The sequence below is a fragment of the Skermanella mucosa genome (assembly GCF_016765655.2).
GTDB classification, from domain to species: domain Bacteria; phylum Pseudomonadota; class Alphaproteobacteria; order Azospirillales; family Azospirillaceae; genus Skermanella; species Skermanella mucosa.
The window spans coordinates 57,672-168,365 of the sequence record NZ_CP086109.1; the positions used below are offsets into that span (position 1 = coordinate 57,672).

The following is a 110,694-nucleotide window of genomic DNA, read 5'->3' on the forward strand; positions in this document are numbered from 1 at the left end:
TCTCCCGGACGTCTCCAACGAACCGAAATCCTTTCCGGGCGACTGTTCGGATCAGCCTCTGTTCCTCACCATTGTCGCCGATCGCCTTGCGCACCGCATTGATATGACTGGTCAGTGTCGATTCAGAGACGATCCGCCCACCCCACACCGCGTCCAGCAGACCATCCTTGCTGACGACGCGCTCGCGGTTTCGCACCAGATGGACCAGCAGGTCAAAGACTTGCGGTCCGATAGCGATCGCGTCGGCGCCCCGTGAGAGCTCCCGCCGGTCAAGGTCGAGCAGGTAGTCCCCAAACACGAATTGCATTTCGGCGCTCAGCAGGCTGGTAGTCCGAAAGGTCAGGCAGCCACCGCCGGGCCAGCTCTCATAAGCCGGGCAGTGCCAGGATAGCGGCCCATTTGGACAATCTTTGAAGCTGAACTCAATGGAAATTCAAGGAAGCCGCAAGGTCTTCCGGTCAGTTTCCAGGCATCCTCCGCTCATCGGTCGCCACGGACGTGGTCGATATGAAATGGAGGAGCGAAGCATGAAGATCGTCGTTATCGGAGGCAGCGGCCTTATCGGGACCAAGCTTGTCGGCAGGCTTCGTCAGAGTGGACATGAGGTCGTGGCGGCGTCCCCCAGTTCCGGCGTCGATACCATCACCGGCGAGGGGTTGTCAGAGGCGCTTGCCGGCGTTCAGGTGGTCGTCGATGTCGCGAACTCGCCGTCGTTCGAGGACAGGAAGGTCCTGGAATTCTTCGAGACTTCCGGCCGCAACCTTCTCGCCGCGGAACGGGCGGCAGGCGTGGGGCATCACGTGGCACTGTCCGTCGTCGGCACCGATCGCCTTCCCGAAAACGGTTACTTCCGCGCCAAGATCGCCCAGGAGAACCTGATCAAGGCATCCGGAATTCCCTATACGATCCTCCGCTCGACGCAGTTCTTCGAGTTCATCGCCGGCATCATCGAGGCTGGTGCCGACGGCGATGTCATCCGCCTGTCGCCCGCCCTCGTGCAGCCCATCGCGTCGGATGACGTCGCCGCCACGCTGGCCGATCTTGCGGCAGCACCTCCGGTGAACGGCACCATCGAGGTGGCCGGTCCGGAGCCGATCGCCCTCGACAAGCTGGCTGGAGAGGTCATGGCCGCGAATGGGGACGGCCGCCGGGTGGTCGCAGACATCCACGCGCGCTACTTCGGCTCGGTGCTGAACGACCAGTCGCTGACGCCGGGCCAAAACCCGCGCACCGGACCGACGAGGTTCGAGGAGTGGCACGCCAGCTCATCGGCGCGGAGATAGGCCGACACGGAGACAGGTCAGAGCGGCGCACGCAAGCCTGAAATGGCGCGGTGTGTATCGCGGCGCCCCGATCCCGAAGCGAAAGGATGAAATCGTGAAGACGATCCTACGTCATGAAGGCGCCCCGGTCGCGGTCACCGCTTTGGTGACGCTCAACGCGATCTTTCTTTGCGCGAACGGGCTCTTCATGCTCGTCGCTCCGCAGGTTTGGTATGATTTCGTGCCGGGCGTGACCGATACCGGCTTCTTCAATCAGCACTTCATCCGCGATATCGGGATCATCCAGCTCTTCCTGGGCGTCGCGTTCATCGGCGGCCTGCTGCGGCCGGAGCGCCGCATCGGCCTCTGGGCCGCCGCCACTTTATGGCTGTCCGCGCACGCCCTGTTCCACCTGTGGGAAGTCGCAGTCGGCATCTGCGCGCCCTCGGCCATCCCGCGCGATTTTCCTGCCGTCACCCTGCCAGCACTCATCGGCATCGCGCTCACGCTCTGGGCGATCCGTCGCTCCCGCGCCGGAAGAGCGGCTTTCGCCTGAGATCCTCAACTCAATCACTCGACCCAAGCAACCGGAGAACGACCATGACAAACCGTCTGAACTACCTCGCCCAAAAGAATGAACCCCGTCGGAATAGGGAAGACCGGCAGGAAACGACCTTGAGCTTCGACAACGCCTCACACCCCGGCAGATCGGGGCATGACGAGCTGGTTCCGTCGCGCTACGCGCTACGAATCGGCGAGATCGACGTGCTGGTGCTCAGCGATGGGGTGCTGCCGCTCCCAACCGCGATGTTGGCGCACAACGCGGAACCGGCCGTCCGGGCAGCCTGGCTGGACGACATGTTCCTGCCGCCGGACGCCTTCGACTGGGCGTTGAACGTGGTCGTGGTGCGTAGCGGCGGGCAGACCATACTCATCGACACCGGGCTGGGATCGGACCCGGACCTGAACCTGCCTCGGGCCGGGCAGTTGGTCAAGCGACTGGAGGCCGCCGGCGTCGATCTGGCGTCCGTGACCGACGTCGTGCTTACCCACATGCACATGGACCACATCGGCGGGCTGCTCGTCGAAGGAGTGAAGGAGCGGCTGCGTCCGAACCTGCGGATCCACGTGGCGGCCTCCGAGGTGGAATTCTGGGAGGCACCCGATTTCTCCCGCACCTCCATGCCGCAGGGATTCCCGGACGCGCTTCGGTCGACCGCAAAGCGGTTCGTCAAGGAGTACGAGGGCCATCTGCGGACATTCGAGGAGGAGTACGAGGTGGCGCCGGGGGTGGTCGTCCGCCGCACCGGCGGCCACACTCCCGGGCACAGCGTGGTCCGCCTGGCATCCGGCGGCGATAGGCTGACGTTCGCCGGCGACGCCGTGTTCGCCGTCGGGTTCGACCAACCTGACTGGCATAACGGTTTCGAACACGACCCCGAAGAGGCGGCACGCGTTCGGATCTGTCTTTTGCGGGAACTGGCGGCAAGCGGTGAACTGCTGGTGGCCACTCACCTGCCGTTTCCATCCCTCGGCCGGGTGGCGGTCGACGGTGATGCCTTCCGCTGGGTAGCAGCCTTCTGGGACTACTGACGGCTTCGGTGCGGCGAGCACAGTGTTGGCGGAGTGGGCCTATCCGCCCCGATCGGTTACATGGTGCGGACGAGCTCCGGGCGTGATCATGCAGGCCGGCACGGGCCGGGTTCAGGGCAAGTTGCGGCGCCAAGCCTCCGGCCCGGTCGCGTGGACCGACCGCCCGTTTGAATCGACCGCCACCGTGACCGGCATGTCCTGGACCCGGAACTCGTAGACCGCCTCCATGCCCAGCTCGGCGAAGGCGACCACCCGGGCCGACGTGATCGCCTTGGACACCAGATAGGCCGCACCGCCGATCGCCACCAGCGAGACGGCCCCATGGGCCCGGATCGCCTCGATCGCCGCCGGCCCCCGCTCGGCCTTGCCGATCATGCCGAGCAGGCCGGTGCGGCCGAGCATCAGGTCGGTGAAGCGGTCCATCCGCGTCGCCGTCGTCGGCCCCGCCGGCCCGACCACCTCGCCGGCCACCGGATCGACCGGACCGACGTAGTAGATCAGCCGGCCGGTGAAATCCAAGCCCTCGGGCAGCGGCTCGCCCCGGCCCAGCAGGTCGGCGATCCGCTTGTGGGCGGCGTCGCGGCCGGTCAGCAAGGTCCCGCTGAGCAGGAGCCGCTCCCCGGCGCGCCATTCCGACACCTGCTCCCGGGTCAGCCGGTCCAGGTCGACCCGGCGGGCGGTCCCGGGAGGCTCCAGGTGAACCTCGGGCCAGACGCCGGGATCGACCGGCGGAAGCCGCGCCGGCCCCTGCCCGTCCAGGGTGAAATGGATGTGCCGCGTCGCCGCGCAGTTGGGGATCAGCGCTACCGGGAGCGAGGCGGCATGGCAGGGATAATCCCGGATCTTGACGTCCAGCACCGTCGTCAGGCCGCCCAGCCCCTGGGCGCCGATCCCCAGCGCGTTGACCCGGTCGTGGATGGCCACACGCAGCTCCTCGATCCGGCCGCGCGGGCCGCGCTCCTTCAGCTCATGGATGTCGATCGGCTCCATCAGCGCTTCCTTGGCCAGGATCATGGCCTTCTCGGCGCTGCCGCCGATCCCGATGCCCAGCATCCCGGGCGGGCACCAGCCGGCCCCCATCTCCGGCACCCTTTCCAACACCCACTCGACGATGTCGTCGGACGGGTTGAGCGTGGCGAAGACGGCCTTGTTCTCCGACCCGCCGCCCTTGGCGGCCACCACCGCCTCGACGCGGTCGCCCGGCACCACCTCCATATGGACGATCGCCGGGCTGTTGTCGCCGGTGTTCCGGCGCGCCCCGGCCGGATCGGAAACCATCGAGGCGCGCAGCGGATTGTCCATGTCGCGGTAGGCCCGGCGCACGCCCTCGTCGACCATGGCGGCGACGCCCATGCGGGCGTCCCAGCGCACGTCCATGCCGACCTTCAGGAACACGACCACGAGGCCGGTATCCTGGCAGATCGGCCGCCTTCCCTCCGCGCACATCCGCGAATTGACCAGGATCTGGGCCATGGCGTCGCGGGCCGCGGGCGATCGTTCGCGCCGGTAGGCCTCGCCCAGCGCCCGGATGAAATCGGGGGGATGGAAATAGGAAATGTATTGCAGCGCATCGGCGATGCTGTCGATGAAGTCGTCCTGGCGAATGACGGTCACGGGTTCTTCCTTCCATCGTCCGGCCAAGGGGGCCTGGGAGCGGGGTGCAATCCCTGGACGACCTGCCATACCACCCGGCCGTCCTCCCGCCGGTCCTCCCGCACCGGGAGCGTGATCCGGTGGAAGGCCAGGAAGTCCTTCGCCGCCGGGGAATAGAGCCGGTCAACCACCGGCCGGCGCTCGCTCACCGCCCGGCGGAGCACCTCCAGCACGGGCGCCGCGACCCGCGGGTCCAGGTCGGACATGCGGCGCCCTGTCCATTCGTGCCCGGTCAGCGCGACGATGTTGGTGCCGTCCAGCCGGACCATGAAGTCGGCCCCGCCGTCCAGTTCCTCGTAGATCGCCAGCCAGCCGAGCCAGGGCCGGAGCGCGAAGGCGTCGAACCCGGCGCGCCGCGGAACTTCCCCGGAAGGGCACTTGGAGTACCAGAACTGGAGCAGGCCGGCGATAAACGGATGGAGTTCTTCCAAGATCCTCTCCGGACAGGGGCGGCGCGATGATGAGGCGCCATCCTGCCGGAAGGCAAGCACGACTTCGGGACGAGGCCCGCCCCCCCAAGTCCTTCCCTCAAGGATTCCCCCCAAGTCCTTCCCTCAAGGCCCCTTTACCGGGCCGGTGGCGGCGATTTCCAACCCGTACTTTCCCAGTATCCGGGCCAGCGACCCGTCCGCCTCCAGCCGGTCCAGGACCGCCTCGACCGCCTCGACCGTCGCCAGGTCGGACCTGCGCAGCGCTATGGCCGCGTCGTAGTCCAGCGACGGATCGATGCCGACGCCCTTCACGGCGTCGATCGTCCCGTCACCGGTGTGTTTCCGGTACCAGCCGAGGCCGGGCAGCGAGACCACCCCGGCGTCGGCCTCTCCCCCCGCCACCGCCGCCAGGATCTCGGCATCGGTCGTGAAGCGGACCCGGACCGGAATTCCCCGCTCGTTGAGCACGTAATGGGCCCAGGATCCGCTCGGCACCGCCACGCGGCCGGCGCGGAGATCGTCCAGGCCCCGGATATCGTCCCGGGAGACGGGGGCCACCAGGACGAAACGCACCGGCAGGTAGGGGCGCGTCAGCAGCCGCGGGAAACGCCGCGCCGCGGGCGCGGTCCCGGCCTCGGCGCGCTCCGCCGCGTCCTCGGGAAGGCTGGCGGCCGACATGAAGGCGTCGCAGCCGGTCCGGCCCGCATATTCCTTGCTCTTGATCCAGGTGACCTTGAAGTCCAGACCCAGCCCGCGCGCGATCTCCTCGCCCAGTTCGAGCTGGAATCCCGGCGGTCCCGGCTCGCGGCTGGAGAACGGCAGGGCGTCGGGCGCCGCGCAGATCTCGAAGCGGCCGGCGCGGCGCATGTCTTCCAGCGTTCCGGCGGACGCCGTGCCGGAGACGGCCAGCGCGACGCAGCCCGCCGTCATCCAGTCTGGCCGGGCTCTCATGACTTCTGCTCCGGCCCGGCGCGCAGCGACAGGATATAGGCCGCCAGCTCCCAGATCTCCTCCTCGCTCAGCGTGTTCTTCCAGGGCGGCATGACCAGCGCGCCGCGCTTCCTGCCGTTGGCGATGACGGTGAAAAGGGCCGCCGGCGTCAGGTCGGCGCGCCGCTGCAAGGTGGCGCCCTTGCCGCCCGAACCGGCGTAGCCGTGGCAATAGACGCAGCTCTGGTTGAACCGCGTCGAGCCCTTCTCGATGGACTCGGGCGCCTCCAGGTCGATGCTCGGAACCGGCTCGGCCGCTGCCGGCGCCCCGGGGAACGCGGCCAGCAGCCCGGCCAGGGCGAGCCCGCGCAGTTCGGGCCGGAGGGAGTTTCGTGTCATGGGCATGATGATCGTGTCCGACGTAGTGGGATGCGACGATCCGGGCCGGCGCCCTGATCCACGCGCCGGCCCGTCCTGCGGAAGGTCTTGCCGCTCTCAGTCCAGCGCGAAGACGACCATCGCCGCCCCGCCCTGCAGCTCCTTCACGCGCGGGAACACGCTGGCCATGAAGCCCGGGGCCAGCGACCCCCAGCCGCTCGGGACCGCGATGTACTGCTTGCCGTTCACGGCATAGCTGATCAGGCCGCTGCGGATGCCCGACCCGGTCCGGAACTGCCACAGCACGGAACCGTCGTCGGCGTCATAGGCCCGGACGACTCCTTCCGGATCGCCGTTGAACACCAGCCCGCCGCCGGTGGTCAGCACGCTGCCCAGGCCGGGGATCGGATAGTCCACGGTCCATTTCCGCTCGCCGGTGATCGGGTCGCGGGCATCCAGGCGGGCGCTGGCCTTGCGGCCCGGCGGCGGCACCGCCTCCAGCTTGTCGACGCCCAGGTAAAGTCCGGCGATGCCCAGCTTGGACGGGTCCTGCTTGCCGGGGACGGCGATCTGGCAGACCTCCATGGCGTTGGTGTACCAGAGTCCGGTCTTGGGATTGTAGGCGCCGTGATTCCAGCTCCGCGTGCCCAGCAGGTAGGGGCACACCAGGTTCTCCTTGCCGAACTCCAGGGGGCGGCGGTCGATCAGCTCGCCGGTCCTGGGATCGATGGTCTTGACGAAATTGTAGGTCTCGCTGAGCGGCCAGACATTGGCCAGGGCGCCGGTCGCCTTCTCCATCACGAAGACGAAGCCGCTCTTGTTGAGATGGACGATCAGCTCCCGGCCGCCGTCCTCCACCACCAGCGCCTCGTAGGCGCTGTCATAGTCCCAGGTGTCGTGCGGGATCTCCTGCCGGTGCCATTTCAGCTTGCCGGTCTTGGGATCGAGCGCCAGCAGGCTTGCGGTGTACAGGTTGTCGCCCTTGCGCCCGTCCCCGTAGAAGTCGGGTGCCGCGTTGCTGGTGCCGATGAAGATCGTGTCGGACACGGGATCGTAGGTCCCGGGCATCCAGGCCCCGCCGCCGCCGACGTCGCCGGTATCGCCCGGCCAGCTCTCCTCGCCCTGCTTGATCGTGTCGAAGGTCCAGGCCTTCTCGCCGGTCGCGGCGTTGACCGCGAAGATCTTGCCCCGCTGTGGCTGGTCGCCGCCGGTCGTGCCGCCGACCAGCACGTCGCCGGCCAGCACCGGGGGCGAGGAGAACAGGCAGCCGGAACACTTGGCCTGGTCGACCAGCCGGGTGGACCAGACCTCCTTTCCGGACAGACTGTCCACGGCGACGAAGCGCCCGTCCATGGTCCCGATATAGACCCTGCCGTTGCCGACGGTGACGCCGCGGCTGGCCGAGGCGTAGAAGCTCTCGTAGGCGAGCGGGTCGATCTGGGGCTGGTAGTGCCAGATCTGCTCGCCGGTCGCGGCGTTCAGGGCGAAGACGTTGTTGTTCGGCCCGATATAGTACATCACGCCGTCGACCACGATCGGCGTCGCCTGGAGCCCCATGGTGATGTCGCCGGGCTGGTGGATCCAGGCGACCTTCAGGTCCTTGACCGTCCTCTTGTCTATCTGGTCCAGCGGGCTGTACCGCCAGGCGTTGGAAGTGCGGTGGTATTGCGGCCAGTCCTCGGGGTTCTCGGTTCCCGGGGCCGGCGCCTGGGCCAGCGCCGCGGGGCCGCCGCCGATCACGGCAAGGCCGAGGGTGAGCAGCCACAACCCCACGCCCGTCCGCCTGCGCAGTTCTCCGTGCAGCTTCATGGTTTCCTCCCGAAAGGATCGTCATTTTTTCGCTGGCCGGCGGCGCTGGGCACCGCCCCCGGTCGGATTGGGTACAATGCAACCGAGATGCCAGCGGACGGAGGAGGAGCCGCACCATATCTTGGGCGCTGATAATATTTCGCCCCAATATATCGGCAAGTAATCTGGAACAGGTGGCGCATTCCGAAGCGTCACTTGTCGCAGGGAAACGCCCCGGCAGGCGGGTCCCGGTGCCGTCTTGCGACACCCCGCGCGACCATCTGGACTATAACCCCCGGTTGCTTGACCCCCCAGCCGGCCCGCAAGCACTGTCACAATGTGGAGTTGTGCCGCCAACGGCATCCGTTTTCATCCCACGGCGCATCTCCCTCCACTCGCATCGTCAGGAAATGCCGTTCAAGGGCGGCGCCTCGGGGGAACCACTTCATGATCATTCGCGACGACCGCGAACAAGCCGGACAGGTCGATATCGTTCCCGACGAGATCATCGTCAAAATCTCGCCCGACGCCACGCAGGAGGAAATCGAGCAGGCAAGGGACAGCCTCGGCGCCACGCTTGTCGAGGCGACGGCGACCCTGGGGCTGGAACGCTGGTCGCTCCCGGAGGACCCGTCCGACAAGGGCTTCGATCTCGGAAGCGGTTTCGACCTGGGCAAGGCGCTGGACAGGCAGGCGCCCGGCGGCGCCATAGAGTACATGCAGGCGAACCGCATCTACTCCGTTTCCCAGACCGTGCCGAACGATCCGGACTTCGGCCTGCTGTGGGGCCTCGACAACCAGGGCCAGGACGGCGGCGTGGCCGACGCCGACATCGACGCCCCGGAGGCGTGGGACCAGGAGACCGGGTCCGGCACCGTCGTCGCGGTGATAGACACCGGCATCGAGCTGCCGCATCCCGACCTGGATGACAACATCTGGTCCAATCCCGGCGAAATCGCCGGGAACGGCGTGGACGACGACGGCAACGGCTATGTCGATGACATCAGCGGCTACGACTTCGTGAACGAGGACGCCGACCCGACCGACGACTATTTCCACGGCACCCATGTCGCCGGCACGATCGCGGCGGAAGGCGACAACGGTGTCGGCGTGACCGGCGTCGCCTGGGACGCCCGGCTCATGGTGGTCAAGGCCTTCGACTCCGCGGGCTTCGGCAACGAGTTCGACATCATCCAGGCGATCGAATACGCGGCGCTGGAAGGGGCGGACATCTCGAACAACAGCTGGAGCGGCTACGACTTTTCCCAGGGCGTCCATGACGCGGTCAGGCTGGCGGGCGAACAGGGCCAGCTTTTCGTGGCGGCGGCCAGCAACGAAACCAGCGACAACGATTCCTTCCCGGCCTATCCGGCAAGCTTCGACCTCGACAACATCGTCTCCGTCGCGGCGACGACCGCGTCCGACACCCTGGCCTCGTTCTCGAACTACGGGGCGACGACGGTCGATCTGGGCGCCCCGGGCGAGAACATCTACAGCACCTTCACCGGGGGCGGCTACGGCTACCTGAGCGGCACGTCGATGGCCACGCCCCATGTCAGCGGAACCGCGGCGCTCCTGCTGTCCCGGAATCCCGACCTCTCGACCGGGGAGCTGAAGGCTCTCCTGCTGGACACCGTCGACCCGGTGGCGGACCTGGCGGGCCGTACCGTCACGGGCGGCCGCCTGAACGCCGCCGCGGCGCTCGCCGCGAGCGGCCCCCCGGTCGAGATCACCGGCACCGACGAGGACGACGATCTGACCGGGACGGCGGGCCGCGACATCATCCGGGTATTGGACGGCGACGACACGATCCAGGGCCTCGGGGGATCGGACCGGATCTTCGGGGGCGGCGGAAGGGACCTCGCGGCCGCCGGCGCCGGCAACGACACGATCCACGGCGGCTCGGGGAACGACAACCTCCTGGGCGAGGAAGGCGACGACACGACGTTCGGCGATGACGGAGCCGACGCCCTCTTCGGCGGGTCCGGCGACGATACGCTGGACGGCGGCGACGGCGCGGACCGCGTGCTCGGCGAGGCCGGCAGCGACACCGTCGACGGCGGCGGCGGAAACGACCTGATCGATGGCGGCGGCGGCGACGACCGGATCGCCGGGGGCGACGGGAGCGACGCGATGAACGGCGGCGGCGACGCCGATTCCCTGTCGGGGGACGCCGGGGCCGACCTCCTCGCGGGCGGCGTCGGGAACGACACGCTCGACGGCGGCGACGGGGCCGACAGGCTGGTGGGCGCCGATCCCGCCTCGGCGGGTTCGGCGGGCAGGGGCGAGATCGACGGGCTGACGGGCGGCTCCGGCAGCGACACGTTCGTGCTGGGGACCGGGGAGGGCACCTTCTACGAGGACGGCGATCCCCTGACCACGGGCGAGGACGACTACGCCAGGATCGAGGATTTCGACGACGGCGAGGACCGGATCGAACTGACCGGCACGCGCGACGACCATGTGCTCGATCTCTACCGCGCGGCCGACGGCACTCTGAAGGCCGACCTGATCCACGACCCGGGCGACACCGCGCGGGGCGACAAGGTCGGCCAGGTCCAGAGGGTCGATCGCGGCCTGACGCTCGACGACCCGGCCTTTTCCTTCCTGGGAACCGCCGCGGCCGCCACGCCGGCTTCGGCCGTCGCCGTCATGGCAGCCGTCATGGCCGCTGCGGAACAGGGCGGAGATGGCGCGGACGATCCCGTCCAGCCCGCGGCGGTCCCCCTCCCGGTCGAGCTGTTCGACGGGGGCGGATTCCTGTGGGACATCTGGCAGGACGGATCGATCCTCGACGGCTCGTCCGACGCCTATGACGGAGGCATGGCCCTGAGCGGCTTTCCGTTCCAGGAGACCGCCGAAACGGAAGAGGACGGACGCGAGATCGTCATCGGGCCGGGATCGCCGGAAGGATCGGAGGGTATCTCCGTCACCCGGAAGATCTTCGTTCCCGGCGACCAGTCCTGGGCGCGGTTCCTGGAGGTCGTCACGAACACCGGCGCCGTCACGGCGACCCATGCGGTCAACATCGTGACCAACTTCGGATCCGACTTCGAAACCGGCATCGTCGGCACGTCGAGCGGCGACGCGGTTTTCGACCCCGCGGACCAGTGGGTCGTGAGCGACGACCAGGACGGCACCGGGGACCCCACCCTCCTGCACGTGATCCGGAGCGCGGACGCGCCGGCTCCGTCATCGGCGTCCATCAGCGAGGACTTCCTCGATTTCACCTACGACCTGACCCTGGCCCCGGGCGAATCCAGGATCGTCATGCATTTCGCGTCGCAGAACCCCGACCAGGCCGCCGCGCTCGCGCAGGGGCCGGTGCTCGCTTCCGCGGACATGGGGGCGCTGGCCGGACTGAGCGACGAGGAGATATCCCGGATCGTCAATTTCGACGCCTTCATGCCCGAGCCGGTGGTCGGCACGGACGGGAACGACCTGCTGTCCGGGACGGACCGGCGCGACGTCATCGACGGCCGCGGGGGCGACGACCTGATCCAGGGCCTGGGCGGGAACGACCGGCTGTCGGGCGGGTCCGGCGACGACGTGCTCGCCGGGGGGACCGGAAACGATCAGCTCGACGGCGGCAGCGGGGACGACGCCCTCGGCGGCGACGAAGGCGACGACACCCTGGACGGGGACGAGGGATCGGACGACCTGGCCGGGGGAGCCGGCGACGACACGCTGCGCGGCGCTTCGGGCGATGACCGCATGCTGGGCGGCGATGGCGACGACCTCCTGGAGGGCGGTGCCGGAACGGACGTGGCGAACGGCGGTACCGGCGACGACACGATCCGGGGCGACGGCGGCGACGATCGCCTCCAGGGCGCCGCCGGCGACGACACCCTCGAAGGCGGCGACGGCGGCGACAGGCTCGTCGGGACCGCCGCGGTCGCCGGCACCTTCGGCACCGGGGAGACGGACGTGATGACCGGCGGGCCGGACGGCGACGTGTTCGTGCTCGGCGACGGCGAGCGCGTCTTCTACGACGATCTGGACGCGACCACGCCGGGCGAGAACGACTACGCGCTCCTGACCGACTTCCGGAGCGCCGCCGACAGGATCGAGCTGACCGGCACGGCTGATCTCTACCGGCTGGATTTCTTCGCGCCGTCGGGCGGCATCTTCAGCGCCGCCCTGATCCACGACACCGACGAGGCACGCGGGGAACTGGTCGCGATCCTCCGGGACGTGCCGACGAGCCTGAGGCTGGACGATACCGGCTTCCTTTTCGTCTGAGGCCGCGTCCGATCAGCTCGCATCGCCGCAGGAAACCGTCAGGAGAATCCGGCGACCGGATGGGGCACATAGTGCTCCTCCAGCGCCGCGATCTCCTCCGGCGACAGCTTGACGGAGAGCGCCGCGACGGCGTCCTCCAGGTGGTGCGGCTTGGAGGCGCCGATGATCGGCGCCGTGACCGCGGGCTTGTGCAGAAGCCACGCCAGCGCGATCTGCGCCATCGGGATGCCGCGCGCCTTGGCGATCCGGCCCACGCTCTCGACCACCTTCCGGTCGGCGTCCTCGGCCGCCCGGTAGAGCGTCTTGCCGAATTCGTCCGTCTCCGTGCGCCGGGTGGGTTCGGCCTCCCACTCCCGCGTCAGCCGGCCGCGCGCCAGCGGGCTCCACGGGATCACGCCGATGCCCTCCTCCCGGCACAGGGGCAGCATCTCGCGCTCCTCCTCCCGGTAGAGCAGGTTGTAGTGGTCCTGCATCGTGACGAAGCGCGTCAAGCGGTGCCGGTCGGCCAGGTGGAGCGACTTGCAGAACTGCCAGGCGAACATGGAGGATGCGCCGATATAGCGCGCCTTGCCGGCCTTCACGACGTCGTGGAGCGCCTCCAGCGTCTCCTCGATCGGCGTCGAATAGTCCCAGCGGTGGATCTGGTACAGGTCGACATAGTCGGTCCCCAGCCGGCGGAGGCTGGCGTCGATCTCCGTCATGATCGCCTTGCGCGACAGGCCGCGGCCGTTCGGCTCCTTGCGCATGGGGCCGTGCACCTTGGTGGCGATCACCACCTCGTCGCGCTTGGCGAAGTCGCGCAGCGCCCGGCCGACGATCTCCTCGCTCGATCCGGCCGAATAGACGTTGGCGGTATCGAAGAAGTTGATGCCCAGTTCCACCGCGCGCTGGAGGAAGGGCCGGCTCTGCTCCTCGCCCAGCGTCCACGGGTGCGTTCCCCTGTCGGGCTCGCCATAGGTCATGCAGCCCAGGCACAGGCGCGACACTTTCAATCCGGTCCGGCCGAGATTGACATACTCCATGATCGATCCTTTCAGAGGCTTCGTGGTCACCCGTCAGGACCTGAACAACTTCGGGCCGCACTCTGGCGCAACGCCCCGCGTTCGGCGATACGTATGGACCAGTTTCCTGATCGGGTTCATCAAAGCGGGGGATCGCCACCATGGATCGGCACCAAATCGACAACGGGCGCGTCAGCGCCGTCATCAAGGCCGACGGGGCCGAACTCTGCTCGCTGCGCATCGCGGATGGGACCGCTGACGGCTGCGAGCTGCTCTGGCAGGCCGGTCCGGTCTGGCCGCGCCACGCGCCGGTGCTGTTTCCCATCGTCGGCCGGCTCAAGGGCGACCGCCTGACCCATTGCGGCACGGACTATCCGATGACGCAGCACGGCTTCGCCCGCGATCGCCGCTTCGCCTGGGTCGATCATGGCCCGCACTCCTGCCGGCTGTCCCTGGCGGACGATGCGGAGACGCGCAGGCGCTATCCCTTCGCCTTCCGGCTCGACGTCACCTACGCGCTGGACGGCGATTCCCTGCTGGTCAGCCACCTGGTGTCGAATCCGGGACCGGAGGAGCTTCCGGCCTCGCTCGGCGCCCACCCGGCGTTCCGCTGGCCGCTCGCCGACGGCATTCCCAAGGATGCCCACGAGATCGAGTTCGACGCGGACGAACCCGCGCCGGTGCGCCGGATCGACGGCGGCCTGCTGAAGCCGGAGGCATTCCCCACCCCGATCCGGAACCGGCGGCTGCCCCTGGACGCCTCCCTGTTCGCCGAGGACGCGCTGATCCTGGACCATCCGGCGAGCCGCTCGGTGCGCTACTCCGCCCCGGGAGCGCCGGCGATCGAGGTTTCATGGTCCGGATTCGAGCAGCTCGGCCTGTGGTCGAAGCCGGGCGGCGATTTCCTCTGCATCGAGCCCTGGCACGGCTTCGCCTCGCCGGCCGGCTTCGACGGTCCCTTCTCCGCCAAGCCCGGCCTCATGCGCATCCCGCCGGGCGGTCAGCGGGAACTGAGCTACCGAGTCACCTTTTCGTGACAGCGCCGCCTCCTGAATGCCGCATTACCGCCTGAAATATGACTCAGCCGGATTTATGCAATGGAGTTATCTAAGGGGAGACTGAAAACAGGGATGTATTGAGAATATTGAAACTGCACACGTTCTGGGCATCAGCGGAAAAAAATAACGTAGAAGAAGCGATGTTCCCGGTGTCCGGAGAGCCCCGTCTTTACTGCCGCTGAAGGCGGGGCCGGTCACTTCTCCTTATTCCCTGCTGGACTGTCGTCCCTTCTTGCCGGTTCCCGGCGCCTTCTCCATGCCCTGACGTCATAAAGGTGCGTTCATGCCTTCAAATCCCGCGAAACTCTGGGACGCCCCGGTCCTCAAGCCGAACCACACGGTCATCGACCTGGACAAGACGGGATCCAGGACCCTGTGGACGTTCGACAGCGACGAGGACGTGCTCTTCATCGCTTCGGACGAGGTGAGGGAACTGGATCGGCTCCAGACGACCGGCGGGAACAACATCGTCGTGATCGGCGGCAAGTTCGAGCCGACATCCCACAGTTCCGCCGCCGGCACCCTGAACTTCACCCAGGTCAACGGGTCCGTCTTCGTCGAGGGCGTCCACATCGACCACCGGCACGCCGACGGCAAGGACGCGATCAATTTCTACAGCGCGGCAGGCAAGAACGCCGACTTCATCCTGCAGAACTCCCTGATCGAGAACGTGCAGGGGACCTGGTCCGGGGTCCACGCCGACATTTTCCAGCCCCAGGGTCCCACCGGCGATCTCAAGTTCTACAACGTCACGGGCACCACCACCTACCAGGGCCTGTTCCTCCAGCCCAAGAACCCGATAAAGTCCGTCACGCTCGAAAACGTCGAGATGAAGAAGCTGCCCGGCGGCGACGACGAGACCTGGCTGTACTTCTTCGCCCAGCCCGACGACCGGAAGTATCCGATCTCCCTGGAGAACGTCTTCGTCACCGAGCAGCCGGGCCAGCAGGCCGAGTACGACTCCGTCTATCCGTCGGCGTGGCTGGACGGCGCGGTCCGGGACGGCGACAGCATCACCTTCCCCAACCTTCCCTACGAGGGATCGATCGAGATCGGCGCCGGCAACTTCATCTCGGCCGGCGAAGTCGGGCTGAACTATGACCGCTCGATCTACGGAAACGGAGAACTCGCAGCCTCGGGCGGGTTCAGCGGAAACGATTCGGATGACGAATTCGACGGCGGCACCGACGGCAACCTCGTCAACTACGGCTGGGTCAAGTCGGCCGTCACCGTCGACCTCGCCGCGGGCGAGGCGAGCGGCGGAAGCGGCAACGACCGTCTCAACGGCATCGACGACGTGATCGGGTCGACCTATTCCGACCGCCTGACCGGCAACGGGTCCGCCAACACGCTCGTGGGCAACGGCGGCGACGACATCCTGGCCGGCGCGGCCGGCGCGGACTACCTGAGCGGAGGCGCGGGCGACGACACCCTCGACGGCGGCACCGGAGCCGACAGGATGCTCGGCGGCAGCGGCGACGATACTTTCACCGTGGACAATGCTGGCGACCGTGTCGAGGAACGCGACGGGGACGGCACCGACACCGTCCTGTCCTCCATCACCTGGACCCTCAAGCCGTTCGTCGAGAACCTCACGATCACCGCCACCGCGGGGGCGACGGGCTGGGGCAACGGGGCTGCCAACGTGATGCGCGGCGGCGCCGGGCCGGACAAGCTGCACGGAATGGGCGGCAACGACGAACTCTCCGGCGGCACCGGCAACGACCACCTGTACGGCGGCAACGGCGACGATGGTCTCGACGGCGGGGCCGGCACGGACATCCTGAAGGGCGGCGCCGGCGACGACGACCTGACCGGCGGGGCCGGCATGGACCGACTCTACGGCGGTGCCGGGGCCGACCGCTTCATCTATCGGTCGGCGGACGACAGCGAGCCCGGCTGGGGCGAGCGGGACGGCATCCAGGATTTCAACCGCGGCCTGGACAGGATCGACCTGACGAGGATCGACGCCGACACGACGTCGGGCGGCAACCAGCCCTTCGCCTATATCGGCGGCGCATCCTTCGACGGGGATGCCGGCCAGCTCAGGTCGTCCAAGTTCGGCGGTTTCCAGCTCGTCCAGGCCGACATGACCGGCGACGGCGAGCCTGACTTCGAGATCCAGATCTCGGGCAGCGCTCCGGTCGACCGGGGTGCCTTCCTGCTCTGAGCTGTCCGCGCCCCCGTCAATCGAACAGCTGTCCCTCGGCCCGGTAGTCGATCGCGTTCATCCTGTCCTCGACGGTCTTGACGCCGGGCCGGCGAGCGCGGCGGCACCCCCCGCCCCCTTCAGGAACCCGCGCCGCGGGATACCGTCGGTCGTGACGGATTCCAGGCGGTCCATGGCCTTCTCCCTCCGGCAGTCGCGATCCGACCCGTTTTCCAGGGATCGTAACGCTGGCGAAGGAGGCCTGTCGCCGTCTCGACGGGTGCATGGCGTCGGTACACGGAAGTGCTTCGACGCCTACTCCTTGAGCGCGCGCATGGCTGCGTCAGGTTCCCGGTCGATGATGCGGAGCAATGTTCTCGCCGGACCTTCAGGAACGCGGCGCGATTGCTCCCAGTTCCGCAGCGTGGCTACGCTGATATCGAACGTCCGCGCGAACCGTCCCTGGGACAGGCCGGTCTTCGCCCGGATCGCGGCCACGTCCATCGATACGCTCGTGCGCGCCTCTCCCCTCTCGATCTTGGCCATCAGCTCCGGCCCGGATAGAGGCTCGATCTCCGCTTCCTCCTCGGCGGCGCCCGTGTCCGCGTCGTACGCTTCCTTGAGCCGGTCCAGGTCGGCACGGGCCTGCCGCCGGGCCTCTTCAGCCGTGAAGCGCCTGATAGACATCGCGGATCTCCTTCTTCGCGGGCCATGATGAAATGATGCGCCGGACGTCACCCCGCAGCGTGTAAACGACGACGAGGACAAATCCCTGAGTCCGACCGACGGCGACGACCCGGCGCTCGCCATAATTCCTTCGGTCATCGTCCCATTCCAGGATCGGCCCGTCGAAGATGCCGGACGCGAAGGCGAAGTTGTACCCCCGCTCACGCAGACATCTGTCGCTCTTCGCTTCGTCCCATTCGAACATGATACATCATGCGCCAACGGCGTATATGCGTCAATGGCGTATGATCCTGATCAGCTCCCGCCCGCCGCCTGCAGGAAGCTCTCCGCCTCCTCGCGGCTCTCGTATATATGTGGGGCGACGTCGCGGCGGCTCAGGGCGTCGCCCAGCTTCATGTGCAGGAAGGCGCTCGTGGTGTAGCGGCTGACGTCGCTGTAGAAGCGGTCCATCAGCCCCTTGACCATGTCGGTGTAGTCGTCCAGCACTTCCGGCAGGATCACGAAGTTGTCGTAGTTGACGATGGCGCGGACCTTGCGGCCGAGCGGGGCCAGGTGGTTCTCGACCGCGCGGCGGATCTTCGCCACCTCGTCCGGGCTGCGGACCACGTAGCCCTCCAGGTTGATGAAGAACAGGTCGGCCTTGGGGTCCAGCACGAAGCGGGACTCCAGCGGCAGGCTCAGCCATTCCTCCCGGTAGCGCATGGGCTGGGTGCGGAACAGGCGGCCATCCATCGGCTTCGGCTCCTCCCGGATGATCGGGCGGAACGCCATCCGGTCCAGGATGTCCCGCTCCAGGTCCAGGCCCGGGGCGATCTCGGTCAGCACCAGCCCCTCGGGGCAGAGGCGGAAGACGCAGCGCTCCGTGACATAGAGCACGGGCTGCCCGCGCTCGCCCGCCAGCCGGCCGCTGAAGGTGCGGTGCTCGACCTCCTCGACGAACTTGGGCACGTCCCCGGCCGCGAAGGTGCCGAGGAAGACGACCTTCTTGGCGTTCTGGCTGATGTTGATGAAGCCGCCCGCCCCGGCCAGCCGGCTGCCGAACTTGCTGACATTGACGTTTCCCGCCCGGTCCACCTGAGCCATGCCGAGAAACGCCACGTCCAGCCCGCCCCCGTCGTAGAAGTCGAACTGGGCCGGCTGGTCGACCAGCGCCTGGATGTTGCGGGCGGCGCCGAAATTCAGCCCGCCAGCCGGCAGGCCGCCGATCGTCCCGGGCTCCGTGGTCAGCGTGATGAACTCGATCATCCGCTCCTCGTTGGCGACGCTGGCGACACCCTCCGGCATGCCGATGCCCAGGTTGACCACGCCGTTGGCCGGCAGCTCGAACGCCGCCCGCCGGGCGATCACCTTGCGCGGCCCCATCTCCATCACCGGAACGTCGCCGATCGGCACCCGGATCTCCCCGGCGAAAGCGGGATCGTAGCGGGTCGCGAAGGTCTGCCAGTGCTCATCGGGCGGCGCCACCACGATGCAGTCCACCATCACGCCGGGGATGCGCACTTTGCGCGCATCCAGGCTGCCGCGGTCGGCGATGCGCTCGACCTGAACGATCACCACGCCGCCGGAGTTGCGCGCCGCCGTGGCGATGGCCAGCGCCTCCAGGACCAGCGCCTCCTTCTCCATGGTGACGTTGCCGTCGGGATCGGCGGTGGTGCCGCGCAGGATGGCGACATCGATCGGAAAGGCCTTGTAGAACAGGTAATCCTGGCCCAGCAGAGTGATCGGCTCGACCAGATCCTCAGTCGTGCGGTCGTTGATCTTGCCGCCGCCGTGGCGCGGATCGACGAAGGTGTCCAGGCCGACCCGCGTGATGCAGCCGGGCTTGCCCGCCGCGATGTCCCGGAACAGGTGGGAGATGACGCCTTGCGGCAGGTTGTAGGCCTCGATGCTGCCGTCGATCGCCAGCTTCTGGAGCCGCGGGCACAGGCCCCAGTGCCCGCCGACCACCCTTCGCACCAGCCCCTCGTGCCCCAGATGGTTCAGCCCGCGCTCCTTGCCGTCGCCCTGGCCGGCGGCATAGACCAGCGTCAGGTCGCGCGGCCGGGCATGGGCCTGGAAATGGCGCTCGATCCCGACCGCGATGGCCTCGGCGAACCCGATTCCGACGAAACCGCCGGTCGCCACCGTGGCGCCGTCGCGGATCAGGCGTACGGCGTCCTCCGCAGATACGATCTTGCCCCGGGCAGCCATCGGCGCGCCCGACGGCGACGGCCCGCCGCCAAGAAGGGGATGGCCCGCAGAACCGGGAGTCATCTGTTTCGCCATAGCACATCCTCCCCGTCGTTTTTTATTTGCCGAGTCCTGGACGGCCCCGGCGGGCATGCCGCAGCCGAGCAACCAACCCTTCATAAATGTCATTGGTGCCTTGGGAGGAATTTAAACCGACCTTGCGGCCCGAAGGCTACCTGTTCCCGTGCCGGTAACCGAAACTTGATCCGAAACCGGGCGTGGTGAATCCCGAGCTGAAGCCCGGCGTCGTCCAGCGCCGGGCGCCTAAGGACTGGGATTGCCGCCGATCATAGAGGGGCCGTTGCCGGTCGAAGCGGTCCACCCGGCCCCGATAATGCCGCTGCCCCGCCGGAGGGATGATGATCACCGTCGATCCGGGCGGCGCCACGACGACGGAACCCGCCCGCGACCTGTCGCGCGCCTCGGCCGACAGGGGGGCCAGCAGCATTGCACCGAGACAAAGGGCGACCAGAGAGCGCATCATTTCACCTCCCGCGGCCCCGCATCCGTGTACCGGCCGCTTCAGGACATCTGGTGACGGGCCGCGCCGAATACCATGGTGCCGAATACCATGGTAATGAAGCCCCGTCACGCATGCCGCCAAGGGAGGACGCCGCAATGGCGCAGGACGAAGACGCACCGACCGCCCCCGCCCTTTCCGGAGCCCTTCACCATGTCAGCCTGCCCGTCCGCGACGCGGCGCGCTCCGCCGCCTTCTATCGGGATGTCCTGGGCCTGGAGCGGATCGACCGCCCGGACTTCGATTTCCCGGGCGCCTGGTTCTCCCTCGGCCCGGGCCAGCTCCACCTGATCCAGGACACCGGCTCGACCTTCCGGGAGGACAAGCCGGTCAACGCGCGCGACATCCATTTCGCCATCCGCGTCCGGAGCTACCGGGCCGCCCTGCTCCACCTGATCGCCCGGGGCTACCGGAAGGAGGGCACCCCGGGCGCCGGCGCGCTGAACGGCATCAAGGTCAGTCCCACGGCGACCGCCGGGTTCCCCCAGATCTACCTGCTCGATCCCGACCGCAACGTGATCGAGATCAACGCCGAAAGCCTCGACATCGGGGAGGACGAAATCGCCCGCCTGCTGGAATGAAGCCCGATCAGGTCCCGCATTCCGGCGGTGCCCACGTCTCCTGGGCCGTTACCGGGCCGAGCGCTTGTCCACGACCCCGGGAATCTCCCGTGTCGGCCTGGGGAACTTGCCCTTGAGGGCGTCCACCCCCTCCTGGGGGCGGGCCGCCGGGACAAGGTCCTGGCGGCTGCGCCGGATCTCTTCCGTCGCGATGTTCATCTCCCGGTCCCGATTCTCGACCAGCCCGGGCTGCGCCTCGCCCTCACGGTTGAACGACCAGGCCAGCATGGGAGGACCATAGGGCATGCGGTCCCCCGGCCGGGTGCCCTTCTCGGACTGCCATGTGTGCCATGTCTTGCCGTAGCTGTTCATCTTGCCCTTCATCAACTCGTGCTCAGCCAAGCCGGGAAGGTTTGGAGCGACCAGCTGCCCGGACAGGATCTCTCCGTTGTGAGGATGCCAATACTGGCGCTCCCGAGGCTCCAACTGCTCGAACAGGCGCTCGGAGATGATGTACTCGACTCCGTTCAAGTTGGCATCAGCGGTATTGCCATCGAAGAGCGCGCACTGCGCAAAGTCCTCGTTCACCTGTCGGCAGAAGTGATGGGCCTCCATCTGGTGGCTTGGGTCGTCCTTCATGGGATGGAAGCCGACGAGGTAAATGTCCATCCCGCCGAGCGGCGCGCTGCTCTGCAGCGCTGCGGCGCCGGCCTCGAGCACGTTGGTCTTCGTGCTTTCGCCGCTGCCCAGGGGGTCGACGGAGGGCGTTACGGTTCCCATCCCGGTGCATGCGCCAAGCGTTGCGATCAGCGTGAGCGGCAGCACGGTTCGTCGGAATTGCATTGCTACGATTCAGTCCTTCTATCCCGATGATCATGGAGGCTACGGTCTTGCGCTGGAGCGGCCGGTTCAAGTTGCGGCGGCCTTCAACGCCGCCTCGGCTTGTCGGCGCGGATCCGCGCTCGCGGAGATCGCATCGTACCGTCCGAAGTCGCCGCGCAGGGCCTTCAGGGCATACCGCTCGCGGTCGATCTCCGCCGTGGTGCGGACGCCCAGGCGCCGAAACACCGGGACCGGCGGGCACCAGCCCTGGAGGGCGTGCTGGAGCAGGAAGCCGGTCACGACGGCGGGCAGGACCAGGAAACGGCGGTCCACGAAGGCCCCCAGCAACGTACCCGTCAGCGCGAGCGTCGCCGCGTTCGCCTCGAGCGTGCGCTCGATGTCCCACTCGCGGTCGAGCTCTTCGAGGCGGCGGCCGATCTGCCCCGGGTGCTCGGCGTGGTAGCGCACGCTCTCCTCGATTTCGGAGGCGACGCGGCGGTTGAATTCTTCGGACGTGGCGTTCTCCACGCGGGATGCGGTGGCGGGCAGCAAGGCTCCCTCCTCTGCCGGTTATGGTGAGCGATGCCGGGGCGACCGTATCCGATCGCGGGCGGCGCTGACTTTCCCACAAACATTAGAAACGACTGAAGTGTTCCACTCCCGTCGAGGGGACGAGGTTCCATAGGGCCGTGAGGTTTCCAGATGACCTCGACGGCCCCGGAAATTCGCTTCGGCCGCTTCAGCCCGCCGGCCGGAACACGATCGCCACCGGCGTGATCGACCGGGTTACGTTCCCGGTGGGCGTCAGCCGTCCGGTCTCCCGGTCGATCCGGAACTGCACGATGTCGTCGCCCTTCTGGTTGGCGACATAGAGCCAGGTTCCGCCCGGGTCGATGGCGAAGTTGCGCGGGAAGGCGATGCCGGCCGTGGTATGCCCGATCGGCGACAGCAGCCCGCTGGAAGGGTCGATCCCGAAGGACGCGATGCTGTCGTGCCCCCGGTTGGAGGCGTAGAGGAACCTGCCGTCGGGATGCACCGCGATCTCGGCGGTGCTTTGGGGACCGGAATAGCCGGCCGGTTCGGTCCGCACGGTCTGGAGCCCGCGGCCGAGCTCGCCGGTGGCCGGGTCGTATTCCAGGGCGGTGATGGTCGCGTCCAACTCGTTCAGGACATACAGGATGCGCCCGTCCCGGTGGAAAGCCACGTGCCTCGGGCCGGCCCCGGGCGCCATGGACGCCTCGCTCACCAGGGACAGCCCGCCGCCCTCCAGCCGCAGGATCTGAACCTTGTCGATGCCCAGGTCGGCCGTGGCGATGTACCGGCCGGCCGGATCGAAGGTGACCGCATGCGGGTGCGGCGCCTCCTGGCGCTCCGGGTTGGGGCCGCTGCCCTTGTTCATGAACTCGCCGCTCGCGGGACCGAGCCTGCCGTCCGCCTCGATCGGCAGGGCGACGAAGTTGCCACCCATGTAGTTGGCGACCACCAGGTGCCGTCCCGAAGGATCGACCGCCAGGTGCGCCGGGATGTGGCCCACCACCGACTGCCGGTTCAGCAGGGAGATGGTCCCGGTCTCGGGGCTGATGGCGTAGGCCTCCGCCGAGCCCGCCCTGCTCCCCCCGTAATCGTCGATCTCGTTGACGGCGTAGAGGAAACGCCCCGACGGATGGAGCGCCACGAAGGACGGGTTGGCGCTCGGCACCTGCTGGATCAGCGTGAAGGCGCCGGTATCCGGATCGACCCGGAAAACCGAGAGCCCGACGGGATTGTCGCTGCCCCCGCCGGGCGGGTCCTTGGTGTAGGAGCCGACATAAGCGTATCGTGCCATGGTCCTGCCTGAAGCGAGTTCGGGAAACGCCAAGATGGCCGAAGCACCCGCTGCGGACACCATGAACTGGCGGCGGTCGATCTGCATGGTCGTTCCTCCCGTTTTCTTTTCTACTTGGAACCTGCCTTGAACAACGCCTCGATGACGCGGAGGTTCGCCACCGCATCCTCCAGCGGATAGTCCGGCGCCAGCCCGCCCCTCAGCAGCCGGGCGAAATCGGCCGCCTGGAGGGCGTACTGGTCAACGACCTCCATGTCCTCCGCCACCGCGGAGGCGTCGGCGTGCCGGCTTCCGTCGTCGACCATTATCCGGCAGGGCCGGTCCGGCGGCGCGTTGAACGGGATCAGCACCTCGATCCGCCCCCGGCTTCCCAGGCAGTGGACCCGCTGGTAGGGCACCATCCGGGTCGAGACGGTGAAGCTCGCCTGCCCTCCCCCGGGAAACGCCATCAGGGCGGAGGTCAGCACGTCGATCCCCATGTCCGGATCGCGCTCGACCAAGGCCGCGACCCGCTCCGGCTCGGCGCCGAACAGCCAGCGCGCCAGCATGACGGGATAGCAGCCGATATCGTAGAGCGCGCCGCCGCCCTGCTCCGCGCTGTTGCGGATATTGGCCGGATCGGCATTGTGGTAGCTGAAGGTGCAGGTCATCGCCAGCAGCGCCCCGATCCGCCCCTCCCGGATCAGCTCGCGGACCCGTAGCCACTGGGGATGGTGCCGGACCATGAAGGCTTCCTGGATCAGCCGGCCGGTGCGGTCGCGCGCGGCGACCAGCGTTTCGGCCTCCGCCGCGGTCAGCGCCAGCGGCTTCTCGCACAGTACGTGCTTGCCGGCCTCGGCGGCCCGGATCGCCCAGGGCACATGCTGGTCGTTGGGCAGCGGGATATAGACCGCTTCCACGGCATCGTCGGCCAGCAGCGCCTCGTAGCCGCCATGGGCCTTCGGAATGCCCAGCCGCGCGGCGCAGGCCTCCGCCCGGCCGGCATCGCGGGACGCGATCGCGACCACCTCGGCGGTATCGGTGCGGCGGAAACCGGGTATCACCTTCTCGACGGCGATCTTCGCGGTGCCCAGAATACCCCAGCGTACGGGTTCCATGACGGCCTTCCCTCCCTGAGTTTTTCGTTCTTTCTTTGCCACAGATGACGGCGATGGGCTCAGATGAATGCTTATCTTCGTCCATCGCCGTCATCTGTGGCCAAAAAACAGAAGCCGAACACTCCGAAGCTTCAGCCCAGCCGCCGGCCGTCCTCCGGATCGAACAGCGACACCCGTCCCCCGTCCAGCATCACCGGCAGCGGCGCGTTGCGCTCGATCCGCTGGTTCGGCGCCATGCGGGCGGTGACCTCCCCCGCCCCGGTGGCAAGCAGAACATACATGTCGGGGCCGGTCGGCTCGGCCATGATCGGGCGCGCCTCGAACGATCCCCCGCCGCCGCCCTCGGCGATGCGGATATGCTCCGGCCGGAAACCGAGCGTGATCGGCCTGCCCTCCCCCGACCCCGAGGGCGGCGCCAGCCCCGGCAGCGGGATCGTGGCCCCGCCGCAGACCAGCCCGACATGGTCGCCCGCCGGCCCCAGCCGCCCCTCCAGGAAGTTCATGGTCGGCGCCCCCACGAAGGACGCGACGAACCGGTTGGCCGGCCGGTCGTAGACCTCCTCCGGGCTGTCGCACTGCTGGATCCGCCCCTGGTCCATCACGACGATCCGGGTCGCCATGGTCATCGCCTCGATCTGGTCGTGGGTGACATAGACCATGGTCCGCCCCACCCGCTCGTGCAGCCGCTTCAGCTCGATCCGCATGTCGGCGCGCAGCTTGGCGTCCAGGTTGCTGAGCGGCTCGTCGAACAGGAAGACCTTGGGCTGCCGCACCAGCGCGCGGCCGATCGCGACACGCTGCTGCTGGCCGCCGGACAGCTCGGACGGACGCCGGTCCAGCAGGTGGCCGATCCGCAGGAGCTGGGCGACCTCCGCCACCTTGCGCTCCACCTCGGCCTTCGGCGTTCCCCGCATGCGCAGGCCGAAGCCGATGTTCCGGCGCACCGACATGGTCGGGTAGAGCGCGTAGGACTGGAACACCATCGCGATGTCCCGCTCGTCCGGCTCCAGCTTCGTCACGTCCCGGCCGCCGATCAGGATGCGCCCGCCGGTGATCGGCTCCAGCCCCGCGATCATGTTCAGCAGGGTGGACTTGCCGCAGCCCGACGGCCCCAGCAATACCAGGAACTCGCCGTGCTCCACCTCCAGGTTCAGGCCGTCGATGATGGTCAGGTGGCCGTAGCTCTTGCGAACGTCTTCGAGCGTCACGCCGTTCATGGGTTGGGTCCTCATCCTTTGACGGCGCCGGCGGCGATGCCGCGCACGAACAGGCGCCCGGAAAACAGGTAGACCAGGACGGTCGGAAGGGCCGCGAGCATCGTCGCCGCCATGTTGACGTTGTATTCCTGCTCGCCGAACTGCGATCCGACGAGGTTGTTGAGCGCCACCGTCACCGGCTGGCTGCCGCGACCGCTGAAGGTCAGCCCCAGCAGGAAGTCGTTCCAGATATAGGTGAACTGGAGGATCACCGCGACCGCGAACACCGGCAGCGAGAGCGGCAGCATGATGTGCCAGAAGATCGCCAGGAACCCGGCCCCGTCGATCCGCGCCGCCTTCATCAGGTCCGCCGGCACCGACTGGAAGAAGTTGCGGAACAGCAGGGTCACGAAGGCCAGCCCCCAGACCACGTGGACCAGCACCAGCCCCGGCACGGTGCCGAACAGCCCCAGCTCCCGCACCAGCACGATCATCGGGTAGAGCGTCACCTGCGGCGGGATGAACAGCCCGATCAGCACCGCCGCGAACAGCAGGTTGGCGAAGCGCAGCTTCCACAGGCTGAGCGCGTAGCCCGTCAGCGAGCCCAGCCCGACCGACAGGAACAGCGCCGGGAACACGATGACGAAGGAATTGACGAACTGCCCCGACAGCCCGCCGCTGCCCCCGTCGCGCCCGCCCCAGGCCTTGCCCCACGCCTCCAGCGTCGGGGCCCGCGGCAGGGCGAACAGGCTGCCGCCGCGGATCTCGTCCATCGGCTTCAGCGAGGTGGAGAACATGATCAGCAGGGGCGCCATCATGGCGAGCGCCGCCGTGCCGAGCAGCAGATACAGGACGACCCGCTGGTAGCGCATCACCGTGCCCCCCGGCTCTTGTGGATTTCCCGGTACAGGTAGGGGCCGATCACCGCGACCACGGTGCACAGCATCATGAAGGCGCCGGCGGCGCCCAGGCCCAGCTCCTGCCGGTTCAGGATATGGTCGACCACGAACCGCGCCGGCAGGTCCGACGCGAAGCCCGGCCCGCCGCCGGTCAGTGCCACGACCAGGTCGAACGACTTCATCACCAGCGCCGACAGCAGAACGAAGACGGTGAAGAACACGGGCCGCAGCATCGGGGTGACGATGTCCGTATAGACCCGCCAGGTCGGTATGCCGTCGATCCGGGCGGCCTTCCAGACGTTGGGATCGACGCCCCGAAGCCCCGCCAGGAACAGCGCCATGCACAGCCCGACCTGCTGCCAGATCCCGGCGATCGCCAGGGTATAGATCGCCCGGTCCGGCTGGACGATCCAGTTGAAGACGAACCCTTCCCAGCCCAGGTCCCGCACCGCGTCCTGGATGCCGAACACCGGGTTCAGCATCCATTGCCAGATCAGGCCGGTCACGATGAACGACATGGACAGCGGCAGCATGAACACCGTCCGGAAGAACCCCTCGGCCCGGACGCCCCGGTCGATCATGATCGCCAGCGCATAGCCCGCGACCGTGCAGCCCGCGATGAACAGCGTGCCGTGGATCGCCAGGTTCTCCATGGCGGTCCACCAGCGGGCGCTGGCGAACAGCCGGCGGTACTGGTCGAACCCGACGAAATCATAGACCGGCAGCAGGCGCGACCGGGTCAGCGAGATCACGAAGGTCCAGACGATGAAGGCGTAGAAGCAGACGATCGTGATGACCGCCGCCGGGATCAGCGCGATCCGCGCCGCCGTCATGGGCGCCAGCCGCCATCGGGGCCGGACGGCCGGCGCGCCGCCCTCGGCCATCAGGATCGCCGGCCGGCTCTGTTCTGCATGGGACATGGATGCTCCATCGCCGGCCCGGACGATCCCGGGCCGGTCAAGCGATCGGAAGGCGGGGCGCCCCTACCGGGCGTCCTCGACGGTCTGCACGAACAGGCTGCGCCCCTGTTCCGGCGTCATGGAGGGACTGTTCCAGAACTGCGAGATGGCGTCGTCGATCGCCCCGGAGACGGCGCTGGAGACGCCGAACAGCCCGGTGCTGACCAGATGGGTCGCAGGGTCCTTGATGGTGGCGATCGCCAGCTTGGCGCAGCTGTCGAAGCCGGGATCGGTCACGTCGGTGCGCACCGGGATCGAGCCCTTGCGCCGGTTGAAGGCGATCTGGACCTGCGGGTCCATGATGACCTCGGCCATCAGCTTCTGGGCCGCCTTGACCTGCGGGTCCGACGTGGCGCCGAACGAGAAGGCGTCCACCGCCATGATGTAGGCGGCGTCCTTCGCCGGGGCCAGCATGCAGCCGACGGTGGTTCCCGGCTCGATGCCGGCCGCCACCAGCTCGCCCTTGGCCCAGTCGCCGGTGAACTGGAAGGCCGCGTCGCCGCGCATCAGCATCGCGGTCGCCTCGTTCCAGCGGCGGCCCGGGCTGCCCTCGTCCACGAAGCCGCGAAGCGCCGCGAAGGTGCTGAACGCCTCCAGCATCGCGTCGGAATTCATCGCCGCCTTGTCCAGGTCGCCGTAGACCCTGGCGTAATGCTCGCGCCCGCCGACGCCGAGCAGCACCGTGTTGAACAGCACCCGCTCCTGCCAGGGCTGGCCGCCCAGGGCGATCGGCGTCACGCCCGCCGCCTTCAGCCTCCCGGCGGCCTCCAGGAATTCCGGCCAGGTCTTGGGCACGGCGACGCCGGCCTTCTCCAGCACGGCGGTGTTGTAGAACATCCAGTTCTCGCCGTGGATGTTCAGCGGGGCGGCGATATACTTGCCGTCTTCCTTGGCGATCCGGGCGATCAGGGGCGGCAGGACCGCGTCCCAGTTGCCGGCCGCCGCGACCTGCTGGACGTCGCCCACGAAGCCCTGCGCCGCCAGTTCCTTGAGCTGTTCGCCGACCGAGAACTGGAAGATCGCGGGAGCGTCGTTGCCGATCATGCGGTTGACCGCGGCCGCCCGGGCATTGGCGCCGCCGGCGATCGGGGTGTCGTTCCAGGTCCCGCCGCGCGCCGTGAAAGCGGAGCGGACCTCGCCCAGGGCGGCGGACTCGCCCCCCGACGTCCACCAGTGCAGCACCTCGGCCGTCTGGGCCGTGGCCGCCGGCGCCGCGAGCCCGGCCGCCACCGCGACCGCCAGCCCCGCCCCGAATCCCGTCATCAGCATGGAAACACGCATCCCGACCCTCCCTGGTTCGATCCGCGTTATGGATCGTAACGTTTCGATTTTCGGTAAGTATGACCTTGTGCCGAGGGATGTCAATCCCGAAATGATCCTTGCCAGTCCCGGCACCCCGGCGCTACGATCAAAATCGTAACGTTACGAAATTCGAACGCGCCGCAGCGGCGCGCCAGACCGGGAGGGTTCCGCGATGCTTCGTTTCCCCGAGGGGTTCGTGTGGGGAGTGTCCACGTCCAGCTACCAGATCGAGGGGGGAGCGCCGGACGACGGGCGCGGTCGCAGCATCTGGGACACCTACTGCGCCACGCCCGGCAAGGTGGCCAACGGCGACGACGGCTCGGTCGCCTGCGACCATTATCACCGCTACCCCGAGGATCTGGACCTTCTGCGGACGCTGGGCGCTTCGGTCTACCGCTTCTCGATCATGTGGCCCCGGGTGATGCCCGAAGGCACCGGCCGGCTGAACGAAAAGGGCCTCGACTTCTACGACCGCGTGGTCGACGGCCTGCTGGAGCGCGGCCTGCGCGCCTGGCCCTGCCTGTACCACTGGGACCTGCCCCAGGCGCTCCAGGACCGGGGCGGCTGGACCAACCGCGACAGCGCCTCCTGGTTCGCCGACTATGCCGCCGTCATGGCCCGGCGGCTGGGCGACCGGGTCGAGAAGTGGGTGACCTTCAACGAGCCCAGCGTCTCCGCCTGGATCGGCCACGAGGAGGGCCGGCACGCGCCGGGCCTGACCGACCCGCGGGCCGCCGTGCGGGCGGCGCACCACATCAACCTGGCCCACGGCCGGGCGGTCGCGACGCTGCGCGACCTGACGCCTCGGGCCGGCGTCGGCTTCGTCCTGCCGATCCACAAGGCCCGCCCCCTGCCCCGCTTCGCCGAACGCGACGCCCATCTGGCCGATTTGTTCGAGGACAAGTGGAACGGCGTGTTCCTGGACCCGGTCTATTTCGGCCGCTACCCCGCCTCGCTGGCCGACCGCTTCGCCGAGCACGTCGCCCCCGGCGACCTGGAGGAAATCAGCCGCCCCGTCGATTTCCTCGGCGTCAACCACTACTTCCCCAGCTATGTGGAGGCGGCGTCCGGCGAGGCCTGGCCGTTCCGCCATGCCGAGCCGCCGTTCTATTTCCGCCGGACGGAGATGAACTGGGCGATCGACGGGCGGGCCTTCTACGAGGCCCTGATGATCCTGAAGCACCGCTACCGCAATCCGCCGGTCTACGTGACCGAGAACGGCGGCGCCTTCCTCGACTGCGTTCAGGCCGACGGCCGGGTGGACGACCAGGACCGCATCGCCTACTACAAGGACTATCTCGCCAACCTGCACAGGGCCATGGCGGAAGGGGCCGACATCCGGGGCTTCATGCCCTGGTCCCTGCTCGACAACTTCGAATGGGCGCGCGGCTACGACAAGCGGTTCGGCCTGGTGCATGTCGATTACCGCACCCAGAAGCGCACGCCCAAGGCCTCTTTCGACTTCATGCGCGCCGTCATCGCCGGCAACGCTTTGCCCGGGGGCCAGTTCTGAGCTATGCGGAAGGCCAACGGACACGGTGCTGGAGGACTAGGCGTGACGGCGAGGCGGCAGGCCAATCTCAAGACCCTGGCGGACCACCTCGGCCTGTCGGTCACGACCGTCTCGCGCGCCCTGAAGGACGGGCCGGAGGTGCGGCCGGAAACCATCGCCCGGGTCAAGGAGGCCGCGGCCTCCTTCGGCTACGTTCCCAACATCGGCGGTATCCACCTGCGCACCGGCAGGACGATGAAGGTCTGCTCGATCCTGTTCGCGCCCGAGGTCGGCGACTACGGCGATCCGGGCTTCCTGGCCCAGGTGGAAAGCCTGTCGGCGGGGCTGGAGGTGTCCCACTACAACCTCCTCGTCCTGGCCCAGACCGGCAGGCAGACGCCGCTGGAAGCCGTGCGCAAGGTGTATGAGCAGCGCATGGCCGACGCCGTCGTGTTCTCCCGGACCCTGCCGCTGGACGAGCGGGTGCGCTACTGCCTGGAACGCGACTTCCCCTTCGTCAGCTTCGGCCGGACCGAGCTCCAGACGCCCCACGCCTATGTGGACCACGACGACGAGGGGGCCGTGTTCGACGCGGTGACCCGCCTCGCCGCCGAGGGCCACCGGCGCATCGCCCTGATCAATCCCTCGGGCGGCCTGACATATCTCGGCTACCGCATGCGGGGCTACCAGCGCGCCCTGGCCGAGGCCGGCCTGCCCTGGGACCCCGCCCTTTCCGTGGTGGCCGACCTCTCGGTGCGGGCGGCGCGCGAAGCGGCCCGGCGCCTCGTGACCGAGGGCAAGTCGGCCACCGCTATCATCTGCGCCAACCAGATGTCGGTGGTCGGCGTGCTCGAAGGGCTGATCGGCTGCGGCGTGGACACCATCCGCGACGGGTTGCCGGTGGTGGGATTCGGCGGCATGCCGTTCCGCATGCTGTCGGAGCAGAAGGTGATCTACTACTACCAGCCCCAGCGCCGCGTCGGCGAGATGCTGGCCCACCACACCCTTGCCCTGCTGGAGGGCAGGCCCGCGGAAAGCCTTGCCACCGTCCTTCCCTATGTCCGCATCGACGACCTCCGCCGCTTCCGCGACGAGGACGACATGGCCTGAGACCGGGCCGGCCGAAAACATCCGAACAGGTCTGTAGATCAAACCGCATTCTCCTGGTTGAATGCCGCGCAGGAAAGAATGATCGAACCGGAGGCAGCGATGACCATGAATCCTACGGCCCGCCCGGCCGAAACCATGTCCGGGAAGCCGGCGCTCGACACCAGCAGGGTGGCGTACCAGCTTCCCCAGCCGACCGGCATGATGCCGGACATCTTCTCCGCCGGCGTCCTCGACCTGGATGGCGGCGACGAGCGGGACTGGGTGCCGCAGTCGGACGACGTGTCGTTCAAGCCGCTCGTGCTCAGCGTCAGCCAGGGATACTACGTCAATATCCTGCGGGTCCGCTCCTCGGGCATCCTGTCCCGCCACCGCCACAGCGGGCCGGTGCATGCGATCACGCTGCGCGGCAAATGGCACTATCTGGAGCATGACTGGGTCGCCACGGCCGGCGACTACGCCTTCGAGCCGCCGGGCGAGACCCATACCCTGGTGGTGCCGGAAGGCGTCGAGGAGATGGCCACGCTGTTCCATGTCACGGGCGGCTACACCTATGTCGATCCCTACGGCAAGGCGCTTGGCTACGAGGACGTCTTCACCAAGCTGGAGAATGTCCGCCGCCACTACGAGCGGATCGGCCTGGGTGCGGACTACGCGAACCGCTTCGTTCGGTAGAGCGGTTTCCGACCGGGTCGACCCGCCTGTTCCGGCCGGGACAAGCTGATCTGGTACCGCTCCAGGGGCCGGGCGTGCCGAATTCGCTCTTCTCCTGTTTGATCCGGCATTTCCGGCTAACAGGAAAGGAACCAGGATGACGGACGATCGGAAGGCGGCACCGGGATCGAAGCAGCGGAACACGGAACCGGCGGAGGTCCGGAAACCCGCGATCATCGCCGGCTCCGGGCGCGGCGGCCTCAGCGGAGGGGCCGATCCGGGATCCACGGGCGCCGGCATCGCCGGCGGCGACGTCGATGTGGCGGGTATCGGCGGAAAGGCCACCCGCCCGGCGCGGGATTCCGGAAGGTGAACGGAAGCTTCTAAGGACATTATTCCTTTACAAAGTCCCGCTACACTGCCTCCGGCGCTTCGGTGCCGGATCTTTGAACCGTGGATAAGAGAAGCCCGCCGACGGCCCGGCAAGGACGCCGCCATCACGAATCATGACAAATGCGTCCTTGCCCGGGGGAGGGGGTGTCGTCATTCCGCCGGGACTGATGGCCGCGGCTACCGCTTGTCCTTGCCTGGCTCCGCCATCCGGCGGTGCATTCCGGCCAGGACGCCCGACGGCGTCACCGACGCGATGGCCGTCTGAAGCTTGTTGTGCCAGCCGCTGACCACGTCGCCCTCGCCCTTCATCATCGCCTTGAAGCCGGTCTTCGCGACATCGGCGGGATCGTCCTTCTTCTGCTGTCCGACCTTGGTGTCCATCATGTCGGCCCGTTCGAAGAAATCGGTCTCGGTCGCTCCCGGCATCAGGCAGGTCACCGTGATGCCGGTGTCCTTCAGCTCGTGGCGGAGCGCGAAGGAGAAGCTGTCCAGCATCGCCTTGGTGCCGTTGTAGACGGCTTGGTACGTGCCCGGCATGAAGCCGGCGATCGATCCGGTGATCAGGATGCGGCCCTGGCCCCGGGTCCGCATGTCACGCCCCACCTTGTGCAGCAGGTAGAGCGTGCCGGTGACGTTGGTGTCGATCACGTGCCGGATATCGCCGAAATCCTGGTCCAGGAAGCCCTTGCCCAGGCCCCGGCCGGCATTGGCCAGCAGCGCGTCGACCGGCCGGCCCCTGATCGCCGCGCAGAGCCGGTCCACTCCCTCGATGGTCGCCAGGTCCGCCTCGACCGCATCGACCGCGGCACCCATCTGCCGCAGCTTCTGGGCCGCTTCGTTGATCCGGGGCTCGTCGGCGGCGACGATCAGGTCGAAGCCGTTCCGGACGCATTCCTCCGCCAGTTCGTAGCCGATGCCGGTCGAGGCGCCGGTGACCACCGCCAGGGGTTTCGTCGTTTGGTCGGCCATGAGGTCCTGCCTTTCTTCGATTGCATGGATGCCGGGGCTTCAACCGCGGGCGGGATGGCAGGGTTCCTGTCCCGCGAACGGACCGGGGCGTCATGACGTTTGCTGACATTCGCGGCCGCTACGGCATGTCGGCACCGTCTCCGAACGTCGGCACCGCTATCACGATTGATGACGTATGCGGCTCTTACGGGGGGGCGTCATTCTCCCGCACGCCTGAATCGGATCGTCTCGGCGATTGGCGCGTTTCCTCCCCTGTCGGCGCTGCCGCCCCACTTGGACCCGCCCGCCGGGCCTGGCGGCGTCGATCCCATGGCCGGGGAGTTCACGAAGCCATAACGGGAGGAACAATCGAGCAATGAGCAGTACGACGGCAACCACCGAGACCTATCCGGTCATCGATGACGATCCCTACCACCTCACGCCGGAAGGGATCATGGAGCCCCCGGTCGGGTGGGCGCACAGTCTCAAGCATCTGGGGCCGGGGCTTATCCTCAGCGCGTCCATCGTCGGCTCGGGCGAGCTGATCGCCACCACCACGCTCGGCGCCCAGGCGGGGTTCGCCCTGCTCTGGATGGTCATCTTCAGCACCCTGGTCAAGGTGGCGGTCCAGGTCGAACTGGCGCGCTGGACCATCTCCACGGGTCAGCCGGCCCTGACAGGCTACAACAAGGTGCCGCCCAAGATCGGCCGGGTCGGCTGGATCAATCTCCTCTGGGTGCTGATGGCGCTCTCCAAGATCCTCCAGATCGGCGGCATCGTCGGCGGAACGGCGGCGGCCCTCAGCATCCTCATGCCGCTGGGCGGCGATCCGCTCGGCACCCTGTCGCTGACGATCTGGACGGCGATCGTCGCGGTGTCGGCCATAGCGTTCCTCTACTCCAACAAATACAGCCTGATCGAGCGGGGCGCCGTGCTGCTGGTCGTGGTGTTCAGCATCGCCACGATCGTGATCGCGGTCGGCCTGCCCTTCACGCCTTACGGCTACAGCACCTCCGACATCCTGGGCGGGCTCGCCTTCGCGGTGCCGGCCGGCACCATCGGCGCCGCCATCGCCATGTTCGGGATCACCGGCGTCGGCGCCGACGAGCTGACCTTCTACACCTACTGGTGCGTCGAGAAGGGCTACGCCCGCTATGTCGGCCCGGCCGACGGCAGCGAGGAATGGGTCCGCCGGGCCAACGGCTGGATCAGCGTGATGTACAAGGACGCCTTCGTGTCCTGGCTGATCTACACCTTCGGCACGCTGGCCTTCTTCATCATGGGCGCCGCCGTGCTGAAGCCCCAGGGCCTCGTGCCCCAGGGCAACGAGATGATCGTCACCCTGTCGCGCATGTATACCGACACGCTGGGCGAGGGCGTGGCGATCCTGTTCCTGGTCGGCGCCGTCGCCGTGCTGGGCTCGACCCTCTGGGCCGCCGTGCCGAGCTGGTCGCGCATGTATGTCAACTTCCTCTCGGTCATCGGGCTGGTCGACTGGCAGAACACGCAGTCCCGGATCAAGTGGATCCGCGTCTTCACCGTCATCCTGCCGATCCTGTGGGGTGCCGCCTACCTGTTCATCCGCTCGCCGGTGCTGATGGTCCAGATCGGCGGCGTCATGACCGGGATCTTCCTGCTGGGCGCCGTGGTGGCGGTCTGGTACCTGCGCCGGACGGAGACCGACCCCCGGATCTACGGCGGCGGGCTGTTCAACGTCGTCCTGGTGATCAGCAGCGTCGCCATCGTGCTCCTCGGGGTCTACACGGCGCTGAACGTCTTCGGCGTCTTCAAATGAGGTGAATGCCGCGGGCCGGGACGATCGGGGGCCTGGGTTGTTGAGCTAGGCCCATACCGCCGTCCCGGCCCGTTCCACTTGAGAGAAAATGACTCTTCACCAGGGTTTCGCCTTCGCCATCGTCCTCGCGATGATGGCGCTTTTCGTCTGGGGAAGGCTCCGGTACGACGTCGTCGCCATGCTGGCCCTGTTCGCTTCCGTCGCGGCCGGCATCGTCCCGGCGGAGGATGCCTTCTCCGGCTTCGGCGACGAGGTCGTGATCATCGTCGCCGCGGCCCTGCTGGTCAGCGCCGCCGTCGCGAAATCCGGCGTGACCGAGCGGCTGATGCAGCCCCTCGCCCCCTACCTGCGCACGACCCGGTCGCAGGTCTTCGTCCTGGTCCTGGCGGTGATCGTGCTGTCCACCTTCATCAAGAACGTGGGCGCCCTGGCGATCCTGATGCCGGTGGCGTTCCAGATCGGCAAGCGGACTGGGACGCCGCCCTCCCAACTGCTGATGCCGCTGTCCTTCGGCTCGCTGATGGGCGGGCTGATCACCATGGTCGGCACCTCGCCCAACATCATCGTCTCCCGCGTGCGGGAGGAGATCGTCGGCCAGCCTTTCCAGCTGTTCGACTATGCGCCGGTCGGGCTCGGCATCGCCGCCCTGGGGCTGGCCTGCATCACCCTGACCTACCGGCTGCTGCCCAGCGACCGGCGGGGCGGCGCGTCCCTGGACGCCGCGATCAACATCGAGAACTACGTGGCCGAGCTTCGCGTGCCGCCCGGCTCGCCGCTGGTCGGCACCGTCGCCCGCGACGTGACCGCCCTGGCGGAAGGCCCGGCGACCCTCACCACCGTGGTCCGCGAGCGGTTCCGCCGCTACAAGCCGACGCCGATGCTCCGCCTCCAGGCCGGCGACGTGCTCCTGCTTGAGGGGGAGCCGGAGGCGCTGGAACGGGTGGTCGCCCGCGGCGGGCTGGAACTTGCCGGACAGGACGCCGGGGCCGCCGCCGACGGCGACACCGTCGGTACCATCGAGGGCGTGGTGACCGGGGACTCCGCCCTGGTCGGCGAGACGCCGGCCCACATCGACCTGCGCGGCCGCTACCAGGTCACGCTGCTGGCGATCAGCCGGAGCGGCCAGCGGATCACCCAGAGGCTGCGGTCGGTCCGTTTCCAGGCCGGCGACGTGGTGGTGCTCCAGGGCCGCTTCGACGTGCTGCCGGACAGCCTTACGGCGCTCGGCATCCTGCCCCTGGCCGAGCGCGACCTGGCGCTGGGGCGCGGGCGGCGGCGCTGGCTGCCGATCCTCGTCCTGGCCCTGGCCATGGCCGCCGTGGCCCTCAAGCTGGCCCCGGTCGCCTTCGCCTTCTTCGGCGCGGCGCTGGCCCTGCTCCTGACCCGGACGCTGTCCCTGCGCGACGCCTACGAGTCGGTGGAATGGCCGATCCTGATCCTGCTGGGCGCCCTGATCCCGGTCAGCGAGGCGGTTCGCACCACCGGCGCCACCGACCTGATCGCCGGCTGGCTGTCGGTGGCCGCGGGCGCGCTGCCGCCGATGGGGGCGCTCGGCCTGATCCTGGTGGTGGCGATGGCGGTGACGCCCTTCCTCAACAACGCCGCCACCGTGCTGGTGATGGCCCCGGTCGCCGCCAGCTTGGCCGGGAAGCTGGGCCTCGCCCCCGACCCTTTCCTGATGGCGGTGGCCCTGGGTGCGGCCTGCGATTTCCTGACGCCGTTCGGCCACCAGTGCAACACGCTGGTGATGGGTCCCGGCGGCTACCGGTTCGGCGACTACTGCAAGCTGGGAATGCCGCTGTCGGCCCTGGTGATCGCCGCCGGCATCCCCCTCATCGCGCTGGTCTGGCCCCTCGGCTAGGCCCCGCCCATAGGACATGGGTCCGCAAGACACAGGAAGGAAACCATGAAGGTCGCCGACTTCATGACCCGCCACGTGGAGTTCGTCGAGCCCGACGCCACGATCCAGGAAACCGTGATCCTGATGGGAGAGCTGGACGTCAGCGCGCTGCCGCTGGGCAGTCCGGCGGACCTGAAGGGGATCATCACCGACCGTGACATCCTCTTCCGCGTCGTGGCGGAGGGCAAGGACCCGAGGCGCACCCGCGTGGCGGAGGTGGCGACCCGGCTGGTCTTCACCTGCCGGCCGGACGACACGCTGATCACCGCCATGGACCTGATGGCCTCCCACAATATCCGGCGCCTGGCCGTGGCGGAGGGAGGCGCCGGCGTCGTCGGCTGGCTGACCCTCTCCGACGTCTCCCGCCGGCTGCTGGTGGAAAGCGAGGTGGTCCAGAGCGGGCTGCGCGACCTCACCGACCGGCTGAGCGGAAACGATCCGGCCTGACGGTCAGGCGGAGGAGCGGAAGCGCTGCTCCAGGCTCGCCACCAGCTCGTCCGAGAGCTGCAGGCGGGCCGCCAGGTAGCGCAGGTAATGGTGGTTGACGGGGTTGCGCCGATCGACCGCCATCAGCGAGGCGGCATAGAACAATGCCGCCGTCTGCACGTCCCGCACGTCGCGAAGCACCTCGTTCAGCGGCTTCGGGTTTTCGAGCGCCGCGTCCAGCGCGCCCCGCCCCGCCACGTCGGGATTCACCAGGGACAGCATTCCCTCGATGCGTTCCCGCTCCCGCCCGTCGTACCCGCCGTCGGCCTGCGCCGCCGCGACCATGGCCCGGATGAACAGGTCCGCCTGGGGCCGGTCCAGCCGGCGCAGGTCGAGGACGAAGGGGAACAGGAGCTGGTAACGGTTCCTCAGCCAGGCCAGCAGGACCTTCTCCGACAGGATGCAGACCAGCCCGGGGTCCGGCCCGGCGGGTTCCGCCGCCTCCGCCGGCGGGGTCGCCGCGGGCACCGCCGGAGAAGGCGGCGGCTCCTCCTCCGGCCCGCCGCGCCCGAGGGCGGACCGGACCAGCGTGCTCAGGAACTCCCCGGCTCCGCTCATGGCGCCGAAGCCAGCGCCGCGTCGATCTGCGAGAGCAGGCGGGAGAAGTCGATCGGCTTCGGATGATAGTCGTCGCACCCGGCCTCCAGCGCCTTGTCCCGGTCGCCCGACATGGCGTGGGCGGTCAGCGCGATCAGCGGGACCCGGGCGGTTTCCGGGTCGGCCTTCAGGGTGCGGGCGGCGGTCCAGCCGTCCATCACCGGCAGGTTCATGTCCAGCAGGACGACCTCGGGCCGCTCCAGGCGGGTCTTGTCCACGCCCTCCTGGCCGTCATGGGCCAGGATCACGTCGTGGCCCCGGCGCTTCAGGCGGCGCGACAGGAAGTCCCAGATCTCTTCATGGTCTTCGACCAGCAATATCCTAGCCATCGGTTCCCTTGGGCTGCGGCACGCTCGGTTCCGGACGGTCGGCCCGTCCAGAGGCGATCATGCGAAGTTCGGCGATCAGTTCCTCCTCGGAACCGGCCTCGTCTGTGTGGATGATATCGCGCACCTTTCCCTGTAACCGCTCGCGATCGGATTCGGTCATGCCGCCGTCGGTCAGGGCGATGATCGGGATCGACCGGCTCTCAGGACGCCTGCGCAGCTCCTGGATCAGCCCGGTCGATCCCCCCGGCGCCTCCAGGTCGACCAGGATCAGGTCGGGACGCGCCTCGCCGGCACGGTCGAGGGCCGACCCCCGGTCCTCCGCCTCGGTGACCGACCAGCCCTCCTTCTCCAGCAGCTGCCGCAGCTCCCGGCGCGACCCGGGGTCGTTCTGGACCAGCAGCGCCCGGCCCGCGATGGCGCGCCCCCGGTAGCGGTTCAGCACGTTCTTGAGGCGGGTCCACTGGACCGGCTTGGTCAGGTAGTCCGCCGCCCCCAGCGAGAAGCCCAGCCGCTTCTCCTGGACCATCGTGACCATGATGACGGGAATGTCGGCCAGTTCCGGATCGGCCTTCAGCAGCGTCAGCACCGCCCAGCCGTCCGTCCTGGGCATCATCACGTCCAGCAGGATCGCGCAGGGCTTCAGCGCTCCGGCCAGCCGAAGCCCCTCCTGCCCGTCATGGGCGGCCTGGACGCTGAAGCCCTCGCGCGTCAGGAACCGGGAGACCAGGTCGCGGGAATGGGGATCGTCGTCGATCACCAGGACCAGGTTCCGCTGGTCGGCCGCCGCCGGCCAGTTGCCGGCGCCCGCGGCTTCCGCGGTCTCCGACCGCGAATACTGGGGAGCGCGAGACCGCGCGTCGGCCGGCAGCCGGACCGTGAAGACCGTTCCCTGGCCGGGCTCGCTGTCCACCTCGATGTCGCCGCCCAGCATGATGCAGAACGCCTTGGTGATCGCCAGGCCCAGCCCGGTCCCGCCGAAGCGCCGCGTCGTCGAGGCGTCCGCCTGGCTGAACCGGCGGAACAGCTTGGCCATCGCCTCGGGCGTCATGCCGATCCCGGTGTCGGCCACCCGGAACTCCAGCCAGTCCTCCTCCTCGACGCGGACCCGGTCCACCGACAGCGTGATCCGGCCGCGCTCGGTGAACTTGGCGGCGTTGCTCAGCAGGTTGAACAGGCACTGGCGGATCTTCACCGGGTCCGAACAGGCCTGCCCCAGGTCGGCGCCGCACCGGACCTCCAGCGCGTTGGACTTCTTCTCCATCAGGGCATGGACCGTGTCGGCGACCTCCGTCACCAGGGGCGCCACCTCGAAGGCCTCCGCATAGACCTCCATCCGGCCGGCCTCGATCTTCGAGATGTCGAGCACGTCGTTGATCAGCGACAAAAGGTGGCGGGCGTTGCCGTTGATTTTCCGCAGGTCTTCGAGCATGCTCACTATGCCAAGGTCCTCGGCCTCTTCCTCCAGCATCTCGCAATAGCCGATCACCGCGCTCAGCGGCGTGCGCAGCTCGTGGCTCATGTTGGCGATGAACTGGCTCTTGGCGAGGTTGGCTTCCTCCGCCGCGTCGCGGGCGGCCGCCAAGTCGGCCTCGGCCCGCTTGCGATCGGTGGTGTCCCAGGTGACGCCGATCAGGGTCAGCGTCCGTTCGACGGCGTCGGCGGTCACCACGCCGCGCGCGACGGCCCAGCGGACCTCGCCGGACGGCAGCAGCAGCCGGAACTCGACGTCGTATTCGCCGTGCTCGCGCCGCGCGGTCGATATGATCTCCTCGATGCCGGGCCGGTCGCCGGGATGGACCCGGTCCAGGACCTGAAGGCCCAGGATCGTCTCGTCGGGGCCGAAGCCGAAGATTTCGCGGAGCCGCGCGTCGGCGTCGATCCGGTCGTCGTGCAGGTTCCACGACCAGGTGCCGATCCGGGCGCTGCGCAGGGCCAGCTGCAGGCGGCGCTCCGCCTCGACCATCCGGGCCTCGGCCTCGCGCTGCTCGGTCACGTCGGTGTTGGTGCCCAGCCAGCGCACCACGCGGCCGCGCCGGTCCCGCATGGGCAGCGCCCGGGACAGGAACCAGCGGTACCGGCCGTCCCGGCCGCGCAGGGGAAAGGTGTCCTCCCAGGGTTCGCCCGTCTCGATGCACCGGCGGAAATGCCCGGCGACGCGGTCCAGATGGTCGGGGTGGTGGACCGACCGCCAGTTCCACCCCTCGGTCTCGCCCGGCTGGACGCCGGTGAACTGATACCAGCGCTGATTGTACCAATGGATGGCCCCCTCCCCGTCCGCCATCCAGGCGAGCTGAGGGATCGAGTCCGCGAGGATGCGGAACTGGCCCTCGCTCTCGCGCAGCGCCTCCTCGGCGCGGCGGCGCTCGGTCGCGTCGTGGGCGACCTTCAGGTAGCCGCGCAGGGCGCCCCGGGCGTCGTGCAGCGGCCGGACCGAGCCCTCGGCGAAGAACAGCGTGCCGTCCTTGCGGACATGCCAGCGTTCGTCGAGCGAGAAGCCGTTGTCGCGCGCCACCTGCAGTTCCGCCCGGTGGGCGCCCTTCTCCCGGTCCTCGGGGGTGAACAGCACGGAGGTGTCCTGCCCCAGGATCTCCTCCGGGCTCCACTGGAAAATCGCCCGCGCGCCCATGGGCCAGGAGGTGATGCGGCCTTGCGTGTCGGTCATGAAGATGGCGTGGTCGCGGATTCCCTCCAGCATCAGGTTCTGCTGTTCGTTCCGCTCGTGGTAGGCCGCCTCGACGCGGGACCGGTCCATGGCGCCACCCAGCAGGTTGGCGAAGCCCTGGAGGAAGGCGGCATCCGCGGTGTCGAACTTGCCCTCCTCGCGGCTGTCGGCCTCCAGGACGCCGAACGGCTCGGCCTCGCCCCGGATGATGACGTTGATCGCCCGGCGGACCCCGTGCTCGATCAGGAGCTTCGGCGTCCGGAAGCGCGCCTCGCCGCCGAGGTGGTTGGAGATGACGGGCTCCCCCGTCTTCAGGGCGTAGCCGGCCGGGGAGGCGAGGTCGGCCCCGACGATCGCCTGCCCGACGACGCCCGGCGCCCAGCCGACGCCGGCCCGGACGACCAGCGTGTCCTCCCCGTCCGGCCCCGGCACCCGTTCGAGGGCCTTGCACAGGTCGGTGCGCAATCCCTCGGCGCAGAGGCTGGTCGCCTCCTGCAGCAGCGCGCCCACGTCGATGCTCCTCAGCGCCGCCATGCCGAAGCGGGCCAGCAGCTCGTGCTGGCGCTCCCGGTAACTCAGTTCCGCGGCAAGTCGGCTGTCCGGATTGGCGGAGAGGGGCATGGGCGACATTCAGGAGGGGCTCGCTTTGATGGTGTCGGGTACCTGCTTCAACAGCTTTCAGGCGTCTTCATCCTCCGCCAGCAGATCGATGACGTGCTTCGCCACCAGTTCCGAGGATTGCGGGTTCTGGCCGGTGACCAGCCTGCCGTCCACGACGGCGAAAGGCTGCCAGTCCGGCCCCCGGTCGAACCGGGCTCCCAGCTCCTTCAGCCGGCTCTCCAGCAGGAAGGGAACCGTCTTGGCGAGGCCGACCGCCTCCTCCTCGGTATCGGTGAAGGCGGTGACCCGGCGGTCCTGGACGAAGGGGCGGCCGTTCAGCATGGTGACGCCGGTCAGGCAGGCCGGGCCGTGGCAGACCGAGGCGACGACCTTCCCCTGCTCGGCGGCGGCGACGATCATCTCCGCCAGCTTCGCGTTGCCCGGATAGTCCCACATGGTCCCGTGGCCGCCCGGCATGAACAGGGCGGCGTAATCCTCGCCGGCCAGCTCGTCGATCGCCGACGACGTCCGGGCGAGCCGCATGGCGTCCTCGTCCGCCAGGAATCGCCGGACGGACTCCGGGACCTCCTGCTGCTCCGCGGGTTCCTCGCCGGTCGAGCTTCCGGCTTCGGCAGGGATGCTGGCCGGATCGAACGGGATCTCGCCGCCCCGGATGGAGGCGAGCATCACGGTCAGGCCGGCGTCCTTGAGGGCGTAATAGGGCGTCGACAGCTCCTCGAGCCACAATCCGGTCTTCTTGCCGGTATCGCCCATCTGCGAATGGGACGTGGTGATGATCAGGACCCGCTTGGACGGCATGACGGCTCTCCCAGGTTGGACGGTGAAGACATAACGGAACAATTCCGGACGGTTTTGGGCCGGTCGGGTCCGGGGGAAATTTTTGTGAACGGGAGCAACGTGACGGTCCGGCCACGGGCATGTTGAAAAAGCCCCTTGATTTCTTAGTCCGAATCAAATGTGAGGAGCTTGAACATCGTGACGGCAGCCCTTGAGAATCGGCCCGGCCTGTCCCGAGACGGCGACTTCCCTCTCGGCTCCCCGGTAGGCACGCTCGCCGGGTACCCCACCAAGGCGCCGCACCGGCCGGAGCCCGCCGTCCGGCCGCAGTCCGACGTGGCGGTGGATTGCGGCTGGGGCCGGCTGATCCTGGGCCAGACCTTCGGTGATCCCGCCGACATCGTCGCGGCCTTGCGGGCCGAGGAACCGGGACGGCGCGATATCGCGGCTTACGTCACCGAACCCCATGTGATGCTGGCGCTGGCCCCGCAGGAACTGTTCCTCGATCCCTCGCACACCTTCCGGCTGAATCTTGCCGCCTCGCATCCGGACGAGCGGGTGCCGGTCGGGTTCACGGTGAGGCCGCTGGAGACGGCGGCGCAGATCCAGGAGGCCAACCGCATCTATGCCGCCCGCGGCATGCTGCCGGCTCCCGAAGTCTTCCTCCTGGCGCACCGGGATTGCTCGCACCTGAGCTACCTGATCGCGGTGGACGGCCAGGACGGCAGCGTGATCGGCACGGTCGGCGGGATCGACCATGTCGAGGCGTTCGGCGACCCGGAGGACGGCTCGTCCCTGTGGTGCCTGGCGACCGATCCCCAGGCAGCCTATCCCGGCATCGGTGAATGCCTGGTTCGCGCCATGGCCGACAACTTCAGAATGCGCGGCCGGGCCTTCATGGACCTGTCCGTCATGCACGACAATGCGTGCGCCATAGCGCTCTACGAGAAGCTGGGCTTCGTCCGCGTCCCGGTCTTCTCGATCAAGACCCGCAACGCGATCAACGAAAAGCTCTTCATCGGGCCGCAGACCGAGCCCCCGCTCAACCCCTACGCCACCATCATCATCAACGAGGCCCGCCGGCGCGGCATCGCGGTGGAGGTGCTGGATGCCGAGACCGCCTGCTTCCGGCTCGGCTTCGGCGGCAGGTCGATCGTCTGCCGGGAAAGCCTGTCGGAGCTGACCAGCGCCGTGGCGCTGAGCCTCTGCGACGACAAGGCGGTCACCCGCCGAGCCCTGGAGAAGGCGGGGCTGCGAGTGCCGCCCCAGCGCCGGGCGGGCGATCCGGCGGACGACGAGGCTTTCCTGGCCGAGCACGGCCGCGTGGTGGTCAAGCCGGCGCGCGGCGAACAGGGCAAGGGCATCACCGTGGACGTCCGCTCGGCCGAGGCGATGGAGCGGGCGATCGCCTCGGCGCGGGCCCATGCCGACACGGTCCTGCTCGAAGCCTTCAGGGAAGGCCACGACCTCCGCGTCGTGGTGATCGACTACAAGGTCGTCGCCGCGGCGATCCGCCGCCCGGCCGAGGTCACCGGTACCGGCAAGCACACGATCGCCCAGCTGATCGAGGCCCAGAGCCGGCGGCGCGCCGCCGCTACCGGCGGCGAGAGTCGGATCCCGCTCGACGACGAGACGGAGAGGTGCGTGCGCGACTGCGGCCACGGGCTGGACGACGTCCTGGCCGAGGGGGAACGGCTGTTCGTGCGCAAGACCGCCAACCTGCATACCGGCGGCACGCTGCACGACGTGACGGCGGCCCTGCATCCCGCCCTCGCGAACGCTGCCGTGGCGGCGGCGAGGGCGCTCGCGATCCCGGTGGTCGGCCTCGATTTCCTGGTACCCGATCCGGCCGGACCGGACTACGTGATCATCGAGGCCAACGAGCGGCCCGGCCTCGCCAACCACGAGCCTCAGCCGACGGCCGAACGTTTCGTCGACCTGCTTTTCCCGCAGACGGCCATATGACTGATCACTTCAGACCGGAAGGCATCCTCATGGAAACGATATATCGACCGCAGGGTACCGGAGACGTCATGTTGCGCGGCCTCCTGGCCGGGGTCGCAGGCGTCGCCGCGATGACGCTGGCGGAGAAACTGGAGCAGGCGGTGACCGGCCGGCCCAACTCCTATGTCCCGGCCCATACGCTGGAACGCCTGCTCGGCCTGCCCGAAAGGCCGGACAGGGAGCGGCTCGGCCTGAACTGGACCATGCATTGGGGCCAGGGCATCCTGCTGGGTGCCGTGCGCGCCCTGATGGCCCGGCACGGCATCCGCGGCCCGGTCGGTTCCTTCATTTTCCTCAATCTCAGGCTGATCAACGATCAGAGCCTGGAAAACGCGACCGGCGTCGGCGCCCTGCCTTGGACCTGGCCGAGGGACGAACAGGCGATCGACCTCCTGCACAAGGCGGTCTACGCCTACGCGACCGGCCTTGTGGCCGACCGCTTGGTGGAGCTGGACGATGCGTCGCGGGAGGGCCGGTCGGAGCAGGCCCCTTAGGTTCACGGGTCCGGCGGTCCCGCCCGCGGCAGCGGGAGCGCCGGAGTGTGCCGCCAATGCTGCGATCCCATGAGACGACAGGGGCACATCGCCTGTTGCAGTTTCCGGTATCAGCAATAATTCCGGTTTTGTCGACATGGCCGCAGACAAGGGTGCTCCACAGAACCGCAGCGTGGTCCAGGCCCAGCCCAACCTGGAGAGCTGGCCTTTCGTCGCGGTCGTCCAGGCATCCCATACGCCGACCACACTCACCGACCCCCGCCTGCCCGACAACCCGATCATCTTCGCCAACGATGCCTTCGTGCGGCTGACCGGCTATGGGCGCGACGAGATCCTGGGGCGCAACTGCCGCTTCCTCGGCGGGCCGGATACGGACCGGGAGGCCAGCAACGCGGTGCGCAACGCCGTCGAGGAGGCGCGCGCCGTCAGCATGACGCTGCTGAACTACCGGAAAGACGGCTCACCGTTCTGGAACCAGCTCCATGTCAGCCCGATCTTCGACGAGGTCGGCATGCTGGCCTATTTCGTCGGATACCAGCACGACGTCACCGCACAGGCCGAAGCGGAACGGGCGCTTCGCAACGCCCGGCAGGAGCTTGAGGAACGATTGGCCGAACGCGAGCGCCTGATCCTCGAAATCCATCACCGGGTCCGCAACAACCTCCAGACCATCGTCGGGCTTCTCAACCTGGAAGTCGGGCGCGGCGATCCCCGGCTGCGGCAGCAGTTCAACCTGATCACGCAGCGCATCCGCGTGCTCGGCAGCATCCATGAGCAGCTGGAGCGTTTCAACCAGTGGACGGCGATCGATTTCGGCCGGCATCTCGAGGAAACCTGCGGGGTGCTGGGGACCCTTTTCGAGGAACGGGTCGCGATCCGGGTCGATGCCGATCCCTTCATGTGCGACATCCAGGCGGCGGTGCCCCTGGGCCTGATCGCCAACGAACTGATCGCTGCCAGGATCGAGCGCATCATCAGAATCGGATTGGCGGAGCACGGCACGATCCAGGTGGTCTTCAGGCATCGCCGGCAGGACGACACGATCGAACTGGCGATCAGTGACACGGGACGCGGGGACGGCCCGATGCCTTCCGGGGAGATTTTCCCTGCCGGCGATATCGTGGACGTACTGGTCGAGCAGCTCGGAGCCGAACTGACGGTCGACCCGGCGGCCGGCTGGACAGTGAAATTGACCGTGCCCCGTTCGGCCCTGGACCTGCATTCCGTAGAACCCTGACGCCGTCGAACCGCCGGTCAGGCCGCGCTGCAGATATCCTTCACGAGGGCCTTCAGCTTGTCCCCCAGGACCGGCTTGTGAACCAGATGGCAACCGGATTTCTCCGCCTCCGCCAGCCGGTCCGGCGAGGTGTCGCCCGTCAGCAGGATCGCGGCCCTCGTGCCGTGACGGCGGGCGATGGCGACGGCCTCGGTGCCGCGCTGGCCATGGCCCAGCGTGTAATCGGCGATCACGAGGGTCGGCGGGGCGTCGAGCCCGGACAACAGGATTTCCATCTGGTCCAGGGTGCGGACGGCATGGACGCCGAGACCCCACGAAGCCAGCATCAGCGCCATCGCCTGCAGGACCAGCGGCTCGTCGTCGATCACCAGGGCCGACGACCCCGCCAGGATATCGCAGGCGACGCCGCGGACGGCGGCGGCGGGAGCGGACTCATCGCCCGCGAAGGGCAGGCAGAGCGAGAAGACCGAACCCCTCCCCACTTCCGAGGTCACGTCGATCCGGGTTCCGAGCAGCTGCGAAACCCGGCGCGCCGTGGCGAGGCCAATGCCGAACCCTCGGGAATGGTCGTGCGCCTTGTCGTCGATCTGATAATAGTCGTCGAAGATGCGGCCGAGCTCCTCGGGCGCGATGCCCTGTCCGGAGTCGCCCACCTCCAGGACGACCTGCCCGTCACGGACACGGGAGTACACCGTCACGCCGCCCTCCAGCGTGTATTTGATCGCATTGGAGACGAGATTGCGCAGGATTAGCTCGACCAGCAGGGGATCGGACCGGACCGCCAGGTTTACGGGCGGCATGTGCAAGCGGAGACCGGCCGTCCGGGCCGGCCCCTGGAACTCGCCATGAAGGCGCTGGAGCAGGTCGTCGAGGTCGAAGACGCGCGGCTCGGCCCGGACGATGCCGGCGTCCAGCCGCGCCACCTCAAGCAGCCCGTTCAACATTCCCGTCAGGTTTTCGAGGCTGTTGGCAAGCGGTTCGACCAGCTCGCGTTCGCCCGGACCAAGCTGCCGCCGCATCAGCAGGTCGAGGAACAGGTTGGCCGAGGTGACGGGCTGGCGAAGATCGTGGCTGACGGACGCGAGGAACCGCGACTTCGCCCGGCTGGCCTCCTCGGCCTCGTCCCGCGCCCTGCACAGGGCCTCCTCGGCGAGCTTCAGGTCCGTCACGTCCAGGTTCAGTCCGGTGATGCGGACAGGACGGGCCTGGCCGTCGCGGAGGATCTGGCCCCGCCCCTCCAGCCACCGGATACCCTTGTGCGGGTGCGTGATCCGGTATTGCAGGAAGAAGTCGCCGGAACCGCTGGTGAGGACCTCCTGCAGGATCCGGTCCGATTCCGCGCGGTCTTCAGGGTGGATGCTCTCCAGCCACCGCTCCCGCGACGGTATGGTGGTGTGGGGGTCGAAGCCGCAGAGATCCAGGAAACTGTCGGACCAGGTCAAGTCGCCGGTGTCGATCCGCCAGTCCCAGGTTCCCGCCCCGGCATAGCGTTGCGCCATGGACAGGAGCCGTTCGCTCTCCTGGATCTCCAGGGTACGATCCGCGACCCGATGTTCCAGGTCCTGGTTGGCGCGGACAAGCTCGTCGTTCGAAGCGGTCAGCTCCTCGATGAGGATCTGGAGCTCCTCCTCCATGACGATCCCCGCGGCATGCGCCTCGCGGGCATTGTCCTCCACTTGCTGCGACAGGGAATCAAGCAGCATTGCCTGTTGCTCGAGCTTCCTGTTGGCATGCTCCAGTTCCAGTGTCTTCGCTACCAGAAGCGTCTTTACCCTGTCGAGCTCTATTGAAAGCTGGGCAGCCTCCTCACGCGCATCTTCGGCAATCGCGAGGGCATGCTCGACATCATGATCGATCATCAGCCCTTCCCGGCGATCCGGTGGCTCCGGAAATCGGTGGTTTCGCGCCGATAAAGAGGCCTCGTCGGATCTTGCGGGCAATTAATTGAATCTTCTCATTGCAACGAACAGACAGGACCGAGCCGTATCAGCACCCAGCTAACGAACAACCATGACTGGAAAGGTTTCCCGATCGGAGCTCAAGCCAATCGGCGTATACCGATGGGACGGATGCACCTGCCCGGAATAGGCATAAGGCGGCTGCGGAAAGCCCGCGTCACAGGACGGCCACCATTCCGCCGTCGACATAGATGATCTGGCCGTTGACGTAGTCGGACGCCGGCGAGGCCAGGAACACGACCGTGCCGACCAGCTCGTCGGGACGGCCCCACCGCCGGGAAGGCGTCCGGCCCTTTACCCAGGCATCGAAAGTCGGGTTGTCCATCAGGGCCTGGTTCATGTCGGTCATCATGTAGCCGGGGCCGATGGCGTTGGCCTGGATTCCGGACTCGGCCCATTCCGCCGTCATGGCGCGGGTCAGCATCTTGATCCCGCCCTTGGCAACCGTGTAGGGCGCGATGGTTGCGCGGGCCAGGTCGCTCATGAGGGAACCGATATTGACGATCTTGCCCCGGCCGCGCGGGATCATGCGGCGGGCCGCCTCGCGCCCGATCACGAAGGCGCTGGTCAGGTTGATCTCGATGACCCGGCGCCATTCCTCGGTCGAGAGGTCGACCATGGGCTTGCGCAGCTGGATCCCGGCATTGTTGACCAGGATATCGACCTCGACGCCCTGCCGGTCGAGGGCGTCGAAAGCCGCCGCGACCGCCGCTTCGTCGGTCACGTCGAACTGGGACTCAAGGACGGTGTGGCCGCCGGCCCGCAAGGCCGATGCGGCGGCGGCGAGGCGGCCGGCATCGGAGCCGTTGAGGATCACGGCGGCCCCGGCCTCGGCCAGCCCGCGCGCCATGGCATTGCCCAGGCCTCGGGACGATCCGGTGACGAGGGCCGTGCGGCCGGTGAGGTCAAAAAGCGTCTTCGACACGAGCGTTTCCAGTATTACTTATCGGTCCGGCCGTCGTGCCCGCGTCAAAGCTGAACTTCGACTTCGGCGGCGACGCGCCAGACATCGTCCTTCGACATGGCACCGACGACTACATAGGTATATCCGTTCTCGTTCCAGTGGCCAACATTGATGCCATGGTGCTTCTCCACGGCGAAGGAACGGGAGCTCGGCTCGCCGACCGTGATGCAAAGGGCGACCGGCGCCCCGGCGGAGCGCGTGTAGATCAGCTGGGCGACAGGGTTGCCCGCCAGGACCAGCATCCGGGCTCCGGCGAAATCCAGCCCCTGGCGTGACAGGTCGGGGACGATCAGCTCCCGGTCCAGCCGGTTGCCCAGCCATTGCTCGATGTGCGTCTTCCGCGCCGCGGGCACCTCGACCAGATGTTCCTTCTCGCGCGCATAGATGATGTGATACTCGGCGATCTCCTCGAGGATCTCGGCGCTCATCGAGGCGGCCTCCTGCGACCATCGCCATGCCGCGTCGAAGACGTAATTGCCGCCGATCAGGAGCAGGAGCGATGCGGCGAGAGCATGCCGTCGCCACCGGCTGTCCGAAAAGGTCCGCAGCAGCGATCGCTTCATCACGGCGGGACGGTCGGGATCCGCCAGGGCCAGGAACCGTTCCGGAGGCGCCCCGAAGCGCTGATCCGAACAGTGGGTACGCAGCCGGGCGGTAACCGCACGCAGTTCCTCCACCTTTCGGCGCGCGCCCTCGTTCTTGGCAAGGAAGCTGCCGACTTCCGCAAGCTGATCGGAGTCCAGCTCACCATCGACATAAGCAGCCAGAAGATCGTCATCGACAACCATCGCAATCACCACAACTTCACGATATTGTCCGACCGGGGCGAAGGCACTTCGATCCGCTTGGCAAGGGCGAGACGTCCGCGGGAAACGCGGCTCATGACCGTGCCGACGCAGATGCCGAGGATTTGAGCCGTTTCCTTGTAACTGAGACCGTCTATGCATACCAATGTCAACACGCTGCGCTGTTCCTCCGGCAATTGGAGAAGCGCTCGATAGACGGCGTCCAGCATCAACAGGTTCTCGGCCGCCACAGCCCCTTCCTCGCACTCCACATCCGATGCCTCATCGAGAGGCGCACGGGTGCGGCGGAATGCGCTGCGTTGCTCGTCGATCCAGGCACGATGCATGATGCAATACAACCAGCTGTCGAGACGGGTTCCGGAAATCCACTGTTCGGATCGGTCGAGAGCCCGTTCACAGGCATGTTGAACCAAGTCTTCCGCGCTATCCAACGAACCAGTTAAGCTGACGGCGAAACGTTTCAACCTCGGATACAGCTGCACCAGATTGCTACGAATGTGGTCTTCTGTTGTTTTCATTATTTCACCGAGATACACCCGCCCTGCACTGCTGACCAGACGATAAAAGGCATGTCCTTATTCCAGTATGGTAAAGACCCAGAAGAGAATACGCCTTTATCGTCGGCAGGCGCGGCCGAATCTGGCACGGCAATCCTAGCTTTCTTCCGACGGCAACCCGCCTAGAGGCTCGGCAGCACCAGCTTGTGGACGCGCGCCGTCTCCAGCGCCTCCTCGTAGCCGGCGTCGGCATGGCGCATGACGCCGCTGGCGGGATCGTTCCAGAGCACCCGCTCCAGGCGGGCGGCCGCTTCCGCGGTTCCGTCGGCGACGATCACCATGCCGGCATGCTGGGAGAACCCCATGCCGACACCCCCGCCATGGTGCAGCGATACCCAGGTCGCTCCGGAGGCGGTATTGAGCAGCGCATTGAGCAGCGGCCAGTCGGAGACCGCGTCCGACCCGTCGCGCATCGCCTCGGTCTCCCGGTTGGGCGAAGCGACCGATCCGGAATCCAGATGGTCGCGCCCGATCACGATCGGTGCCTTCAACTCGCCGCTGGCGACCATCTCGTTGAAGGCCAGACCCAGCCGGTGGCGGTCGCCCAGCCCGACCCAGCAGATCCGGGCCGGCAGCCCCTGGAAGCGGATCCGTTCGCGCGCCATGTCGAGCCAGTTGTGCAGATGGGGATTGTCGGGGATCAGTTCCTTGACCTTGGCGTCGGTCCGGAAGATGTCCTCCGGGTCGCCCGACAGGGCGGCCCAGCGGAACGGGCCGATACCCCGGCAGAACAGCGGCCGGATATAGGCGGGAACGAATCCGGGGAAGTCGAAGGCGTTGGCGACGCCCATCTCCTTTGCCATCTGCCGGATATTGTTGCCGTAGTCCAGCACCGGCACGCCCTGGCCGTGGAAATCGAGCATGGCCTTGACCTGGATGGCCATGGACCGCTTCGCGGCCGCCTCCACCGCCTTGGGATCGCGCTCGCGCTTCTCCTCCCACTCGGCAAGGCTCCAGCCGGCCGGCAGGTAGCCGTTCAGCGGGTCGTGGGCGGAGGTCTGGTCGGTGACGGCATCGGGCCGGACCCCGCGCCGCACCAGTTCCGGGAAGATTTCGGCAGCGTTGCCGAGCAGTCCGACGGAGACCGGCCTGCGGTCGCCCCTGGCGCGCTCGATGATCGCCAGCGCCTCTTCGAGGGTATCGGCCTTGCGGTCGAGATAACCGGTCTGAAGCCGCATCTCGATGCGCGAGGGCTGGCACTCCACGGCCAGTATCGAGGCGCCCGCCATGGTGGCGGCGAGCGGCTGGGCTCCTCCCATTCCGCCGAGGCCGCCGGTCAGGATCCAGCGGCCGGCGAGGTCGCCGCCATAGTGGCGCCTGCCCACTTCGACGAAAGTCTCGTAGGTGCCCTGGACGATTCCCTGGCTGCCGATATAGATCCAGGACCCGGCGGTCATCTGGCCGTACATCATCAGCCCGACCTTGTCGAGCGCGTTGAAATGATCCCAGTCGGCCCAGCGCGGCACCAGGTTGGAGTTGGCGATCAGGACGCGCGGGGCATCCCGGTGGGTGCGGAACACCCCGACCGGCTTGCCGGACTGGACCAGCAGCGTCTCGTCCTCGCCGAGGGTCTTGAGGCATTCCACGATGCGGTCGAAGGACTGCCAGTCCCGGGCGGCACGTCCGATCCCGCCATAGACGACCAGCGCTTCCGGCTTCTCGGCGACCTCCGGATCGAGGTTGTTCATCAGCATCCGCAGCGGCGCCTCGGTCAGCCAGCTCCGCGCGGTCAGCTCCGTGCCGCGCGGGCTGCGGATCTTGCGGGCATTGTCGAGCCGGGCGCCGGAAGGAGGAACGGAAGTCATGGGGCTGATCCTTTCTGGCCGTTGGCGGCATCGGCGGCCCAGGCGGCAAGGCGGTGGAGCATGGGCTTCAGCACGGCGCGAAGCCGCCCGGCCCGAACCGGATCGTAGGTCCAGGGCGGCGCCTCGGCGGCGAGATAGGCACGCTGGGCCAGTTCCATCTGGATCGCGTGGACGCCGTCCCCGGGATCTCCGTAATGGCGTGTTATCCAGCCGCCGCGGAAACGGCCGTTGACCACATGGCTGAAGCCCTCCGCCTCGGCGCAGGCCCGGGTGACGATCTCCTCCGCCTCCGGCGCGCACGAGGCGCCGCCGTTGGTCCCGATGTTGAAGACGGGCAATTCGCCGTCGAATAATCGCGGCACGACGGAGCGGATCGAGTGGCAATCGTAGAGCACGACCCGCGGGTGACGCTGCCGCAGCCGCCGGATCTCGGCGGAGAGACCCTCGTGATAGGCGGCGTGGTAGGGGCGGCGGTCTCGGTCGATCTCCTCGGGCGACGGGGCGGCGCCAGGGCGGTAGAGGGGAATGCCGTCGAATGTCGTCGTCGGGCAAAGCTCGGTGGTCGCCTGGCCGGGATAGAGGGAGGCTCCGCCGGGATCGCGGTTCACGTCGATGACGTAGCGCGAGACGGTGGCGCGGACCACCGTGGCGTCCAGCTCCCCGCCGAAATCATACAGGCGGTCGATCCACCAGTCGGTATCCTCCAGTTCCAGCGCGCGGTCGGCAAGCCGGTCCCGCACCGCGCCGGGAATCCGCAGCCCCACATGGGGCATGGACAGGATCAGAGGCGCGTCGCCCCGTTCGACGACGGGCAGATCTGCCGCTTCCATCACCGGCCTCGCCAGACGCGGGAATGGAGGGGATTGAAGCCGATGCGGTAGGCCAGTTCCGCCGGCCGGTCGATGTTCCAGATCGCGAGGTCGCACCACTTGCCCGGCGCGATGGTGCCGATCTCGTCGTCCCGGCCGAGCGCCCGGGCGGCGACGCGGGTGACGCCGGCCAGCGCCTCCTCCGGCGTCAGGCGGAACAGCGTGCAGGCCATGTTGAGGGTGAGCAGGATCGACGTAAGCGGCGAGGTTCCGGGGTTCGCGTCGGTGGCGATCGCGATCGGCACGCCGGCCCGGCGGAAAAGGTCCACCGGCGGCACCCTTGTCTCCCGCAAGGTATAGAAGGCGCCGGGCAGCAGGGTGGCGACGGTCCCGGCCTCCGCCATGGCCGCGGCGTCGGCCTCGTCGGCATATTCCACGTGGTCGGCCGACAGCGCGCCGAACCGGGCGGCCAGGGCGGCTCCGTGCAGCGGGGAAAGCTGCTCGGCATGGAGCTTGACCGGCAGGCCGAGGGCGCGCGCCGCCTCGAACAGCCGTTCGACCTCGGGCGGCGAGAAGGCGATCCCTTCACAGAAGGCGTCCACAGCGTCGGCCAGCCCCTCGACCTGGACGGCTGGCAGCATCTCGCCGATGACATGGTCCATGTAGCTGCCGCTGTCGGCGAACTCGGGCGGAGTGGCGTGGGCGCCCAGGAAGGTCGTCTCCACCCCCACGTCACGCTCCCGGCCCAGCCGGCGGGCGGCGCGGAGCTGGCGAAGCTCGGCCGACGTCTCCAGCCCGTAACCGGACTTGATCTCGACCGTGGTGACGCCTTCGGCCAGCAGGGCATCGAGCCGCGGCAGGGAAGCGCTGACCAGGGCGTCCTCGTCGGCCAGGCGCGTCGCGGTGACGGTCGACAGGATGCCGCCCCCCGCCCTCGCGATCTCCTCGTAGGTGGCTCCCTGGAGCCGCATCTCGAACTCGGCGGCCCGGTCGCCGCCATAGACCAGATGGGTGTGGCAATCGATCAGGCCCGGCGTGATCCAGCGTCCCGCGCAGTCGATGATCTCTTCGGCCTCATGGACGGCGGCGGCATCGGACGGTCCGACGAAGGCGATCCGGCCGTCCCGGCACCCGACCGCGCCGTTCTCCAGGGCGCCGTAGGGCACGGTGCCGCAGGGGTGTCCGGATGCTTCCATGGTCGCGATCCGCGCATTGGTCCAAAGGCGATCCAGCCTCACGCGCCATCCCCTTGTTCTTGCCGTGGGTGATTTTCTACGGATATTGTTATTTACAGTTAACGCCGCTCGACCACCGGTGTCCAGGATTCGCATTCCGGTCCCCCCGGGATATCTCAAGGAGCTTGTCGGAGAATTGGAGCCAGTCAGGGGATTTTTCGCGGACAATGCCCTGCTCTCCCATGGCTGGAGCCGGGACGTGCTGTTCACGGTCGATGGCTCGGGAATGGTTTCGAGCATTACGGCCGATGCCGAACGCGGCGATGCCGAACGTCTCGGGGGCGTGGTGGTGCCGGGCATGGCCAACCTTCACAGCCACGCCTTCCAGCGCGCCATGGCCGGTCTCGCCGAGCAACGCGGCGACAGCGCCGACAGTTTCTGGACATGGCGGCGCACCCTGTACGGCTTCCTCGACAGGCTGACCCCCGACGACGTGGAGGTGATCGCGGCCCTGGTCTGCTGCGAGATGCTGGAAGCCGGGTTCACCACCTTGGGCGAGTTCCACTATCTCCACCATGATCCGGCGGGCCGGCCCTACGACGACATCGGCGAGGTGGCCGGCCGCATCGTCGCGGCCGCCGCGGCGACCGGCATCGGCCTGACCCTGCTGCCGGTCTTCTATGCCCATGGCGGGTTCGGCGGAGCGCCGCCGGCGGACGGGCAACGCCGCTTCGTCAACGACCCCGACGGCTTCGCCCGGCTGGTCGAGAGCGCCGGTCGGCATCTCGAATCTCTTCCGGGCGCCCGGATCGGCATCGCGCCCCATTCGCTGCGCGCGGCGACGGTCGGGGAGATCGAACGGATCCTGCCGCTCGCAGGCGGCGGGCCGGTCCATATCCATGTCGCCGAGCAGACGCGGGAGGTCGAGGACTGTCTTTCCTGGTGCGGACGGCGGCCCGTCGAGTACCTGCTGGACTCGCTGCCGGTCGATGGCCGTTGGTGCGCGATCCACGCGACGCACATGACCGTGGCGGAGACCGGGGCGCTGGCGCGCTCAGGGGCAGTCGCCGGCCTTTGTCCCGAGACCGAGGCCAACCTGGGAGACGGGCTGTTCGACGGGCCGCGCTATCTGGCGGAGGGCGGACGGTTCGGGATCGGCTCCGACAGCCACATCCATATCGGCCTCGCCGAGGAGCTGCGGCTATTGGAGTATGGCCAGAGGCTGAGTTCGCGAGGCCGCAACATATTGTGCGCCCCTGGCGCCGGAACGGGTGAGTCGCTGTTCCGGGCGGCGGTATCGGGAGGCGCCCGAGCGCTCGGGCAGCCGGTTGACGGGCTCCAGGCCGGGCAGCGCGCCGATTTCGTCGTCCTGGACGAAACCCACCCTTCCCTGTCGGGCCGGCCGGTCGAGCGGATTATCGACTCCTGGATCTTCGCAGGCGACCGATCCTGCGTGCGCGACGTCCATGTCGCTGGCCGCCGCGTCGTCGCCGACGGGCACCATGTCGCCCGCGACCGTATAAGGTCGGACTATGTGCGGGTCATGGCCGGAATCCTGGGGTAACCTGGGAGCTGGCGGGCGATGCGCCGGCACACGCGTCCGGAGATGCCGAGCAGGGCCAGGGCCGTGATCATCAGGGAGGCCGGCGCGGGTTCGTCGACCGGCACGGCAAGGCTTTCCAGTGTAGCCGTGTAGCGGAGGACCGTGTCGAAGACCACGGGGCGTTCCGGGGATGGAATCAAGGGAAAGGGACCCGACCCGGAGTCGAAGAAGGTGGAACAGCGCGTCTCACCGGTCTGGACGCACTCGGCCCTGTTGGTGCGGTTGAACAGCTCGATATCCCCCTCGCCGGAGGGCAGCACGACCGAGAAATTATAGAAGAGGCTGTACCTGACGTCTTCCAGCTCCTGGAGTTCGATGAAGGTATTGGGCCCGACGGTTATCGAGGAGGTGAAGAACGGCGGTTCGCCCGGTGCCGGCGCCGTGACGGTCGCGGTCGTCCGCACCCTTCCCGCCAGGCTGACCTGCGCCGCCCCCCTGCCATCCAGATCAAGGCTGGCGGAGCCCGCGAGGCCGGTGAGGAATTCTCCCGTCGACACGCCTTCGGAACCGAAGAGGCTGCCCGAAGCGCTGCCGCCACCGGTCGCCGAGCTGGAGACGGTGGGTTCGAAGATGTGCTCGCTGGAAACAAGGAAATCCGTCGGCACGTTCTCGTACCTCAGCCCGATCACCGGCGTGCCGACGATCGCGGCCCCCAGGAACGGTTCCGAGCGTGCACCGGCCGGCGCCGCGGCCAGCATCAGCCACACGAGCGCAAGGGTCTTGGCAAGCTTCATGGCCCCGGTCCTTTCCAATCCAATGCCGGGGGATTATCGTCGCCATGCTGCGGCATGGCGCGCGCTCATCGGTCCATCCCCCGATCCGACAATCCCGCACGGTCAGGCCGGGTCCGCCTGGACCGGAATTCCTCGTCCCAGGCCCGTTTCATGCGGACGGTCTCCAGCTTCAGGCGCAGGGACTCAAGCCGGTGCAGGCGACTGCGCCGTTCCGCCAGGTCGGTCTCGATGAAGACATGGAAATCCGCGACCTCCGGCATGCGGCGGTAGCGGAATTGTTCCCAGACGCAGCGGAACGCCTTGCGCCAGAGGTCCCTGGGCCAAGCGGAGATCACCTCCACGTCAAGTTCCAGGGCGATCTCGTCCGGCAGCGGAAAACCCCGGCGGGACGCCAGCGAAACCAGGGCCGCCATCACCTCGCCGGGATCGCCGGGCGCCAGGGCTTCGCGGGCGTGCCGGACCGCTTCCGGCAGGCAATCGATCAGGTCAGGCGGCAGCTCCGGCAGATGCGGCAACGGCTCGTCGGCCCAGGATTCGCTCCAGGCATGCAGCCGCTCGACCCGCGTTCTGTTCGGCGAGGCCGCCAAGCCGTTCCGGGACCCTGGACGGGAAATCGGAACCACGGTGCGGGCGAGGGTCGCGGTCATGGCGTCGGTCCTTGTCGGTGGAAGTTTCGATGGGAGTTTCGGTGGAAGATGGCTTCGGGCCGGAACGGGCCAGCGGCAGCGCGCCCTTGGGTTCGATCAGCCAGCGGCGCCAGGCCGCGGACGGATCGGCATACCGGTAGCCTTTGGCTTGGCAGGAGAGAACGAAAGTCTCCGTGAAGGCGGATACGTCCAGGGCCGGAATCCTGCCGCGAGCCCAGGCGATGTCGGCCGGCGTCGGCAGCCAGCCGTCGGGTATCGTGGAGACATCAGGCGCCGCGGGTTTCCCTTCCGATTGGATCGAGCTGCGATTTTGCTCTCCCTCGTCTTGAGAGAGAGAGATGATTATTTCGTCGTGATGACTCGTGTCAGCAGGCTTTACAGCGTGGTCAGGTTCTTTCGACACCGGCTTGATCGCGTCTGCCGCCTGCCGGGCCAAGCCGTCGAGCAGCCGGTACCGACTCGCCCGCTGGCGACCCTCGATGAATTGCCGGTCGTGCAGCACCACGCCCTCGGATTCGAGTTCCGAGATGGCGGCGTGCACCCAGGCCCGTGACCTGCCGAGGTCGGTCGCGATGGTTTCCTGCCTCACCCAGATCCATCCCGCGCGGTCCGCGTATGTGGCGAGGGCGGCGTACACTGCTTTCGCGGCAACCGAGATACCGGGCCGTCGCATGATCGATGCGGCAACAGTTCCCCAGCGGCTGCCCATGTATTGAGCGTCCATGATCCTGATCATTTGCTAAGTTGGTGCAACCCGATAAGATCCACGCGACGGAAACCATGGATTTCCACCTGCGGGGCGGCTTGCGGGAAGCTGCCGTGACTCTGTTCTGTTCGGGAAGGCGCCTGCAGGGCAGCGCGCCTTGTTTCTAAGATCCGGACTTGTCCATCGTTCCTCCTGCCATTTTCATGCCTGCGCCGACCAGTCGGAAGGAAAGTCCGGGATCGTGGCAAGCACGATCGGCGGCGCGTTGGTGAAACAGGACGCACATGCTGGTGAAGATTGACGCACTATTGGCGTGCGCAAGGCTTTCCGCCGGATTCGCGCCTGAAGTGCGTTGAATTTCACCAACTTGACTGGCAAAGGTCGCCGCGAGTCCTGATTCGTGGAACCGCGCCGATTCTCACCAGTGCCCAGGCGTCCCGCCGCGAAGGTGCCAAGTGCGTCGATTTTCACCATCGCAGGATCCCGACTGGCCACCTTGGGGACCTGCCGGCCTGTATTGGGCGATATCATCCGCGTCGAATTTCACCGATACCCGATCCCGTCCAGCGTCCCGCGTTGGTGAGAATGCACGCGCTTGATCCCGACTTCCGTGACGCTCCGTGTTCTATGGTGAAGGTCGGCGCGGTTGGATCGAGTCTGCGGCGGGTCGTTGGTGAAACTCCGCGCACTTTGCCGGCCTGTCGGCGTCGACGGAGCTCCGCCCCGCCAAATGCGTCCATTTTCACCAACCCCGGGGCGATCTTCCTTGGCAGCGGCATGGGCAAAGGCAAAGATGCGGCAGTCGCAGAGGGATCAAGATGGCTCGTCATACAAATCCTGGATTGGCCTTGCAGCCGGTCGCGCAGTTCAGTCTCTTCGAGATCGAACGCGATCAGGATCCATGCACCAACCAGGTCGAGCTTTATGACCTGGCGCCCCGCTGCGTCTTCTACACGAGCGAGAAGGAACGCGTCGGCCCCTACCTGAAGACGGTCGAGCGCAACTTCACCCATGCGGGGAAGGCCTACAAGCTGGTGCTGTATCCGGCCCGCGTCCGCCGGGCCGACGGCACCGAACTGGACGTCTACCCGAGCGAGCGCGAGCAGATCGTGGAAGAGGTCCTGCGCCGGCTGGCGTCGGAAGCCAACCGGATCTGGCTGGAGGAGGACGAACGGCAGCGCGACCGGGTGATGATGTCCTTCACCGTCAACGAGATCCGGACCGAGTTGAAGCGGGTCGGGCATTCGCTGAACGGTGACCAAGTCCGGGAGGCGCTGGAAGTGCTTCACCGTTCGGTGATCGAGATCCGCCAGTGCGGCGTCGGCAAGGACCCGCTGCTGTCGTCGTCAGCGTTTCCCGTGATGATGATCTCCGATGCGCGGAATGCCGGGGCGAAGACCTACCTGCAGTTCAATCCCCTGGTCGCCCAGGCCATCCGGTCGCTGGAATGGCGCCGCGCCAGCTACGAGACGCTGATGCGGATCAGCGACCCGGTGGCGCGATGGCTCTACAAGCGCCTTGCCCTCCGGATGAGATCGACCGACACAGAGATTTCCATGCGCGCCACCGCGATCGCCCAGGACAGCGGGCTGGTCAATCGCTCCCGTACCCGGGATACGCTGAAGCGCATCACGGAAGCCATGGAATCGCTGGTGGACGCCAACGTCCTGGACGGTTACGCCTGCTCCGTCGAGAAGGAAGGGCGGCGGCAGGTCGACATCATCTATGACCTGCGCCTGTCCGGTTCGATGCGCGACGAGTTGCAGAGGGCGGACCGCGCCGCCGTCGAGGCAAAGCGCACGATGAAGAGGATCGCCGGTACGGAGCAGCCCGACCGCTTCCTGCGGGTGGACGGCGACCGGCTTCAGAAGATCCGCCAGGATGAGCGGAACGCCCTGACCGCAAGCTGATCCGCCCCTGCCCCGACCGGCATCGCCGTGCCGGAGGATTGGGGAAAGAAGGCGCTTTACGGCATGGTGGCTGATGAATTGGTTGTCGGCCCGACCCCGGTGCTATTGTTCCGGCCGAGACATTTGGTTCCAAGCGTTGGCCCACGGCCCAACCTACGATCGACGGTCCGCATCACCTCCGCCCCGCATTAAACCGTAGGTTGGGCCGTGGGCCAACGCATCGCAGAACATGAGGTGGGGGATCTTCCGTTCCGGCCGGAACGCTATCATGGTTAACGAGTTCGCAAGGATGCCTGCATACAACGGTATGCTGCGCATTTTTTCGTTGCGTTTCCTCCCTGGACTCGACCCCGCGCGATATCCGCTGCGGGGCAATTCTTTATAAGCTCTCCAGCAAATTGGCATATTACCTGACGATATTATGCTCTTGTGAACCATTATTCAATATTTGGACGACAAAATTGATGGTAACGGGATGTAAAATCCTGGTTAGTGATTTATGAGGTTTTAAGTGAATACCCTGACAATGGCTCATCCCAAGGGCATATCCAACCTGTTTTCAAATATGAAAACGCGGACGAAGATCTATACAGGTTTCGGTGCCTTGCTTTTACTTTTGAGTGGGCTTGGCGGCGCATTCTGGCTTTCGGCCGAAGACGGTTTGAACAACCTGAACGCCTATACCGGCCAGTCAGAGATAGCCGTCAGAATTTCTCAAGCGGAAACAAACCTTCTTGAGGCTGAGCTGGCGGTCAGGCGCTTCCTGGCTGCCGGCGATGAAGCCGACGCCGCCGGCTTCACCGAAAAATGGGCCGGGGTGGATAGCGCCCTGGTCCTGGCCAAAAACCGGATGACCCAGCAGGAAAACATCGGCACGGTCGAAGATATCCTGTCCTTGAAGAACGCTTATGCCGCCTCCTTCAAGGAAGTCGTCGAGAAGAGCGCGCGGCGCGATGCGCTCGAGGCGGAAATCCTCAACGATGTCGGCGTGAAACTGCGCAAGATGCTGACCGAAATGCGCGCGGCGGAGATGGCGGTCGGCAACGGCGCGGTACTCGGCGATCTGGCGCAGGCCAGCGAGAGTTTCCTGGTCGCCCGGGTCGTCGCTGCCCGATTCCTGGGGCTCAAGAACAAGAGCGAGATTGCACGCGTCATGAAGGAGCTCGACAGCGTGGATTCGCGCCTTGTCGAACTGGCTGCGCAGCTGATCGCCCCGGAGCAGAGCCGACGGCTGACGGATGTGAAACAGGCTCTGTCGCGCTACGGGCAGGGGTTCGAGGAACTGGCATCTGTGACCCTGGAAATCGAAGACCGGATCGCGGGTCCCATGACCGATACCATGGCGTTGATCCGACGGAAGGCGGACGACATCCTGGCGATAGCAACCGACTTGCAGGCCACGACCCAGACGGAAGCGGTGAACCATGCGGCGAGCGTGCGAATGACGGCTGCCGTGCTTTGCGCTACCGCCGTCATGCTCGGTCTGGCGCTCGCCTGGTTGATCGCGCGCAGCATCGCCGTTCCGGTCGTCTCCATGACCGATGCCATGCGGCGGCTTGCCGGCGGCGATACCGATGTCGCGATACCGGCGGTCGGGCGGAAGGACGAGATCGGCCAGATGGCCGGCACGGTGCAGGTCTTCAAGGACAACATGATCCGCACCCGCGAGATGGAGCGGGAAGCCAGGGAGGCCGAGGTGCGGGCCGCCGCCGAGCGCAAGGCGGCGATGATCCGGCTTGCGGACTCCTTCGAGGCCAGCGTCAAGGGCATCGTCGAGACGGTAGCCTCCGCCGCGACCGAGATGCAGAGCACGGCGTCGGTGATGACCCATACCGCGGACACCACCAGCCAGCAGGCGACGGCGGTGGCCGCCGCGTCGGAGCAGGCTTCGGCCAACGTCCAGACCGTGGCCGCCGCGACCGAGGAGCTGTCCTCCTCCATCGCCGAGATCGGTCGGCAGATCAACAGTTCCAGCCAGATCGCCGGCCAGGCGGTGACCGAGGCGGGCCGGACCAACGAAACCATGAAGGTGTTGGTCCAGGCGGCCGGGCAGATCGGCCAGGTGGTCGAGCTGATCAACACCATCGCCGGGCAGACCAACCTGCTCGCCCTGAACGCCACCATCGAGGCGGCGCGGGCCGGGGAGGCGGGCAAGGGCTTCGCGGTGGTGGCTTCGGAGGTCAAGGCCCTGGCGACCCAGACCGCCCGGGCGACCGAGGAGATCCAGGTCAAGGTCAAGGAGATCCAGGGTGCCACCAACGGAGCGCAGGCGGCGATCGACGGCATCGGCAGGATCATCGGGCAGATGAACGAGATCACCACGACCATCGCCGCCGCGATCGAGGAACAGGGCGCCGCCACGCGCGACATCTCCTCCAACGTCAGCCAGGCGGCGCGGGGCACCGAGGAAGTCTCCTCCAACATCACCGGCGTGACCCAGGCCGCCGGAGAGACCGGAGCCGCGGCATCCCAGGTGCTCGGCGCTTCCGAAGGCTTGGCACGTGAGGCCGAGAAGCTTCGCGGCGAAGTCGCGACCTTTATCGCCACCGTCCGGGCCGCCTGACCGGCAGCTGAAAGGAAGAGCTCCGCGCGCTACCCGCCGCGGGGCTCTTTCGTTGGTGCTCTTCCAATTCGGAGTCCGTCGAGACTGACGTTCCAGGGCTGCCGATATTCCCGAATCCTCTTGTTCAGCTCATGGGCATTTCGCGCTCCTTCCGAAATGCCGGGATTTTCCACCACCGCTCCATCAGCGCGGAAGTCGCTTCGCAATACTGTGATTGCCACGATTGCAGTCAATTGCCGCCTTGTTTTCGGGGCCGGCGCGACGCTCGGTCGTTCCAAGTCAACTGAGGGTGCAAGAATGGGAAGCGCAGCTGGGACTAGGCGGTGGGTCGTCGTCCTGTCCGTCGTGGGGCTCACGGCACTGCCGATAGCATTGGGCGCGGGCCTGATCGACATGCAGGTCGCGCACGCTAAAGGCGGCTCGGGCGGAGGTGGTGGTGGTGGCGGCGGCGGCGGTGGATCAGGAGGTGGTGGCTCGGGAGGCGGTGGCGGTCATGGCGGCGGCTCCGGCGGAGGTGGCCACGGCGGTGGATCAGGAGGTGGTCGCGGTGGTGACGATGGTGGCCGCGGATCGGATAGCCGGAGTGCCAGCAGTTCGCAAAGCCGGTCATCTTCATCTTCCAACGATCGCGGCCGGTCAAGCGATGACGCCCGCGGCCGGGAGGCCGAAGCCCGGGGCCGCGCCGCCGAGGGCGAGACCGAGGCCCGTGGCCGGGAGGCCGAGGCCCGGGGCCGCGCCGCCGAGGGCGAAACGGAAGCCCGCGGCCGGGAGGCCGAAGCCCGTGGTCGCACCGCCGAAGGTGAGCAGCATGCCCGGGGAGCCGACGACGCGGCGCGGTCCGCCGCCCGGACAGAGATCGAGCGGGGAATGGCCGTGGGCACGTCCAGCGCCCGGATCGACGCCTATGGCCGTGCCGTGCAGGAAGCCGGCCGGATCCAGGACGACACGGCCCGGCGTCAGGCGCTCGACGCAGCCGCTTCCATGCTGACCCATCGCTGACGGGCGGCCAAGGCCGGACCTGCATCCCTGCCCCGCAATCCCCTGTCGTCGCGGCCCTCGTTCTTCTATGACAGACGCCTTGTCCCGCCGAGGCGGTATCTGGAAGAACGAGGGCTTGATCGCGGATGAAGGCACTGACGCTATCCCGGAACGAGGCGCTGCGGATCGCGCTCGCGGCGCAAGGCTTCGGCAAACCCAGGGCGGCGGGGAAAAACGGACCCTGTGACCGGGGCCATCTGGGCCGGGCGGTGAAGCGGGCCGGTCTGCTGCAGATCGATTCCGTCAATGTCCTGGTCCGGGCCCACTACATGCCGCTGTTCTCCCGGCTGGGTCCCTATCCCCAAAGTCTGCTGGACGAAGCGGCCTGGGGGAAGAAGCGGACGCTGTTCGAGTACTGGGCGCACGAGGCGTCGCTCCTGCCGCTGGACATGCATCCGCTGCTGCGCTGGCGGATGGAGCGGGCCGCGCGCGGCCAGGGCATCTATGGCAGGCTGGCCCGGATATCGCGGGAGCGTCCGGAACTGGTGGCTTCCGCGCTGGCGATGGTGCGGGAGCGCGGACCTGTCGCAGCATCCGAACTGGACTCCGATCTCCAGGGCAGGCGCGGCAGCGGCGGCTGGTGGGGCTGGAGCGACGTCAAATGCGCCCTCGAATACCTGTTCTGGGCGGGCATGGTCACCACGCGGACGCGGCGGGGCTTCGAGCGCCTGTACGACCTGCCGGAGCGCGCGCTGCCGCGCGCGGTGCTCAACCTGCCGACGCCGGACGAGCCGGAGGCGCACCGGAGACTCCTGGAACTGTCCGGGCGGGCGCTCGGGATCGCCACGATCGCCGACCTGCGGGACTATTTCAGGCTCGACGCCAACGACGTCAAACCCCGGATCGCGGAACTGGTGGAGGACGGCACGCTCCTCCCCGTCGATGTCGAGGGCTGGAACCAGCAGGGCTATCTGCACCGGGATGCCCGCCGCCCCCGGCGCATCGAGGCGGCCGCCCTGCTTTCCCCCTTCGATCCGGTGGTGTGGGAACGCACGCGGACCGAGCGGCTGTTCGGCTTCCGCTATCGCCTTGAAATCTACACGCCGGCGGCGAAGCGGCTCCACGGCTACTACGTGTTGCCTTTCCTGCTGGGCGACCGTCTGGTGGCACGGGTCGATCTGAAGGCCGAACGGGCTACGGGCACGCTCCACGTGCTGGCCGCCCACGCGGAACCGCACGCACCGCCGCACACCGCGGATGCGCTCCTCGCCGAACTGCGCCTCATGTCGGAGTGGCTGGGCCTGGAGCGTCTGGTCATCGTGGACCGCGGCGACCTCGCTCCGGCCCTGCGGAGGTGACGACGGAGGGCCGGGGAGAAAAGCGCCGGCGGGTGCCGACGCTCCGTCCAATCGCCTGTTGTCGGTTCGCACAGCCCGAGTGAGGAGACCATGGCGACCGAAACGATCCGAGACGACATGCTGCCGGGCATGATCGCCCAGGCGGCCGAACCCCTGCCGGACCTGGACGACCCGGATTTCGCCGCGCCTTTCGATGCGCTCGGCTCGGCGCGGGTGGTCCTGCTGGGCGAATCCTCCCACGGGACGTCCGAATTCTACCGGGCGCGCGCGGCGATCACGAGACGTCTGGTCGAACGGCACGGCTTCACCATCGTCGCCGCCGAGGCCGACTGGCCCGACGCCGCCCAGATCGACGCCCATATCCGCGACGGGCACCGGCCGTCCTGCGCCGACGGGCCGCCCTTCAAGCGGTTTCCGACCTGGATGTGGCGGAACCGGGAGTTCACCGACTTGGTCTCCTGGATGCGGGGCTACAACCGGACCGTGGCCGATCCCGACGGGAAGGCGGGGTTCTTCGGGCTGGACCTCTACAGCCTGGACGCCTCCATCACGGCGGTCCTGGGATATCTCGACGGTATCGACCCGGAGACGGCGCGGGAGGCGCGGCGGCGCTATGCCTGCCTGGAACCGTGGCAGCGCCGCCCGGAAGTCTACGGCCGCGCATCCATGATGGAGGGCTTCGGGCGGTGCCAGAAGGAGGTGCTGAACGTGCTGCGCGAACTGCTCGACCGGCGGCTGACCTACATGCGGGATGACGGGATCGCCTATTTCGACGCGGAGCGCAATGCCAGGGTCGTCGCCGCGGCGGAGCGATATTACCGGTCCATGTATTTCGCCGACGAGGACTCCTGGAACCTCCGCGACGAGCACATGGCCGACACCCTGGATGCGCTGCTGAAATCGCGTCCCGGCGCCAAGGCGGTGGTCTGGGCCCACAATTCCCACATCGGCGACGCGCAGGAGACCGGCATGTCGGACCGGGGCGAACTGAACCTGGGTCAGCTCTGCCGCGAGCGCTATGGCGACGACGCGGTGCTGGTCGGATTCGGCACCCATGCCGGCACGGTGGCGGCGGCTACGGACTGGGACGCTCCGATGGAGATCAAGCAGGTGCTGCCCTCGCGCCCGGACAGCGTCGAGCGGCCGTTCCACGACAGCGGCCTCGGACGGCTGTGGCTGGACCTGCGGGCGCAGGGCGACACTGCGTTGCGCGGGAAGCTTGCCGAGCCCCGGCTGCAGCGGTTCATCGGGGTAATCTACCGGCCGGAGACGGAGCGCTGGAGCCACTATGTCGAGTCCCGCCTGTCGAGGCAATTCGACCACTACGTCTTCTTCGACGAGACGCGGGCCGTGACCGCCCTGCCCGGCCCGCAGGAGCCCGGAGCCGACGATACCTTCCCCTTCGGGCTGTAGGGCGGACGACGCCCGACCGGAGCAGGCGGCGGGAGTCCTGGACTGCGCATCGTCGGCCCGGCTATCAGGAGAGGTCAGTTCCGTTTTCCCCTGGCCGATCCGGAAAGCCCCAGCATGCCGTTCATTGGGTTCATCGGTGCCAACGCCCGCTGGCTGGCCGGCGGCTTCCTGCTGTTCTTCTGCTCTTCGCCCGGACAGACCTTTTTCATCTCGCTCTCCGCCGGCGACATCCGCGAAGAGTACGGCCTTTCCCACGGCGCCTTCGGCTCGCTCTACATGGCGGCGACGCTGGCCAGCGCGCTCACCTTGACGCGCCTGGGGCAGGTGGTGGACCGCTACCGCGCCCGGCAGGTGGTGGCCTTCACGGTGCCGATGCTGGCCTTGGCGTCGGCCTCCATGGCGCTGTCCGGGCATGTCGCCCTGCTGCTCGGGTCCCTGTACCTGCTCCGCCTGTTCGGCCAGGGAATGATGTCGCACACCGCCTTCACCGTGATGGGGCGGTGGTTCTCCGCCCAGCGCGGCCGGGCGGTGTCGTTGACGACGCTGGGCATGAACATGGGCGAGGCGCTTCTGCCGCTGAGTTTCGTGGCGCTGTCCGGCTCCATCGGGTGGCGCAATGCATGGTGGCTCGTGGCCTTCGCGCTGGTCGCGCTGGCCCTGCCCGCCGTCACGGCCCTGTTCGCGGTGGAGCGCGATCCGCAGGCATCCGATCCGGTCACCCGCGCCGTCACGGCGCGCGACTGGACCAAGGCGGAAATGTTGCGGGATCCCTTTTTCCCGCTCGTGATGCTCGCCATGGCACCGCCGGCCTTCATCGGCAACACCATCTTCTTCCATCAGGTCCACCTTGCGGAACTGAGGGGCTGGCCGCCGGAGGTCTTCGCCTCCTCCTTCACGCTTTATGCCGCGATGACGATCGTCTTCACGCTGGTGTCGGGACAGCTGATCGACCGGATATCCGGCATGGCGCTGCTGCCGTTCTACCTGATTCCGCTCGGACTCGGCTGCGTCCTGCTCGGCAGCGGCGGGGAACCCTGGATCTGCTTCGCCTTCATGGCGCTCTACGGCCTGTCCAACGGCTTCTCGTTCACGCTGTTCGGAGCGCTCTGGCCGGAGATTTACGGTACGAGGCACCTGGGCTCGATCCGGGCCGTGATCATAGCGATCCTGGTATTCGCGTCGGCGGCCGGCCCCGGCCTCGCCGGGCTGCTGATCGACGGAGGCATCGGCTATCCGTCGCAGGTCGTCGCGATGGGGATCTACTGCCTGCTGGTCTCCGCGGCGATGATCCCGGTATCGGGCCGGTTGAAGGCACGGCGTACCCGGGCGGCGTCGGGCGTCGCCGGCCCCGGTAGCGCCTGAAGCCGCCTACTTGGCGAAAAGCCGCCCCATGTCGGCGAACGCCTTGAATTCGAGGGCGTTGCCGGACGGGTCGTAGAAGAACATGGTCGCCTGCTCGCCGGGCTGGCCCTTGAAGCGGATGGTCGGCTCGATCACGAAGCGGATGCCGGCATTCCGCACCCGGTCGGCCAGCGCATGGAAGTCCGCCATCGCCAGCACCACGCCGAAATGAGGGACCGGCACGTCATGACCGTCAACCGGGTTGGTATGGGCCGGGTTGGTATGGGCATCCGCGCGGGAAACGCCGGGGTTGAGATGGGCGACGATCTGGTGGCCGAACAGGTCGTAGTCGATCCACTGGTCGGAACTGCGTCCCTCGGGGCAGCCCAGTATTTCCCCGTAGAAACGCCGCGCCGCGTCCAGGTCGTGGACGGGAAAGGCGAGATGGAATGGCGTGATGCTGTTCATTGGATCTCCGAAGGCAAGGACGAATGGCCGGGCTGGGCGACCCGGCCATGTCCGGACGGCTCAACCGCCGGCCCGGGCGGGCGCATCATAGCGCAGGCGCCGTTCCACGCCAGGGGTGGCGGCAGGCCCGGGCCGGATGATCAGGAGGCTGTCGAACTCGGCCGGCGACGGCGGTTCCCAATGGGACCGCATCTGCCGGAGGAGCCATGGGGCGACATGCTTTCCGCCCGCTTCCCCACGGGCCCGCAGGCGATCGACAAGCTGCGGTTCGGGAATGTCGAAGATCACGCCCACCCGCTTCCAGCCCCGGGGCACGCGGCCGAGGATCCGGCGGCGCGCCTTGGCCGTGAGGTTGGTGTTATCGACCACGACATCACGGTCCAGGGTGAAAGCCTCCGCGAGGCGGCGGCGGAACTCCTTGTCGATGATCCTGGAGAAGGTGCGCCATGCCTCGGCATAGGTGATCCGGTGGATGGCGGCCAGCTCCTCGACGATGTCGTCGCGGCCGACCGCGTGGGCGGTGCCCGGGCGCTCCGCCAGGAAGCCGCGTCGCCACGTCGTCTTGCCGCTGCCGGGAAGTCCCATCAGGACAAGGACGACGGACATCCGGGACGCGTGGTCGGCCCGCTGGCTACGAGTTGCGCACGGGATTGTGCCGGCCATAGATGTCCCGGACCTCCTGGCCCCTGCTGCCGTCGACCTGGCCGATCAGAAGCACGCTCCCCTGCCCGACGGCTTTCATGTAAGCCTGCGCTTCCTCTTCGGCGATACCGACGCGGGTGAGAACCTCCGTTTCCGAGGTGGCGCCGTCATACTGCGATTTCGAGCTGTTGAAGGGGTTGGTGCCGGCCGATTCGTTGCCCCACCCCTCGGTAGTGTCGCCGATAACCCAGAATTCATTCTTGAACCCGACTTCGTACAGCTCCTTCAGGACCTGCCGCGACGAGTCGGTGTCTTTGAACAGGGCAACAATGGTCTCGATGCTCACGATCGTCTCCCTTGGGGATTGAACGCGCGCCGATGACGGCGCGCGAAAGGTCGAATCCCAACAGAAGCGCGATGATCATGGTTCCCGGTTGTCAACCGGCGGCGTTCAGCCCGCGCCGATCGCGGCGGAAATCGAGGTGACCGACGGATGGAGCGACAAGGGCGAAACGTCCACCACCGCCCGCTCCCCCGATTTGACCGGCCTGGACGCATTGACCATCACTTCGATCACCAGCGGGTTGGCCGGTCCGGGCTCGATGTCCAGCTCCAGGTCGAGCGGCTGTCCCGGAGCGACCGTGAACCGCCTGGACCTGGCGACCGTCCTGCTCTCGTTCCACGTCCTGACGGTCAGATCAACCGGCAGGGAGTCCGCGACCGGGCACTTGATCGAGCCGCTCAGATGGTGCGAGCCGGAGATCCGGAGGCCCGCCCAGCGCAGCACCGCGGAGGTGCGGTCCGGATCGGGGCCGTGGAGGCGGAAGACGTCCCCAACGGTCCGGCACCACTTGCCGCCGTTCAGCAGCGCGGCCGTCCCGGCCCGGGGTGTTTCGGGGATCGGGATCTCCGTCCCGTCGGGTCTCGCCTTGGGAAATTCGAGGTGGATCGCGGCACCGGCACCGGAAACGTCCAGGGACGCCAAGCGGTCCGCCCACTGCGGGCACGGGAACAGCTCCAGCGCACCGGCGAGGATCGACGTCCAGGCGGGCATGTCGACGTCGTCCGCGCGCTCGTAAGGCGCGAAGCGGGATACGAAGCCTCTGAGCAATCCCGGACGAACCCAGTCCACCGTTCCCACCGCCGGGGTTTCGTCCGTCGAGCGGACTTCCAGCAGGGCGAACTCCGCGCCTCCCGAAATCCTGCGCAGCTGCTCGTGTATGCCGTCTACCGTCGCCGGATCGATGCCGTCGTTGGACTTGATCACGAACAGGACGCCACCCAGCCGGGTCCGGGCGATGAACTTGGATACCAGGTACTGGACCTTCCGCATCTCCTTCAGGTGGATCCTGCGGCGGTTTTCCTCGTCGTCGCGGAAGGCGAGGCGTCCGGCGACGGGCTCCGACTTCAGCTCGGTGTGCCAGCCGATGCCGTACCGGCTGTCCAGCACCATGGCCGGCCGCAGCGGGCTGAGATTGTCGAACTCGTACATGCCGGCGAAATCGGCCCGCAGCTTCGACAGCAGCCGGTCCGGCTTCATGGATGCCCACCGGAACACGCTGCCGGCCTTGCAGCCGAGATTGCCCAGGACGAAACCGAGTTCGCAGTTGTCGCCGAGGCTCTCCATCCTCAGGAGCTGATCCGGGCCGATGGGGTTGGTCACGCTGGGTCTCCAGGCTCAAGTCGGGGGCATGGAAACGATGTTGACCGAACACCGTTTAATCAAATCTGAATTTTCCATTCCGGAGACAAGGCGGGTCACCCGATCGGCCACGGAACCGTCGGCCGGCCCATGGGTTGCAGCTTGAGCCCGCGACGGCACCGCCGGGCGGAAAGGAGAGCCCCATGCGACAGCGAACCGCGACGACACTGATTGCAGCGACGCTGCTCCTCTCGGCCTGCGCCGCACCGGCCGACCGCGCCGCCATGGCGGTCCCCTACTCCCCGGCCCTCGCCGAGCCGGACGACAGGAGCCTGGTCGGCAGCATCGCCGTCGCTTCCATCGAGGGCGGGCGGGAAACCGGACCGCTCTCGAAATCCCAGGTCGGCAACGAGGATTTCCAGGGCGCCCTGACCGACAGCCTACGCGAGCACGGGCTGCTTGCCGAGGGAACGGCCCCGAGCTACATCCTCTCGGCCCGGCTGGTCGATCTTCGGCAACCCATCATCGGCCTCAGCATGACCGTCCGCGCCACCGTGGAGTATGAGTTGGTCGACGCGGTCAACGGCCGGCCGACCTTGGCCCGCGCGGTCGAGACCAGCCACACCACCGCCTTCGGGGAAGCCTTCGGGGCGGACGACCGGACCCGCCTTGCCACCGAGGGCGCCATCCGCGAGAACATCCGGCAGTTCCTGGCCTGGCTGAGCCGGAAGCCGGCACCGATGACCTGACCGATGACCCGATTACCGCCCGGCCGGCAGCGGGAGCCCGACGCGGGCGTACAGTTCCGGGCGGTGGCGCTCCCAGTTCTCGACCAGGCACTCCCGTGCCGGCCTGTCGTACCAGTTCCACGGCAGCTCGCGGGTGTTCAGGCCGACGAAGTGGGCTCCGACCCGGCCCAATTCCGGGATCTGCGGCCAGAACGGCGAGCAGATCGTCACGTCGGCGGTCGAGACCACGTGGGCCGGCCGGCCCAGGTCCAGCGCCACCACCTGGAGCCCCTGCTCGTCCAGTTCGGAGCGCAGCGGCACCGGATGGCTTTCCAGGACGGACAGCAGGGCCTGCCCCAGGTCGTGGCCGGGCGGCAGGCCGCGGATGCCGGTGTTGCGCGGCTCCGGCCTCGTCAGGTCGGCGAAGGCGCCGTGGGCCAGTGTCACGTCGGCGGCGATCAGGCAGCGCGGCTCCGGCTCGGCCATCCAGGCGCGCGCCGCCTCGGGCAGGTCCCACAGGATGCAGTCATTGTCCAGTGACAGCTCGAACCTGTCGGGAAACGCGCGGAGCGGCGCCAGCTTCCACGCCACCCCTTCGGCCATCGCACCGTCCAGATGCGCCTCCAGGAAGCTTGGCAGACCGCCGGCGGTCTGCCAGACGACACCGTCCGGCAGGTCGCCGGTCCGGGACCGCGCCTCGTCGAGGCCGATGCTGTTGACATAGACGACGTAGGCGCCCTGTCCTCCGAAAATGCGCCATGCCCCCCAGATCGACAGGCGCAGGGCTTCGAAGCCGAGCGGATCGACGTCGCCGATCGTCCAGCGGATGCCGGTGGGCGGCAGGGGCATGGTTTCTCCTCAGGGTGATCCGGAGCGGGCGGCGTTTTGGAACGGAAGCCGTGACGTCCGGCTTCCGCAACAGTGAAGTCGGCCACCGGTTCCTGAGTGTCTGGAACTCCGGAGGGTTTCAACCGGTTGGAACCAGGGGCTCTTATCGGAGCCGGCTGTCGCCCGTCCGCGGCCGTCCCACATCCTGAGCACCAGCGAGACCATCCCGGAATGAGCGGAAACGCATGAAAATCGTCGTCTTCGGGCTTTCGATCAGCTCCACCTGGGGCAACGGCCATGCCACCCTGTGGCGTGGATTGTGCCGGGCGCTGGCCCGCCGCGGTCACCGCGTCGTGTTCTTCGAACACGATGTTCCCTACTACGCCGGAAACCGCGACCTGTTCGAAATTCCCGGCGGCGAACTGGTCCTGTACCGGGACTGGGCCGATGCCATCCCCGCGGCCGAGCGCCACCTGGCCGATGCCGACGCCGGCATGGTCACCTCCTATTGTCCCCACGGCATCGAGGCGACGGAACTGGTGCTGGGATCGCCCGCCGCCTGCAAGGCGTTCTACGACCTGGACACCCCGGTGACGCTGGAACGGCTGGGCGCCGGGGAAACCACGACCTATATCGGGCCGCGTGGGCTCGGCGATTTCGACCTGGTGCTCAGCTATACCGGCGGGCCGGCGCTCGACGCGCTGCGCGACCTGCTGGGCGCCCGCCGCGTGGCGCCCCTCTACGGCAGCGTCGACCCGGAAGTTCACCGGCCGGTCGAACCCGCTTCGCACTACCGCGCCGACCTGTCCTATCTCGGCACCTATGCCGAAGACCGTCAGGCGGCGCTGGAGGCGCTGCTGGTCGAACCCGCGCGGCGCATGCCGGACCGCAGGTTCCTGATCGGCGGCGCGCTTTATCCCGAGGCGTTCCCCTGGAGCGACAACATCTTCTTCGTCCGCCACCTGCCCGCCGCCGAGCATCCGGCCTTCTACAGCTCGTCGCGACTGACGCTCAACGTCACCCGGCAGGCCATGGCGCGGATGGGCTTCTGTCCGTCCGGGCGCCTGTTCGAGGCGGCGGCGTGCGGCGTTCCGATCCTGAGCGACATGTGGGACGGGCTGGACCATTTCTTCGAGCCGGGCAGCGAGATCCTGATCGCGTCGGACACGCCGGGCGCCGTCGAGGCGATAGGCCGGAGCGATGCCGACCTGCGGCGCATCGCCGACCGGGCGCGCGAGCGAACCCTGGCCGAGCATACCGCCGACCGCCGCGCCGCCGAACTGGAGGTCGAACTGGAAGCCGCCGTGAACGCCGGAGCCGGATCCGCCGCCCCCCGCGGGGCCGACGCGGCGTTGCCGGCCGTGCTGGAGGGCTGAACCATGTGGGGCATCATTCCCGCCGCGGGCAGCGGCACCCGCATCCAGCCGCTGGCCTTCTCCAAGGAACTGCTGCCGGTCGGCAGCCGGTTCGACGAGGGGGTGGAGCGCCCGAGGGCGGTCAGCGAGTATCTGGTCGAACGGATGGTGCGCGGCGGGGCGGACAAGATCGCCTTCGTCATAGCGCCGGGCAAATGCGACATCCTGCAATACTATGGCGACCGGTTCGGCGACGCCGCCATGACCTATGTCGTCCAGCCCCGTCCCGGCGGGCTGTGCGATGCCGTGTTCCGCGCGGTTCCCTTCGTCCACCCATCGGAGCCGGTGATCGTCGGGCTGCCCGACACCGTCTGGTTCCCGGAAGACGCCCTGCGGGCGCTGCCGGACGACCGGCTGTCGTTCCTGCTGTTCCCGGTGGAACGGCCGGAATTCTTCGACGCCGTCATCACCGACGGCAAGGACCGGGTGCTGGAGATCCAGGTCAAGCGGGCCAACGCCGAGTCCCCCTGGATCTGGGGCGCCTTCAAGATGCCGGGCGCGGTCCTGCACGAATTGCACGCGCTGTGGTGCGCGCGCGGACGCAGCGACGAATACATCGGCACCCTGGTCAATGCCTGGCTCGCCCAGGGCGGCGAGGCCGTCGGCGTCCGCGCCGGCCGGTCCTATGTGGATGTCGGGACCATCCACGGTTACCGGGAAGCCATCGGACTGCTGCGCGGACAGGAATAGGAGGCTTCCATGTTCCCGGATGACGCCGTCGCCGTGGTCGTCGCCCATCCCGATGACGAGGTGATCGGGATCGGCGGCCATCTGGGCCTGCTTCCGTCGGTCCGGCTGATCCACGTCACCGACGGCGCGCCGCACGATATGTCGGACGCCCGCCGCCACGGTTTCCAGACCCGCGAAGCCTATGCCGAGGCGCGCCGCCGGGAGCTGGATCGGGCCATGGCCCTGGCGAACGTCACGCCGGACCGCGTGCAATGCCTCGGCCTGGCCGATCAGGAAGCTTCGCTCCACCTCGCCGCGACGGCGCGTCGGCTGGCCGGCTGGTTCGCCGAGCACAGGATGCGACTGGTCCTGACCCATCCCTACGAGGGCGGGCATCCCGACCACGACGCCACCGCCTTCGCGGTGCACGCCGCCGCCCGGCTGCTGCTGCCGCGCCGGGAAGGGGAGGAGATCCGTATCCTGGAAATGGGCTCGTATCATGCCGGGCCGAACGGAGAACTGGTCACCCAGACCTTCCTGCCGCCCCCCTGCCCTCCCGAAGGAGTCGGCGCCGGCGACGAGATGGTCATGCCCCTGTCCGAAGCGCAACGGGCGATGAAGCGGCGCATGCTGGAGTGTCACGCCACCCAGGCGGAGGTGTTGTCGCCTTTCGCGGTCGATGTCGAGCGGTTCCGTCCCGCCCCGTGCTACGACTTCACCGCCCCGCCCCATCCCGGCACCCTGTGGTACGACAGGTTCGACTGGGGCATGGGGGGCGAGCGCTGGCGGGAACTGGCGAGCAAGGCGCTGGACGAACTCGGGATCAGCGCATGCCGTTGACGGTCCTCAGCGTCGCCTACCCTTTCGCCCCGGTCGGCCCTGACTCGGTCGGCGGTGCCGAGCAGGTGCTGAGCCACCTCGACAGGGCATTGGTCCAAGCGGGCCACCGCTCCCTGGTCGTCGCCCGCGAGGATTCGGCGGTCGCCGGCGAGCTGTATCCGGTGCCCGCCGCTCCCGGTCCGATCGACGAGGATACCCGCGCCGGTATCCACGGCCATCAGCGCCGGGCCATCGAGACGGCCCTGCGGGACAATGCGGTGGACCTGGTTCATCTCCATGGCATCGATTTCGACCGCTACCTGCCCCCGCCGGGTGTTCCGGCGCTGGTCACGGTCCACCTGCCGCCGGACTGGTATCCGGAGGCCGCCCTGCGCCCTGCCCGTCCTCGCACATATCTTCACGGCGTCTCGCAGTCCCAGCACGGGCGGTTTCCCCCGGGAGTGCCCGTGCTGCCGCCGATCCCGAACGGCGTGCCGGTGGAAGCGCTGGCCGCGCGCCACGCCAAGCGCGGCTTCGCCCTGTGCCTGGGCCGGATCTGTCCCGAGAAGGGCTTTCATCACGCGCTCGATGCGGCGAAGCTGGCGGGATCGCCGCTTCTTTTGGCCGGCGAGGTCTTCCCCTATCCTGTCCACGAGGACTATTTCCGCTCGGAGATCGAGCCGCGCCTGGACCGGTCTCGACGCTTCATCGGGCCGGTCGGGTTCCGGCGGAAGCGGCGTCTCCTGACCGCGGCACGGTGTCTGGTGGTGCCCAGCCTGGCGCCCGAGACCAGTTCGCTGGTGGCGATGGAAGCGCTGGCCTGCGGAACGCCGGTGGTCGCCTTCCCGGCCGGAGCTCTGCCCGAAGTGGTGGAGCATGGGCGGACCGGCTTCCTGGTGGCCGACGAACGCGGGATGGCGGACGCGATCCGTGCCGCCTCCGGACTTTCCTCCGACGACTGCCGCGCGGCCGCCCGCGAGCGCTTCGACCTCAAAGGCATGATCGCCCGCTATTTCGACCTCTACCGCCAAGTGGCCGCATGACCTTCACGTTCGATAGCTCAATTATCAATATCGATAATGAACTGATCGGGTTGGAGCCGGAATGGTGGGAATTGTGGTCCGCCTGTCCCGGCGCCACCCCGTTCCAGTCGCCCGCTTGGCTGATTCCCTGGCGCCGCCATTTCCGCGACGGCGACCTCGTCGTCGTCACGCTGCGCAGGTCCGGCCGCCTTTGCGGCCTGCTGCCGCTGTTCCATTATCGCGGGCCGCCGGAACCTCGCCTGCTACCGCTGGGGGCCGGTAACACGGACTATCTGGACGGCTTGTTCGCTCCCGATGTCGGGCCGGCGGAGGTCACGGCACTGCTGGGCCGGTTGGTGCCGTGGCGTGTCCTCGACCTGCCGCAACTCGCCCCCGGATCGGTTCTGGCCGACATCCCGGCGCCGCGAGGCTGGACCGGGCAGGGCCGGGCCGAGGAGCCCTGCCCAATCCTGCCGCTGCCGGCCACCCTGCCCCGCCGCATGCAGCAGAACCTGCGCTACTATCGCCGGCGCGCCGAACGGGCCGGAACCCTTCGGTTCGAAACCGCCACACCCGACCGGGTTGCACCGCTGCTCGACAGCCTGATCCGATTGCACGGGGCGCGCTGGACGACCAAGGGAGAGTCCGGCGTCCTGGCCGATGCCACGGTCGAACGGTTCCACCGCGACGCCGCGCCTGCCCTCGCCCGCGGCGGCCTGCTGCGCCTCCACGCGCTCCACCTCGACGGGCAGGTTGTCGCGGTTCTCTACGGGATGCAGGCCAAGGGGCGATGCCACTATTACCTCAGCGGGTTCGAGCCCGACTTTGCGGAGCTTGGCCTGGGCACCTTGATCGTCGGCCACGCGATCGAGACGGCCACGTCCGAGGGTGCCTTCGAGTTCGACTTCCTGCGCGGGACCGAAGCCTATAAATACCGCTGGGGCGCCCTGGACAGGACTACCCAGGGACGCCTGCTCCGTCATGGGGCATGAGGAATCGAAATGACCATGACCGACAGTTTCACGATGCCCGTCCGGATCACGATCCGGCCCTGCACCGAGGCGGACCTGCCGAACCTCGAATGGTTCGGCATGTTCACGGAGCACCGGGAGATCATCCGCCGGACCTTCGACCGCCAAGCCGCCGGCGAGACCGCGATGCTGTTGGCCGATGCCAACGGCTTTCCGGTCGGCCAGGTCTGGATCGACTATGCCCGGAAACCGGAGGAGGGCTGTGCGCTGCTCTGGGCCGTCAGGGTGATGGCGCCGTTCCAGCGGACCGGCATCGGTGCCCGGCTGGTCGGGGCCGCCGAGCGGGATATCCGGCGGCGCGCGGTGCCGTCGGCCGAAGTCGGCGTGGAGCGCCACAACGCGGAGGCCCGGCGCTTCTATGAAAGGCTAGGGTACCGATTCATCGGAACCCTGTCGGAAAGCTACAGCTATACGACGCCGGACGGGGTGAGCATGACGGTGCCGCTGGACGAGTGGATCTTCCGGAAGGAAGTCGGCGCTCATTCCAGATAGATTTCGAAGGTGATGCAGACGGAGTTGCGGCCGCGGACCAGCCGTCCCTCATGGATGATGCCGTCGATGTCCACCATGGCGATGTCGAGAGTCGCCGACGGCCTGGAACCCACGCCGGATTCAACGCTGCCCCGGGTGATCAGCACCTCGCTCGCATGGGACTGGACGGTTCGCCCGTCCTCGAACTCGGCTCCGACCAGACTGCCGAGCCCCCGTACAGTCGCCGAAGCCAGTCCATGGCGGATGCACAGGGTCTCGATCGCCTCGCAGACATCTTCGTTCGGACGGATGCGGGCAAGGACGCCGGACGCTCCGGTTCCCCGCGTGCCGACGGTTGTTTCCATCGGGCGGAACAGGGTGAAGTTGGTCTCGGGGTCGGCTTCCGCCACGAAGGTCGCGTCGGTCATTCCCCAGGCCCGAGCCTGTACGGGGGCTGCGATCACGGTCTCCGATGGGATCACGTGGCCGGCATGCCGCGAGCCGTCCGGCTCCGTCCAGACGCCATGGCAATGTATGAATGGAGCGTCGTCCCGCCGGCCGACGCTGACGCTGGCACGGTGGAGCAGGGACAGGCCGTCCACCCTGTAGGTCCGGCTATAGAAGGCGGCATGGTCCAGATCCGGCGACGGGGCCGGCAGCACATAGGTGAAGGGTTCCAGCGCGCCTGCCTCGATCTCGACCACGGCACCCGCGATCCCCGCCTGGAGGAGCGGCCGCGTGATTGCCTCGTTGATGGTCAGGCCGGGCTCCAACCTGAAGTCCAGCATCCTGGAGGTTCCCCCGCGGCTCTCGATACGTTCGGCCGAGACGGGACCCGGCTGCAGCAGCCTTCGTCTGGGAAGTGCGGCGTGTGATGACATGCTTACACCTGGCCTCGCTTCGAGGTGTGAATCGCTATTCGACGTCGAATAACGCCCTGCCCGACCCTGTTCCGATCCCGTCCCCGCCTCAGTCGCCGACCAGATCGTTCAGGAGATCCCGCAGCCTGCGGAATGCCGCCCGTTGCTGGTCGTCCAGCACGGCCTTGTGCCGCGTGAGCGCCGATACGTCGCTGCTGGTCCGCTTGATGCTCTTGCTGGCGCTGGCGAGCAGCTTGGAAACGTCGTCGGCCGAGGGCGCGCCGGCAGCTTGCCTGCCCTGCGCGCGCGCCTGGGCCACGGCCGGGTTCTTCTTAGTTTCGCGAAGCCCCCGGATGGTCAGCTTTCCGGCTTTGGCTTCCTCCCAAAGCTGCCTGCGGAGATCGGCGTCGTCGATGAAGGCCAGTTCCTGCAGGATCGATTTCGAGATCGATTTCCGGAACGCCGGATACTCCTGCAGCATCGCCTCGGGCAGCTTCAGGGTCGCCAGGGTCCGTGCGATCTCTCCCTGGCTCCTGGAGACGATCCGGCCCAGTTCCTCGTGGGTGTAACTGTGCCGTTCCAGAAGGCGGGCGAACGCCCTGGCCTCTTCCATGGCATCCAGGTCGGCGCGCTGAAGGTTCTCGATCAGCGCGATCTCGTCCAGGTCTCCGTCGGTGATGATGGCGAAGATTGTGTCGCGCCCGAGAAGCTGATGGGCTCGGAAGCGGCGCTCTCCGGCGGCGATGATGTATTTCCCGCCGGGAACCTGCTTCACCAGGATCGGCTGCTTCAGGCCCATCCGCTCGATGGAGTCGGCGAGACTTCGCAGTTCCTCCTCGTCGAAATACTTGCGGGGCTGGTCGGGATTGGGCGTGACCGACGTCAAGTCCACCTCGACCACCCGCGGGAAGTTGGTGCTGGTCCCGAACAGGACGTCGTTCTGGACCTGGGCCGCCGCCTTGCTCATCATGGACCGGCCTTGCTGGGCCTTCTTAAGCAGCGACATGGCCATCCTCCGCAGTCACGTAGTTGATCAGGGTCCGGGCGATCTCATGGTAGACCTCGGCGCCCGGCGCGTTGGGGGCGGCCTTGAGCAGGGGCAACTGGGCGCGGGCCGACTGGGTGAACTTCGTGGTCCGGGGGATCGGATCGAAGATCCGGATCACGTGCCCGAAAAGTTCGTGCAGCTCGTCCAAGGTCATCTTCTCGGCCGCATTGCGCGGCGTATACATGGTCGGCAGGATACCGAGGATCTGCAAGTCGGGATTGCTGCGGCGGCGCAGCTTGTTCGCCGTTTCCAGCAGCATCGAGACGCCAAGGCCGGCCAGCGTCTCCGTCTGCACCGGGACCAGAAGCTGGTCCGCCGCGTTCAGGGCATTGACGGTCAGCATCGACAGGGTAGGGCCGCAATCGATCAGGATGGCGTCGTAGGTCTCCCGCAGGGGAGATAGCCGGTCACGCATCGCCAACGGTCCGCCGTTCACCGGATCGGACGCCAGCTCGATATCCACATTGGCCAGGGCGATGGTGGAGGGTACCAAGTCGAACAGACCTTCGCAGACCGGAACGATGACGTCGCCGATGGGCTTTTCCTGCCGCAGGACAGGGTAGAGGGTCTTGCCGGCGGCATGGGCTTCGGCTTGGTCGATGCCCAGGTGGGCCGTGGCGCTCGCCTGCGGGTCGCTGTCGACCAGCACGGTCCTCAGCCCGGCAGTGGCGAGAAGGAAGGCGAGGTTGACCGCCGAACTCGTCTTGCCGACGCCGCCTTTCTGGTTGGCCACGGCCACGACCACGCTACGCCTCGGCCGGAGCGTCTTGGGCGCCATCTCGGCCGCGACGAACTTGGCCACCTGGGAAGGGATCCGCTCGGCCCCCGACTCCCACCGGGATATCCGCGCCTTGTCATAGCTGCGCCCGAGCTGGCCGTTCAGGTGCTCGGCGAATGTGCGCTGGTCCATGCCGCGACCTTCGCGCAGTGTCTTGAGTTCAGGGCCGATCATCGAAGCTCTCCGGTATTCGACGTCGAATAAGGAGTTCGCCGTCTTGGATTGCGGTGCCGGACCACATTACACAGTTGACGCAACAAGGCAAAGCCGAGTTGACGCACTGTCGAAGAGGGCAGGGGGATGTCACATTCCGGCATCACCGCAGGATCCCTCCGCCCTGTCCGAAAGGTGTCTACCCCTTGGCTAGCCAGAACGACACCGGCCGCGGCCTGTTCCGCACATCGATTGACTTCTTACCCGCCGGACGCGTTCAGGAGCCTTTTGGGATGCCCGATCGAAAGACCAACTTCGGCTTGGCCGCAGCCGCCTTCACGGGTTGCGCCAGCATGACCGCTGCCGCCATGGCGCAGGCGCCGCCGGAACCCACCGTCCCGGGGCCGGCAAACGGCCTTCCCCAGATCGGTCCGGAACCCTGGCAGGTCTGGCACCCGACCCCGGTGACGCCGATCGCCGAGCAGCTTTCCGATTTCCATGGGTTGCTGTTCGTCATCATGTTCGCGATCTGCGCCCTGGTGCTGGCCCTGCTGGCCTACGTGGTCATCCGGTTCAATTCCAAGAGCAACCCGACACCGTCGCGGACAACGCACAATACGGTGCTGGAGGTCGCCTGGACCGTCCTGCCCGTCGTGATCCTGGTCGTGATCGCGATCCCGTCTTTCCGGCTGCTCTATTTCCTGGACAATGTCGAGGAGTCGGAGGTGACGCTGAAGATCGTCGGGCACCAGTGGTACTGGGAGTACCAGTATCCGGACCATGGCGGTTTCTCGATCGCCAGCTATCAGGTTCCCGACGAGGATATCCAGCCCGACGGCCGCCGGATCCTGGACGTGGATAATCCGGTGGTCCTGCCGGTGGACACCAACATTCGGCTGCAGATCACTTCCGAGGACGTCATCCACTCCTGGGGCGTGCCGTCCCTGGGGTTCACGCGCGACGCCATTCCCGGACGCCTCAACGAGATCAACATCCGGATCGTCCGCGAGGGGCGGATCTATGGCCAGTGCCGGGAGATCTGCGGAACGGGCCACGCCGTCATGCCGGTCGTGGTGGACGCCGTTTCCAAGGAGCGCTTCGCCGAGTGGGTGGAGAGAGCCAAGGAGGAGTTCGCCGCCGCGGAGCCGCCGTCACCTCGCCAACTCGCCGAAACTCCGGCCGCTACCCTGGGAGCCGAGACGCCATGACCGACAGAGTGACAGGCCAGTCCGACCACGACCCGGTCAAGGGTCCGGGGGTCTACGACACCGGGGCACCGACGCACGCCGACGCCCATGGGCATCACGACGACCATATGCCGGGTTTCTTCGCCCGCTGGTTCCTCTCCACCAACCACAAGGACATCGGAACCCTCTACCTGCTCTTTTCGCTGGTGGCGGTGTTCTTCGGGCTGATCTTCTCGATCATCATGCGGGCCGAACTCCAGGCTCCGGGAACGCAGTTCATCAACGATGGCCAGCTGTGGAACGTCATCATCACGGCCCACGGGCTGATCATGGTGTTCTTCGTGGTCATGCCGGCGCTGATCGGCGGCTTCGGCAACTGGTTCGTGCCGCTGATGATCGGCGCGCCCGACATGGCCTTTCCCCGGCTGAATAACATCAGCTTCTGGCTGCTGGTCCCGGCCTTCCTGCTGCTGCTGGGATCCGCCTTCGTCGGCACCGGGGCGGGGACGGGCTGGACCATCTACCCGCCGCTCAGCTCCGCCCTGGGACATCCCGGCCCGGCGGTCGACATGGCGATCTTCGCCCTGCACCTGGCCGGCGCCTCGTCGATCCTGGGTGCCATCAACTTCATCACCACCATCTTCAACATGCGCGCTCCCGGCATGACGCTGCACAAGATGCCGCTGTTCGCCTGGGGCATGCTGGTCACGGCCTTCCTGCTGCTGCTGGCAGTGCCCGTGCTGGGCGGCGCCATCACCATGCTGCTGACCGACCGCAACTTCGGCACCACCTTCTTCGACCCGGCCGGCGGCGGCGACCCGGTGCTGTTCCAGCATCTGTTCTGGTTCTTCGGCCACCCCGAAGTCTATATCATGATCCTGCCGGGCTTCGGCATCATCAGCCACGTGATCTCGACCTTCTCCAGGAAGCCGATCTTCGGCTACCTGGGCATGGCCTACGCCATGGTCGCGATCGGCGTGGTCGGCTTCGTCGTGTGGGCCCACCACATGTTCTCGGTCGGGCTGGACGTGGATACCAAGGCCTATTTCACGGCCGCGACGATGATCATCGCGGTGCCGACGGGCATCAAGATCTTCTCCTGGATCGCCACCATGTGGGGCGGATCGATCGAGCTGAAGACGCCGATGCTGTTCTGCCTGGGCTTCATCTTCCTGTTCACCCTGGGCGGCGTCAGCGGCGTCGTGCTGGCGAACGGCAGCATCGACCAGACGTTGCACGACACCTACTACGTCGTGGCCCATTTCCACTACGTGCTGTCGCTGGGCGCGGTGTTCTCGATCTTCGCCGGCTGGTATTACTGGATCGGCAAGATGTCGGGCCGCCAGTATCCCGAATGGCTCGGCCAGGCGCATTTCTGGCTGACCTTCGTCGGCGCCAACCTGACCTTCTTCCCGCAGCATTTCCTGGGAGCGGCCGGTATGCCGCGGCGCATCGTCGATTATCCCGACGCCTTCGAGCCGTGGAACATGATCTCCTCCTACGGTTCCTACATCAGCTTCGCCGGCCACATGCTGTTCCTGTTCGGCGTCTTCTACACGCTGACCCGGGGGGCGAGGGTAGGGGCGAACTATTGGGGTCCCGGTGCCACCACGCTGGAATGGACGGTGTCCTCCCCGCCGCCGTTCCATGCCTTCAACGAACTGCCGCGCGTCCAGTAGACCGCGCGAGGCGAGGCGAGGTCCCGATCCCGGGACCTCGCCGCCATCCGTAAAGCGGTTGCTAAATATTAACCAACTTTGGCTACGATGGAGGTCAGCACCCGTTCCACAGATCGCGTGACCCCGTCAGATGCAAAACCCTTCCGCCTTCCTGAAGCGCCTGCGTTTCGGTCTGAACACCCTGGCCATCTCGGTCTGCCTGCTCGGCACCATCGTGACGGCCTGCCTCAACAACGAGACCAGGACGCAGGCGTCAGCGCTCGTGGCGCTCGGCTTCTTCGCCTGCTTCGTCGTCCTCTGGAGTTTCGTCCGCGAGGATATCGAGGAACGCGAGACCCTCGCCGATCACGACCGCTGATCTGAAGAACCCGCAGCACTTCCGCCGCTCCTGACCGTCTTCCGGTACAAGTGCCAGGTGGCGTGGCCGAGCACCGGCATGACGATGGCGAGGCCGACGAACAGCGGGATCGACCCGACCACGAGGCCGCACACGATCACCATGCCCCACGCGGCCATGGTGGTCGGATTGGCGGCGGCGACGCGGACCGAGGTATAGATCGCCGTGGCCACGCCAACCTTCCGGTCGAGCAGCAGCGGGAACGAGATCACGCTGATCGCCAGCACCAGCACGGCGAACAGGAAGCCCACGCCCACGCCGATGACGATCATCGCCCAGCCCGCGCTGGTCGTGAAGACATCCCGGACGAACGTCCCGAAGCTGTCGGGCGGCTCGGGGCCGAGGGTGGCGGCGTAGATTGCCTGCGCGCTCAGCAGCCACAGCAGGAAGATCCCGACCAGGATCAGGCCGAGGGCCAGGATGGAGCCGAACGAAGGCGAGCGGAGGACCCCGAAGGCGTCGGCCCAGTTGATCGTGACGCCCTGTTCCCGGCGCCGGCTCATCTCGTAGAGCCCGATCGCGGCGAACGGGCCGATCAGGGCGAAGCCGGATGCCAGGGGAAACAGCAGCTGGAACATGTCGCGGCCGAATGCCACCTGCGCCAGGACGAGGCCGACGATCGGATAGATTATGCAAAGGAAGATGACGTCGGTCCGGTACGCCCCGAAATCCTCGACGCCTTTCCTCAGAACCTCCCGCAGGTCCTTCGGCTCGATCCGGCAGATCCCCGGTACGAGCGAGTTCAACTCCCCCTTGGTGCCGTAGGCGGCGTGGCCGCCCGATCCGGCCGCGTGCGTCCCTTCCCTGAACTGGTCGGCTCCCCATTCGACGGGATTTCGGATGGTCATGTTCTTTCCTCCCGAACCACGAGCGTTGAATCGAGCATACTCCCATTGTCGGTGGATGATGACTCAATATGCCCCCGATGGCACTACTCAAATGGTCACGAACTATCGGACAGGATCGGCGCTCGTCCCGGCCCTTGCCAATCAGGTTGATCAATCATATTATGGAAAACCTTGACTGACAGAATCCTGAACGGCCTTTTGGGCCGGCGCCGAAAAACCGTCCTTATCCAACAAGAATAAGCGGGGCGAACAGGCTATGGCCGTGGCGATCGTTCTTGCGGTACTTGTGATCGGTTCCGTTATCTTCAGTCTGGTGAGCCCGTGGTGGTTCACTCCGCTCGCGTCGAACTGGGGGACGATCGACGATACCCTGATCATCACGTTCCTGATCACCGGAGTCGTCTTCTGCATCCTCGTCCTGTTCATGGCCTATGCGTGTTTCCGGTTCCGCCACCGGGAGGGAGTGACGGCCGCCTATGAGCCGGAGAGCAAGAAGCTGGAGCTTTGGCTGACCGGCCTGACGTCGGTCGGCATCGCCGCCATGCTGGCGCCCGGCCTGGTCGTCTGGGACGACTACGTCTCGGTCCCCGCCGAGGCGACCCCGGTGGAAGTCTTGGGCCAGCAGTGGGGCTGGAGCTTCCGGTTTCCGGGGACGGACGGCGTCCTGGGCACCGTGGATGCCCGGCGGATCGACGCGGACAACCCGTTCGGCCTCAACCCGGACGACCCCCAGGGGCAGGACGACATCCTGGTCGCGGGCGGCGAGCTTCGCCTGCCGGTCGACAGGCCGGTCAAGCTGCTGCTCCGCTCGGTCGACGTGCTGCATGATTTCTACGTTCCCCAGTTCCGGGCCAAGATGGACCTGGTGCCCGGCATGGTGACCTATTTCTGGCTGACCCCGACGCGGACCGGGACCTTCGAGATCCTGTGCGCCGAACTGTGCGGGGTCGGCCACTCCGCCATGCGCGGCACGGTCGTGGTGGTCGAGCCGGACGCCCACCGGCCCTGGCTCGAAGAGAACCCGACCTTCGCCCGGACCTGGAAAGGGCAGGGGGCGGCCGAGGAGTTCGCGGAGAACACCGAGGCGCCATAGAATCGAACGGCAAGGAAGACGGCAAGGAACAAGCGGAGGAAGGGCGTCATGGCTCAAACCGCGATCATCGACACCGGACACGACGAAGAGCACGAACATCCCGAGCCCCGGAGCTTCTTCACGAGGTACATCTGGAGCCAGGACCACAAGGTCATCGCGATCCAGTATTCCGTCACCGCCATCGGGATCGGGCTGGTGGCCCTGGTCCTGTCCTGGCTGATGCGGATGCAGATCGGCTTCCCCGGCACCTTCGGCTTCATCGACCAGGAAGCCTACTACCAGTACGTAACCATGCACGGGATGATCATGGTGGTCTACCTGCTCACGGCGCTGTTCCTGGGCGGGTTCGGCAACTACCTGATCCCGCTGATGATCGGCGCGCGGGACATGGTCTTCCCCTACGTCAACATGCTCAGCTACTGGACCTACCTGCTGGCCGTCATCGTCCTGGCCGCGAGCTTCTTCGTGCCCGGCGGGCCGACGGGGGCGGGGTGGACCCTGTATCCGCCGCAGGCGATCCTGCCCGGCACCGCGGGACGGGACTGGGGCATCATCCTGATGCTGGTCTCCCTCCTTATCTTCGTCGTCGCCTTCACCATGGGCGGGCTGAACTACGTGACCACCATCCTCCAGGCGCGTACCCGCGGCATGACGATGATGCGCCTGCCGCTGACCGTCTGGGGCATCTTCGTCGCGACCATCCTGGGGCTCCTGGCCTTCCCGGCGCTGTTCGTCAGCGGCGTGATGATGCTTCTCGACCGGGTCCTGCTGACCAGCTTCTTCATGCCGACCATCGTGTCCATGGGCGAACAGCTCCAGTACGGCGGCGGCAGCCCGCTGCTGTTCCAGCACCTGTTCTGGTTCTTCGGGCACCCGGAGGTCTATATCGTGGCGCTGCCCGGGTTCGGCATCGTCTCCGACCTGATCAGCACGCACGCGCGCAAGAACATCTTCGGCTACCGGATGATGGTCTGGGCGATCCTGGCGATCGGCGTGCTCAGCTTCGTGGTCTGGGCGCACCACATGTATGTCAGCGGCATGAACCCCTATTTCGGCTTCTTCTTCGCGACCACGACGCTGATCATCGCCGTCCCGACCGCGATCAAGGTCTACAACTGGGTGCTGACGCTGTGGCGGGGCGACATCCACATGACCGTCCCGATGCTGTTCTCGCTGGCGTTCGTCCTGACCTTCGTGTCCGGCGGCATGTCCGGGCTGTTCCTCGGCAACGTCGTCGTGGACGTGCCCTTGTCGGACACCTATTTCGTGGTCGCGCATTTCCACATGGTGATGGGCGTGGCGCCGGTGCTGGTCATCTTCGGCGCGATCTACCACTGGTACCCGAAGATCACCGGCCGCATGCTGCACGACGGGATGGGCAAGCTCCACTTCTGGATCACCTTCCTCGGCACCTACGCGATCTTCTTCCCGATGCATTACCTGGGGTTCGTGGGCATCCCGCGGCGCTACTACGACTTCGAGGGGATCGAGTTCATCCCGGACTCCGCCCACGACCTCAACGCCTTCATCACGGTCGCGGCGCTGGTCGTGGGCGCCGCCCAGATGCTGTTCCTGTTCAACCTGGCCTGGAGCGCGTTCCGGGGCAAGCCCGCCGGAGCGAACCCCTGGCGGGCCACCACCCTGGAATGGCAGACCCCGGAGACCCCGCCGGGGCATGGCAACTGGGGGCCGAGGCAGCCGGTGGTCCACCGCTGGGCCTACGACTACAGCGTGCCCGGCGCGGAACAGGACTTCCTGCCGCAGAACCATCCCTGGGAACCCGTCGACGCGCGGAAGCCCGCCGTACCACAGCCGGGCCACGGGGGAGCGCACCCATGAGCCTGTTCGGAGCCCTGTCGGCGAAACCCTGGCTGGAGAGCGGAAGCGGCGGGTTCCCGGTGTCCGGCAGGCTGCGGATACCGACCGCGAGGCTGGGCCTGATCTTCTTCCTGGTCGTGGTGACGGTGCTGTTCCTGCTGCTGACGGTCGCGTACCTGATGCGCATGGGATTCGGCGACTGGGTTCCCCTGTCCGAACCGCCGGTGCTGTGGCTCAACACTCTGGCCCTGGTCCTGAGCAGCGCCGCGTTCCAATGGTCCTGGGTCAGTGTCCGGAGGGGGCGGCGCGATGCCGCCAGGACGGGATTGCTGGCCGGAGGGCTGTTCGCCGCGCTTTTCCTTGCCGGGCAGCTGGTGGCCTGGCGGCAGCTCGACGCGCTCGGCTATTTCGTGGCGTCGAACCCGGCCAATACCTTCTTCTACCTGCTGTCGGCCCTGCACGCGCTGCATCTGCTGGGCGGACTGGTCGCCTGGGGACGGACCGCCTGGAAGTTCCGCCGCTCCGCCGGCACCAATGAACTCCGCCCCAGCATCGAGCTTTGCACTCTCTACTGGCACTTCCTGCTGGCCGTCTGGCTGGCGCTGTTCGGCCTGCTGCTGGCGGACAACGGTGGGGCGGACGCCATGCTCCAGCCGATGCAGCACATGCATTAGAACCGGAGGCACTTGGGGGAAACGCGGATGGCGCATCAGCAAGTCACCTACACGGCGGCTCCCGGGGCGGCTCCCGGGTCGGGCACCGTCGGGGAAGGCGTGGGCTGGCAGGGAATGGTCGACGACCTGTCCGCCGACCGGAAGGCCTTCAGGGACGTCCCCTGGGGCAAGGCCATGATGTGGTTCTTCCTGCTCAGCGACACCTTCGTCTTCGGCTGCTTCCTGACGTCCTACATGTCGGTGCGCATGTCGACCACGGAGCCGTGGCCCAACGCCAGCGAGGTCTTCGCCCTGACCATCGCCGGCGTGCACATACCCTTGATCCTGATCGCCATCATGACCTTCGTGCTGATCAGCAGCAGCGGCACCATGGCGATGGCGGTCAATTTCGCCTACCGCCGCGACCGCGCCCGGACGGCGGCCCTGATGCTGGCGACCGCGGCGCTGGGCGCGGCCTTCGTCGGCATGCAGGCCTTCGAATGGTCCAAGCTGATCGCCGAGGGCGTCCGGCCCTGGAGCAACCCGTTCGGCGCCACGCAGTTCGGATCGACCTTCTTCATGATCACCGGGTTCCACGGCCTGCACGTCACGGCCGGGGTGATCTATCTGACCATCGTCGCGCTGAAGGTCCGGCGCGGCGACTACGAGCGCCGGGGCAATTACCAGAACGTCGAGATCGCCGGCCTTTACTGGCACTTCGTCGATCTGGTCTGGGTGTTCATCTTCGCCTTCTTCTATCTGTGGTGAAAGGAATCGGGGTGGGAGGAACGCCATGAGCCACGTCGAGGGTCAGCAACATCCGGTCGGGACCTATCTCAAGGTATGGGGACTCCTGTTCGTCCTAAGCACATTATCCTATCTTGTGGATTTTTTCCAGCTCCAAGGCTATCTGCGCTGGACGTTGATCATCGTTTTCATGCTGCTGAAGGCCGGACTGATCGTCGCGGTGTTCATGCACCTGCAATGGGAGAGGCTGGCGCTGCGCTGCGTCGTCCTGGTGCCTCCCCTCGTGCTGCTGGTGCTGGTGGCGCTGATGGCCCTGGAGTCGGACTACGTCCTGCTGACGCGGGTCCTGTCGATCGGCTCCTGAGCCCCGGGACTATACCCGGATCGGGTAATAGGACGGCGGATCGCTGGCCGGGAAGGATTCGTCCGACGCCTCGTCCACCTTGTCCCAGGGGCGCCAGTCCCGGTCGCGCATCGCTTCGGGACCGGCCGGCCGCACCGGGTTGGGACTCCGGCGTTCGGCGGTGGCGTGCCGGCGGGCGCTCGACCGCACGGCCGAGGAGGCCAGCACGGCGGCGCCGATGCCGAGCGCCAGGCCGCCGAGGCCCCACGCCAGGGAACCGCCCGTTCCGCGTGGGGACGAGGAGCGCCAGCCGCCATCGACCCGGCTCCCTTCGGCCATGGGCTCGAACAAGTTGCCGCGGGTCACCACAGCCAGCCGGTCCTGGTGGAAGTGCATCCGGTCGACCATGCGGGCCATCATCCGCTCAGTCATGCCGGGCGCCACGGCGTGCTGAAGGGCGAGCATGCGGCCGCTGTTGCCGACGAACATTTCCCGCCGCGGCCGTTCCGCCAGCTCGACGAAGCTTTCGGCGACCCGTTCCGGGGCGTAGACCGGCGGCATGGCCCGCGGGGCGCGTCCCTCGTAATTGGCCGCGTGCTGGAACAGCGGCGTGTCGATGACCGCCGGCAGCACGGTGCAGATCCGGATGCCGGGCTCGTCCAGCCACTCCTCGCGCAGGCAGTCCGCCAGGCCGCGGATGGCGAACTTGCTGGCGACATAGGCGCTCGCGAAGGGTTCGGCCACATAGGCGTTCATGGAGGCGTTGTTGATCAGCACGCCCGCCCGGCGGCGGTGGAACCGGCGCAGCGCGGTCGCCGCCCCGTTCGCGTAGCCGAACAGGTTGGTCTCGATCACTTGGCGGAAGACGTCGGGCGGCACATCGTCGAAACGGCCCAGCGCCGTCACCCCCGCATTGTTGATCCAGACGTCGATCCGTCCGAACCGGTCCTCCGCCGCATTGGCAAGCCGCTCCACGGCGTCCGCGTCGGTCACGTCGGTCGGCACGGCGAGCGCCTCCGCGCCAAGCCTTTCGCATTCGCCGACCACCTCTCGCAGCAGGTGCTCCCGCCGTGCCGCCACGACCACCCGGGCGCCGCGCCGGGCGAAGGCATGGGCGGCGGCGCGGCCGATCCCGCTGGAAGCTCCCGTGATCACGACCACGGCATTGTTCAGGTGCTCCGGCATGGCGCTTGTCCTCTCTTTACGTACCTGCGCCCTAACAGAGGCCGCGGCCGCCAATCACGAACGGGGCGGAAAAAGTTTCCATGCGAACCGGCAAAGGATCGAGCGGGAAAGGACCGTCCTTGTCTTGGGCCGCATATCGGGAAATCATGCCGGACCGGCCGGGGACGCCGATCCCCGGCTATTTCCACATTCAAGGAGTACGAAATGCGACACCGAGCCCTGCGCCTGGGCATCGCCCTTTCCACCCTGCTCATGGCGGGCCTGATGACAGCCGGACCGTCGTCGCCCCTGCGGGCGGAGGAGCCCGTGAAGGTCAAGGTGTTCGTCGCGGCGATGTTCGAGATCGGCCAAAACACCGGCGACAGGGCGGGGGAGTTCCAGCACTGGTACGAGCGCTACTGGAAGGACAGCCGGCCGATCGCCGTCAGGGGAGCCCTCAACCCGGTCCATTGCAATGCCGATGGGGTCTGCGGTTCGGTCCTCGGGATGGGCAAGGTCAGTTCCTCCGCGTCGATGCAGGCCATCCTGCTCAGCCCGCAGCTGGACCTGTCCCAGTCCTATTTCATCCTGTCGGGCGTGGCCGGCACGCCGCCGTCGCGGGGGACCATCGGCGCGGTGAACTGGGCCACCTGGCTGGTGGACTACGACCTCGGCCATCGCTGGGCGCCGGAGGAGGGCGAGCCGGGCGCTCCGACCTTCATGCCGCGCAAGGGCTACGAGGCGCTGCGGCTGTTCAAGCTGAATCCCGACCTGGTGCAGTGGGCGATGCGCCTGACCGCCGATACGCCCCTGAAGGATTCGGAATCCGCCCGCGCCTATCGCCTGCGCTACCCCCAGGAAACCGCCCGGCGCGCGCCGTTCGTCGGCACCGGGACCCACATGACCGGCGACACCTTCTTCCACGGCCCCGGCATGTCGGAGCAGGCGCAGTACATCGCCAAGCTCTACGGCGCCGACGATTACGTGATCACCGAGATGGAGGCCGCCGCGATCACGCTGGTGATCAAGCGCCTTCAAGGGGACGAGCGCGTGATGAGCCTGCGCGGCGCGGTCAATTACGACCAGGGCAACCCCAACGAAACCACTCTCCAGCATCTCGACCCGGCGCCGGGCCAGACCGCGGGCGGCTTCGCCGAGACGGTCGAGAACATCGCCCTGGTCGGGACCCGCATGGCCGACCACATCGTCTCCCACTGGAACCAGTGGCAAGCCGGCGTGCCCGAACCGGTGAAGTAGCCGGTCTCAGACCTCGATCAGGGCATAGGGCTTGCCGGTCGGCTTGGGGATCTGCGCCGCGACGTTGAAGACGGGCGTTCCCCGGCGGGTCTTGCCCTGGTAGGTGCCGTGGTGGGCGTGGCCGTGGAAGACGGCCCGGATCGTGTCGAACCGGTCGATCGTCTCGGCAAGGCGGGACGACCCCAGGAAGGGAAAGATCTGTTCCGGCTCGCCGGCCACGGTTTCGGCGATGGGCGCGTAATGCAGCACGACGACGGAGCGCCGGGTCTCCAGCGACTTCAGCGCATGCTCCAGGCGCATGGACTGCTCGACCGCCTCCTGGACGAAGGCCTTGATCGGGGTCTCGCCGAACGCGTCCAGCATCTTGCCGTCGAAGCCGCCGCCGAAGCCTTTCACGCCGGCGAACCCGACGCCCTTGATCTCGTGGACCTCGTTCTCCAGGAACTTGACCCCGGCGTCGCACAGCACCCGCTCGACGTCCCCGGGGCTTCCGCACTGGTGGTCGTGGTTGCCCAGCACCGCCAGCATCGGGATGGAGCAGGAACCCAGTTCCCCGGCCAGCGCCTCGGCCTCCTGCGCGGTGCCGATGTTGGTCAGGTCGCCGCACAGGCAGAGCACGTCCGCGACGCCTGAGATTTCGCCGAACAGGTCGCGCCAATGCCCCTTCGCGGTGGCGGAGACGTGGATATCGCCGATCGCGGCGACGCGGAGGGTTTCGCCGGTCCGCACTTCTTCTGCCATCATGGACTCTTATTCCTCGACTGTCTCATCCGGTTCGGCCCTCGCCCGGCGCCGGGATGGCGGCACCGACCAGGTCGGCGAAGCCCCACTCCATCACGTCCACCCGGTAATCCTCCGGGGAGAACAGCCGCCCGCGGCAAACCCGGGTCATGGGAACCGGCAGGTCGGCGTGCATCCGGGCGCGCTGGAGCAGTTCGTCCAGCAACCAGCGGGGCACCCGGTCGCGTTCGGACGGATAGATGAAGCGGAAGTTCAGCACGTGGATCAGCAGCACTTCCCAGTACTGCTCCATGTGCGACAACAGCCGGTGCCAGTCGATCCGGTCGCCCTGGCGGAGGATCATGTGGGCGATGTCGGCGCCGTCGTAGCGGTTGCGGTTCTGCAGCAGCGCTTTCGACCAGATCATCTCGGTCGGCGGGGTGAGCTGGACCGGCACGTCGTACAGCTCGGCCGGGTGGCTCTCGTTGAACCACTGGTCCGTAATGGTGACGACCGCGACCGCCGAGCTGAAGATCACGTCGAAGAAGCATTTGCCGCGCTTCACCTTGGCGAGCCAGCGTTCGTCGTGGATCTCGGTCTCGAACCCCTGGTCCTTGAAATGCAGCAGGATGCGCGGGAAATCGCCCGGCTTGCAGAAGATGTCCAGGTCCTTGGTCGCCCGGTTGATGCCGGTGTAGCAGTTCACCGCGAAGGTGCCGGCGACCAGGAACGGGATGCCGCTGTCGCGGAGGATGTTCAGGCTGTCGGTGTAGAACCGGTCGGCCTCCTCCTGTTCGACGCCGCCGGTCGGTGGCAGGGCTTCCCCGGTCAGCACCGCGTAGGAAGTGCCGCCGTGATGCCGGCCCGCCGGCGCCGTGTCGGGCGGGGGCAAAGGTTGGGGCTGTGCGGGAGGCTGTTCCATCACCCTGGGTCTATCGAGGTTCCTGACTGGTCAGGCGACGCGCCTGTTCCAGGGATCAATAGCCTTCGGGGCAGGAAGTTCCGCGATGCCGCGGGAGCCGGCGACCCTGCCGGCTCCCGCCCAGGGCGGGGCGTCAGAACGCGAAGGCCTGGTACTTCTCGCCCTGCTCGACCTGGTCCAGGCTCTCCACCACCTGGTTGAAGCGCAGCAGGTGGCGGGCGCGGTCGGACAGGCGCCCATGGACGGCGCGCGGCACCTTGATCGACACTTCCGGCCGGAACAGCCAGCGGCGGCTGTAGCCGATCACCACCATCGGGCGCGGGGTGTCGGTGGTGTTGGGCGTGCCGCGGTGCAGGTGGCGGACGTCGCGGATCATCACGTCGCCCAGCTTCATGCAGACCTGCTCCAGCGGGATCTCGCCGGAGTCCACCTTCGCCAGGGCCTCGTCGCGGGGCATCATGTGGGTGCCCTTGGCGATCTCGATCGGGCCGTTCTCCGGGGTGACGTCGCACAGCGGGAAGTTCACCGCAAGCTGGTACATCGGCGTCTCGTAGGACAGCTCCGGGAACAGGGAAGGCGTGTCCCGGTGGATCTCCTGGAAATCGGACCCGCGGATCGGCGTGTCGGTGGCGAGCTGGCACATCACCGGCTCGCGGCCGACCAGCCGCTCGACGATGCCGAGGATGTCGTCGTCCTCGAAGATGGCGGGATCGGCGAACGGGGTGTCGAACGGCAGGGTGACGTAGAACCGGCCGGAGCCGCGGTTCTGCAGGTGCCCCTCCCGCTCCATGTGGTTCTTGAGCAGCGGGTTGAAGGCCTCGGCCCACGCCCGCAGGGTGTCCTTCGGCAGATGGTCCTTCAGGACGACGTAGCTGTCCCGCTTGGCGTTCTCGGCGAGGGTGTCCAGGGTGGCGGAGTCGTAACGGCCGGTCATGGTGCGTGCTCCAGTAAGACGGTGGTGATTGCGATGGTCACGGGGCCTGCCGGCGGGTCAGCCTGCTTTGCAGGATGACCACGACCAGCAGGAAGGCGCCGCGGATGACCGATTGCCAGTAGGCGCTCAGGCTGATCACGCCGCGGCCGTTCTCGAAGTTCAGGATGTTGAAGATCAGGCCGAGCAGCAGGACGCCCGACAGGGTCGCCCCGACCGACCCGACGCCGCCGGTCAGCAGGGTTCCGCCGACCACGACGGCGGCGATGGCGAACAGCTCCCAGCCCGCCCCCTCGGTCGGCTGTCCGGCGCCGAACTGGGACGCCAGGATCACGCCGGCCAGCCCGGCGAGCGCGCCCGACAGGGTATAGACCGCTATCGTGATCCGCTCGACCGGCAGGCCCATCAGCCGGGCCGCCTCCTCGTTGCCGCCGACCGCCAGCGTGTGGCGGCCGAAGCCGGTGTAGTTCAGCGCCAGCGAACCCAGCAGGTAGGCCGCCGCGGCGATCAGCGCCGGGATCGGCAGGCCGAACAGGTCGCCCTGGCCCAGCTCCACGAACAGCCCGTCCCAGGAGACCGAGACCGACTGGTTCCCGGCCAGCAGCAGCCCGGTGCCCTGGGCCGCCAGCAGCGTGGCGAGCGTCGTGATGAAGGGCAGGATCCTCAGCTTCGCGATCACCAGCCCGTTGATCAGGCCGACCGCGGCGCCGGCCGCCACGCCGCCCAGCAGGGCCGGCAGCAGCCCCTGGGGGCTCAGAAGGGCCGATACCACGCTGGCCATCGCGGCGACCGCGCCGACCGAGAGGTCGATCCCGCCAGTCATGATCACGAAGCACATGCCGAGCGCGATCAGCGCGAACATGGAATTGTAGCGGAGCACGCTCAGCACGTTGTATTCGCCGAGGAAATTGTCGTAGCGCAGGGCGCCGAACAGGATCAGCAGGACCAAGGCGATCAGCACGCCCTGGCGGCTGAGGGCGGCCCCCGCGCGGGCGGCGAGGCTGGGGGGCGCCGGCCGGCGCGGCGCAACGGTGTCGGTGGTCATCGGGCGGTCCCTCCCTGTCGCTGGAGCCAGACGGCCAGCAGGATGATGGCGGCCTTGACCACCAGGGCCGCGGCGTCGGGCACGCCGTTGGCGAGCAGGGTGTAGCGGACGAGCTGTATGATCAGGGCGCCCAGCAGGGTTCCGACCACCGTGGCTCGGCCGCCGGTCAGCAGGGTTCCGCCGACCGCCACCGCCGCGATGGCGTCCAGCTCCATGCCCAGCCCGATCAGGTTGGCGTCGGACGAGGCGTTGATCGCGATCACGATCAGCCCGGCGAGGCCGGAGAGCAGGCCGCTGACGGCGTAGACCGCCAGCTTGACCCGGTTGACCGGAACGCCGGCCAGCCGCGCCGCCGGCTCGTTGCCGCCGGTCGCCAGCACGTGGCGGCCGAAGATCGTCGCGCGCAGCATCCAGGCGACGGCCAGCACGATCACCAGCATCAGGACCGCCTGGACCGGCATGCCGAACACCCGGCCCAGCCCGATCCACTGGAAGGACGGGTTGGAGAAGGTCTGCAGGTTGCCGTTGGTCATGACCTGGGCGATGCCGCGCCCGGCGATGAACAGCACCAGGGTCGCGATGATCGGCTGGATGCCGAAGCTCGTGACCAGGAAGCCGTTGAACAGCCCGAAGCAGCCGGCCACCAGGATCGGCACGGCGATCGCCAGGGTCACGCCCAGCGCCGGGTCCAGCGGGCCGAACAGGCTGCCGCCGAAGATCAGCGGGGCGAGCGCGCCGGCGATCGCCATCAGCGAGCCGACGGACAGGTCGATCCCGCCGGTCGCGATCACCAGCGTCATGCCGGTCGCCACGATCACGATGGTCGCGACCTGGGTCAGGTTCACGAAGAAGGTCTGCCAGGTCAGGAAGTTGGGCGTGACCGCGGCGTTGAACAGCAGCAGCGCCACCAGCGCCAGCGGCGCCCCCCAGGTCCGGGCCAGGTCGCCGATCCGGCGGCCGGGCGGCCGGGCGGCGGTGCTGTGGATCGCGGTATCAGCCATGGGACACCTGCTTTCCACCATTCCCGTGGCCGCTCCCGTGCCCGTGGGCCATGGCGTGCATGACGGCCGGCTCGGTGATGTCGTCGCCGTGCAGTTCGGCGACGTTGCGGCCGTCGCGCATCACCACGACGCGGTCGGCGCCCTCGACCAGTTCCTCGATCTCGGAGGAGATCATCAGGACGCCCAGGCCCTGGTCGGCCAGTTCCTGGATCAGCGCCTGGATCTCGGCCTTGGCGCCGACGTCGATCCCGCGGGTCGGTTCGTCGAGCAGCAGGGCCTTGGGGTTCATGCACATCCAGCGGGCGAGCAGGACCTTCTGCTGGTTGCCGCCCGACAGCTCCCGGATCTTCTGCTCAGGCGAGGCGCATTTGACGCCCAGCCGCTTGATGAAGCGGTCCACCACCTCGCGCTGCTTGGCGGTGTCCACGATGCCGGCGCGGGAGATCTCGGGCAGCAGCGCCAGGGTCAGGTTCTCGCGGACCGACATGTCGGGGATGATGCCCTCGGTCTTGCGGTCTTCCGAGCAGAAGCCGATGCCGGCCCGGATCGCGTCGCCGGGACCGCGGAAGCCGGTGATCCGCCCGTTCAGCCTGACGTCGCCGCCGTCCGCCGGGTCGGCGCCGAACAGGACGCGGGCGACCTCGGTGCGGCCCGAGCCCAGCAGCCCGGCCAGCCCGACGATCTCGCCGGCCCTGACCTCGACGCTGGCATCCTGGACGCGGCGGCCCTGGCGGAGACGGTCGACCCCGACCACCGGCTCGCGGCCCCGGTGCTCCTTGCCCGCGGCGAAGCCGGTCGTCCCGCCGGCGGCCACGTCGGAAAGCCGGCGGCCCAGCATGGCGGCGACCAGGTCCAGCTTGCCCAGGTCGGCCATGGGGCTTTCGGCCACGGTCCGGCCGTCGCGCATCACGGTCACCCGGTCGCAGACCGCGTAGAGCTCGTCCAGCCGGTGGCTGACGAACACGACCGACACGCCGCCCCGCTTCAGGTTGCGGATCACGTCGAACAGCACCTCCACCTCCTGGTCGTCGAGGGAGGAGGTCGGCTCGTCCATCACCACCAGCCTGGCGTCGAACGACACGGCGCGGGCGATGGCGACCATCTGCTGGATCGCGATGTTGAAGCTTCCCAGGGGCCGGCGGACATCCACGTCGATGCCGAACCGGGCCAGCAGGGTTTCGGTCTCCCGGTGGATGCGGCGCCAGTCGATCAGGCCGAAGCGGCGCGGCTCGCGCCCCAGGAACACGTTCTCGGCGACGGAACGGTAGGGCACCAGGTTGATCTCCTGGTAGATCGTGCTGATGCCGGTCCGCTGGGCGTCCTGCGGCGAGGAGGGATCGATGGCGGCCCCGTCGAACAGGATGGTGCCGCCGTCGCGCCGGTAGGCTCCCGTCAGGATCTTGATCAGGGTGGACTTGCCGGCGCCGTTCTGGCCGATCAGGGCATGAACCTCGGCGCGGCCGACGGTGAGGTTGGCGGCGCTGAGCGCGGGTATGCCGGCGAAGCTCTTGTCGATGCCCTGCATCGACAGAAGGGGCGCTGCGTCAGCCACGGTCTGCCTCGCGGAATGCGGAAAATCTGGCGGTTCGGTCTGGGTAGGGTGGGGCGGGACCGGCCAAGGTCCCGCCCGGCCCCGGTCAGTAGGCCGAGGACACCGACTGGGCGGCGTTGGACTTGTCGTAGAAATTGTCCGGCACCTTGATCCAGGTGTCGATCTTCTCGCCGGCGGCGTAGCGCTTGGCGGTCTCGAAGGCGTTGGGGCCGAAGCGCGGGTTGCTCTCCACCACGGCGCCGATCTTGCCGTCCACGATCGCCTGGAGGGCGTCGCGGGTGCCGTCGATCGAGACGACGGTGATGTCCTGGCCCGGCTTGCGGCCCGCCGCTTCGAGCGCCGCGAGGGCGCCCATCGCCATCTCGTCGTTGTGGGCATAGACGGCCGTGGCTTCCGGATGGGCCTGGAGCAGGGTTTCCATCACCTGGCGGCCCTTGTCGCGGGCGAAGTCGCCGCTCTGCGCCGCGACGATCTGCATGCCGGGGGCCTTGGCGATCGCGTCGGCGAAGCCCTTGTGGCGGTCGTTGGCGGGGGACGAGCCGACGGTGCCCTGGAGTTCGATGATCTTGGCGTTGCCGCCGGTGGACTTGACCAGCCATTCGCCGGCCCGGCGGCCCTGGTCGATGAAGTCGGAGCCGATGAAGGTGACGTAGTCGCGGCCCGCCTTGGCGACGCTGTCATCGACGCGGCGGTCCAGCAGGATCACCGGGATGCCGGCGCGCTTGGCCTTCATCACGGCGGGGATCAGCGGCTTCTCCTCGCGAGGCGCCAGGAAGATCAGGTCGACGCCCTGGGCGATCATGCTGTCCACGTCGGCGACCTGCTTGGCGGCCGATCCGGCGGCGTCGGTATAGACCAGCTGCCAGCCCTGCTTCTTGGCCTCGGACTGCATGCTCTCGGTCTGGGCGATGCGCCAGGGGTTGTTGCTCTCGGTCTGGGCGAAGCCGACCTTGTAGCTGTCCTTCTGCTTCATGGGGGGCAGGCCGTCGGCCGCCATCGCCGCCGTTCCGGCCATCGCCGTCGCCATGAGCATCAGGCCCATGGTCAGGGCGCGCCTGTCTAGCTTGAGCATCGAACGTCTCCTCCGATCCCTGTCCGGCGGCTTGATGCCGCCTTTGGTCGTCCCCGGCTGGGGAGTACGGCCGGATGCTCTCATAGCTAATATTATCAGTCAACACCGCTGTTCGATTGCTGCGCTGCACCCATGGAAACCCGATAAACCCTTATTATTGCAATCTGTTCAGGAGTGGTAATAATCAGCAGAAGCATCGGGTGACGGAGGGCTGAAGGTGGCGGAACGGCAAGACAGGCGGCGGCCGACGATGACCGACGTGGCCAAGGCGGCCGGGGTCTCGCAGTCGAGCGTCTCGCTCGTGCTCAACAACATGACCGGCGCCCGCATCTCCGAGGCGACGCGGCGGCGCGTGTGGGAGGCGGTGCGCCAGATCGGCTACCAGTTCGAGCCGCGCCGCCAGGAACCGCCGCCGGTGACCGGGCCGGTGACGCGGAACCTGATCGGCTATCTGGTGGACGAGATCTCGACCAGCGTCCATCCCGCCGTGACCATCGACGGCGCCCGCGACGCGGCCTGGGAGCATGGCTGCGTCCTGGCCGTCTCGACCACCCGGGGCAACGCGGAGCTGGAGGAGGCGACGATCCGCTCCCTGGTCGCCAACCCGGCGCTGGTCGGGATCGTCTATTCCACCATCTTCACCCGCAAGGTCGCCGTGCCCGCCGTGATGGCGGACGTGCCGGCTGTCCTGCTGAACTGCTACGCCGCGGACCGGGCGTTCCCGTCTGTCGTGCCGGGGGAGGTGACCGGGGGGCACACCGCGACGGCCCGGCTGATCCAGGCCGGCCATACCCGGATCGGCTTCATCAACGGCGAGCCCTGGATGGACGCGGCGCGCGACCGTTTCAAGGGATACCGCCAGGCGCTGGCCACCGCCGACCTGCCGTTCGACCCGGCGCTGGTCCGCGACGGCGACTGGGCGCCGACCAGCGGATACGAGCAGACCCGCTCGCTGATGGCGGAGCCCCGGCCGCCGACCGCGATCTTCTGCGCCAACGACCTGATGGCCGTGGGCTGCCTGGAGGCGCTGCGGGACCTGGGCTTGCAGATCCCGCGCGACGTGGCGGTGATGGGCTATGACGACCAGGAGATGGCCCAGCATACCCGCCCGCCGCTGACCACCGTGCTGCTGCCCAACTACGAGATGGGCCGCTGGGCGGTGGAGCACCTGATTTCCGACGTGATCCACGGCCATGCCTCGCGGCTCCTTCAGGTCAAGCTGGACTGCCCGCTGGTCGAGCGCGGCTCGGTGCGGTCTTTGGTTGAGGAAGAGGCGGTCAGGCCGGCGCCGGTGCCGGCCGGCGGGAGCGCCTGACCTCCGGGTCCGATATGCAGGAAGAGGGCTTCGTGGCCTTCGAGGGGGATGCGGTCCCGGCCGGTCCCGATCACGCCGGGGAGGTCGGCGCCGGCGCGGAACTCCGCCGGTTCGGCGGACAGGTTGAAGAGGCAGAGGATCGCCGAGTCCCCGTGGCGCCGGACGAAGGCCAGCGTTTCGCCGGGCTCCGGGGCGGCGTTCTCCACGAAGGTGATGCTGCCCTTGACCAGCGCCGGGTTGTCGCGCCGGAAGCGGAGCAGGCGGCGGTATTCGGACAGCACGGACGTGTCGACGGCCCGCTGGCGATCGACGGCGCGGGCCAGGTGCGCCGCGGAGACCGGAAGCCAGGGCTTGCCCCCGGTGAAGCCGCCGGCCGGCGAGGCGCCGTCCCAGACCATCGGCGTGCGGCAGCCGTCGCGCCCCTTGAACTCCGGCCACAGGCGCAGGCCGTAGGGGTCCACCAGGTCCTCGTAGGCCAGCTCCGCCTCGTGCAGGCCCAGCTCCTCGCCCTGGTACAGGCAGACCGAGCCGCGCAGGGACAGCAGGATCGCGGCGGCCAGGGATGCTAGCTTGCGGTCGTCCTTGGCGTGCCCGCGCCAGCGGCTGAGATGGCGGACCACGTCATGGTTGGAGAAGGCCCAGCACGGCCAGCCGTCGGCGGCGACCTCCTCGAACCGGGCGACGTGGGAGCGGAAATGCCCGGCCGAGAAGGCGGCGCCGAGGAAGTCGAAGGTGTAGGCCATGTGCAGCTTGTCGCCGCCGCCGGTGTAGAGCGCCATCAGCTCCAGCGAGCGCGGCCCCTGGCCGATCTCGCCGACCGTGGCCGAGCCGGGATAGAGGTCGAGCAGCGCCCGCAGCCGCCGGAGGAAGCCCGGCACCTCCGGCCGGTTCTTGTCGTAGCGGTGGTCCTGCCAGTGGTACGCCTCGATCCGCTTATGGTCGGGCACGTCGGGGTCGGGCGGGTTGGACCGCAGCTCGGCGTCGTGGAAATAGAAGTTGGTGGTGTCCAGCCGGAAGCCGTCCACCCCCCGGTCGAGCCAGAACTTGACCGTGTTGAGCAGGGCTTCGACCACTTCCTCGTTGTGGAAGTTGAGGTCGGGCTGCTCCGTCAGGAAATTGTGCAGGTAATATTGGCGCCGGCGCGAATCCCACTGCCAGGAACTGCCGCCGAACACCGACAGCCAGTTGTTGGGCGGGCCGCCGTCCGGCCGGGGATCGGCCCAGACGTACCAGTCGGCCTTGGCACTGTCGCGGCTGGACCGGCTCTCGACGAACCAGGGATGGCGGTCGGAGGAGTGGCTGAGCACCTGGTCGATCATGACCTTGAGGCCCAGCCGATGCGCCTCCGCGATCAGGGCGTCGAAGTCGGCCAGGGTGCCGTAGGCCGGGTCGATATTGCAGTAGTCGGAGATGTCGTACCCGAAATCCTTCTGCGGCGAGGTGAAGAACGGCGCCAGCCAGACGGCATCGACGCCCAGGTCCGCCACATAGGGCAGGCGGGCGGTGATGCCGCGCAGGTCGCCGATGCCGTCGCCGTCGGAATCCTGGAAGGAGCGCGGATAGATCTCGTAGATGACGGCGCCGCGCCACCAGTCCGGGTCGTTGCCGGCGATCCGGGACGGGGCGGGGGAGGGCGTCCTTGATGTCATGAAACGTCAGCCTTTCTCTCCGCCCGCCGGCGGGCCGGAGGTTTTCTCGCGTTGGAAGGGCAGGGCGGGGGGCGGCTCCTCCGGCTCCTCGTCCCGGGCGTCCGCCTCGACATGGGCGAGATTCAGGACGACGGTTCGGCAACAGGCCTCGATCGCCGCGGCGAACTCGCCCAGCAGCGGATGGTCCCCGCCCGGCATCGCCCTGACCGCCCCGACCGCCTCCGGCAATTCCCGCCGGACCCGTTCCGCGGCCGTCTCGATCCGCCGCAGGAGCATCGTGCGGTTGAAGCCGCACTGGTCGGCCATCCGCTGCCAGTGACGGCCCATCAGGTAGTCGCCGCGGTCCTTGCCGGCGATCGTCTGCGACAGGTTCTTCGTGACGTTCTCCCACGCGGCCGCGCACATCAGGTCGTAGAGCGGGGCCAGGGACGCGCCTCGCCCGGTGAGCAGGATGCTGTAGTTCTTGGCATGGGCGTCGGTGTTGCAGATCAGCACGTTGAAGACCACCGCGTCGAGCAGCCGCATGCGGTCGGCCGCCGTCAGGTGGTCGTCCACCACCCCGAACATGTCCACCAGCCGAGGCCCCTTGATGCCCGAGCGGTTGCGCTCGTACTTCGCCCCGGGCGGCTTGCCCAGCGCCTGGCAGAAGTCCTCCTGGTGGATGCGCAGCCAGCGCCCGTCCCGCTGCACCCGGTCGTAGCGGGTCACCAGAAGGTAGCTTCGCGCCCCCGCCCTGCCCGTCGTCACCGCCGCGGTCCTCAGTCCGCAGCGGTGGGCGAGCGTCATGCAGAGGGTTTCGTTCTGCACGCTGCCCCATAGCCTTCGGCGGGCGTCGGGCTTCAGGATATGGGTGGACGGCGCCCCGTTGAGCGGAACAGCCATCCGTCCGTCCGCCATGACGGCGACGGGCAGCTTCTCCTGCGCGCCGGCCAGCGACATCGACACGCCGTCGTCGCCCGCCAGGAAGGGCTTCGCCGGCAGCTCCTCGATGATCCGCTCCAACTCGGCCTCCCCCTCGATCGGGCGGTAGCCGGGGGCCTCCCCGGCTACCGCCCGATCGAGGGGGAGGCGCCCGATGGCCAGCGCCCCCGCCGTGTCGCCGCCGATCCGCTCCAGGATGCCGATCACGTCCTGCGGCGAGACGCCGAGGTTCCGTCCGACGGCGAGCAGGTTGGATTCCTCGGGCAGCAGGTTGGCCAGCCACGGCATCAGGACGTCCGGGCCGAAGGCTTCCCCGCCGAGCGGCATCCTGAGCGATACCGGGAACGCCCCCCGCGTCTTCGGCCATCGGGGGTCGTAGGCGAAGGCAGGCCCCTCCCCGGCGAGCGTGATCTCGCCGACGACGAAATGTTCGTAGTAGACGGGAAGCGTGCTCACGCCTCGTCTCCCAGGTCGGGGAGGTCCGGGTAGGCGTCGTCGGGTCCGGGCAGCGTGTCGGCGGACGGAACGGCGGCAGTGTCGGCCATGGGTCCATGACCCGCCGTCCGGTCGGTCAGCCGGATGCCGAGGCCCTTGGCGACGGCGAGGGCTTTGCCGAGCTGGCACGTCGGCTTGCCGCTTTCCAGATCGACGATGAACCGCTCGCCGACATTGACCGCCAGCGCGAGGTCGCGCTGGGTCATGCCGAGGGCTTGCCGTCGCAAGCGGACGAGGCTGCCGAAGCGGCCCGGCGTGTCGATGAAGTCCATGACGATCCCCGTTCTTCCCGAACGGGAAGATGATGCCGTATCCCTCCCGGATCAAGGCGGTTTCTTCCCGAACGGTAAGAAATGCCCGGCTCGGACAGGTCCGGAACCCGGAACTTCCCGCTCGGGGCGATCAGGAAGCCATCTGGAAAGGCCACTACCCGGCCGCGACCCTGTTCCGGCTTTCGGCCGCATGACCACATGCTGGCTGCCGAACTTGTATTCATCAGGTCCGATCCGACGGCGCGGAGGATGGCGTTTATCTCCCGAATGTCAGCATTCGTGATGGTGCGATCATCATGAGGCGGATCGGGGAGCGTGTCGACGGGGTGGGGCAGGGCCACGGACGTCAACAAACGTCATGGTCTTCCGGCATGGGCGGACCCGGCGGCGCGGCCGGCGGGAGCCCCGATGCGCGGCTATGCCGTGGCATGGGTAAGGCCGCCGATGTCAGCATATGTCATGACGGCGTGATGCCGGTGCCGCGCCCGGCCGGGGGGCTTCGCACGGCGGTCTGGTCGGTTCGCCGTAGGTCGGCCTCGGCCGAAGGCCGACGCCGACGGCGTGGCCGGAGCGTCGATGCAGGGTGTCGGCGTTCGCCCTGGCGGGCGAAGGCCGACCTACGGGACTCCGGGTCGCCGCACCATGAGGGGCCGGGGGAGGGCCGTTTATGTCAGCATATGTCATCTCGACTTTGGCCATCCTAAATGGGACTTTGATCAGGCCCTGATCCAGAAGAAGGGTTCCTCGGCGATGAAGTCGAGGGCGTCATCAAGGGGCATGATGGCGCCGAAGGGACCGGCGGGTCCCCAGGCGTCGCGTCGCCACCAGAGGACCTCGACCTCGTCGTCCTCGCCGGTCGGGCACAGGCGGGCGACCGGCGCGCCGGTGCGGGTGCTGACCAGCGAGTAGCCGTGACCGGCGCGCCGGGCGCGGACGCCACCTTGCGGCCAGGGGTGGGCGTGGATGCGCTGGAGCACGGGGTCGGTCTTGGCGGCCATGGCGATCTCCGCGGGGCGGGACTGTTGGGTCCAACACTCCAACCGCCCGGAGGGGACCATGGACCGCCCTGACCCGCCGCTGCCCGAGGCGTTCTGCCGCTGGCTCGCCCCGGCGCTCGCTGTGTTCTCGCCGACCTGCCGGCCCCAGGCCGCCGCGCTGGCGGTCGGCGCCCTGCTGGCGCTTGGCCCGCGCACCGTGGCCGGCGCGCTACGCGCGCTCGGCCTGGCCGGACGGGCCGATTTCGCCACCTTCCACCGGGTGCTCAGCCGCGACGTGTGGTCCGGGCTGGCGCTGGCCCGGCGGCTCACCCGGGCGCTGGTGCGCGTGTTCGCCCCGCTCGGCCCGGTGGTGGTCGGGCTCGACCACACCCTGGAGCGCCGGCGCGGTCCCCGGGTCCGGCCGGCGGCACACTACTACGACCCGGTGCGCTCCTCGCGCGGGCGCAAGGTCACCAGCCGCGGCCTGCGCTGGGTCTCGGCCATGCTGCTGGCCGAGGTGCCGTTCGCCCGCAAGGTCTGGGCGCTGCCGATGCTCAGCGCGCTGGCGCCGAGCCAAGCCTTCTGCCAGGCCGAGGGCCGGCGATACCGGCCGGTCACGGCGTGGGCGCTCAGCCTGCTGCGCCTGGTGCGGCGCTGGCTGCCGGGGCGCGCCATGGTCGCGGTGATGGACGGCGAGTTCGCCTCGGTCGGCCTGCTGCGCGAGTTGGGCCGCGCAATGACCGTGGTGACCCGGCTCCGCCTGGACGCCCGGCTGTTCGACTTCCCGGCCCCGCGCCCGCCCGGCCGGGGCGGTCGGCCCGCCACCAAGGGCAAGGCCCAAACCAAGCTGGCCAAGCGGCGGCACGACGCGGGCGAGCCCTGGCAGCGCTTCGCCCTGCTGGTCCGCACCGGGCGTCGCCACGCGCGGGAGGCGGAGTTCATCTCCGGCACCGCGCTGTGGCACCACCCGGGGGAGCCGCCGGTCGCGGTCCGCTGGATCCTGGTGCGCTATCCCGGGTCCAAGCGCGACCCCGACGCGTTGGCGTGCACCGACTTGACGGCCGACCCGCTGGTCATCCTCGGCTGGTTCTCCAGGCGCTGGCTGATGGAACTCACCTATGAAGAGGCGCGCGCCCACCTCGGCGTCGAGACCCAGCGCCAGCACGCCGACAAGGCGGTGTTCCGCACCACCCCGGTGCTGTTCGGCCTGTACTCGCTGGTCGCGCTCCATGTCCAGGCCTTCGCCGGCCAACTCGACCTGACCCCGCGCCGGGCGGCCTGGTACCCCAAGACCGCCCCGACCTTCGCCGACGCCCTGGCTGCCGTACGCATCGCCCTGTGGACCGACCTGAATTTCGTCACAGCCCTGGATCCCGGCGAAACCGTCCAAATTCCTCGCACCGTCTACGTCAGGCTCGTCCAGGCCGCCGCTTATGCCCCCTGACCTATCAAAACCAATCCGAAGCCGCTCGTAGTCCCATTTAGGATGGCCAAAGTCGAGGTCATGACGGCGCTGCTTTCTGATTCACGATGCAAAGATCCCGCGTCGAGACGCCGGAGGGAGTGTAGCGGGAATTTGTAAAGGAATAATATCCTGCGAGCAAGGTGCCGGCATACGCCCTTCAATCGGGCACGGCCCCGGAGAAGCCGCATCCAGGCCGGCGCAGCGCCATGTGGTTGCCCGCCATCCTCATGCAAGGAAGACCGGATCGCCATCCGACGATCAGGCGGCCTTGTTGAATGCGGCGGCAACAGCGACGGGGTCGTTCAGGATTGCGGTCAGATAGGATGCTGACGCATCCGGTGGGACGCTGCGTCCCTGCTCCCAGTCGCGCTGGCAAGTCAGAGGTATCCCGTAGCGCTCGCAGAAGGCGGCTTGTGTCAGACCGGTGACCGCGCGGGCTCGCTTGGCGATCGGCATCGGACGCATTCTAGCCAGCATCTCTTCAGTCATTTCGTCTGTCATGGGGGGTCCTTCCACTCGGTTTGGGAGGCGCGTCATCGCGCTTGCCTGAAGTAGTGGTCCGTTTCACGTCTGGTTGCGCAACGCAACGAAATGTACCGGAAGCCCTCGACCCGATCCGTGTATGTGAGGTGATACACTACGCCAGCGACCATACCCAGTACGTTCCAGCGTTCTTCATCGTAGTTCATGCTGTCATCCAAGGCGTGGAGCGCTTGGCCGTCGGCCATCACCCGGTCGCCGAACGACAGATCCAGCCCATGGTTGGCGATGTTGGCCGCATTCTTCGCGGGATCGAAGTTCATTAATCAAGTCCGGCATTTGAGCATCTTTAATGTACCGGATTCCGGTATACCCCGCAAGGGAAGCTAGTAGAATGGGAGAAGTGATTTCGGCCTGACCCTTGATGGTTGCCGCTAGCTTTCCCGCATTGCGCGCCTTTGAATCATCAAGTTCCGTCGTCGCCCTGGTCCATATCTGTCTTCCTTGGCAGCGAGTGAGGAGTCCCCCTCCCCGCACGGCCGCAAACGTCTACATTCGTGACGGTGGTGTCATTACGGCCCGTGCGAGTGGGGTGCTATACCGGTGGGACCGTGTTGACGGAGCGGGGTGGGGCAGGGCCGCGGATGTCAGCATCTGTCATGGTGTCCTGGTTCCTGATTCACGATGCAAAGATCCCGCGCCGATGCGCCGGGGGAGTGTAGCGGATCTTTGTAAAGGAACTCTGTCCTGCCCGCATCGAGGGAAACGGATAGCGACAAAAATACGAAAAGCATGTGCGCGCCAAAACCGCAACCACCGATCATACGCGTTGACACGCGACGCGCTCTCGCCGCAGAGTCGCCATGCCCAGGTACCCGCCGGGCGGTCGAGCCAGAGAACGGCAATTCCCCAACTCGACCTGACCACCGATGCTACTGCTTAAGGACCACACCGATGGCTGATGTCAGGTTTAGCACAACCGGCGCGCTGTTGCGCCAATCTTTGTTCTCCGCCGCCGCAGTGGTTTCGACCGCTGCGGCGGCGGGAACACCCGTCGTCGCCGGCGCCGGAGTCTGAGCCCGGACCAACCTGATCCTCGACAATGAGGGTGTAATCGTCGGTGGCCGATTCACCGGGCATATGGTCCTGGCGGACGAGGGGCAGCCCAGGTTTGAACAACGTGAGTTCCTCGTAGTAGCGCAACTCCGTTCCGACTATGCCAACCGGTTCCTTACCGAAGCCGGAAGCTACGATTTCCGGATCGGCGTGGACTTCTTCAATGCTCCTTCCGATCAAGGACAGGACAAGGGGAATTGACAAGGTTGCCCGACAGAAGGCGCGGCGATACGGCGGGAAGTTCGGTGGCATGATCGGCCGGCCGGTGCCGGTGAATTCACTCGCTCACCATCCCATTTAGCATGGCATGGTTGACTTTCTTTCGCCTGCCGAACGAAGCGCGTTGATGTCGAAGGTTCGCGGTCGCAATACCAAACCGGAACTGCGGGTGCGAAGGCTTCTTCATGGCTTGGGCTATCGCTTCCGGTTGCATGACCCTCGGCTTCCCGGACGCCCGGATATCGTTTTCTCCCGTCGCAAGCGCGTCGTTTTCGTTCATGGCTGCTTTTGGCATGGACATGGTTGCCAAAAGCGCGACGTCGAATCCTTGCCGGCGTTCTGGCGTGACAAGATTACCCGCAATCGCATCCGCGATGCGCAGGTCATGCGGGACCTGACCGAGGCCGGGTGGTCCGCAGCCGTCATCTGGGAGTGCGAGCTCAAGGTCCGTACATTACCTGCGACCGAGGAGAAATTGGCCTCATTCCTCGGCCCGCCTCGCATATCTTGACGGCTTCGTCACAAGCCCATGGGGACGACGGTCCGATAGGGCGGCACATCGGTGTCGCGGTAGATATCCGCCATCGCGAGTTTCGCATCCGCGTTGGACAGTTCGATCCTGTCGTCTGGATCGCGGTAGGCCCGGTAGATCCATCCGGCGGGTGCCCGAGAATAGACCTCGACCATCTGCGCGTCCTGGGAAACCAGGACGTAATGTTGGCAGAAGGCGGTATCGAGGTAGTTCTGCTGCTTGGGGCCGCGGTCCTTGTGCTCCGTCCCTTCGGAGACGACCTCGACCAGCAGAATCGCTTCGGCAACGCGGCTGGCGTCCGGCGTCACCGGGGTGCAGGTCACCAGGACGTCGGGATAGGCGGAGAAGGTGTCGGTCTTAAGCTTCACGGTCTCGCTTTGCATCCGGCAGCCGCGTGGGCGGAAAATCGGCGTCAGGGCGGTGCGGATGTTGAAGACGATATCGTTGTGCCGGATCGCTCCGCCCTTCATGCCGGCGGGGTCGGCATCGTGCGGCCATACCCGTCCGTCCAGGAACTCGAACCGCTCGGGCTGGCGTTCCTCCCAGGCGATGAACTCCTCGATGGTGGAAAAGCGGCGTTCCGCAGGATGTTCCGTCATCCGAGCCTCCGGGGCGGAGGATAACAGGCGGGCGTCCAGGGCGCCATTGGCCTCGACCCGCAGCAGTTTCGACGTTTCGGGGGCGGCCCTGCCATATCCGGTAACGCTTCCTCGCCCATATCCCCATATGCATGCCGGCAGACATTGAACAGAGGGACGCATGACCACCCAGCGGAGAGAACTTTACCACAGCTCCAACGGCGACAGATGGCTTCTGGCCCGGGATGCCGAGACGGGGGAGGTGTTCGTGCAGCATGAGGCCAACCCCGCGTCGGGCGGGCACAGCACGATCATCGGGATCGGGGCTTTCCTCAACCAGCAAGGGCGCGGACCGCAGCATCAGGCCCTGCTTCAATTGATCGGATCGCTGGTGGGAGGTCCGATGTACGACTGACGGCGCGCAAGCGGGCCGGTCTCAGGCTCGCGCAGCGTCTTTCCGGGGCTTCCATGGTTCCGTCCAGGGATGGCCGGAGCGGCGGGGAGGTTCCCATGCCGGGCGAGCGTCCCCGTGCCCCGCATCGTCGCCGCCCTGGCCGCACGGCATGACCGGGTCGGACCCGGAGGGTCACGACCTGCTGAACGTGATCTTGTAATCGCCCCCGGCGATCGAGAACAGGTCGGAAGCGGTGTTCGAGATCCATGTGAGGCTCAGCGGAGCTATCTGCACGGTTTCGGTGGAGCCGGGCGCCGTGATCGTGCACACGGTGGTCGTGTCGCACTGCTGCGTGGTGTTGACGTTCCATTGGGCGGAATCATCGCCCAGGGTGAAGGTGTGCGCTCCACTGTATGAAACGAACGTCAGATTCAAAGTGCTTTCTTCTTGGTCTTCGTCGTCCAGTACTTGCAAATAGATTACTTCGAGTTTGACGGATGTAGCCATGGCGATTTTCCTTTTTCGAAGAATGTTTTACCGCTGAGCTGATCGGCGCTAATGGGTTAGCGGAAGCGCAAGGTACCCAAGCGCCGCGCGTGATACAAGCAATAAGATATAATATCGAACGAAATATTATTAAAAAGGGTATTTCTGAATCCGTTTCTACCTTAGGGTTGGGCGAGGAACGCCGGCGCGGGGCTGCCGATCGGCAGCCCCGGTTCCATCACCGCTTCGGCTTGTCGTGGCCGGGGAGCACTCCGCTCAAGACTTCCTTGGCGGTGTTGACCAGGACGCTGCCCTGTTCCGGATCGCCGGTCAGCAGGGTCGAGGTCAGGCCCTTGGCCTGGGCGAAGGTGATGTGCGGCGGCAGCGGCGGCACGTTCGGGTCGGTCTTGAACTCCAGCACCACGGGACGGTCGGCGGCCAGCGCCTCCTCCCAGCCGGCCGCGACCCTCTCGGCCCGGTCGACGAAGATGCCCTTGAGGCCGATCAGCTCGGCGAAGCGGTGATAGGGCACGTCGGGCAGCCGCTGCGACGCCTCGAATTTCGGGTCGCCCGCCTGGACCCGCTGCTCCCAGGTCACCTGGTTCAGGTCCTCGTTGTTGAAGACGCAGATGATCCACTGGGGATTGGACCAGCCTTTCCAGTATTTGGCGACGGTGATCAGCTCGGCCATGTTGTTCATCTGCATGGCCCCGTCCCCGACCAGTCCGATCACCGGCCGGTCGGGATGGGCGAACTTGGCGGCGATGGCGTAGGGCACCGCGGCTCCCATGGAGGCGAGGCCGCCGGACAGCGAGCACATCATGCCGCGTTGCATCCGGATGTCGCGGGCGAACCAGTTGGCGCAGGAGCCGGAATCGCTGGTGACGATGGACCGGGGGGGCAGCCTGGGCGACAGCTCCCACGCGACCCGCTGGGGGTTCACCGGATCGGCGGAGTGCATGGCGCGGGCTTCCAGGGTCTGCCACCAGCCGGCGACGTTCTCCTCGATCCCCTTGCGCCAGCCCTGGTCCGGCTTCTGCTTCAGCAGGGGCAGCAGTGCCCGCAGCGTCTCGGCGCTGTCGCCGACCAGGTTGACCTCCATGGGATAGCGGATGCTCAGCATGTCGGGCTTCAGGTCGATCTGGACGCCGCGGGCGTTGCCCTCCTTGGGCAGGAACTCCGAATAGGGGAAGCCGGAGCCGATCATCAGGAGCGTGTCGCACTCCATCATGAGGTCCCAGCTCGGCTTGGTGCCCAGCAGGCCGATCGAGCCGGTCACCCACGGCAGGTCGTCGGGCAGCGCCGCCTTGCCGAGCAGCGCCTTGGCGGCGCCGGCGTCAAGCCGGTCGGCGACAGCGATCACCTCGTCGGTCGCGTTCAGCGCGCCGG

106 protein-coding genes (2 of these 106 running past the window's edge) are annotated in these 110,694 nt (G+C 67.6%); 44 read left to right on the plus strand and 62 right to left on the minus strand.

Annotation, left to right across the window (positions count from 1 at the left end; all coding sequences use genetic code 11):
• On the minus strand, positions 1 to 307 hold the 5' portion of the coding sequence (locus JL100_RS35125) for a winged helix-turn-helix domain-containing tetratricopeptide repeat protein (RefSeq protein ID WP_202683789.1). The gene continues 1,277 nt to the left of window position 1, outside the view; only the first 307 of its 1,584 coding nucleotides appear in the window; its start codon is at positions 305 to 307; its stop codon lies beyond the left edge, outside the window.
• A 220-nt stretch (positions 308 to 527) separates the two neighbouring features.
• Between JL100_RS35125 and JL100_RS35130 the strand changes: the two genes are divergently transcribed.
• From JL100_RS35130 to JL100_RS35140, 3 genes are all read left to right on the plus strand, one after another.
• Positions 528 to 1,283 carry an SDR family oxidoreductase gene (locus JL100_RS35130; protein ID WP_202683790.1) on the plus strand — a complete coding sequence of 252 codons (756 nt, stop codon included), beginning with the start codon at positions 528 to 530 and terminating at the stop codon, positions 1,281 to 1,283.
• A gap of 187 nt (positions 1,284 to 1,470) precedes the next feature.
• Complete coding sequence (locus JL100_RS35135) at positions 1,471 to 1,818, plus strand: hypothetical protein (RefSeq protein WP_407697069.1); 348 nt, start codon at positions 1,471 to 1,473, stop codon at positions 1,816 to 1,818.
• 44 nt (positions 1,819 to 1,862) lie between these two features.
• Positions 1,863 to 2,855 carry an MBL fold metallo-hydrolase gene (locus JL100_RS35140; protein WP_228421812.1) on the plus strand — a complete coding sequence of 331 codons (993 nt, stop codon included), beginning with the start codon at positions 1,863 to 1,865 and terminating at the stop codon, positions 2,853 to 2,855.
• Positions 2,856 to 2,966: 111 nt separating this feature from the next.
• Here JL100_RS35140 and JL100_RS35145 read toward each other — a convergent pair whose 3' ends face one another.
• The 5 genes from JL100_RS35145 to JL100_RS35165 all read right to left on the minus strand — a co-directional run bounded on the left by JL100_RS35145 (position 2,967) and on the right by JL100_RS35165 (position 8,055).
• Positions 2,967 to 4,469, minus strand: a complete 1,503-nt coding sequence (locus tag JL100_RS35145) for a fumarate hydratase (RefSeq protein WP_202683793.1) — start codon at positions 4,467 to 4,469, stop codon at positions 2,967 to 2,969.
• Positions 4,466 to 4,939, minus strand: a complete 474-nt coding sequence (locus JL100_RS35150) for a PAS domain-containing protein (RefSeq protein WP_202683794.1) — start codon at positions 4,937 to 4,939, stop codon at positions 4,466 to 4,468. The genes JL100_RS35145 and JL100_RS35150 overlap by 4 nt, the downstream gene beginning before the upstream one ends.
• Positions 4,940 to 5,062: 123 nt before the next feature.
• Positions 5,063 to 5,890, minus strand: coding sequence for a substrate-binding periplasmic protein (locus JL100_RS35155; RefSeq protein WP_202683795.1), 828 nt, complete (start codon positions 5,888 to 5,890; stop codon positions 5,063 to 5,065).
• Complete coding sequence (locus JL100_RS35160) at positions 5,887 to 6,267, minus strand: c-type cytochrome (protein WP_202683796.1); 381 nt, start codon at positions 6,265 to 6,267, stop codon at positions 5,887 to 5,889. The genes JL100_RS35155 and JL100_RS35160 overlap by 4 nt, the downstream gene beginning before the upstream one ends.
• A 96-nt stretch (positions 6,268 to 6,363) precedes the next feature.
• Positions 6,364 to 8,055 (minus strand): pyrroloquinoline quinone-dependent dehydrogenase, encoded by a 1,692-nt coding sequence (locus JL100_RS35165; protein ID WP_202683797.1) that lies wholly within the window; start codon positions 8,053 to 8,055, stop codon positions 6,364 to 6,366.
• A 426-nt stretch (positions 8,056 to 8,481) separates the two neighbouring features.
• On the opposite strand from JL100_RS35165, the gene JL100_RS35170 reads away from it, so the two are divergent.
• Positions 8,482 to 12,276: a S8 family serine peptidase gene (locus tag JL100_RS35170; RefSeq protein ID WP_202683798.1), complete on the plus strand. Its 3,795-nt coding sequence runs from the start codon at positions 8,482 to 8,484 to the stop codon at positions 12,274 to 12,276.
• Between the two features lie 38 nt (positions 12,277 to 12,314).
• Here JL100_RS35170 and JL100_RS35175 read toward each other — a convergent pair whose 3' ends face one another.
• The gene (locus JL100_RS35175; protein WP_202683799.1) at positions 12,315 to 13,298 is read right to left on the minus strand and encodes an aldo/keto reductase; all 984 of its coding nucleotides are present in this window, start codon (positions 13,296 to 13,298) and stop codon (positions 12,315 to 12,317) included.
• 140 nt (positions 13,299 to 13,438) lie between these two features.
• Here JL100_RS35175 and JL100_RS35180 point away from each other — a divergent pair, with 140 nt between their 5' ends.
• Together JL100_RS35180 and JL100_RS35185 are read left to right on the plus strand one after the other, a co-directional pair.
• The gene (locus JL100_RS35180) at positions 13,439 to 14,314 is read left to right on the plus strand and encodes an aldose 1-epimerase family protein (RefSeq protein ID WP_202683800.1); all 876 of its coding nucleotides are present in this window, start codon (positions 13,439 to 13,441) and stop codon (positions 14,312 to 14,314) included.
• A 304-nt stretch (positions 14,315 to 14,618) separates the two neighbouring features.
• Complete coding sequence (locus JL100_RS35185) at positions 14,619 to 16,505, plus strand: calcium-binding protein (RefSeq protein ID WP_202683801.1); 1,887 nt, start codon at positions 14,619 to 14,621, stop codon at positions 16,503 to 16,505.
• 57 nt (positions 16,506 to 16,562) lie between these two features.
• On the opposite strand, the gene JL100_RS35190 is transcribed toward JL100_RS35185, so the two are convergent.
• The 5 genes from JL100_RS35190 to JL100_RS35210 all read right to left on the minus strand — a co-directional run bounded on the left by JL100_RS35190 (position 16,563) and on the right by JL100_RS35210 (position 19,884).
• A complete protein-coding gene (locus JL100_RS35190; protein ID WP_228421813.1) occupies positions 16,563 to 16,679 on the minus strand; it encodes a twin-arginine translocation signal domain-containing protein in 117 nt (38 codons plus the stop codon).
• Between the two features lie 120 nt (positions 16,680 to 16,799).
• Entirely contained in the window at positions 16,800 to 17,171 is a 372-nt protein-coding gene (locus tag JL100_RS35195) for a helix-turn-helix domain-containing protein (RefSeq protein WP_202683802.1), read from the minus strand.
• The gene (locus JL100_RS35200; protein WP_202683803.1) at positions 17,146 to 17,415 is read right to left on the minus strand and encodes a BrnT family toxin; all 270 of its coding nucleotides are present in this window, start codon (positions 17,413 to 17,415) and stop codon (positions 17,146 to 17,148) included. The genes JL100_RS35195 and JL100_RS35200 overlap by 26 nt, the downstream gene beginning before the upstream one ends.
• Before the next feature lie 50 nt (positions 17,416 to 17,465).
• Complete coding sequence (locus tag JL100_RS35205; protein WP_202683872.1) at positions 17,466 to 19,361, minus strand: acyl CoA:acetate/3-ketoacid CoA transferase; 1,896 nt, start codon at positions 19,359 to 19,361, stop codon at positions 17,466 to 17,468.
• A gap of 211 nt (positions 19,362 to 19,572) precedes the next feature.
• The gene (locus tag JL100_RS35210) at positions 19,573 to 19,884 is read right to left on the minus strand and encodes a hypothetical protein (protein WP_202683804.1); all 312 of its coding nucleotides are present in this window, start codon (positions 19,882 to 19,884) and stop codon (positions 19,573 to 19,575) included.
• 134 nt (positions 19,885 to 20,018) lie between these two features.
• On the opposite strand from JL100_RS35210, the gene JL100_RS35215 reads away from it, so the two are divergent.
• Positions 20,019 to 20,501, plus strand: a complete 483-nt coding sequence (locus tag JL100_RS35215; protein ID WP_202683805.1) for a VOC family protein — start codon at positions 20,019 to 20,021, stop codon at positions 20,499 to 20,501.
• Between the two features lie 48 nt (positions 20,502 to 20,549).
• Here JL100_RS35215 and JL100_RS35220 read toward each other — a convergent pair whose 3' ends face one another.
• The 8 genes from JL100_RS35220 to JL100_RS35255 all read right to left on the minus strand — a co-directional run bounded on the left by JL100_RS35220 (position 20,550) and on the right by JL100_RS35255 (position 28,559).
• On the minus strand, positions 20,550 to 21,260 hold the full coding sequence (locus JL100_RS35220) for an OBAP family protein (protein ID WP_228421815.1): 711 nt from the start codon (positions 21,258 to 21,260) through the stop codon (positions 20,550 to 20,552).
• Positions 21,261 to 21,389: 129 nt separating this feature from the next.
• A complete protein-coding gene (locus JL100_RS35225; protein ID WP_202683807.1) occupies positions 21,390 to 21,854 on the minus strand; it encodes a hypothetical protein in 465 nt (154 codons plus the stop codon).
• A gap of 187 nt (positions 21,855 to 22,041) precedes the next feature.
• A complete protein-coding gene (locus tag JL100_RS35230) occupies positions 22,042 to 23,214 on the minus strand; it encodes a lactonase family protein (RefSeq protein ID WP_202683808.1) in 1,173 nt (390 codons plus the stop codon).
• 23 nt (positions 23,215 to 23,237) lie between these two features.
• Entirely contained in the window at positions 23,238 to 24,224 is a 987-nt protein-coding gene (locus JL100_RS35235) for a Gfo/Idh/MocA family protein (RefSeq protein ID WP_202683809.1), read from the minus strand.
• 131 nt (positions 24,225 to 24,355) lie between these two features.
• Entirely contained in the window at positions 24,356 to 25,441 is a 1,086-nt protein-coding gene (locus JL100_RS35240; RefSeq protein WP_202683810.1) for an ABC transporter ATP-binding protein, read from the minus strand.
• 11 nt (positions 25,442 to 25,452) lie between these two features.
• Positions 25,453 to 26,292, minus strand: coding sequence for a carbohydrate ABC transporter permease (locus JL100_RS35245; protein ID WP_202683811.1), 840 nt, complete (start codon positions 26,290 to 26,292; stop codon positions 25,453 to 25,455).
• A complete protein-coding gene (locus tag JL100_RS35250) occupies positions 26,292 to 27,239 on the minus strand; it encodes a carbohydrate ABC transporter permease (RefSeq protein WP_228421817.1) in 948 nt (315 codons plus the stop codon). The genes JL100_RS35245 and JL100_RS35250 overlap by 1 nt, the downstream gene beginning before the upstream one ends.
• 63 nt (positions 27,240 to 27,302) lie before the next feature.
• The gene (locus JL100_RS35255; protein WP_228421819.1) at positions 27,303 to 28,559 is read right to left on the minus strand and encodes an ABC transporter substrate-binding protein; all 1,257 of its coding nucleotides are present in this window, start codon (positions 28,557 to 28,559) and stop codon (positions 27,303 to 27,305) included.
• Positions 28,560 to 28,752: 193 nt separating this feature from the next.
• On the opposite strand from JL100_RS35255, the gene JL100_RS35260 reads away from it, so the two are divergent.
• The 4 genes from JL100_RS35260 to JL100_RS35275 all read left to right on the plus strand — a co-directional run bounded on the left by JL100_RS35260 (position 28,753) and on the right by JL100_RS35275 (position 32,206).
• The gene (locus tag JL100_RS35260) at positions 28,753 to 30,093 is read left to right on the plus strand and encodes a GH1 family beta-glucosidase (RefSeq protein ID WP_202683812.1); all 1,341 of its coding nucleotides are present in this window, start codon (positions 28,753 to 28,755) and stop codon (positions 30,091 to 30,093) included.
• A gap of 42 nt (positions 30,094 to 30,135) precedes the next feature.
• Positions 30,136 to 31,182: a LacI family DNA-binding transcriptional regulator gene (locus JL100_RS35265; RefSeq protein WP_228421821.1), complete on the plus strand. Its 1,047-nt coding sequence runs from the start codon at positions 30,136 to 30,138 to the stop codon at positions 31,180 to 31,182.
• A 105-nt stretch (positions 31,183 to 31,287) separates the two neighbouring features.
• Positions 31,288 to 31,854, plus strand: coding sequence for a 2,4'-dihydroxyacetophenone dioxygenase family protein (locus tag JL100_RS35270; RefSeq protein ID WP_407697070.1), 567 nt, complete (start codon positions 31,288 to 31,290; stop codon positions 31,852 to 31,854).
• Between the two features lie 136 nt (positions 31,855 to 31,990).
• On the plus strand, positions 31,991 to 32,206 hold the full coding sequence (locus JL100_RS35275; RefSeq protein WP_202683815.1) for a hypothetical protein: 216 nt from the start codon (positions 31,991 to 31,993) through the stop codon (positions 32,204 to 32,206).
• Positions 32,207 to 32,403: 197 nt separating this feature from the next.
• Here the strand turns inward: JL100_RS35275 and JL100_RS35280 are convergent, their stop codons facing one another.
• Positions 32,404 to 33,195: an SDR family NAD(P)-dependent oxidoreductase gene (locus JL100_RS35280; protein ID WP_202683816.1), complete on the minus strand. Its 792-nt coding sequence runs from the start codon at positions 33,193 to 33,195 to the stop codon at positions 32,404 to 32,406.
• A gap of 355 nt (positions 33,196 to 33,550) precedes the next feature.
• On the opposite strand from JL100_RS35280, the gene JL100_RS35285 reads away from it, so the two are divergent.
• The 3 genes from JL100_RS35285 (at position 33,551) to JL100_RS35295 (ending at position 37,316) form a co-directional block, all read left to right on the plus strand.
• Positions 33,551 to 34,969, plus strand: coding sequence for an Nramp family divalent metal transporter (locus JL100_RS35285; RefSeq protein WP_202683817.1), 1,419 nt, complete (start codon positions 33,551 to 33,553; stop codon positions 34,967 to 34,969).
• Positions 34,970 to 35,057: 88 nt separating this feature from the next.
• On the plus strand, positions 35,058 to 36,830 hold the full coding sequence (locus JL100_RS35290; protein ID WP_202683818.1) for an SLC13 family permease: 1,773 nt from the start codon (positions 35,058 to 35,060) through the stop codon (positions 36,828 to 36,830).
• 45 nt (positions 36,831 to 36,875) lie between these two features.
• A complete protein-coding gene (locus JL100_RS35295; protein WP_228421823.1) occupies positions 36,876 to 37,316 on the plus strand; it encodes a CBS domain-containing protein in 441 nt (146 codons plus the stop codon).
• Positions 37,317 to 37,319: 3 nt separating this feature from the next.
• On the opposite strand, the gene JL100_RS35300 is transcribed toward JL100_RS35295, so the two are convergent.
• The 4 genes from JL100_RS35300 to JL100_RS35315 are packed head-to-tail and all read right to left on the minus strand — an operon-like array spanning position 37,320 to position 42,362.
• Positions 37,320 to 37,913, minus strand: a complete 594-nt coding sequence (locus tag JL100_RS35300; RefSeq protein ID WP_202683819.1) for a DUF533 domain-containing protein — start codon at positions 37,911 to 37,913, stop codon at positions 37,320 to 37,322.
• Positions 37,910 to 38,281 carry a response regulator gene (locus tag JL100_RS35305; RefSeq protein WP_202683820.1) on the minus strand — a complete coding sequence of 124 codons (372 nt, stop codon included), beginning with the start codon at positions 38,279 to 38,281 and terminating at the stop codon, positions 37,910 to 37,912. Before JL100_RS35305 ends, JL100_RS35300 begins: the two co-directional genes overlap by 4 nt.
• Positions 38,274 to 41,573 (minus strand): PAS domain S-box protein, encoded by a 3,300-nt coding sequence (locus tag JL100_RS35310; RefSeq protein ID WP_202683821.1) that lies wholly within the window; start codon positions 41,571 to 41,573, stop codon positions 38,274 to 38,276. The genes JL100_RS35305 and JL100_RS35310 overlap by 8 nt, the downstream gene beginning before the upstream one ends.
• A 48-nt stretch (positions 41,574 to 41,621) precedes the next feature.
• On the minus strand, positions 41,622 to 42,362 hold the full coding sequence (locus JL100_RS35315; RefSeq protein WP_202683822.1) for a type 1 glutamine amidotransferase domain-containing protein: 741 nt from the start codon (positions 42,360 to 42,362) through the stop codon (positions 41,622 to 41,624).
• 315 nt (positions 42,363 to 42,677) lie between these two features.
• On the opposite strand from JL100_RS35315, the gene ngg reads away from it, so the two are divergent.
• The 3 genes from ngg to JL100_RS35330 all read left to right on the plus strand — a co-directional run bounded on the left by ngg (position 42,678) and on the right by JL100_RS35330 (position 46,076).
• Entirely contained in the window at positions 42,678 to 44,306 is a 1,629-nt protein-coding gene (ngg, locus tag JL100_RS35320) for an N-acetylglutaminylglutamine synthetase (RefSeq protein ID WP_228421838.1), read from the plus strand.
• A 68-nt stretch (positions 44,307 to 44,374) separates the two neighbouring features.
• Positions 44,375 to 44,839 (plus strand): hypothetical protein, encoded by a 465-nt coding sequence (locus tag JL100_RS35325; RefSeq protein ID WP_202683823.1) that lies wholly within the window; start codon positions 44,375 to 44,377, stop codon positions 44,837 to 44,839.
• 136 nt (positions 44,840 to 44,975) lie between these two features.
• Positions 44,976 to 46,076 carry a PAS domain-containing protein gene (locus tag JL100_RS35330; RefSeq protein ID WP_202683824.1) on the plus strand — a complete coding sequence of 367 codons (1,101 nt, stop codon included), beginning with the start codon at positions 44,976 to 44,978 and terminating at the stop codon, positions 46,074 to 46,076.
• A gap of 17 nt (positions 46,077 to 46,093) precedes the next feature.
• Here JL100_RS35330 and JL100_RS35335 read toward each other — a convergent pair whose 3' ends face one another.
• The 7 genes from JL100_RS35335 to hutI all read right to left on the minus strand — a co-directional run bounded on the left by JL100_RS35335 (position 46,094) and on the right by hutI (position 54,171).
• Entirely contained in the window at positions 46,094 to 47,935 is a 1,842-nt protein-coding gene (locus JL100_RS35335; RefSeq protein WP_202683825.1) for an ATP-binding response regulator, read from the minus strand.
• A gap of 256 nt (positions 47,936 to 48,191) precedes the next feature.
• Positions 48,192 to 48,959: an SDR family oxidoreductase gene (locus JL100_RS35340; RefSeq protein ID WP_202683826.1), complete on the minus strand. Its 768-nt coding sequence runs from the start codon at positions 48,957 to 48,959 to the stop codon at positions 48,192 to 48,194.
• 44 nt (positions 48,960 to 49,003) lie between these two features.
• Positions 49,004 to 49,786 (minus strand): anti-sigma factor family protein, encoded by a 783-nt coding sequence (locus JL100_RS35345; protein ID WP_202683827.1) that lies wholly within the window; start codon positions 49,784 to 49,786, stop codon positions 49,004 to 49,006.
• A gap of 5 nt (positions 49,787 to 49,791) precedes the next feature.
• On the minus strand, positions 49,792 to 50,322 hold the full coding sequence (locus JL100_RS35350) for an RNA polymerase sigma factor (protein WP_228421825.1): 531 nt from the start codon (positions 50,320 to 50,322) through the stop codon (positions 49,792 to 49,794).
• Between the two features lie 161 nt (positions 50,323 to 50,483).
• Positions 50,484 to 52,166, minus strand: coding sequence for a urocanate hydratase (gene hutU / locus JL100_RS35355; RefSeq protein ID WP_202683828.1), 1,683 nt, complete (start codon positions 52,164 to 52,166; stop codon positions 50,484 to 50,486).
• Positions 52,163 to 52,996, minus strand: a complete 834-nt coding sequence (gene hutG, locus JL100_RS35360) for an N-formylglutamate deformylase (RefSeq protein ID WP_202683829.1) — start codon at positions 52,994 to 52,996, stop codon at positions 52,163 to 52,165. Before hutG ends, hutU begins: the two co-directional genes overlap by 4 nt.
• The gene (gene hutI, locus JL100_RS35365) at positions 52,996 to 54,171 is read right to left on the minus strand and encodes an imidazolonepropionase (RefSeq protein WP_202683884.1); all 1,176 of its coding nucleotides are present in this window, start codon (positions 54,169 to 54,171) and stop codon (positions 52,996 to 52,998) included. The genes hutG and hutI overlap by 1 nt, the downstream gene beginning before the upstream one ends.
• 175 nt (positions 54,172 to 54,346) lie before the next feature.
• On the opposite strand from hutI, the gene JL100_RS35370 reads away from it, so the two are divergent.
• On the plus strand, positions 54,347 to 55,714 hold the full coding sequence (locus JL100_RS35370; RefSeq protein WP_228421826.1) for a formimidoylglutamate deiminase: 1,368 nt from the start codon (positions 54,347 to 54,349) through the stop codon (positions 55,712 to 55,714).
• On the opposite strand, the gene JL100_RS35375 is transcribed toward JL100_RS35370, so the two are convergent.
• The 4 genes from JL100_RS35375 to JL100_RS35390 all read right to left on the minus strand — a co-directional run bounded on the left by JL100_RS35375 (position 55,681) and on the right by JL100_RS35390 (position 58,314).
• A complete protein-coding gene (locus JL100_RS35375) occupies positions 55,681 to 56,487 on the minus strand; it encodes a hypothetical protein (protein WP_202683831.1) in 807 nt (268 codons plus the stop codon). The two genes, JL100_RS35370 and JL100_RS35375, sit on opposite strands and share 34 nt — an antisense overlap.
• A gap of 65 nt (positions 56,488 to 56,552) precedes the next feature.
• The gene (locus JL100_RS35380) at positions 56,553 to 57,002 is read right to left on the minus strand and encodes a hypothetical protein (RefSeq protein ID WP_202683832.1); all 450 of its coding nucleotides are present in this window, start codon (positions 57,000 to 57,002) and stop codon (positions 56,553 to 56,555) included.
• Positions 56,974 to 57,858 (minus strand): helix-turn-helix domain-containing protein, encoded by an 885-nt coding sequence (locus tag JL100_RS35385; protein WP_202683833.1) that lies wholly within the window; start codon positions 57,856 to 57,858, stop codon positions 56,974 to 56,976. The genes JL100_RS35380 and JL100_RS35385 overlap by 29 nt, the downstream gene beginning before the upstream one ends.
• A gap of 183 nt (positions 57,859 to 58,041) precedes the next feature.
• Positions 58,042 to 58,314 carry a hypothetical protein gene (locus JL100_RS35390; protein WP_202683834.1) on the minus strand — a complete coding sequence of 91 codons (273 nt, stop codon included), beginning with the start codon at positions 58,312 to 58,314 and terminating at the stop codon, positions 58,042 to 58,044.
• A 344-nt stretch (positions 58,315 to 58,658) separates the two neighbouring features.
• Here JL100_RS35390 and JL100_RS35395 point away from each other — a divergent pair, with 344 nt between their 5' ends.
• From JL100_RS35395 to JL100_RS35420, 6 genes are all read left to right on the plus strand, one after another.
• A complete protein-coding gene (locus JL100_RS35395; RefSeq protein ID WP_202683835.1) occupies positions 58,659 to 59,750 on the plus strand; it encodes a hypothetical protein in 1,092 nt (363 codons plus the stop codon).
• Positions 59,751 to 60,600: 850 nt separating this feature from the next.
• Complete coding sequence (locus tag JL100_RS35400) at positions 60,601 to 62,313, plus strand: methyl-accepting chemotaxis protein (protein WP_228421828.1); 1,713 nt, start codon at positions 60,601 to 60,603, stop codon at positions 62,311 to 62,313.
• A gap of 297 nt (positions 62,314 to 62,610) precedes the next feature.
• Positions 62,611 to 63,312 (plus strand): hypothetical protein, encoded by a 702-nt coding sequence (locus JL100_RS35405; protein WP_202683836.1) that lies wholly within the window; start codon positions 62,611 to 62,613, stop codon positions 63,310 to 63,312.
• Positions 63,313 to 63,437: 125 nt separating this feature from the next.
• On the plus strand, positions 63,438 to 64,649 hold the full coding sequence (locus tag JL100_RS35410; protein WP_202683837.1) for a winged helix-turn-helix domain-containing protein: 1,212 nt from the start codon (positions 63,438 to 63,440) through the stop codon (positions 64,647 to 64,649).
• Positions 64,650 to 64,739: 90 nt separating this feature from the next.
• On the plus strand, positions 64,740 to 66,062 hold the full coding sequence (locus tag JL100_RS35415; RefSeq protein WP_202683838.1) for an erythromycin esterase family protein: 1,323 nt from the start codon (positions 64,740 to 64,742) through the stop codon (positions 66,060 to 66,062).
• A gap of 114 nt (positions 66,063 to 66,176) precedes the next feature.
• Positions 66,177 to 67,424 (plus strand): MFS transporter, encoded by a 1,248-nt coding sequence (locus JL100_RS35420; RefSeq protein ID WP_202683839.1) that lies wholly within the window; start codon positions 66,177 to 66,179, stop codon positions 67,422 to 67,424.
• A gap of 6 nt (positions 67,425 to 67,430) precedes the next feature.
• Here the strand turns inward: JL100_RS35420 and JL100_RS35425 are convergent, their stop codons facing one another.
• From JL100_RS35425 to JL100_RS35440, 4 genes are all read right to left on the minus strand, one after another.
• A complete protein-coding gene (locus JL100_RS35425) occupies positions 67,431 to 67,871 on the minus strand; it encodes a VOC family protein (protein ID WP_202683840.1) in 441 nt (146 codons plus the stop codon).
• A gap of 60 nt (positions 67,872 to 67,931) precedes the next feature.
• Positions 67,932 to 68,477, minus strand: coding sequence for an ATP-binding protein (locus JL100_RS35430; RefSeq protein WP_202683841.1), 546 nt, complete (start codon positions 68,475 to 68,477; stop codon positions 67,932 to 67,934).
• A gap of 25 nt (positions 68,478 to 68,502) precedes the next feature.
• Positions 68,503 to 68,859 carry a hypothetical protein gene (locus JL100_RS35435; RefSeq protein ID WP_202683842.1) on the minus strand — a complete coding sequence of 119 codons (357 nt, stop codon included), beginning with the start codon at positions 68,857 to 68,859 and terminating at the stop codon, positions 68,503 to 68,505.
• Between the two features lie 105 nt (positions 68,860 to 68,964).
• Positions 68,965 to 70,176, minus strand: a complete 1,212-nt coding sequence (locus tag JL100_RS35440) for a hypothetical protein (protein WP_202683843.1) — start codon at positions 70,174 to 70,176, stop codon at positions 68,965 to 68,967.
• 182 nt (positions 70,177 to 70,358) lie between these two features.
• Here JL100_RS35440 and JL100_RS35445 point away from each other — a divergent pair, with 182 nt between their 5' ends.
• Complete coding sequence (locus JL100_RS35445) at positions 70,359 to 70,904, plus strand: hypothetical protein (RefSeq protein ID WP_202683844.1); 546 nt, start codon at positions 70,359 to 70,361, stop codon at positions 70,902 to 70,904.
• A gap of 12 nt (positions 70,905 to 70,916) precedes the next feature.
• Here the strand turns inward: JL100_RS35445 and JL100_RS35450 are convergent, their stop codons facing one another.
• Positions 70,917 to 71,732, minus strand: a complete 816-nt coding sequence (locus JL100_RS35450) for a hypothetical protein (RefSeq protein ID WP_202683845.1) — start codon at positions 71,730 to 71,732, stop codon at positions 70,917 to 70,919.
• 224 nt (positions 71,733 to 71,956) lie between these two features.
• Between JL100_RS35450 and JL100_RS35455 the strand changes: the two genes are divergently transcribed.
• From JL100_RS35455 to JL100_RS35480, 6 genes are read left to right on the plus strand one after another with little or no spacing between them, the layout of a single operon-like run.
• Positions 71,957 to 73,087, plus strand: a complete 1,131-nt coding sequence (locus tag JL100_RS35455) for a CgeB family protein (protein WP_202683846.1) — start codon at positions 71,957 to 71,959, stop codon at positions 73,085 to 73,087.
• Between the two features lie 3 nt (positions 73,088 to 73,090).
• Positions 73,091 to 73,816 carry a sugar phosphate nucleotidyltransferase gene (locus tag JL100_RS35460; protein WP_202683847.1) on the plus strand — a complete coding sequence of 242 codons (726 nt, stop codon included), beginning with the start codon at positions 73,091 to 73,093 and terminating at the stop codon, positions 73,814 to 73,816.
• Positions 73,817 to 73,825: 9 nt separating this feature from the next.
• Complete coding sequence (locus tag JL100_RS35465; RefSeq protein ID WP_202683848.1) at positions 73,826 to 74,635, plus strand: PIG-L deacetylase family protein; 810 nt, start codon at positions 73,826 to 73,828, stop codon at positions 74,633 to 74,635.
• Positions 74,626 to 75,657 carry a glycosyltransferase gene (locus tag JL100_RS35470; RefSeq protein ID WP_202683849.1) on the plus strand — a complete coding sequence of 344 codons (1,032 nt, stop codon included), beginning with the start codon at positions 74,626 to 74,628 and terminating at the stop codon, positions 75,655 to 75,657. The genes JL100_RS35465 and JL100_RS35470 overlap by 10 nt, the downstream gene beginning before the upstream one ends.
• Positions 75,654 to 76,628: a GNAT family N-acetyltransferase gene (locus JL100_RS35475; protein WP_202683850.1), complete on the plus strand. Its 975-nt coding sequence runs from the start codon at positions 75,654 to 75,656 to the stop codon at positions 76,626 to 76,628. The genes JL100_RS35470 and JL100_RS35475 overlap by 4 nt, the downstream gene beginning before the upstream one ends.
• Before the next feature lie 15 nt (positions 76,629 to 76,643).
• The gene (locus JL100_RS35480) at positions 76,644 to 77,159 is read left to right on the plus strand and encodes a GNAT family N-acetyltransferase (protein WP_202683851.1); all 516 of its coding nucleotides are present in this window, start codon (positions 76,644 to 76,646) and stop codon (positions 77,157 to 77,159) included.
• Here the strand turns inward: JL100_RS35480 and JL100_RS35485 are convergent.
• The 3 genes from JL100_RS35485 to JL100_RS35495 form a co-directional block, all read right to left on the minus strand.
• A complete protein-coding gene (locus tag JL100_RS35485) occupies positions 77,147 to 77,926 on the minus strand; it encodes a PCC domain-containing protein (protein WP_202683852.1) in 780 nt (259 codons plus the stop codon). The genes JL100_RS35480 and JL100_RS35485 overlap by 13 nt on opposite strands.
• A 181-nt stretch (positions 77,927 to 78,107) precedes the next feature.
• Positions 78,108 to 79,004, minus strand: coding sequence for a ParB/RepB/Spo0J family partition protein (locus JL100_RS35490; RefSeq protein WP_202683853.1), 897 nt, complete (start codon positions 79,002 to 79,004; stop codon positions 78,108 to 78,110).
• Positions 78,991 to 79,998, minus strand: a complete 1,008-nt coding sequence (locus tag JL100_RS35495; protein ID WP_202683854.1) for an AAA family ATPase — start codon at positions 79,996 to 79,998, stop codon at positions 78,991 to 78,993. The genes JL100_RS35490 and JL100_RS35495 overlap by 14 nt, the downstream gene beginning before the upstream one ends.
• Before the next feature lie 272 nt (positions 79,999 to 80,270).
• On the opposite strand from JL100_RS35495, the gene coxB reads away from it, so the two are divergent.
• The 3 genes from coxB (at position 80,271) to JL100_RS35510 (ending at position 83,201) form a co-directional block, all read left to right on the plus strand.
• Entirely contained in the window at positions 80,271 to 81,185 is a 915-nt protein-coding gene (gene coxB / locus JL100_RS35500) for a cytochrome c oxidase subunit II (protein ID WP_228421830.1), read from the plus strand.
• A 107-nt stretch (positions 81,186 to 81,292) separates the two neighbouring features.
• Entirely contained in the window at positions 81,293 to 82,843 is a 1,551-nt protein-coding gene (gene ctaD, locus JL100_RS35505) for a cytochrome c oxidase subunit I (RefSeq protein WP_228421839.1), read from the plus strand.
• A 130-nt stretch (positions 82,844 to 82,973) separates the two neighbouring features.
• A complete protein-coding gene (locus tag JL100_RS35510; protein ID WP_202683856.1) occupies positions 82,974 to 83,201 on the plus strand; it encodes a hypothetical protein in 228 nt (75 codons plus the stop codon).
• Here the strand turns inward: JL100_RS35510 and JL100_RS35515 are convergent.
• On the minus strand, positions 83,189 to 84,088 hold the full coding sequence (locus tag JL100_RS35515) for a DUF2189 domain-containing protein (protein ID WP_202683857.1): 900 nt from the start codon (positions 84,086 to 84,088) through the stop codon (positions 83,189 to 83,191). The genes JL100_RS35510 and JL100_RS35515 overlap by 13 nt on opposite strands.
• Before the next feature lie 256 nt (positions 84,089 to 84,344).
• Here JL100_RS35515 and JL100_RS35520 point away from each other — a divergent pair, with 256 nt between their 5' ends.
• The 5 genes from JL100_RS35520 (at position 84,345) to JL100_RS35540 (ending at position 88,763) form a co-directional block, all read left to right on the plus strand.
• A complete protein-coding gene (locus JL100_RS35520) occupies positions 84,345 to 85,181 on the plus strand; it encodes a cytochrome c oxidase subunit II (protein WP_202683858.1) in 837 nt (278 codons plus the stop codon).
• 48 nt (positions 85,182 to 85,229) lie between these two features.
• Positions 85,230 to 87,020 carry a cytochrome c oxidase subunit I gene (locus tag JL100_RS35525; RefSeq protein WP_202683859.1) on the plus strand — a complete coding sequence of 597 codons (1,791 nt, stop codon included), beginning with the start codon at positions 85,230 to 85,232 and terminating at the stop codon, positions 87,018 to 87,020.
• Positions 87,017 to 87,673 carry a cytochrome c oxidase subunit 3 gene (locus tag JL100_RS35530; RefSeq protein ID WP_202683860.1) on the plus strand — a complete coding sequence of 219 codons (657 nt, stop codon included), beginning with the start codon at positions 87,017 to 87,019 and terminating at the stop codon, positions 87,671 to 87,673. The genes JL100_RS35525 and JL100_RS35530 overlap by 4 nt, the downstream gene beginning before the upstream one ends.
• Positions 87,674 to 87,787: 114 nt before the next feature.
• Positions 87,788 to 88,420, plus strand: a complete 633-nt coding sequence (locus JL100_RS35535) for a heme-copper oxidase subunit III family protein (protein ID WP_228421841.1) — start codon at positions 87,788 to 87,790, stop codon at positions 88,418 to 88,420.
• 25 nt (positions 88,421 to 88,445) lie between these two features.
• Entirely contained in the window at positions 88,446 to 88,763 is a 318-nt protein-coding gene (locus JL100_RS35540) for a cytochrome C oxidase subunit IV family protein (protein WP_202683862.1), read from the plus strand.
• 9 nt (positions 88,764 to 88,772) lie between these two features.
• Here JL100_RS35540 and JL100_RS35545 read toward each other — a convergent pair whose 3' ends face one another.
• Positions 88,773 to 89,927: an SDR family oxidoreductase gene (locus tag JL100_RS35545; protein ID WP_202683863.1), complete on the minus strand. Its 1,155-nt coding sequence runs from the start codon at positions 89,925 to 89,927 to the stop codon at positions 88,773 to 88,775.
• A 252-nt stretch (positions 89,928 to 90,179) separates the two neighbouring features.
• Between JL100_RS35545 and JL100_RS35550 the strand changes: the two genes are divergently transcribed.
• Positions 90,180 to 91,163, plus strand: coding sequence for a purine-nucleoside phosphorylase (locus JL100_RS35550; protein ID WP_202683880.1), 984 nt, complete (start codon positions 90,180 to 90,182; stop codon positions 91,161 to 91,163).
• Between the two features lie 6 nt (positions 91,164 to 91,169).
• Here JL100_RS35550 and JL100_RS35555 read toward each other — a convergent pair whose 3' ends face one another.
• The 7 genes from JL100_RS35555 to JL100_RS35585 all read right to left on the minus strand — a co-directional run bounded on the left by JL100_RS35555 (position 91,170) and on the right by JL100_RS35585 (position 98,406).
• Complete coding sequence (locus JL100_RS35555) at positions 91,170 to 91,907, minus strand: metallophosphoesterase family protein (RefSeq protein ID WP_407697068.1); 738 nt, start codon at positions 91,905 to 91,907, stop codon at positions 91,170 to 91,172.
• A 22-nt stretch (positions 91,908 to 91,929) separates the two neighbouring features.
• Positions 91,930 to 92,805, minus strand: a complete 876-nt coding sequence (locus JL100_RS35560) for a hypothetical protein (protein WP_228421832.1) — start codon at positions 92,803 to 92,805, stop codon at positions 91,930 to 91,932.
• Between the two features lie 133 nt (positions 92,806 to 92,938).
• Entirely contained in the window at positions 92,939 to 93,739 is an 801-nt protein-coding gene (locus tag JL100_RS35565; RefSeq protein ID WP_202683864.1) for a phytanoyl-CoA dioxygenase family protein, read from the minus strand.
• Positions 93,740 to 93,776: 37 nt separating this feature from the next.
• Positions 93,777 to 94,781, minus strand: a complete 1,005-nt coding sequence (locus JL100_RS35570; protein WP_202683865.1) for an ABC transporter permease — start codon at positions 94,779 to 94,781, stop codon at positions 93,777 to 93,779.
• Positions 94,778 to 95,782: an ABC transporter permease gene (locus JL100_RS35575; protein WP_202683866.1), complete on the minus strand. Its 1,005-nt coding sequence runs from the start codon at positions 95,780 to 95,782 to the stop codon at positions 94,778 to 94,780. Before JL100_RS35575 ends, JL100_RS35570 begins: the two co-directional genes overlap by 4 nt.
• The gene (locus JL100_RS35580) at positions 95,775 to 97,307 is read right to left on the minus strand and encodes a sugar ABC transporter ATP-binding protein (RefSeq protein ID WP_202683883.1); all 1,533 of its coding nucleotides are present in this window, start codon (positions 97,305 to 97,307) and stop codon (positions 95,775 to 95,777) included. Before JL100_RS35580 ends, JL100_RS35575 begins: the two co-directional genes overlap by 8 nt.
• A gap of 112 nt (positions 97,308 to 97,419) precedes the next feature.
• Positions 97,420 to 98,406 (minus strand): ABC transporter substrate-binding protein, encoded by a 987-nt coding sequence (locus JL100_RS35585; RefSeq protein ID WP_202683867.1) that lies wholly within the window; start codon positions 98,404 to 98,406, stop codon positions 97,420 to 97,422.
• Between the two features lie 250 nt (positions 98,407 to 98,656).
• Here JL100_RS35585 and JL100_RS35590 point away from each other — a divergent pair, with 250 nt between their 5' ends.
• Positions 98,657 to 99,721 carry a LacI family DNA-binding transcriptional regulator gene (locus JL100_RS35590; protein WP_228421843.1) on the plus strand — a complete coding sequence of 355 codons (1,065 nt, stop codon included), beginning with the start codon at positions 98,657 to 98,659 and terminating at the stop codon, positions 99,719 to 99,721.
• On the opposite strand, the gene JL100_RS35595 is transcribed toward JL100_RS35590, so the two are convergent.
• The 4 genes from JL100_RS35595 to JL100_RS35610 all read right to left on the minus strand — a co-directional run bounded on the left by JL100_RS35595 (position 99,616) and on the right by JL100_RS35610 (position 104,056).
• Positions 99,616 to 101,370, minus strand: a complete 1,755-nt coding sequence (locus JL100_RS35595; RefSeq protein WP_202683869.1) for an alpha-glucosidase family protein — start codon at positions 101,368 to 101,370, stop codon at positions 99,616 to 99,618. The genes JL100_RS35590 and JL100_RS35595 overlap by 106 nt on opposite strands.
• 6 nt (positions 101,371 to 101,376) lie before the next feature.
• Positions 101,377 to 102,747: a type II toxin-antitoxin system HipA family toxin gene (locus JL100_RS35600; protein WP_202683870.1), complete on the minus strand. Its 1,371-nt coding sequence runs from the start codon at positions 102,745 to 102,747 to the stop codon at positions 101,377 to 101,379.
• A complete protein-coding gene (locus tag JL100_RS35605; protein ID WP_202683871.1) occupies positions 102,744 to 103,058 on the minus strand; it encodes a helix-turn-helix domain-containing protein in 315 nt (104 codons plus the stop codon). The genes JL100_RS35600 and JL100_RS35605 overlap by 4 nt, the downstream gene beginning before the upstream one ends.
• Positions 103,059 to 103,774: 716 nt before the next feature.
• On the minus strand, positions 103,775 to 104,056 hold the full coding sequence (locus JL100_RS35610) for a hypothetical protein (RefSeq protein ID WP_202685820.1): 282 nt from the start codon (positions 104,054 to 104,056) through the stop codon (positions 103,775 to 103,777).
• Between the two features lie 58 nt (positions 104,057 to 104,114).
• Between JL100_RS35610 and JL100_RS35615 the strand changes: the two genes are divergently transcribed.
• Positions 104,115 to 105,479 carry an IS701 family transposase gene (locus JL100_RS35615; protein WP_228420846.1) on the plus strand — a complete coding sequence of 455 codons (1,365 nt, stop codon included), beginning with the start codon at positions 104,115 to 104,117 and terminating at the stop codon, positions 105,477 to 105,479.
• A gap of 279 nt (positions 105,480 to 105,758) precedes the next feature.
• Here JL100_RS35615 and JL100_RS35620 read toward each other — a convergent pair whose 3' ends face one another.
• Together JL100_RS35620 and JL100_RS35625 are read right to left on the minus strand one after the other, a co-directional pair.
• Positions 105,759 to 106,001: a helix-turn-helix domain-containing protein gene (locus JL100_RS35620; RefSeq protein WP_202685039.1), complete on the minus strand. Its 243-nt coding sequence runs from the start codon at positions 105,999 to 106,001 to the stop codon at positions 105,759 to 105,761.
• A 32-nt stretch (positions 106,002 to 106,033) separates the two neighbouring features.
• On the minus strand, positions 106,034 to 106,303 hold the full coding sequence (locus JL100_RS35625) for a BrnT family toxin (protein ID WP_202685040.1): 270 nt from the start codon (positions 106,301 to 106,303) through the stop codon (positions 106,034 to 106,036).
• Between the two features lie 1,100 nt (positions 106,304 to 107,403).
• Between JL100_RS35625 and JL100_RS35630 the strand changes: the two genes are divergently transcribed.
• Complete coding sequence (locus JL100_RS35630) at positions 107,404 to 107,826, plus strand: very short patch repair endonuclease (protein WP_202685041.1); 423 nt, start codon at positions 107,404 to 107,406, stop codon at positions 107,824 to 107,826.
• 8 nt (positions 107,827 to 107,834) lie between these two features.
• Here the strand turns inward: JL100_RS35630 and JL100_RS35635 are convergent, their stop codons facing one another.
• Positions 107,835 to 108,446: a Uma2 family endonuclease gene (locus JL100_RS35635; RefSeq protein ID WP_202685042.1), complete on the minus strand. Its 612-nt coding sequence runs from the start codon at positions 108,444 to 108,446 to the stop codon at positions 107,835 to 107,837.
• Positions 108,447 to 108,606: 160 nt separating this feature from the next.
• Between JL100_RS35635 and JL100_RS35640 the strand changes: the two genes are divergently transcribed.
• A complete protein-coding gene (locus JL100_RS35640) occupies positions 108,607 to 108,840 on the plus strand; it encodes a hypothetical protein (RefSeq protein ID WP_202685043.1) in 234 nt (77 codons plus the stop codon).
• Between the two features lie 171 nt (positions 108,841 to 109,011).
• On the opposite strand, the gene JL100_RS35645 is transcribed toward JL100_RS35640, so the two are convergent.
• Together JL100_RS35645 and JL100_RS35650 are read right to left on the minus strand one after the other, a co-directional pair.
• Complete coding sequence (locus tag JL100_RS35645) at positions 109,012 to 109,326, minus strand: hypothetical protein (RefSeq protein WP_202685044.1); 315 nt, start codon at positions 109,324 to 109,326, stop codon at positions 109,012 to 109,014.
• Positions 109,327 to 109,543: 217 nt separating this feature from the next.
• A protein-coding gene (locus JL100_RS35650; protein ID WP_202685045.1) for a thiamine pyrophosphate-requiring protein crosses the window boundary here: on the minus strand, positions 109,544 to 110,694 show its 3' portion. It continues 649 nt past the right edge of the window; the window shows 1,151 of its 1,800 coding nt (coding positions 650-1,800); its start codon lies off the right edge, out of view — the gene reads right to left on this strand; the stop codon is at positions 109,544 to 109,546.

What these genes read in the sequence shown, in the direction of transcription:
- JL100_RS35130 (WP_202683790.1), top strand. Translation starts at nt 528, where the DNA reads ATGAAGATCGTCGTTATCGGAGGCAGCGGCCTTATCGGGACCAAGCTT.
- JL100_RS35135 (WP_407697069.1), top strand. Translation starts at nt 1,471, where the DNA reads ATGCTCGTCGCTCCGCAGGTTTGGTATGATTTCGTGCCGGGCGTGACC.
- JL100_RS35140 (WP_228421812.1), top strand. Translation starts at nt 1,863, where the DNA reads ATGACAAACCGTCTGAACTACCTCGCCCAAAAGAATGAACCCCGTCGG.
- JL100_RS35155 (WP_202683795.1), bottom strand. Translation starts at nt 5,890, where the DNA reads ATGAGAGCCCGGCCAGACTGGATGACGGCGGGCTGCGTCGCGCTGGCC.
- JL100_RS35160 (WP_202683796.1), bottom strand. Translation starts at nt 6,267, where the DNA reads ATGACACGAAACTCCCTCCGGCCCGAACTGCGCGGGCTCGCCCTGGCC.
- JL100_RS35165 (WP_202683797.1), bottom strand. Translation starts at nt 8,055, where the DNA reads ATGAAGCTGCACGGAGAACTGCGCAGGCGGACGGGCGTGGGGTTGTGG.
- JL100_RS35170 (WP_202683798.1), top strand. Translation starts at nt 8,482, where the DNA reads ATGATCATTCGCGACGACCGCGAACAAGCCGGACAGGTCGATATCGTT.
- JL100_RS35175 (WP_202683799.1), bottom strand. Translation starts at nt 13,298, where the DNA reads ATGGAGTATGTCAATCTCGGCCGGACCGGATTGAAAGTGTCGCGCCTG.
- JL100_RS35180 (WP_202683800.1), top strand. Translation starts at nt 13,439, where the DNA reads ATGGATCGGCACCAAATCGACAACGGGCGCGTCAGCGCCGTCATCAAG.
- JL100_RS35185 (WP_202683801.1), top strand. Translation starts at nt 14,619, where the DNA reads ATGCCTTCAAATCCCGCGAAACTCTGGGACGCCCCGGTCCTCAAGCCG.
- JL100_RS35190 (WP_228421813.1), bottom strand. Translation starts at nt 16,679, where the DNA reads ATGGACCGCCTGGAATCCGTCACGACCGACGGTATCCCGCGGCGCGGG.
- JL100_RS35195 (WP_202683802.1), bottom strand. Translation starts at nt 17,171, where the DNA reads ATGTCTATCAGGCGCTTCACGGCTGAAGAGGCCCGGCGGCAGGCCCGT.
- JL100_RS35200 (WP_202683803.1), bottom strand. Translation starts at nt 17,415, where the DNA reads ATGTTCGAATGGGACGAAGCGAAGAGCGACAGATGTCTGCGTGAGCGG.
- JL100_RS35205 (WP_202683872.1), bottom strand. Translation starts at nt 19,361, where the DNA reads ATGGCTGCCCGGGGCAAGATCGTATCTGCGGAGGACGCCGTACGCCTG.
- JL100_RS35210 (WP_202683804.1), bottom strand. Translation starts at nt 19,884, where the DNA reads ATGATGCGCTCTCTGGTCGCCCTTTGTCTCGGTGCAATGCTGCTGGCC.
- JL100_RS35215 (WP_202683805.1), top strand. Translation starts at nt 20,019, where the DNA reads ATGGCGCAGGACGAAGACGCACCGACCGCCCCCGCCCTTTCCGGAGCC.
- JL100_RS35220 (WP_228421815.1), bottom strand. Translation starts at nt 21,260, where the DNA reads ATGGGAACCGTAACGCCCTCCGTCGACCCCCTGGGCAGCGGCGAAAGC.
- JL100_RS35230 (WP_202683808.1), bottom strand. Translation starts at nt 23,214, where the DNA reads ATGCAGATCGACCGCCGCCAGTTCATGGTGTCCGCAGCGGGTGCTTCG.
- JL100_RS35235 (WP_202683809.1), bottom strand. Translation starts at nt 24,224, where the DNA reads ATGGAACCCGTACGCTGGGGTATTCTGGGCACCGCGAAGATCGCCGTC.
- JL100_RS35240 (WP_202683810.1), bottom strand. Translation starts at nt 25,441, where the DNA reads ATGAACGGCGTGACGCTCGAAGACGTTCGCAAGAGCTACGGCCACCTG.
- JL100_RS35245 (WP_202683811.1), bottom strand. Translation starts at nt 26,292, where the DNA reads ATGCGCTACCAGCGGGTCGTCCTGTATCTGCTGCTCGGCACGGCGGCG.
- JL100_RS35250 (WP_228421817.1), bottom strand. Translation starts at nt 27,239, where the DNA reads ATGTCCCATGCAGAACAGAGCCGGCCGGCGATCCTGATGGCCGAGGGC.
- JL100_RS35255 (WP_228421819.1), bottom strand. Translation starts at nt 28,559, where the DNA reads ATGCGTGTTTCCATGCTGATGACGGGATTCGGGGCGGGGCTGGCGGTC.
- JL100_RS35260 (WP_202683812.1), top strand. Translation starts at nt 28,753, where the DNA reads ATGCTTCGTTTCCCCGAGGGGTTCGTGTGGGGAGTGTCCACGTCCAGC.
- JL100_RS35270 (WP_407697070.1), top strand. Translation starts at nt 31,288, where the DNA reads ATGAATCCTACGGCCCGCCCGGCCGAAACCATGTCCGGGAAGCCGGCG.
- JL100_RS35275 (WP_202683815.1), top strand. Translation starts at nt 31,991, where the DNA reads ATGACGGACGATCGGAAGGCGGCACCGGGATCGAAGCAGCGGAACACG.
- JL100_RS35280 (WP_202683816.1), bottom strand. Translation starts at nt 33,195, where the DNA reads ATGGCCGACCAAACGACGAAACCCCTGGCGGTGGTCACCGGCGCCTCG.
- JL100_RS35285 (WP_202683817.1), top strand. Translation starts at nt 33,551, where the DNA reads ATGAGCAGTACGACGGCAACCACCGAGACCTATCCGGTCATCGATGAC.
- JL100_RS35290 (WP_202683818.1), top strand. Translation starts at nt 35,058, where the DNA reads ATGACTCTTCACCAGGGTTTCGCCTTCGCCATCGTCCTCGCGATGATG.
- JL100_RS35295 (WP_228421823.1), top strand. Translation starts at nt 36,876, where the DNA reads ATGAAGGTCGCCGACTTCATGACCCGCCACGTGGAGTTCGTCGAGCCC.
- JL100_RS35300 (WP_202683819.1), bottom strand. Translation starts at nt 37,913, where the DNA reads ATGAGCGGAGCCGGGGAGTTCCTGAGCACGCTGGTCCGGTCCGCCCTC.
- JL100_RS35305 (WP_202683820.1), bottom strand. Translation starts at nt 38,281, where the DNA reads ATGGCTAGGATATTGCTGGTCGAAGACCATGAAGAGATCTGGGACTTC.
- JL100_RS35310 (WP_202683821.1), bottom strand. Translation starts at nt 41,573, where the DNA reads ATGTCGCCCATGCCCCTCTCCGCCAATCCGGACAGCCGACTTGCCGCG.
- JL100_RS35315 (WP_202683822.1), bottom strand. Translation starts at nt 42,362, where the DNA reads ATGCCGTCCAAGCGGGTCCTGATCATCACCACGTCCCATTCGCAGATG.
- JL100_RS35325 (WP_202683823.1), top strand. Translation starts at nt 44,375, where the DNA reads ATGTTGCGCGGCCTCCTGGCCGGGGTCGCAGGCGTCGCCGCGATGACG.
- JL100_RS35330 (WP_202683824.1), top strand. Translation starts at nt 44,976, where the DNA reads ATGGCCGCAGACAAGGGTGCTCCACAGAACCGCAGCGTGGTCCAGGCC.
- JL100_RS35335 (WP_202683825.1), bottom strand. Translation starts at nt 47,935, where the DNA reads ATGATCGATCATGATGTCGAGCATGCCCTCGCGATTGCCGAAGATGCG.
- JL100_RS35345 (WP_202683827.1), bottom strand. Translation starts at nt 49,786, where the DNA reads ATGGTTGTCGATGACGATCTTCTGGCTGCTTATGTCGATGGTGAGCTG.
- JL100_RS35350 (WP_228421825.1), bottom strand. Translation starts at nt 50,322, where the DNA reads ATGAAAACAACAGAAGACCACATTCGTAGCAATCTGGTGCAGCTGTAT.
- hutU (WP_202683828.1), bottom strand. Translation starts at nt 52,166, where the DNA reads ATGACTTCCGTTCCTCCTTCCGGCGCCCGGCTCGACAATGCCCGCAAG.
- hutG (WP_202683829.1), bottom strand. Translation starts at nt 52,996, where the DNA reads ATGGAAGCGGCAGATCTGCCCGTCGTCGAACGGGGCGACGCGCCTCTG.
- hutI (WP_202683884.1), bottom strand. Translation starts at nt 54,171, where the DNA reads ATGGAAGCATCCGGACACCCCTGCGGCACCGTGCCCTACGGCGCCCTG.
- JL100_RS35375 (WP_202683831.1), bottom strand. Translation starts at nt 56,487, where the DNA reads ATGAAGCTTGCCAAGACCCTTGCGCTCGTGTGGCTGATGCTGGCCGCG.
- JL100_RS35385 (WP_202683833.1), bottom strand. Translation starts at nt 57,858, where the DNA reads ATGGACGCTCAATACATGGGCAGCCGCTGGGGAACTGTTGCCGCATCG.
- JL100_RS35390 (WP_202683834.1), bottom strand. Translation starts at nt 58,314, where the DNA reads ATGGTGAAAATCGACGCACTTGGCACCTTCGCGGCGGGACGCCTGGGC.
- JL100_RS35395 (WP_202683835.1), top strand. Translation starts at nt 58,659, where the DNA reads ATGGCTCGTCATACAAATCCTGGATTGGCCTTGCAGCCGGTCGCGCAG.
- JL100_RS35400 (WP_228421828.1), top strand. Translation starts at nt 60,601, where the DNA reads ATGACCCAGCAGGAAAACATCGGCACGGTCGAAGATATCCTGTCCTTG.
- JL100_RS35405 (WP_202683836.1), top strand. Translation starts at nt 62,611, where the DNA reads ATGGGAAGCGCAGCTGGGACTAGGCGGTGGGTCGTCGTCCTGTCCGTC.
- JL100_RS35410 (WP_202683837.1), top strand. Translation starts at nt 63,438, where the DNA reads ATGAAGGCACTGACGCTATCCCGGAACGAGGCGCTGCGGATCGCGCTC.
- JL100_RS35415 (WP_202683838.1), top strand. Translation starts at nt 64,740, where the DNA reads ATGGCGACCGAAACGATCCGAGACGACATGCTGCCGGGCATGATCGCC.
- JL100_RS35420 (WP_202683839.1), top strand. Translation starts at nt 66,177, where the DNA reads ATGCCGTTCATTGGGTTCATCGGTGCCAACGCCCGCTGGCTGGCCGGC.
- JL100_RS35425 (WP_202683840.1), bottom strand. Translation starts at nt 67,871, where the DNA reads ATGAACAGCATCACGCCATTCCATCTCGCCTTTCCCGTCCACGACCTG.
- JL100_RS35430 (WP_202683841.1), bottom strand. Translation starts at nt 68,477, where the DNA reads ATGTCCGTCGTCCTTGTCCTGATGGGACTTCCCGGCAGCGGCAAGACG.
- JL100_RS35445 (WP_202683844.1), top strand. Translation starts at nt 70,359, where the DNA reads ATGCGACAGCGAACCGCGACGACACTGATTGCAGCGACGCTGCTCCTC.
- JL100_RS35450 (WP_202683845.1), bottom strand. Translation starts at nt 71,732, where the DNA reads ATGCCCCTGCCGCCCACCGGCATCCGCTGGACGATCGGCGACGTCGAT.
- JL100_RS35455 (WP_202683846.1), top strand. Translation starts at nt 71,957, where the DNA reads ATGAAAATCGTCGTCTTCGGGCTTTCGATCAGCTCCACCTGGGGCAAC.
- JL100_RS35460 (WP_202683847.1), top strand. Translation starts at nt 73,091, where the DNA reads ATGTGGGGCATCATTCCCGCCGCGGGCAGCGGCACCCGCATCCAGCCG.
- JL100_RS35465 (WP_202683848.1), top strand. Translation starts at nt 73,826, where the DNA reads ATGTTCCCGGATGACGCCGTCGCCGTGGTCGTCGCCCATCCCGATGAC.
- JL100_RS35470 (WP_202683849.1), top strand. Translation starts at nt 74,626, where the DNA reads ATGCCGTTGACGGTCCTCAGCGTCGCCTACCCTTTCGCCCCGGTCGGC.
- JL100_RS35475 (WP_202683850.1), top strand. Translation starts at nt 75,654, where the DNA reads ATGACCTTCACGTTCGATAGCTCAATTATCAATATCGATAATGAACTG.
- JL100_RS35480 (WP_202683851.1), top strand. Translation starts at nt 76,644, where the DNA reads ATGACCGACAGTTTCACGATGCCCGTCCGGATCACGATCCGGCCCTGC.
- JL100_RS35485 (WP_202683852.1), bottom strand. Translation starts at nt 77,926, where the DNA reads ATGCTGGACTTCAGGTTGGAGCCCGGCCTGACCATCAACGAGGCAATC.
- JL100_RS35490 (WP_202683853.1), bottom strand. Translation starts at nt 79,004, where the DNA reads ATGTCGCTGCTTAAGAAGGCCCAGCAAGGCCGGTCCATGATGAGCAAG.
- JL100_RS35495 (WP_202683854.1), bottom strand. Translation starts at nt 79,998, where the DNA reads ATGATCGGCCCTGAACTCAAGACACTGCGCGAAGGTCGCGGCATGGAC.
- coxB (WP_228421830.1), top strand. Translation starts at nt 80,271, where the DNA reads ATGCCCGATCGAAAGACCAACTTCGGCTTGGCCGCAGCCGCCTTCACG.
- ctaD (WP_228421839.1), top strand. Translation starts at nt 81,293, where the DNA reads ATGCCGGGTTTCTTCGCCCGCTGGTTCCTCTCCACCAACCACAAGGAC.
- JL100_RS35510 (WP_202683856.1), top strand. Translation starts at nt 82,974, where the DNA reads ATGCAAAACCCTTCCGCCTTCCTGAAGCGCCTGCGTTTCGGTCTGAAC.
- JL100_RS35515 (WP_202683857.1), bottom strand. Translation starts at nt 84,088, where the DNA reads ATGACCATCCGAAATCCCGTCGAATGGGGAGCCGACCAGTTCAGGGAA.
- JL100_RS35520 (WP_202683858.1), top strand. Translation starts at nt 84,345, where the DNA reads ATGGCCGTGGCGATCGTTCTTGCGGTACTTGTGATCGGTTCCGTTATC.
- JL100_RS35525 (WP_202683859.1), top strand. Translation starts at nt 85,230, where the DNA reads ATGGCTCAAACCGCGATCATCGACACCGGACACGACGAAGAGCACGAA.
- JL100_RS35530 (WP_202683860.1), top strand. Translation starts at nt 87,017, where the DNA reads ATGAGCCTGTTCGGAGCCCTGTCGGCGAAACCCTGGCTGGAGAGCGGA.
- JL100_RS35535 (WP_228421841.1), top strand. Translation starts at nt 87,788, where the DNA reads ATGGTCGACGACCTGTCCGCCGACCGGAAGGCCTTCAGGGACGTCCCC.
- JL100_RS35540 (WP_202683862.1), top strand. Translation starts at nt 88,446, where the DNA reads ATGAGCCACGTCGAGGGTCAGCAACATCCGGTCGGGACCTATCTCAAG.
- JL100_RS35545 (WP_202683863.1), bottom strand. Translation starts at nt 89,927, where the DNA reads ATGCCGGAGCACCTGAACAATGCCGTGGTCGTGATCACGGGAGCTTCC.
- JL100_RS35550 (WP_202683880.1), top strand. Translation starts at nt 90,180, where the DNA reads ATGGCGGGCCTGATGACAGCCGGACCGTCGTCGCCCCTGCGGGCGGAG.
- JL100_RS35555 (WP_407697068.1), bottom strand. Translation starts at nt 91,907, where the DNA reads ATGATGGCAGAAGAAGTGCGGACCGGCGAAACCCTCCGCGTCGCCGCG.
- JL100_RS35560 (WP_228421832.1), bottom strand. Translation starts at nt 92,805, where the DNA reads ATGGAACAGCCTCCCGCACAGCCCCAACCTTTGCCCCCGCCCGACACG.
- JL100_RS35565 (WP_202683864.1), bottom strand. Translation starts at nt 93,739, where the DNA reads ATGACCGGCCGTTACGACTCCGCCACCCTGGACACCCTCGCCGAGAAC.
- JL100_RS35570 (WP_202683865.1), bottom strand. Translation starts at nt 94,781, where the DNA reads ATGACCACCGACACCGTTGCGCCGCGCCGGCCGGCGCCCCCCAGCCTC.
- JL100_RS35575 (WP_202683866.1), bottom strand. Translation starts at nt 95,782, where the DNA reads ATGGCTGATACCGCGATCCACAGCACCGCCGCCCGGCCGCCCGGCCGC.
- JL100_RS35580 (WP_202683883.1), bottom strand. Translation starts at nt 97,307, where the DNA reads ATGCAGGGCATCGACAAGAGCTTCGCCGGCATACCCGCGCTCAGCGCC.
- JL100_RS35585 (WP_202683867.1), bottom strand. Translation starts at nt 98,406, where the DNA reads ATGCTCAAGCTAGACAGGCGCGCCCTGACCATGGGCCTGATGCTCATG.
- JL100_RS35590 (WP_228421843.1), top strand. Translation starts at nt 98,657, where the DNA reads ATGACCGACGTGGCCAAGGCGGCCGGGGTCTCGCAGTCGAGCGTCTCG.
- JL100_RS35595 (WP_202683869.1), bottom strand. Translation starts at nt 101,370, where the DNA reads ATGACATCAAGGACGCCCTCCCCCGCCCCGTCCCGGATCGCCGGCAAC.
- JL100_RS35605 (WP_202683871.1), bottom strand. Translation starts at nt 103,058, where the DNA reads ATGGACTTCATCGACACGCCGGGCCGCTTCGGCAGCCTCGTCCGCTTG.
- JL100_RS35610 (WP_202685820.1), bottom strand. Translation starts at nt 104,056, where the DNA reads ATGGCCGCCAAGACCGACCCCGTGCTCCAGCGCATCCACGCCCACCCC.
- JL100_RS35615 (WP_228420846.1), top strand. Translation starts at nt 104,115, where the DNA reads ATGGACCGCCCTGACCCGCCGCTGCCCGAGGCGTTCTGCCGCTGGCTC.
- JL100_RS35620 (WP_202685039.1), bottom strand. Translation starts at nt 106,001, where the DNA reads ATGACAGACGAAATGACTGAAGAGATGCTGGCTAGAATGCGTCCGATG.
- JL100_RS35625 (WP_202685040.1), bottom strand. Translation starts at nt 106,303, where the DNA reads ATGAACTTCGATCCCGCGAAGAATGCGGCCAACATCGCCAACCATGGG.
- JL100_RS35630 (WP_202685041.1), top strand. Translation starts at nt 107,404, where the DNA reads ATGGTTGACTTTCTTTCGCCTGCCGAACGAAGCGCGTTGATGTCGAAG.
- JL100_RS35635 (WP_202685042.1), bottom strand. Translation starts at nt 108,446, where the DNA reads ATGACGGAACATCCTGCGGAACGCCGCTTTTCCACCATCGAGGAGTTC.
- JL100_RS35640 (WP_202685043.1), top strand. Translation starts at nt 108,607, where the DNA reads ATGACCACCCAGCGGAGAGAACTTTACCACAGCTCCAACGGCGACAGA.
- JL100_RS35645 (WP_202685044.1), bottom strand. Translation starts at nt 109,326, where the DNA reads ATGGCTACATCCGTCAAACTCGAAGTAATCTATTTGCAAGTACTGGAC.